Source organism: Pseudomonas ceruminis (assembly GCF_021602025.1).
GTDB classification, from domain to species: Bacteria; Pseudomonadota; Gammaproteobacteria; order Pseudomonadales; family Pseudomonadaceae; genus Aquipseudomonas; species Aquipseudomonas ceruminis.
Genome location: NZ_BQHW01000015.1, coordinates 1 through 114,485 on the forward strand (window position 1 = coordinate 1; position 114,485 = coordinate 114,485).

Annotated in this window: 104 protein-coding genes, 6 tRNA genes and 1 pseudogene (1 of these 111 running past the window's edge); 46 read left to right on the forward strand and 65 right to left on the reverse strand. The window is 60.2% G+C overall.

The features are described from left to right. The coding region (locus tag L6D80_RS17370; protein ID WP_146146908.1) for an integrase core domain-containing protein at positions 1-78 on the forward strand (78 nt) is incomplete at its 5' end. An 85-nt stretch (positions 79-163) separates the two neighbouring features. On the opposite strand, the gene L6D80_RS17375 is transcribed toward L6D80_RS17370, so the two are convergent. From L6D80_RS17375 to L6D80_RS17395, 5 genes are all read right to left on the reverse strand, one after another. After that, positions 164-239, reverse strand: a tRNA-Gly gene (locus L6D80_RS17375). A gap of 86 nt (positions 240-325) precedes the next feature. Beyond that, positions 326-401: transfer RNA gene (locus L6D80_RS17380), tRNA-Gly, on the reverse strand. A 3-nt stretch (positions 402-404) separates the two neighbouring features. Continuing rightward, positions 405-480, reverse strand: a tRNA-Glu gene (locus tag L6D80_RS17385). Positions 481-571: 91 nt separating this feature from the next. Continuing rightward, a tRNA-Gly gene (locus tag L6D80_RS17390) sits at positions 572-647 on the reverse strand. A 2-nt stretch (positions 648-649) separates the two neighbouring features. Beyond that, positions 650-725: transfer RNA gene (locus tag L6D80_RS17395), tRNA-Glu, on the reverse strand. Positions 726-1,044: 319 nt separating this feature from the next. Here L6D80_RS17395 and L6D80_RS17400 point away from each other — a divergent pair. Then, positions 1,045-1,812, forward strand: coding sequence for a hypothetical protein (locus tag L6D80_RS17400; protein WP_054903697.1), 768 nt, complete (start codon positions 1,045-1,047; stop codon positions 1,810-1,812). A gap of 78 nt (positions 1,813-1,890) precedes the next feature. On the opposite strand, the gene L6D80_RS17405 is transcribed toward L6D80_RS17400, so the two are convergent. Further along, positions 1,891-2,373 carry a GAF domain-containing protein gene (locus tag L6D80_RS17405; protein WP_054903698.1) on the reverse strand — a complete coding sequence of 161 codons (483 nt, stop codon included), beginning with the start codon at positions 2,371-2,373 and terminating at the stop codon, positions 1,891-1,893. Continuing rightward, complete coding sequence (locus L6D80_RS17410; protein WP_176512740.1) at positions 2,374-3,261, reverse strand: ATP-binding protein; 888 nt, start codon at positions 3,259-3,261, stop codon at positions 2,374-2,376. Positions 3,262-3,337: 76 nt separating this feature from the next. Between L6D80_RS17410 and L6D80_RS17415 the strand changes: the two genes are divergently transcribed. Next, positions 3,338-5,695, forward strand: a complete 2,358-nt coding sequence (locus L6D80_RS17415) for a hybrid sensor histidine kinase/response regulator (RefSeq protein WP_054903700.1) — start codon at positions 3,338-3,340, stop codon at positions 5,693-5,695. Here L6D80_RS17415 and L6D80_RS17420 read toward each other — a convergent pair. Further along, positions 5,685-6,173: a glutathione peroxidase gene (locus L6D80_RS17420; protein ID WP_054903701.1), complete on the reverse strand. Its 489-nt coding sequence runs from the start codon at positions 6,171-6,173 to the stop codon at positions 5,685-5,687. The genes L6D80_RS17415 and L6D80_RS17420 overlap by 11 nt on opposite strands. A gap of 2 nt (positions 6,174-6,175) precedes the next feature. Beyond that, positions 6,176-6,577, reverse strand: coding sequence for a peptide-methionine (R)-S-oxide reductase MsrB (gene msrB / locus L6D80_RS17425; RefSeq protein ID WP_054903702.1), 402 nt, complete (start codon positions 6,575-6,577; stop codon positions 6,176-6,178). 168 nt (positions 6,578-6,745) lie between these two features. Between msrB and L6D80_RS17430 the strand changes: the two genes are divergently transcribed. Next, a complete protein-coding gene (locus L6D80_RS17430) occupies positions 6,746-7,957 on the forward strand; it encodes a pyridoxal phosphate-dependent aminotransferase (protein WP_054903703.1) in 1,212 nt (403 codons plus the stop codon). Positions 7,958-8,233: 276 nt separating this feature from the next. After that, complete coding sequence (htpX, locus tag L6D80_RS17435; RefSeq protein WP_054903704.1) at positions 8,234-9,121, forward strand: protease HtpX; 888 nt, start codon at positions 8,234-8,236, stop codon at positions 9,119-9,121. 66 nt (positions 9,122-9,187) lie between these two features. Here htpX and L6D80_RS17440 read toward each other — a convergent pair whose 3' ends face one another. Next, complete coding sequence (locus L6D80_RS17440) at positions 9,188-9,838, reverse strand: thiopurine S-methyltransferase (protein ID WP_054903705.1); 651 nt, start codon at positions 9,836-9,838, stop codon at positions 9,188-9,190. Positions 9,839-9,939: 101 nt separating this feature from the next. Here L6D80_RS17440 and L6D80_RS17445 point away from each other — a divergent pair, with 101 nt between their 5' ends. Then, positions 9,940-10,707 (forward strand): DODA-type extradiol aromatic ring-opening family dioxygenase, encoded by a 768-nt coding sequence (locus L6D80_RS17445; protein ID WP_176512741.1) that lies wholly within the window; start codon positions 9,940-9,942, stop codon positions 10,705-10,707. Between the two features lie 90 nt (positions 10,708-10,797). Here L6D80_RS17445 and L6D80_RS17450 read toward each other — a convergent pair whose 3' ends face one another. Together L6D80_RS17450 and L6D80_RS17455 are read right to left on the reverse strand one after the other, a co-directional pair. Beyond that, complete coding sequence (locus tag L6D80_RS17450) at positions 10,798-12,477, reverse strand: DEAD/DEAH box helicase (protein ID WP_054903707.1); 1,680 nt, start codon at positions 12,475-12,477, stop codon at positions 10,798-10,800. A gap of 404 nt (positions 12,478-12,881) precedes the next feature. Further along, positions 12,882-13,637: a spermidine synthase gene (locus tag L6D80_RS17455; protein ID WP_054903711.1), complete on the reverse strand. Its 756-nt coding sequence runs from the start codon at positions 13,635-13,637 to the stop codon at positions 12,882-12,884. Between the two features lie 117 nt (positions 13,638-13,754). On the opposite strand from L6D80_RS17455, the gene L6D80_RS17460 reads away from it, so the two are divergent. After that, complete coding sequence (locus tag L6D80_RS17460; RefSeq protein ID WP_054903708.1) at positions 13,755-15,101, forward strand: class II 3-deoxy-7-phosphoheptulonate synthase; 1,347 nt, start codon at positions 13,755-13,757, stop codon at positions 15,099-15,101. Here the strand turns inward: L6D80_RS17460 and L6D80_RS17465 are convergent. Together L6D80_RS17465 and L6D80_RS17470 are read right to left on the reverse strand one after the other, a co-directional pair. Continuing rightward, positions 15,082-16,302: a winged helix-turn-helix domain-containing protein gene (locus L6D80_RS17465; RefSeq protein ID WP_176512742.1), complete on the reverse strand. Its 1,221-nt coding sequence runs from the start codon at positions 16,300-16,302 to the stop codon at positions 15,082-15,084. The genes L6D80_RS17460 and L6D80_RS17465 overlap by 20 nt on opposite strands. A gap of 81 nt (positions 16,303-16,383) precedes the next feature. Then, positions 16,384-16,602: a DUF1127 domain-containing protein gene (locus tag L6D80_RS17470; RefSeq protein ID WP_054903710.1), complete on the reverse strand. Its 219-nt coding sequence runs from the start codon at positions 16,600-16,602 to the stop codon at positions 16,384-16,386. A 96-nt stretch (positions 16,603-16,698) separates the two neighbouring features. On the opposite strand from L6D80_RS17470, the gene L6D80_RS17475 reads away from it, so the two are divergent. Next, a complete protein-coding gene (locus L6D80_RS17475; RefSeq protein WP_176512743.1) occupies positions 16,699-17,550 on the forward strand; it encodes a LysR substrate-binding domain-containing protein in 852 nt (283 codons plus the stop codon). Between the two features lie 24 nt (positions 17,551-17,574). On the opposite strand, the gene L6D80_RS17480 is transcribed toward L6D80_RS17475, so the two are convergent. Further along, positions 17,575-18,324 carry a sulfite exporter TauE/SafE family protein gene (locus L6D80_RS17480; protein WP_176512744.1) on the reverse strand — a complete coding sequence of 250 codons (750 nt, stop codon included), beginning with the start codon at positions 18,322-18,324 and terminating at the stop codon, positions 17,575-17,577. Between the two features lie 112 nt (positions 18,325-18,436). On the opposite strand from L6D80_RS17480, the gene L6D80_RS17485 reads away from it, so the two are divergent. The 3 genes from L6D80_RS17485 to L6D80_RS17495 all read left to right on the forward strand — a co-directional run bounded on the left by L6D80_RS17485 (position 18,437) and on the right by L6D80_RS17495 (position 20,474). Then, positions 18,437-19,393 carry a LysR family transcriptional regulator gene (locus L6D80_RS17485; RefSeq protein WP_054900391.1) on the forward strand — a complete coding sequence of 319 codons (957 nt, stop codon included), beginning with the start codon at positions 18,437-18,439 and terminating at the stop codon, positions 19,391-19,393. 55 nt (positions 19,394-19,448) lie between these two features. Then, positions 19,449-19,904 (forward strand): MarR family winged helix-turn-helix transcriptional regulator, encoded by a 456-nt coding sequence (locus L6D80_RS17490; RefSeq protein WP_054900392.1) that lies wholly within the window; start codon positions 19,449-19,451, stop codon positions 19,902-19,904. Positions 19,905-20,045: 141 nt separating this feature from the next. Continuing rightward, entirely contained in the window at positions 20,046-20,474 is a 429-nt protein-coding gene (locus L6D80_RS17495) for an organic hydroperoxide resistance protein (RefSeq protein ID WP_054900393.1), read from the forward strand. Positions 20,475-20,546: 72 nt separating this feature from the next. On the opposite strand, the gene efp is transcribed toward L6D80_RS17495, so the two are convergent. Both efp and earP read right to left on the reverse strand, forming a co-directional pair. Beyond that, positions 20,547-21,116 carry an elongation factor P gene (efp, locus tag L6D80_RS17500; protein WP_012271109.1) on the reverse strand — a complete coding sequence of 190 codons (570 nt, stop codon included), beginning with the start codon at positions 21,114-21,116 and terminating at the stop codon, positions 20,547-20,549. Positions 21,117-21,164: 48 nt separating this feature from the next. Then, on the reverse strand, positions 21,165-22,298 hold the full coding sequence (earP, locus tag L6D80_RS17505; protein WP_054900394.1) for an elongation factor P maturation arginine rhamnosyltransferase EarP: 1,134 nt from the start codon (positions 22,296-22,298) through the stop codon (positions 21,165-21,167). A 133-nt stretch (positions 22,299-22,431) separates the two neighbouring features. Between earP and L6D80_RS17510 the strand changes: the two genes are divergently transcribed. Both L6D80_RS17510 and L6D80_RS17515 read left to right on the forward strand, forming a co-directional pair. Then, complete coding sequence (locus L6D80_RS17510) at positions 22,432-22,824, forward strand: hypothetical protein (RefSeq protein WP_054900395.1); 393 nt, start codon at positions 22,432-22,434, stop codon at positions 22,822-22,824. Between the two features lie 2 nt (positions 22,825-22,826). Continuing rightward, entirely contained in the window at positions 22,827-23,297 is a 471-nt protein-coding gene (locus L6D80_RS17515; protein ID WP_176512791.1) for a GreA/GreB family elongation factor, read from the forward strand. A 97-nt stretch (positions 23,298-23,394) separates the two neighbouring features. Here L6D80_RS17515 and L6D80_RS17520 read toward each other — a convergent pair whose 3' ends face one another. Then, positions 23,395-24,333, reverse strand: coding sequence for a LysR family transcriptional regulator (locus L6D80_RS17520; RefSeq protein WP_054900396.1), 939 nt, complete (start codon positions 24,331-24,333; stop codon positions 23,395-23,397). A 118-nt stretch (positions 24,334-24,451) separates the two neighbouring features. On the opposite strand from L6D80_RS17520, the gene L6D80_RS17525 reads away from it, so the two are divergent. From L6D80_RS17525 to L6D80_RS17535, 3 genes are all read left to right on the forward strand, one after another. Further along, positions 24,452-25,201 (forward strand): 3-oxoacyl-ACP reductase family protein, encoded by a 750-nt coding sequence (locus L6D80_RS17525; protein ID WP_054900397.1) that lies wholly within the window; start codon positions 24,452-24,454, stop codon positions 25,199-25,201. Positions 25,202-25,367: 166 nt separating this feature from the next. Continuing rightward, positions 25,368-26,561 (forward strand): MFS transporter, encoded by a 1,194-nt coding sequence (locus L6D80_RS17530; RefSeq protein WP_176512745.1) that lies wholly within the window; start codon positions 25,368-25,370, stop codon positions 26,559-26,561. 94 nt (positions 26,562-26,655) lie between these two features. After that, positions 26,656-27,036: a hypothetical protein gene (locus L6D80_RS17535; RefSeq protein WP_054900399.1), complete on the forward strand. Its 381-nt coding sequence runs from the start codon at positions 26,656-26,658 to the stop codon at positions 27,034-27,036. A gap of 236 nt (positions 27,037-27,272) precedes the next feature. Here L6D80_RS17535 and L6D80_RS17540 read toward each other — a convergent pair. Continuing rightward, positions 27,273-27,362: transfer RNA gene (locus L6D80_RS17540), tRNA-Ser, on the reverse strand. Between the two features lie 290 nt (positions 27,363-27,652). Between L6D80_RS17540 and L6D80_RS17545 the strand changes: the two genes are divergently transcribed. The 3 genes from L6D80_RS17545 to L6D80_RS17555 all read left to right on the forward strand — a co-directional run bounded on the left by L6D80_RS17545 (position 27,653) and on the right by L6D80_RS17555 (position 30,248). Next, on the forward strand, positions 27,653-28,342 hold the full coding sequence (locus L6D80_RS17545; RefSeq protein WP_176512746.1) for a crotonase/enoyl-CoA hydratase family protein: 690 nt from the start codon (positions 27,653-27,655) through the stop codon (positions 28,340-28,342). Between the two features lie 151 nt (positions 28,343-28,493). After that, entirely contained in the window at positions 28,494-29,213 is a 720-nt protein-coding gene (locus tag L6D80_RS17550; protein ID WP_176512747.1) for a lysophospholipid acyltransferase family protein, read from the forward strand. A 63-nt stretch (positions 29,214-29,276) separates the two neighbouring features. Further along, positions 29,277-30,248, forward strand: a complete 972-nt coding sequence (locus L6D80_RS17555) for a magnesium and cobalt transport protein CorA (protein WP_054900402.1) — start codon at positions 29,277-29,279, stop codon at positions 30,246-30,248. Positions 30,249-30,299: 51 nt separating this feature from the next. Here L6D80_RS17555 and L6D80_RS17560 read toward each other — a convergent pair whose 3' ends face one another. Continuing rightward, positions 30,300-31,034, reverse strand: coding sequence for an amidotransferase (locus tag L6D80_RS17560; RefSeq protein WP_054900403.1), 735 nt, complete (start codon positions 31,032-31,034; stop codon positions 30,300-30,302). Between the two features lie 527 nt (positions 31,035-31,561). On the opposite strand from L6D80_RS17560, the gene L6D80_RS17565 reads away from it, so the two are divergent. Beyond that, positions 31,562-32,362: a c-type cytochrome gene (locus tag L6D80_RS17565; RefSeq protein ID WP_054900404.1), complete on the forward strand. Its 801-nt coding sequence runs from the start codon at positions 31,562-31,564 to the stop codon at positions 32,360-32,362. A gap of 63 nt (positions 32,363-32,425) precedes the next feature. Here the strand turns inward: L6D80_RS17565 and L6D80_RS17570 are convergent, their stop codons facing one another. The 4 genes from L6D80_RS17570 to L6D80_RS17585 form a co-directional block, all read right to left on the reverse strand. Beyond that, positions 32,426-32,755 carry a ribonuclease E inhibitor RraB gene (locus L6D80_RS17570; RefSeq protein WP_054900405.1) on the reverse strand — a complete coding sequence of 110 codons (330 nt, stop codon included), beginning with the start codon at positions 32,753-32,755 and terminating at the stop codon, positions 32,426-32,428. Between the two features lie 175 nt (positions 32,756-32,930). Continuing rightward, on the reverse strand, positions 32,931-33,167 hold the full coding sequence (locus L6D80_RS17575) for a hypothetical protein (RefSeq protein ID WP_054900406.1): 237 nt from the start codon (positions 33,165-33,167) through the stop codon (positions 32,931-32,933). Positions 33,168-33,276: 109 nt separating this feature from the next. Continuing rightward, the gene (locus L6D80_RS17580; RefSeq protein WP_054900407.1) at positions 33,277-35,331 is read right to left on the reverse strand and encodes an LTA synthase family protein; all 2,055 of its coding nucleotides are present in this window, start codon (positions 35,329-35,331) and stop codon (positions 33,277-33,279) included. 166 nt (positions 35,332-35,497) lie between these two features. Then, the gene (locus L6D80_RS17585; RefSeq protein ID WP_054900408.1) at positions 35,498-35,689 is read right to left on the reverse strand and encodes a PLDc N-terminal domain-containing protein; all 192 of its coding nucleotides are present in this window, start codon (positions 35,687-35,689) and stop codon (positions 35,498-35,500) included. A 126-nt stretch (positions 35,690-35,815) separates the two neighbouring features. Here L6D80_RS17585 and L6D80_RS17590 point away from each other — a divergent pair, with 126 nt between their 5' ends. Continuing rightward, the gene (locus L6D80_RS17590; RefSeq protein ID WP_054900409.1) at positions 35,816-36,754 is read left to right on the forward strand and encodes a ZIP family metal transporter; all 939 of its coding nucleotides are present in this window, start codon (positions 35,816-35,818) and stop codon (positions 36,752-36,754) included. Positions 36,755-36,815: 61 nt separating this feature from the next. Here the strand turns inward: L6D80_RS17590 and L6D80_RS17595 are convergent, their stop codons facing one another. Continuing rightward, positions 36,816-37,346 (reverse strand): hypothetical protein, encoded by a 531-nt coding sequence (locus L6D80_RS17595; RefSeq protein WP_054900410.1) that lies wholly within the window; start codon positions 37,344-37,346, stop codon positions 36,816-36,818. Positions 37,347-37,405: 59 nt separating this feature from the next. Continuing rightward, positions 37,406-37,930 carry an ankyrin repeat domain-containing protein gene (locus L6D80_RS17600; RefSeq protein WP_054900411.1) on the reverse strand — a complete coding sequence of 175 codons (525 nt, stop codon included), beginning with the start codon at positions 37,928-37,930 and terminating at the stop codon, positions 37,406-37,408. 267 nt (positions 37,931-38,197) lie between these two features. Here L6D80_RS17600 and L6D80_RS17605 point away from each other — a divergent pair, with 267 nt between their 5' ends. Beyond that, positions 38,198-38,470 (forward strand): DUF3509 domain-containing protein, encoded by a 273-nt coding sequence (locus tag L6D80_RS17605; RefSeq protein ID WP_054900412.1) that lies wholly within the window; start codon positions 38,198-38,200, stop codon positions 38,468-38,470. A 117-nt stretch (positions 38,471-38,587) separates the two neighbouring features. Here L6D80_RS17605 and L6D80_RS17610 read toward each other — a convergent pair whose 3' ends face one another. The 3 genes from L6D80_RS17610 to aroC form a co-directional block, all read right to left on the reverse strand. After that, complete coding sequence (locus L6D80_RS17610; protein ID WP_054900413.1) at positions 38,588-39,124, reverse strand: oxidase; 537 nt, start codon at positions 39,122-39,124, stop codon at positions 38,588-38,590. Beyond that, on the reverse strand, positions 39,124-40,278 hold the full coding sequence (locus L6D80_RS17615) for an MFS transporter (protein ID WP_054900414.1): 1,155 nt from the start codon (positions 40,276-40,278) through the stop codon (positions 39,124-39,126). Before L6D80_RS17615 ends, L6D80_RS17610 begins: the two co-directional genes overlap by 1 nt. A gap of 117 nt (positions 40,279-40,395) precedes the next feature. Next, complete coding sequence (aroC, locus tag L6D80_RS17620; RefSeq protein WP_054900415.1) at positions 40,396-41,487, reverse strand: chorismate synthase; 1,092 nt, start codon at positions 41,485-41,487, stop codon at positions 40,396-40,398. Positions 41,488-41,670: 183 nt separating this feature from the next. On the opposite strand from aroC, the gene L6D80_RS17625 reads away from it, so the two are divergent. Together L6D80_RS17625 and L6D80_RS17630 are read left to right on the forward strand one after the other, a co-directional pair. Beyond that, positions 41,671-42,633, forward strand: a complete 963-nt coding sequence (locus L6D80_RS17625; protein WP_054900416.1) for an alpha/beta hydrolase — start codon at positions 41,671-41,673, stop codon at positions 42,631-42,633. Positions 42,634-42,716: 83 nt separating this feature from the next. Continuing rightward, positions 42,717-43,505 carry a hypothetical protein gene (locus L6D80_RS17630; RefSeq protein WP_176512748.1) on the forward strand — a complete coding sequence of 263 codons (789 nt, stop codon included), beginning with the start codon at positions 42,717-42,719 and terminating at the stop codon, positions 43,503-43,505. Between the two features lie 37 nt (positions 43,506-43,542). Here the strand turns inward: L6D80_RS17630 and prmB are convergent, their stop codons facing one another. Further along, entirely contained in the window at positions 43,543-44,451 is a 909-nt protein-coding gene (gene prmB / locus L6D80_RS17635) for a 50S ribosomal protein L3 N(5)-glutamine methyltransferase (protein WP_176512749.1), read from the reverse strand. Positions 44,452-44,630: 179 nt separating this feature from the next. Here prmB and L6D80_RS17640 point away from each other — a divergent pair, with 179 nt between their 5' ends. The 5 genes from L6D80_RS17640 (at position 44,631) to L6D80_RS17660 (ending at position 47,362) form a co-directional block, all read left to right on the forward strand. Continuing rightward, the gene (locus L6D80_RS17640) at positions 44,631-45,221 is read left to right on the forward strand and encodes a cysteine hydrolase family protein (protein ID WP_054900419.1); all 591 of its coding nucleotides are present in this window, start codon (positions 44,631-44,633) and stop codon (positions 45,219-45,221) included. A gap of 72 nt (positions 45,222-45,293) precedes the next feature. After that, the gene (locus L6D80_RS17645; protein WP_176512750.1) at positions 45,294-45,614 is read left to right on the forward strand and encodes a hypothetical protein; all 321 of its coding nucleotides are present in this window, start codon (positions 45,294-45,296) and stop codon (positions 45,612-45,614) included. A gap of 146 nt (positions 45,615-45,760) precedes the next feature. Then, positions 45,761-46,321, forward strand: a complete 561-nt coding sequence (locus L6D80_RS17650) for a Smr/MutS family protein (protein WP_176512751.1) — start codon at positions 45,761-45,763, stop codon at positions 46,319-46,321. 70 nt (positions 46,322-46,391) lie between these two features. Beyond that, on the forward strand, positions 46,392-46,937 hold the full coding sequence (gene folE, locus L6D80_RS17655) for a GTP cyclohydrolase I FolE (RefSeq protein WP_054900422.1): 546 nt from the start codon (positions 46,392-46,394) through the stop codon (positions 46,935-46,937). A 59-nt stretch (positions 46,938-46,996) separates the two neighbouring features. Beyond that, positions 46,997-47,362: a glutathione S-transferase N-terminal domain-containing protein gene (locus L6D80_RS17660; RefSeq protein WP_054900423.1), complete on the forward strand. Its 366-nt coding sequence runs from the start codon at positions 46,997-46,999 to the stop codon at positions 47,360-47,362. Between the two features lie 55 nt (positions 47,363-47,417). On the opposite strand, the gene L6D80_RS17665 is transcribed toward L6D80_RS17660, so the two are convergent. Further along, positions 47,418-48,020, reverse strand: coding sequence for a glutathione S-transferase family protein (locus L6D80_RS17665; protein ID WP_054900424.1), 603 nt, complete (start codon positions 48,018-48,020; stop codon positions 47,418-47,420). A gap of 144 nt (positions 48,021-48,164) precedes the next feature. On the opposite strand from L6D80_RS17665, the gene L6D80_RS17670 reads away from it, so the two are divergent. Next, the gene (locus L6D80_RS17670; RefSeq protein WP_054900425.1) at positions 48,165-49,355 is read left to right on the forward strand and encodes a benzoate/H(+) symporter BenE family transporter; all 1,191 of its coding nucleotides are present in this window, start codon (positions 48,165-48,167) and stop codon (positions 49,353-49,355) included. 41 nt (positions 49,356-49,396) lie between these two features. Here L6D80_RS17670 and L6D80_RS30355 read toward each other — a convergent pair whose 3' ends face one another. The 3 genes and pseudogenes from L6D80_RS30355 to L6D80_RS17680 form a co-directional block, all read right to left on the reverse strand. Then, entirely contained in the window at positions 49,397-50,278 is an 882-nt protein-coding gene (locus tag L6D80_RS30355) for a methyl-accepting chemotaxis protein (RefSeq protein WP_371263298.1), read from the reverse strand. Then, a pseudogene (locus L6D80_RS30360) lies at positions 50,258-51,337 on the reverse strand (HAMP domain-containing protein); the annotation flags it as partial. The gene L6D80_RS30355 and the pseudogene L6D80_RS30360, both read right to left, overlap by 21 nt. A gap of 116 nt (positions 51,338-51,453) precedes the next feature. After that, a complete protein-coding gene (locus L6D80_RS17680; protein ID WP_176512752.1) occupies positions 51,454-52,851 on the reverse strand; it encodes an aminotransferase-like domain-containing protein in 1,398 nt (465 codons plus the stop codon). A gap of 42 nt (positions 52,852-52,893) precedes the next feature. On the opposite strand from L6D80_RS17680, the gene L6D80_RS17685 reads away from it, so the two are divergent. Continuing rightward, positions 52,894-54,150, forward strand: coding sequence for an MFS transporter (locus L6D80_RS17685; protein ID WP_176512753.1), 1,257 nt, complete (start codon positions 52,894-52,896; stop codon positions 54,148-54,150). A 28-nt stretch (positions 54,151-54,178) separates the two neighbouring features. On the opposite strand, the gene L6D80_RS17690 is transcribed toward L6D80_RS17685, so the two are convergent. Next, a complete protein-coding gene (locus L6D80_RS17690) occupies positions 54,179-54,940 on the reverse strand; it encodes an SDR family oxidoreductase (protein WP_054900429.1) in 762 nt (253 codons plus the stop codon). A gap of 204 nt (positions 54,941-55,144) precedes the next feature. On the opposite strand from L6D80_RS17690, the gene L6D80_RS17695 reads away from it, so the two are divergent. Together L6D80_RS17695 and kdsA are read left to right on the forward strand one after the other, a co-directional pair. Further along, positions 55,145-56,146, forward strand: a complete 1,002-nt coding sequence (locus L6D80_RS17695) for an NADP-dependent oxidoreductase (protein ID WP_054900430.1) — start codon at positions 55,145-55,147, stop codon at positions 56,144-56,146. A 97-nt stretch (positions 56,147-56,243) separates the two neighbouring features. After that, positions 56,244-57,086, forward strand: a complete 843-nt coding sequence (gene kdsA, locus L6D80_RS17700) for a 3-deoxy-8-phosphooctulonate synthase (RefSeq protein WP_176512754.1) — start codon at positions 56,244-56,246, stop codon at positions 57,084-57,086. Between the two features lie 39 nt (positions 57,087-57,125). Here the strand turns inward: kdsA and pyrF are convergent, their stop codons facing one another. Then, a complete protein-coding gene (gene pyrF, locus L6D80_RS17705) occupies positions 57,126-57,827 on the reverse strand; it encodes an orotidine-5'-phosphate decarboxylase (RefSeq protein WP_054900432.1) in 702 nt (233 codons plus the stop codon). Between the two features lie 183 nt (positions 57,828-58,010). On the opposite strand from pyrF, the gene L6D80_RS17710 reads away from it, so the two are divergent. Beyond that, on the forward strand, positions 58,011-58,178 hold the full coding sequence (locus L6D80_RS17710) for a DUF2897 family protein (RefSeq protein WP_082422733.1): 168 nt from the start codon (positions 58,011-58,013) through the stop codon (positions 58,176-58,178). A 68-nt stretch (positions 58,179-58,246) separates the two neighbouring features. Here the strand turns inward: L6D80_RS17710 and L6D80_RS17715 are convergent, their stop codons facing one another. The 11 genes from L6D80_RS17715 to L6D80_RS17765 form a co-directional block, all read right to left on the reverse strand. Next, positions 58,247-58,579: a ComEA family DNA-binding protein gene (locus tag L6D80_RS17715; protein ID WP_054900433.1), complete on the reverse strand. Its 333-nt coding sequence runs from the start codon at positions 58,577-58,579 to the stop codon at positions 58,247-58,249. A gap of 185 nt (positions 58,580-58,764) precedes the next feature. Further along, on the reverse strand, positions 58,765-60,774 hold the full coding sequence (locus L6D80_RS17720; protein WP_176512755.1) for a polysaccharide biosynthesis protein: 2,010 nt from the start codon (positions 60,772-60,774) through the stop codon (positions 58,765-58,767). Positions 60,775-60,878: 104 nt separating this feature from the next. Next, the gene (locus L6D80_RS17725) at positions 60,879-61,883 is read right to left on the reverse strand and encodes an MraY family glycosyltransferase (RefSeq protein ID WP_176512756.1); all 1,005 of its coding nucleotides are present in this window, start codon (positions 61,881-61,883) and stop codon (positions 60,879-60,881) included. Then, on the reverse strand, positions 61,880-62,848 hold the full coding sequence (locus tag L6D80_RS17730) for a UDP-glucose 4-epimerase family protein (RefSeq protein WP_176512757.1): 969 nt from the start codon (positions 62,846-62,848) through the stop codon (positions 61,880-61,882). The genes L6D80_RS17725 and L6D80_RS17730 overlap by 4 nt, the downstream gene beginning before the upstream one ends. Before the next feature lie 84 nt (positions 62,849-62,932). Next, the gene (locus L6D80_RS17735) at positions 62,933-64,051 is read right to left on the reverse strand and encodes a glycosyltransferase family 4 protein (RefSeq protein ID WP_176512758.1); all 1,119 of its coding nucleotides are present in this window, start codon (positions 64,049-64,051) and stop codon (positions 62,933-62,935) included. Further along, a complete protein-coding gene (locus L6D80_RS17740) occupies positions 64,048-65,193 on the reverse strand; it encodes a glycosyltransferase family 4 protein (RefSeq protein ID WP_176512759.1) in 1,146 nt (381 codons plus the stop codon). The genes L6D80_RS17735 and L6D80_RS17740 overlap by 4 nt, the downstream gene beginning before the upstream one ends. After that, on the reverse strand, positions 65,190-66,086 hold the full coding sequence (locus tag L6D80_RS17745; RefSeq protein WP_176512760.1) for a GDP-mannose 4,6-dehydratase: 897 nt from the start codon (positions 66,084-66,086) through the stop codon (positions 65,190-65,192). Before L6D80_RS17745 ends, L6D80_RS17740 begins: the two co-directional genes overlap by 4 nt. Further along, positions 66,086-67,117, reverse strand: a complete 1,032-nt coding sequence (gene gmd / locus L6D80_RS17750) for a GDP-mannose 4,6-dehydratase (RefSeq protein WP_176512761.1) — start codon at positions 67,115-67,117, stop codon at positions 66,086-66,088. Before gmd ends, L6D80_RS17745 begins: the two co-directional genes overlap by 1 nt. A gap of 258 nt (positions 67,118-67,375) precedes the next feature. Then, positions 67,376-68,842, reverse strand: coding sequence for a TolC family outer membrane protein (locus L6D80_RS17755; protein WP_176512762.1), 1,467 nt, complete (start codon positions 68,840-68,842; stop codon positions 67,376-67,378). Then, entirely contained in the window at positions 68,839-70,164 is a 1,326-nt protein-coding gene (locus L6D80_RS17760; protein WP_176512763.1) for an HlyD family type I secretion periplasmic adaptor subunit, read from the reverse strand. The genes L6D80_RS17755 and L6D80_RS17760 overlap by 4 nt, the downstream gene beginning before the upstream one ends. Positions 70,165-70,176: 12 nt before the next feature. Beyond that, positions 70,177-71,988 (reverse strand): type I secretion system permease/ATPase, encoded by a 1,812-nt coding sequence (locus L6D80_RS17765; RefSeq protein ID WP_176512764.1) that lies wholly within the window; start codon positions 71,986-71,988, stop codon positions 70,177-70,179. 574 nt (positions 71,989-72,562) lie between these two features. Between L6D80_RS17765 and L6D80_RS17770 the strand changes: the two genes are divergently transcribed. The 7 genes from L6D80_RS17770 to L6D80_RS17800 all read left to right on the forward strand — a co-directional run bounded on the left by L6D80_RS17770 (position 72,563) and on the right by L6D80_RS17800 (position 82,983). Continuing rightward, the gene (locus tag L6D80_RS17770; RefSeq protein WP_176512792.1) at positions 72,563-73,441 is read left to right on the forward strand and encodes a hypothetical protein; all 879 of its coding nucleotides are present in this window, start codon (positions 72,563-72,565) and stop codon (positions 73,439-73,441) included. Positions 73,442-73,458: 17 nt separating this feature from the next. Next, positions 73,459-74,907, forward strand: coding sequence for a DUF4214 domain-containing protein (locus L6D80_RS17775; RefSeq protein WP_176512765.1), 1,449 nt, complete (start codon positions 73,459-73,461; stop codon positions 74,905-74,907). Between the two features lie 145 nt (positions 74,908-75,052). Next, the gene (locus L6D80_RS17780) at positions 75,053-77,524 is read left to right on the forward strand and encodes a glycosyltransferase family 2 protein (RefSeq protein ID WP_176512766.1); all 2,472 of its coding nucleotides are present in this window, start codon (positions 75,053-75,055) and stop codon (positions 77,522-77,524) included. Further along, complete coding sequence (locus tag L6D80_RS17785) at positions 77,524-79,953, forward strand: glycosyltransferase family 2 protein (protein WP_176512767.1); 2,430 nt, start codon at positions 77,524-77,526, stop codon at positions 79,951-79,953. The genes L6D80_RS17780 and L6D80_RS17785 overlap by 1 nt, the downstream gene beginning before the upstream one ends. A gap of 41 nt (positions 79,954-79,994) precedes the next feature. Then, positions 79,995-81,599, forward strand: coding sequence for an aldolase catalytic domain-containing protein (locus tag L6D80_RS17790; protein ID WP_176512768.1), 1,605 nt, complete (start codon positions 79,995-79,997; stop codon positions 81,597-81,599). Beyond that, entirely contained in the window at positions 81,596-82,291 is a 696-nt protein-coding gene (locus tag L6D80_RS17795) for an acylneuraminate cytidylyltransferase family protein (RefSeq protein WP_176512769.1), read from the forward strand. The genes L6D80_RS17790 and L6D80_RS17795 overlap by 4 nt, the downstream gene beginning before the upstream one ends. Next, positions 82,288-82,983, forward strand: a complete 696-nt coding sequence (locus L6D80_RS17800) for an HAD family hydrolase (RefSeq protein WP_176512770.1) — start codon at positions 82,288-82,290, stop codon at positions 82,981-82,983. The genes L6D80_RS17795 and L6D80_RS17800 overlap by 4 nt, the downstream gene beginning before the upstream one ends. 431 nt (positions 82,984-83,414) lie before the next feature. Here L6D80_RS17800 and L6D80_RS17805 read toward each other — a convergent pair whose 3' ends face one another. Then, the gene (locus tag L6D80_RS17805; protein WP_176512771.1) at positions 83,415-84,476 is read right to left on the reverse strand and encodes a hypothetical protein; all 1,062 of its coding nucleotides are present in this window, start codon (positions 84,474-84,476) and stop codon (positions 83,415-83,417) included. A 74-nt stretch (positions 84,477-84,550) separates the two neighbouring features. After that, positions 84,551-88,015 carry a glycosyltransferase gene (locus L6D80_RS17810; protein ID WP_176512772.1) on the reverse strand — a complete coding sequence of 1,155 codons (3,465 nt, stop codon included), beginning with the start codon at positions 88,013-88,015 and terminating at the stop codon, positions 84,551-84,553. Between the two features lie 603 nt (positions 88,016-88,618). Here L6D80_RS17810 and rfbB point away from each other — a divergent pair. The 5 genes from rfbB to L6D80_RS17835 all read left to right on the forward strand — a co-directional run bounded on the left by rfbB (position 88,619) and on the right by L6D80_RS17835 (position 93,542). After that, positions 88,619-89,719 (forward strand): dTDP-glucose 4,6-dehydratase, encoded by a 1,101-nt coding sequence (rfbB, locus tag L6D80_RS17815; RefSeq protein WP_176512773.1) that lies wholly within the window; start codon positions 88,619-88,621, stop codon positions 89,717-89,719. After that, on the forward strand, positions 89,716-90,618 hold the full coding sequence (gene rfbD / locus L6D80_RS17820) for a dTDP-4-dehydrorhamnose reductase (RefSeq protein ID WP_176512774.1): 903 nt from the start codon (positions 89,716-89,718) through the stop codon (positions 90,616-90,618). Before rfbB ends, rfbD begins: the two co-directional genes overlap by 4 nt. 15 nt (positions 90,619-90,633) lie before the next feature. Then, on the forward strand, positions 90,634-91,515 hold the full coding sequence (rfbA, locus tag L6D80_RS17825) for a glucose-1-phosphate thymidylyltransferase RfbA (protein WP_176512775.1): 882 nt from the start codon (positions 90,634-90,636) through the stop codon (positions 91,513-91,515). Continuing rightward, positions 91,515-92,063 (forward strand): dTDP-4-dehydrorhamnose 3,5-epimerase, encoded by a 549-nt coding sequence (gene rfbC / locus L6D80_RS17830; protein ID WP_176512776.1) that lies wholly within the window; start codon positions 91,515-91,517, stop codon positions 92,061-92,063. The genes rfbA and rfbC overlap by 1 nt, the downstream gene beginning before the upstream one ends. Positions 92,064-92,456: 393 nt before the next feature. Then, a complete protein-coding gene (locus tag L6D80_RS17835; RefSeq protein ID WP_176512777.1) occupies positions 92,457-93,542 on the forward strand; it encodes an FkbM family methyltransferase in 1,086 nt (361 codons plus the stop codon). A 361-nt stretch (positions 93,543-93,903) separates the two neighbouring features. Here L6D80_RS17835 and L6D80_RS17840 read toward each other — a convergent pair whose 3' ends face one another. The 16 genes from L6D80_RS17840 to pheA form a co-directional block, all read right to left on the reverse strand. Next, a complete protein-coding gene (locus L6D80_RS17840; RefSeq protein WP_176512778.1) occupies positions 93,904-95,619 on the reverse strand; it encodes a hypothetical protein in 1,716 nt (571 codons plus the stop codon). A 3-nt stretch (positions 95,620-95,622) separates the two neighbouring features. Next, the gene (locus L6D80_RS17845; RefSeq protein WP_176512793.1) at positions 95,623-95,961 is read right to left on the reverse strand and encodes a DMT family transporter; all 339 of its coding nucleotides are present in this window, start codon (positions 95,959-95,961) and stop codon (positions 95,623-95,625) included. Continuing rightward, positions 95,961-96,956 (reverse strand): glycosyltransferase, encoded by a 996-nt coding sequence (locus L6D80_RS17850; RefSeq protein ID WP_176512779.1) that lies wholly within the window; start codon positions 96,954-96,956, stop codon positions 95,961-95,963. Before L6D80_RS17850 ends, L6D80_RS17845 begins: the two co-directional genes overlap by 1 nt. A 150-nt stretch (positions 96,957-97,106) precedes the next feature. Further along, on the reverse strand, positions 97,107-99,692 hold the full coding sequence (locus L6D80_RS17855; RefSeq protein WP_176512780.1) for a glycosyltransferase family 4 protein: 2,586 nt from the start codon (positions 99,690-99,692) through the stop codon (positions 97,107-97,109). Then, entirely contained in the window at positions 99,692-101,047 is a 1,356-nt protein-coding gene (locus L6D80_RS17860) for a class I SAM-dependent methyltransferase (RefSeq protein ID WP_176512781.1), read from the reverse strand. The genes L6D80_RS17855 and L6D80_RS17860 overlap by 1 nt, the downstream gene beginning before the upstream one ends. Further along, on the reverse strand, positions 101,047-102,261 hold the full coding sequence (locus L6D80_RS17865; protein ID WP_176512782.1) for an ABC transporter ATP-binding protein: 1,215 nt from the start codon (positions 102,259-102,261) through the stop codon (positions 101,047-101,049). Before L6D80_RS17865 ends, L6D80_RS17860 begins: the two co-directional genes overlap by 1 nt. Next, positions 102,258-103,052 (reverse strand): ABC transporter permease, encoded by a 795-nt coding sequence (locus L6D80_RS17870; RefSeq protein WP_054900462.1) that lies wholly within the window; start codon positions 103,050-103,052, stop codon positions 102,258-102,260. Before L6D80_RS17870 ends, L6D80_RS17865 begins: the two co-directional genes overlap by 4 nt. A gap of 2 nt (positions 103,053-103,054) precedes the next feature. Further along, complete coding sequence (locus L6D80_RS17875; protein ID WP_176512783.1) at positions 103,055-104,416, reverse strand: phosphohexomutase domain-containing protein; 1,362 nt, start codon at positions 104,414-104,416, stop codon at positions 103,055-103,057. A gap of 126 nt (positions 104,417-104,542) precedes the next feature. After that, positions 104,543-105,985, reverse strand: coding sequence for a mannose-1-phosphate guanylyltransferase/mannose-6-phosphate isomerase (locus L6D80_RS17880; protein ID WP_054900464.1), 1,443 nt, complete (start codon positions 105,983-105,985; stop codon positions 104,543-104,545). A 323-nt stretch (positions 105,986-106,308) separates the two neighbouring features. Next, complete coding sequence (locus L6D80_RS17885; protein ID WP_176512784.1) at positions 106,309-107,757, reverse strand: MBL fold metallo-hydrolase RNA specificity domain-containing protein; 1,449 nt, start codon at positions 107,755-107,757, stop codon at positions 106,309-106,311. 98 nt (positions 107,758-107,855) lie between these two features. Further along, complete coding sequence (locus L6D80_RS17890; RefSeq protein WP_054900466.1) at positions 107,856-108,122, reverse strand: lipopolysaccharide assembly protein LapA domain-containing protein; 267 nt, start codon at positions 108,120-108,122, stop codon at positions 107,856-107,858. A gap of 19 nt (positions 108,123-108,141) precedes the next feature. Beyond that, positions 108,142-108,438: an integration host factor subunit beta gene (gene ihfB, locus L6D80_RS17895; RefSeq protein ID WP_012313292.1), complete on the reverse strand. Its 297-nt coding sequence runs from the start codon at positions 108,436-108,438 to the stop codon at positions 108,142-108,144. A gap of 244 nt (positions 108,439-108,682) precedes the next feature. Further along, positions 108,683-110,359 carry a 30S ribosomal protein S1 gene (gene rpsA / locus L6D80_RS17900; protein ID WP_008095150.1) on the reverse strand — a complete coding sequence of 559 codons (1,677 nt, stop codon included), beginning with the start codon at positions 110,357-110,359 and terminating at the stop codon, positions 108,683-108,685. A 123-nt stretch (positions 110,360-110,482) separates the two neighbouring features. Next, positions 110,483-111,169, reverse strand: coding sequence for a (d)CMP kinase (cmk, locus tag L6D80_RS17905; RefSeq protein WP_054900467.1), 687 nt, complete (start codon positions 111,167-111,169; stop codon positions 110,483-110,485). Continuing rightward, positions 111,166-113,406 carry a bifunctional prephenate dehydrogenase/3-phosphoshikimate 1-carboxyvinyltransferase gene (locus L6D80_RS17910; RefSeq protein ID WP_176512785.1) on the reverse strand — a complete coding sequence of 747 codons (2,241 nt, stop codon included), beginning with the start codon at positions 113,404-113,406 and terminating at the stop codon, positions 111,166-111,168. Before L6D80_RS17910 ends, cmk begins: the two co-directional genes overlap by 4 nt. Positions 113,407-113,485: 79 nt before the next feature. Next, positions 113,486-114,485: the 3' portion of a prephenate dehydratase gene (gene pheA / locus L6D80_RS17915; RefSeq protein WP_013971453.1), read on the reverse strand. The gene runs 95 nt beyond the window's last position; 1,000 of the gene's 1,095 nt are visible here — the last part of the coding sequence; its start codon lies beyond the right edge, outside the window — the gene reads right to left on this strand; it ends in the stop codon at positions 113,486-113,488.

Consider the following 114,485-nt stretch of genomic DNA (forward strand, 5'->3'; position numbering starts at 1 on the left):
GTGCAGATCTACAACACAGAACGGCCCCATATGGCCCTGAAAAACAAAACGCCCGATGCGGTGCATCGGGCGTTTTGAGGCCTATCGGCCTACCTGAACAGGTGTAAACCTATTTCAGGACTAGACATTCACAAGGTTTGATTCAACCCCGTAAACCTGTATTTGGAGCGGGAAACGAGACTCGAACTCGCGACCCCGACCTTGGCAAGGTCGTGCTCTACCAACTGAGCTATTCCCGCATTTTGAAGCCTTTACCGCTATCGGCGTGAAGCGCCACTAAGACCTTCACCACCACTGCACCGCATAGACGCCACAGTATTTAAACTGGAGCGGGAAACGAGACTCGAACTCGCGACCCCGACCTTGGCAAGGTCGTGCTCTACCAACTGAGCTATTCCCGCAAATGGCGTCCCCTAGGGGACTCGAACCCCTGTTACCGCCGTGAAAGGGCGGTGTCCTAGGCCACTAGACGAAGGGGACACACAACACTTTTCAGTGCACCAGGTTTGAACCTCGCGATTCGGCCTGGGTTTTCTTTTCCTGCCCCGCCGTTAAGCAGTGCCGGAGAAACTGGAGCGGGAAACGAGACTCGAACTCGCGACCCCGACCTTGGCAAGGTCGTGCTCTACCAACTGAGCTATTCCCGCATTGGCGTCCCCTAGGGGACTCGAACCCCTGTTACCGCCGTGAAAGGGCGGTGTCCTAGGCCACTAGACGAAGGGGACACGCTACAAGCATTACTGCCTGCTTTCACTCCCTGCCGCGTTTCGCTGTGAGCTTTACGCTGCAAGTGGCGCGCATTCTATGGATGCCGCGAAAGGCCGTCAACCCTTTTCTAGAAATTTATTTAAATCAATGACTTCGCTCTCTATAGAGGTAGCTTGCCAGGGGGTGTCCACGGATTGGCGTTGATTTTCTGACGGTCTGAACGCAAAGTGCCATCACTGGAGAAATCCGGCGACGAGCCGACACAGACTCACGTGGCGAGCTGGCTGGCCTGTTCGCTACACTCTCAATGTAAAACTTCCTGATGAGGCGTTAACGGTGACCCCACTTCTGATCACACTGCTCATCGTTGCGGGTATTGCCCTGCTGATCGTGATCGGCTACCTCAACAACGTGGTCGAGAACAGCAAACTGGAACGCGCGCGGCTGAAAATCGAGCTTGCCGACCGTGTGCGCCGCTGTGGCGAAATCACCGAGACCTTCCCCGGCCAGTTCATGACCCCGGCCCTCAAGCTGCTGCTGGCCCGTCTGGAACTGAGCCTCAACCAGCGGCAACTGGCCCTGGACAAGCACAATGGCGAGCTCAAGGCACGCATCGCCGAACTGGAAGGTTTGATCGCACAGGGCGAGCGAATCCCGGTGAACAACCCTCCAAGCCCGATCCAGACCGAGGTCAAGGCCAAGGATGTGCGCTTCCTGCTCGAGGCTCTGCACACCCAGATCGTCAGGGCTACCCAGGAAAATGTCCTGCAAACCACCGAGGGCAAGCATTGGGTAAAGGAAATTCGCCACCTGCTGGTGCTGCTGCACATCGAGTTCTTCAACAACCTTGGCCAGCAGGCCCTGCAACAGGAACAACCGGGCCAGGCGCGACTCGCGTTCGAGCGGGGTGTGCAGTACCTGCGCAAGCAGCCTGAGCCAAAAATATACGAAGAACAGCTCACCTACCTGGAGAAACTCCTGGCACGGGCCAATGCCCAGGTGCTGGACCAGATGGAGCCGGCCGAAAATGACGAGAACGCGTTGACCCAGGGGCTGAAGACCGATGAGGACGAAACCTGGAAGAAGCGGGTGATCTACGACTGACCTGTGCCGGCCGCTTCGCGGGCCTACCTGTGGGAGCGGGCTTGCCCCGCGAAGCGGCCGGCACTGACAAGGCAGCAATCAGCAGTCGGTCAATTCCAAAAAGAGCGCCGCCAACCGCTCCAGCCCCACCTGGTCCGCCTCGCTGAAACGCGCCAGCTTCGGGCTGTCCAGGTCCAGCACCCCAATCAACCTGCCCGCCTTCACCAGCGGAATCACCAGCTCGCTGTTGGATGCACTGTCACAGGCAATATGCCCTGGAAAGGCATGCACGTCTTCCACCCGCTGAGTCTGCCCAGTGGCTGCCGCTGCGCCACACACCCCTTTGCTGAAGGGAATGCGCACACAGGCCACCTGGCCCTGGAACGGGCCAAGCACCAACTCTTCGTTGCGGTTGAGGTAAAACCCCGCCCAGTTCAGGTCGTCCACCTGGTGATAAAGAAACGCCGAGAACTGCGCGGCATTGGCGATGAAGTCGCGCTCGTCGGCAAACAGCGCCTGCACTTGGGCCGCCAGCAGGTTGTAGCCGTCGAGGCCGACGCCACCGGCATTGAGATCGATCATTTATTTCTGCTCCAACAATTGCAGCCCAACCCAGTAGCGGGCGAACTGATAGGCACAACGGCCATTACGGTTGCCGCGGCCAGTGGCCCAGCGCACGGCGAGGATGTCGAGGTCTTCGTTGCGCTGCCACTCAAGGCCTGCAGCCTGCGCCAGCTGCCCAATCCAGTGTTCGACCACGTCGAGGAAGTGTTCCTGGGTGAAGGGGTAGAACGATAGCCACAGGCCAAATCGGTCGGACAGGGCGATCTTGTCTTCCACCGCCTCGCTGGGGTGCAACTCGCCATCGACGCGCTTCCAGTTCTCGTTGTCGCTTTCCTTCTCCGGCACCAGGTGGCGGCGGTTAGAGGTGGCGTACAACAACACGTTGTCCGGCGCCTGCTCCAGCGAGCCGTCAAGCACGCTCTTGAGTACCCGGTAGTCCCCCTCCCCCGCTTCGAAGGACAGGTCATCACAGAACAGGATGAAGCGCTGCGCCAACTTCTGCAGTTGCTCGACGACACGCGGCAAGTCGGCCAGGTGGTCGCGCTCGATCTCGATCAGCCGCAGCCCGGCCCCCGCATGCTCAGCCAGTAGGGCGCGCACCAGCGATGACTTGCCCGTGCCGCGCGAGCCCCACAGCAAGGCGTGGTTGGCCGGCAGGCCATTGATGAACTGGTGGGTGTTGCGGCCCAACTGGTCACGTTGCTTGTCGACGCCAATCAGGTCGGTCAAGCTGATGTCCAGGCTGACCTCAAGCGGCATCAAGTAGCCGGTTCGGCCATCGCGCTGCCAACGGGCGGCCAGGGTGGTGGACCAATCGATGGTCGGGCGTGGTGCCGGCAACAGCGGTTCGAGACGGGCCAGTACCGATTCGGCGCGTTCCAGGAAAGCATTCAAGCGAGCGTCCATGACGACTCCTAGCAAGACAGGTGAGATTAAAAGCTGAATGTGTGACAGGCCCGCCAGTAGCCGGGGCTGATCGGCTATGCTTGCGCAGCGCAAGGGACGTGAAACCGGCTCGGGAATCATGGATATCAAGTTCACCAATCGCCTGTCATACAAGCAAGCCCGGTTGACAGTCCTGGTCGGCTTCATCCTGGGAACATTGCTCAGTCTCATCCAGATCGGCATCGATTATGCCAGTGAAGACGCATCCATCAACCGCGAAGTGCAGGCACTGCTGCAAATCAGCCACAATCCGGCCTCGCGCATCGCCTATAACATCGATTCGGAACTGGCGCAGGAGCTGACCGGCGGCCTGCTGCAATCACCCGCGGTCATTCGCGCCCGCATGATCGACAACAACGATACGGTGTTGGCCGATGTCCAGCGCCCACGCCTGCAAGACCGCTATCGGCCACTGAGCGACTTCCTGTTTGGCGACCAGCGCCAGTTCAAGGAGAGCCTGTTCCTGACCCATATGCCTGAACAATACCTGGGCACCCTCTACCTGGACGTCGACACCTATGCCTTCGGCAGCCGCTTCCTTGACCGGGCCGGGGTTACCCTGTTCAACGGTTTTGTCCGCAGCCTGGTACTGACGGGCATCCTTCTCGCACTGTTCTACATGATGCTGACCAAACCGCTGGTGACGGTAATCGGCGCGCTCAGCGGCAGAGACCCGCGCCAACCCGGGCAAACCCGCCTGGAATGCCCACCTGGCCACGAACTCGATGAAATCGGCGTCCTGGTCAAGGTCGCCAACCAGCAGTTCGTCAGCATGGCCACCGAAATCCAGCAGCGGCGCACCGCCGAGAATCGGCTTACGCAGTACCTCAATGAACTGGAAGACATCGTCTCTGCCCGTACCGAGGAGCTCAAAGCCAGCAACAGCCGGCTCAGCCACTCGAACCAGGAGCTGATGGAGGCGCGCCAGCGGGCGTTGGACATGGCCCAGGCGCGGGCAGCCTTCCTGGCCAACATGAGCCACGAGATCCGCACGCCGCTCAACGGGATGCTGGGCATGATCGCACTGGCGCTCGACAGCCCGCTGCCCAGCGAGCAGCGCCAGCAGTTGGCGATTGCCCATGATTCGGGCAAGGTGCTGGTAGAACTGCTCAACGATATTCTCGACCTGTCCAAGTTCGATGCCGGGCAGCTTGAACTGGAACGTATCCCCTTCGACCTGGGCGCGATGGTCGAGGACACCGCCAATCTGCTGTCCCAGAACGCGGCGCAAAATGTCGAGCTGACCTGCCTGATCGCCCGCGATTTTCCAAGTTCGGTGCTAGGTGACCCGACCCGTGTGCGCCAAGTGGTCAGCAACCTGCTGTCCAACGCCCTCAAGTTCACCCGCTTTGGCCGCGTCGATGTGCACCTGGCACGCATTGTCGGCGGTGTCCGCCTGGAGGTGCGCGATACCGGTATCGGCATCCCCGAAAATGCCCAGGCGCGGATCTTCCAGCCATTCACCCAGGCCGGCGCCGGCATTACCCGCCAGTATGGTGGCACGGGCCTGGGCCTGGCCCTGACCCGCAACCTGTGCAGGGCCATGCAAGGCCATCTGCACATTCGCTCCGAGCCGGGGTTTGGGAGCTGCTTCAGCGCAGAACTGCCGCTGCCCATCCATACCGAAGCCATCGCGCCGGCACAGCTGCAGGGGCAGGTGGTGGCCCTGAGCAATGCCGGCAGCGGCCTGAACGAGCTGCTGCAGGAGCTGCTGCCCAGCTGGGGGTTGGGATACCAACGGCACGACAGCGCCACGACGCTGGATATCCGTGCGATCGACCTGCTGATCACCGACGACCTGGACCACTTGTTCGAACTGCGCCCCGCGCTCAAGGCGCCGATCCTGCTGGTGACCGCCTACGGTAATTTCCTGCCCGCCGAGCAGTCGGCGCAACTGGCACCGTTGCACCAGCTGGCCCGCCCACTGGCACGCAATGCCCTGTACCAGATGCTGCGCCGCACCTTGCAAGGGCACGCCCCCGAACACCCTCTGGCCACCCCAGCGCTCACGGCCACCGCAGGCCGGGCGCGGATCCTGCTGGTGGAGGACAACCCGGTAAACCAGCTGGTGGCCAAGGGCATGTTGGCCAAGCTCGGCTGCGAGGTGCAGGTGGCCACCCAAGGCTTGGAAGCCCTGGAATGGCTGGAGCAGGAAACATTCGACCTGGTGCTGATGGACTGCAACATGCCGGTCATGGATGGCTACGAAGCCAGCCGACACATTCGCCAGAGCGGCCGCTGGCCTGAATTGCCGATCGTCGCCCTGACCGCCAACGCCATGCCCGAAGAGCGCGAGCGGTGCCGGGCGGCAGGCATGAACGATTACCTGGCCAAGCCCTTCCGCCGCGAAGAGCTACTGGCGCTGATCGATCACTGGGTACCGTTCAGCGGCTGAGCAGGCGCTCGATATCGGCCTCCAGGGCCTGGGGCTTGGTGGTCGGCGCATAGCGCGTGACACTACCGCTGGCCGGGTCAACCAGAAATTTCGTGAAATTCCATTTGATCTTTTGCGACCCCAGCAGGCCCGGGGCGCGTTGCTTGAGCTCGACGAACAGCGGGTGGGCCGCCGGGCCGTTGACCTCGACCTTGCGAAACAGCGGGAAGCTCACGCCAAAATTGAGCTCACAGAACTGCGCGATCTCGCGGGCATCACCCGGTTCCTGCTTGCCGAACTGATTGCAGGGGAAGCCCAGCACCACCAGGCCGCGCTCGCGGTACTGCTGCCAGAGCTGCTCCAGCCCCTTGTACTGCGGGGTGAAGCCGCACTGGCTGGCGGTGTTGACCACCAGCAGCGCCTTGCCGGCGAAGTCGCCCAGCACCTTGTGCTCACCGCCCAGGGTCACACAGGGAATATCCAGCATCGATGCGGCCATGTTCAGGCTCCGTTGCGGGGTTTGAAGTCCAGGCATACCGAGTTGATGCAGTAGCGCAGGCCCGTCGGTGGTGGGCCGTCGGGGAACACATGACCCAGGTGGGCGTCGCACTGCGCGCAGGTGACCTCGGTACGGATCATGCCATGGGAGGTGTCGCGGATCTCGATCATCGCGCGTTCCTCAAGGGGGGCATAAAAGCTCGGCCAGCCGCAACCAGAATCGAACTTGGCCTTCGAATCAAACAGCGGCAGGTCACAGCAGATGCAATGGTAGATACCGTCGCGACGCTCGCTGTTGTACTTGCCAGTGAACGGCCGCTCAGTGCCCTTCAGGCGGCACACCTGGTACTGCTCGGGGTCGAGCATCGCACGCCATTCTTCCAGGGTTTTATCGATCTTTTGCATGTAGGGACCTCGGCAGGCTGAATTTCACCTCGCGCCGTCTTTTCCGTAACGCGGGTGGCACGTATATTAGTTGGCTTCGTGTGCAAGGCCTCAAGTCTGGCACCCGCGCCCCGCCCTTTCAAACCTTTCGACGGCGGCGCACCGCGTATTCTCAATCGGGATCACATCATGCAGTTCAGCAAATCGAACAAGCTCGCCAATGTCTGCTATGACATTCGCGGCCCGGTGCTCAAGCACGCCAAACGCCTGGAAGAGGAAGGCCATCGCATCCTCAAGCTGAACATCGGCAACCCGGCGCCGTTTGGCTTCGAAGCGCCGGACGAAATCCTCCAGGATGTGATCCGCAACCTGCCGACCGCACAGGGGTACAGCGATTCCAAGGGCCTGTTCAGTGCGCGCAAGGCGGTGATGCAGTACTGCCAGCAAAAGGAAATCGAAGGCGTCACCATCGAGGACATCTACCTGGGCAATGGTGTGTCCGAGCTCATCGTCATGTCGATGCAGGCGCTGCTCAACAACGGCGACGAAGTGCTGATCCCAGCCCCTGACTACCCGCTGTGGACCGCCGCGGTGAGCCTGGCTGGCGGCAAGCCGGTGCACTACCTGTGCGACGAGCAGGCCGACTGGTTCCCGGACCTTGAAGACATCAAGGCCAAGATCTCCCCGAACACCAAGGCCCTGGTGATCATCAACCCGAACAACCCGACCGGTGCCGTGTACTCCAGGGAGCTGCTGCTGGGCATGCTGGAGCTGGCGCGCGAGCACAACCTGGTGGTGTTCTCCGACGAGATCTACGACAAGATCCTTTACGACGAGGCCGTGCACATCAGCACCGCTTCGCTGGCCCCGGACCTGCTGTGCCTGACGTTCAACGGCCTGTCCAAGTCGTACCGGGTAGCGGGCTTCCGTTCCGGCTGGCTGATCATCTCTGGGCCCAAGCACCATGCCCAGAGCTACATCGAAGGCATCGACATGCTGGCCAACATGCGCCTGTGCGCCAACGTCCCGGCCCAGCACGCCATCCAGACCGCACTGGGCGGCTACCAGAGCATCAACGACCTGGTGCTGCCACCGGGCCGCCTGCTGGAGCAGCGCAACCGCACTTATGAGCTGCTCAACGACATCCCGGGTGTGAGCTGCGTCAAGCCGATGGGTGCGCTGTACGCGTTCCCGCGGATCGACCCGAAAGTGTGCCCGATCCTCAACGACGAGAAGTTCGCGCTGGACCTGCTGCTGTCGGAAAAGCTGCTGATCGTTCAAGGTACGGCGTTCAACTGGCCGTGGCCGGACCACTTCCGTGTGGTGACATTGCCGCGGGTGGATGACCTGGAGGCGGCGATTGGCCGGATTGGCAACTTCCTGCGCACTTATTCGCAGTAGATGATGGCCTCTTCGCAGCACAAGGCTGCTCCTACAGGTGTACGCGTTCCCCTTTAGGAGCAGCCTTGTGCTGCGAATGGGCTGCAAAGCAGCCCCGTACAATCTCACAGGGTGTTTCTTACATCCTGCAACGCTCTATCCCACAGCCCCCGCGTCATCCTCTGCCATACTGCGCCGTACACAGTTTGAAATAGTCGGCCGATTGAAACCGCGCGACTGGCCCCTTATATACCCCGCATACGCAACAAACCCATCCGTCAGGAGAACGTAACAACCATGATGCGCATTCTGTTGTTTGTAGCCACCAACCTCGCGGTGGTGCTGGTTGCAAGCATTACCCTGAGCCTGTTCGGCTTCAACGGGTTCATGGCCGCCAACGGGGTTGACCTCAACCTCAGCAGCCTGCTGGTGTTCTGCGCCGTGTTCGGTTTTGCCGGCTCCCTTATCTCGCTGTTCATCTCCAAGTGGATGGCGAAGATGACCACCGGCACCCAGATCATTTCCCAGCCACGCACCCGCCACGAACAGTGGCTGCTGCAAACGGTCGAGGAGTTGTCGCGCGAAGCCGGCATCAAGATGCCCGAGGTAGGTATTTTCCCGGCCTACGAGGCTAACGCCTTCGCCACCGGCTGGAACCGTAACGACGCCCTGGTGGCCGTCTCCCAGGGCCTGCTGGAGCGCTTCTCGCCCGATGAAGTGCGTGCCGTACTGGCCCACGAAATCGGCCACGTGGCCAACGGTGACATGGTCACCCTGGCATTGGTACAGGGCGTGGTGAACACCTTCGTGATGTTCTTCGCCCGCATCATCGGCAACTTCGTCGACAAGGTCATCTTCAAGAACGAAGAAGGCCAGGGCATTGCCTACTACGTAGCGACCATCGTCGCCGAACTGGTGCTGGGCATCCTGGCAAGCATGATCGTCATGTGGTTCTCGCGCCGCCGCGAATACCGCGCCGACGAAGCCGGTGCTCAGCTTGCCGGTACCGCCGCAATGATCGGCGCCCTGCAGCGCCTGCGCGTGGAACAGGGCCTGCCGGTGCACATGCCCGACACCTTGAAGGCCTTCGGCATCAACGGTGGCCTCAAGCATGGCCTGGCCGGCCTGCTGATGAGCCACCCGCCGCTGGAAGAGCGTATCGAGGCACTGCGCCGCCGCGGCTGATTGTTCAGGCGATGAGAAAGGGCGACTTCGGTCGCCCTTTCTTGTTTCTGTGCCCTGCCCTCCCAATCAGCACTGAACGCGATACACCCGCTCCAACAGGCTGGTCAAGCCCGCCTGCTGGAACTTCGGGCTTTCCCCGATCAATTCATTCGTTTCCAGCGCTTGCAGGCTCCAGCCCGCAAGCCCCTGACGAACCTCATCGTCTCCCACCGAAAACGGCGGCCCGGCAAGCAGCTTCTGGTCGTAATCCAGGGTCACCAGCAGGCCCTTGGCGCCCACCGGCAGCGCCCGTGAAAGCAGTGCCAGGTAACGCTCGCGCATCACCGGGGGCAGCGCGATCATTGCTGCACGGTCATACAGCCCTGCACAATCGGCGATATCCTCCGCCCGCAAGGCGAAGAAATCCCCGCACCACACCTGCACATCGCCACTGCGCCAGACCTCGAATGCACCTTGTCGTGACACCTGGGCGTCCAGCCCATGCTCCGTGAAGAAGGCTTCCACCGCCCGCGGTGACAGCTCGATACCCAGCACCCGATGCCCCTGTGCCGCCAACCAGGCCAGATCCAGGCTCTTGCCACACAAGGGCACCAGCACACGGCTGCCCGCAGCCAACCCAAGCGCTGGCCAATGCCGTTGCAAATAAGGGCTCGGCTGTGCCTGGTGAAAACCAATCTGGTTGTCGGCCCACTTGCGGTGCCAAAACGCCGGCTCCATGCTTCCTCCTGGTTTTTCGATAAGTTTGGCGAAGATCTTATATTGGATGTCGATCGGTAACTGGCCGAAGATGAGGGCATCTTAACCTTCAGGACCCCGCCATGCTGCCCAGTCTGTTCATTTCCCACGGTTCCCCCATGCTTGCCCTGCAACCCGGCGCCAGCGGGCCGGCCCTGGCCGGACTGGCCAATGCCCTGCCCCGCCCGAAGGCGATCGTGGTGGTGTCTGCCCACTGGGAAAGTCGCGCGCTGCTGGTGACCGGCAGCAAGCAGCCACAGACCTGGCATGATTTCCACGGGTTCCCCGCTGCGCTGTATGCGGTGCAGTACCCCGCTCCGGGCGAGCCAGGGCTGGCGATGAAGGTCAGCAATTTGCTGAACGGTGCGGGCCTGCCAGCGCGCCTGGATGGCCAGCGGCCGTTCGACCACGGCGCCTGGGTACCCCTGTCGCTGATGTACCCAGACGCAAGCATTCCTGTGCTTCAAGTTTCCTTGCCCAGCCACGCAGGGCCTGCACTCCAGCTCAAGGTTGGCCAGGCACTGGCGGCATTGCGCGATGAGGGCGTCCTGCTGGTGGGGTCCGGGAGTATCACCCACAACCTGGGTGAGCTTGACTGGCATGCCGGGCCGGAGGTAATCGAGCCGTGGGCGCTGGCGTTCCGGGATTGGGTGGTGGAGAAGCTGGGCGAGGATGACCAGGCCGCCCTGCTGGACTTCAAGCGACAGGCGCCGTTTGCCGTGCGCAATCACCCCAGTGATGAGCATTTTTTGCCGTTGTTCTTTGCCCTTGGGGCGGGTGGAAAATTCGGCATCGTGCACCAGGGGTTTACCTTAGGCGCACTGGGGATGGACATCTACCGGTTCGACTGAAAGCCCTTATCGCCGGCAAGCCGGCGACCGGGCCCACACGGATAAAAAAAATCCCCGACCTAGGCCGGGGATTTTTTCGTTACGCCAGGATCAATCCTCGCGGTAGCGGCGCAGCTTCAGCTGCTTACCAGCCACGCGGGTGTCCTTGAGCTTGGTCAGCAGGCGCTCCAGGCCATCTTCCGGCAGCTCGATCAGGCTGAAGCTGTCGCGCACCTGGATACGGCCGATGGCGTCACGGGCCAGGCCACCTTCGTTGAGGATCGCGCCCAGGAGGTTCTTGGCAGCGATACCGTCACGGGCACCCAGGGCAGTACGGCAACGCACGCGGCCTTCGGCCAGTGGCATCGGCGCACGACGCTCGCGGTCACCACGGTCGCTACGCTCGGCACGGTCACCACGCTCCGGGCGCTCACCGCGCGGTGCGAAGCTTGGTACCAGCGGCTGCTCGCGCTCTACCGCTGCCAGGTCCAGCGCTTGGCCATTGGTTGCCTTGCGCAGCAGGGCTGCGGACAGGGCACGCGGGCTGCAACCCAGGGCCTCGGTCAGGCGGTCGAACAGTTCACCGTGGGTGGCTTCTGCTTCGGCCACCAGCGGCGCCAGGCTCGAGGTCAGCTTCTTGATACGCGCATCCAGCACGGCCTGAGCGTTCGGCAGGCGCGCTTCGGCAACCTTCTGCCCGGTAACGCGCTCGATGACCTGCAGCATACGGCGCTCACGTGGGGTGACCAGCAGCAGTGCACGGCCTTCACGACCGGCACGGCCGGTACGGCCGATACGGTGCACGTAGGACTCCGGGTCGTACGGCATGTCCACGTTGAACACGTGGGTGATGCGCGGTACGTCCAGACCACGGGCAGCGACGTCAGTGGCGACGACGATGTCCAGGCGGCCATCCTTGAGCGAGTCGATGACGCGCTCACGCTGGTTCTGGGCGATGTCGCCGTTCAGCGCAGCAGCCTTGTAGCCTTTGGCTTCCAGCGCGGCGGCCAGGTCCAGGGTGGCTTGCTTGGTACGCACGAAGGCGATCAGCGCGTCGAACTCTTCCACTTCCAGCAAACGCAGAACAGCCGGGATCTTCTGGTCGGCGTGGACCATCAGGTGAGCCTGGTCGATCGCGGTGACGGTCTGGGTCTTGCTCTGGATCTTGACGTGCTTGGGCTCACGCAGGTGACGTTCGGCGATCGAACGGATCGACGACGGCAGGGTTGCGGAGAACAGTACCGTCTGACGGCTGGCCGGGATGGCATCGAAGATCACTTCGAGGTCATCCATGAAGCCCAGCTTGAGCATTTCATCGGCTTCGTCCAGTACCAGGTACTGCACGGTGGACAGGACTTTCTCGTCACGACGCAGGTGGTCGCACAGACGACCTGGCGTTGCCACGACGATCTGCGCGCCGTTACGAATGGCACGCAGCTGTGGGCCCATCGGGGCACCACCGTATACAGCCACCACATTAACGCCCGGCATCTGCTTGGCGTAGGTTTCGAAAGCGGTAGCGACTTGCAGCGCCAACTCACGGGTTGGCGCCAGGATCAGGGCTTGCGGTTCGCGCTTGCTCACGTCGATCTTGTTGAGGATCGGCAGGGCGAAGGCAGCGGTCTTGCCGGTGCCTGTCTGCGCCTGGCCGATCATGTCGTGACCGGCGAGGATGATCGGGATCGACTGATGCTGAATGGCCGACGGCTCTTCGTAGCCAGTGGCCAGAACAGCAGCGACGATATTCGGATTGAGATCGAGAGCGGCGAATCCGCCGGTTTCCTGGGTCATGGGTCTGCCTCTAGGTGCATCCGCAAAGACCCATGCTCCAAAGCTGCACATGCCTTGAAAGACCGGAAGGTCACCCAGGCAGCTTTGGCGGCGGGGATTTGCGAAAACGATTGAAAAAGAAAAACTTGGGAAGGTCCGCCTAGCGGACGTGCAGCCGAAGCTGGACTCGGAGGATTTGCACCACCTGATTTTGAGGTCCGCTAAAAGACCGGCGCGTACTATACCCGAATTAACAGAAGGACGTGAGGAAAATTTTCTCTGGTGAAGGCCAGTATGGGGCCATCAGTAATGACCCGCTGAAACGTTAATGTGTTGCTGGTTTACCGGCACTGCCGCCGGCTAGCCGGCTCACAGCAAAACCGCGATTTTGGGGGCGATGGGGCCATCAGCGCCACAGCACCGCTTCAGGTAGCCGGTCGAATCACCCGGATCAACGCCTCCAGGCTATACCCCAACCGCGGCGCCAACGCCTCGGCCCGTGCCCGCATGCCATCCAGGTCCAGCACCTGATCCAGGTCTGCCGGCACCAACAGGATCACATTGCCCTCCTTGACCGGTAACTCCCAGTAATGCCGGTGGTACAAGCCGCGCAACAGCGCCGCACCCAGCGGCCTGCCATCATCGCTGGCCCACTGGTTGATCACCAGCCAGCCGCCCGGGTTCAGCTGCTTCTGGCAGTTTTCCAGGAAGGTCCAGGCCAGGTGGCCGACACCCGGCCCATGGTCGGTATACAGGTCGACGAACAGCAGGTCGGCCTTCTCCGCCGTGGGCAGCAACTCAAGGGCATCGCCCACGCGCACATACAGGCGCGGGTCATCGTCTAGGCCCAGGTACTCCATGGCCAGGCGCGGTACATCCGGGCGCAGTTCGATGGCCTCGATGTCGTCCAGCGGCAGGAACTTCATGCAGGCCTGGGTCAGGGTGCCAGCCCCCAGGCCGAGGAACAGCGCGCTTTCCGGCTGCCGGTGGCAGAGCGCCCCGACCAGCATGGCGCGGGTATAGTCGTACTCCAGCCAGCTGGGGTCGGCGGTGAACACGCAGCTCTGCTCGATGGCATCACCGAACTCGAGAAAGCGGTAATCGTCCACCTCGTAAACGCTGATGACGCCAAAGGCATCCTCGACGCGGGCCAACAGCCGCTCTTCCCGTTCCGTCGTCATGTCCTTGCCACTCACCTGCGCAAAAACACGCATTGTCCGCCAACGTCCTCGCTGCAACAAGCTTGGCGCCAACTGTTACCATGGCAGGTAGCCTAAACCGACAATACCGAGCCCGTGATGAACCGACCGTGGAGCCCTGACAGCTGGCGTGCCCTGCCGATCCAGCAGCAACCGACCTACCCTGACGCCGCGCACCTGCTCAAGGTCGAGCAGACCCTGGCCAGCTACCCGCCGCTGGTGTTCGCCGGGGAGGCCCGCGAGCTGCGCCGGCAGTTCGCCGAGGTGACCGAGGGCCGCGCCTTCCTGCTGCAAGGTGGGGACTGCGCTGAAAGCTTCGCCGAATTTTCGGCAGCGAAAATCCGCGACACCTTCAAGGTGCTGCTGCAGATGGCCATTGTCATGACGTTTGCCGCCGGCTGCCCGGTGGTCAAGGTCGGACGCATGGCCGGGCAGTTCGCCAAGCCACGTTCTTCGGGCGATGAAACCTTGGGCAACGTTACCCTGCCGGCCTACCGCGGTGACATCGTCAACGGCATCGGCTTTGACGAGAAGAGCCGCGTGCCAGACCCTGAGCGCTTGCTGCAGGCCTACCACCAGGCCACTGCCAGCCTCAACCTGCTGCGCGCCTTCGCCCAGGGCGGCTTTGCCGACCTGCACCAAGTGCACAAATGGAACCTGGACTTCATCGCCAACTCGGCGCTGGCCGACAAGTACCACCAGTTGGCCAACCGCATCGACGAAACCCTGGCCTTCATGCGCGCCTGTGGTCTGGACAGCGCCCCGCAGTTGCGCGAGACCAGCTTCTTCACCGCCCACGAAGCGCTGCTGCTCAACTACGAAGAGGCCTTCGTCCGCCAGGACAGCCTGACTGGCGACTATTACGATTGCTCGGCCCACATGCTGTGGATCGGCGACCGTACACGCCAACTCGACGGCGCCCATGTGGAATTCCTGCGCGGCGTGCATAACCCGATCGGCGTCAAGGTAGGCCCGAGCATGAACCCCGAAGAGCTGATTCGCCTGATCGACACGCTCAACCCGGACAACGACCCAGGGCGCCTCAACCTGATCGTGCGCATGGGCGCCGGCAAGGTTGGCGAGCATCTGCCAGGGCTGATTCGCAACGTCGAGCGCGAAGGGCGCAAGGTGCTGTGGAGTTCCGACCCGATGCACGGCAACACCATCAAGGCCAGCAGTGGCTACAAGACCCGTGATTTCGCGCAGATCCTTGACGAGGTGAAGCAGTTCTTCCAGGTGCACCAGGCCGAGGGCAGCCACGCCGGCGGCATCCACATCGAGATGACCGGGCAGAATGTCACCGAATGCATCGGTGGCGCACGGCCCATCACCGAAGATGCCCTGTCCGACCGCTACCATACCCATTGCGACCCACGCATGAACGCCGATCAGTCGCTGGAACTGGCGTTCCTGATCGCCGAGACCCTCAAGCAGGTGCGGCGCTAAGCAACGCCTGACGCAGCTGGCTGCCCTCCTCGCGGGGGCAGTTCAATTGCACAGACTCAAGGCCCAGCCACTGAGCCAGGCGCAGCAACTGCCCCGCCAGCGCCTGGTAACCCGCCTCTCCCAACCCGCCAGGCTCGGCGTGCACCGCGTGCACCGCCAACCGTCCATGGGCACGCTCGGCCCGCACGTCCACACGCGCGGCAATGCGTTCTTCGAACAGAAAAGGCAGCACATAATAGCCATAGACCCGCTTGTGCGCGGGGGTGTAGATCTCCAGGCGATAACGGAAGTCGAACAGCCGCTCGGTGCGATTACGCTCCCAGACCAACGAATCGAACGGCGAGAGCAGCGCGCTGGCCGCGATCCGCCGGGGGACACGCGGTGTGCCAGCGCAGTAGGCGAGCTGCTTCCAGCCCTGTACCTGTACCGTCTGCAGCCGACCATCGGCGACCAACTCCGCCAGGGCCGCCCTGCTCTGCCCAGGCTCCAGGCGAAAATAGTCGCGCAGGTCACGCTCGGTGGCCACGCCCAGGGCACTGGCGGCGTGCAGCATCAAGCCCTGCTGGGCCTGGGTTTCGCTCGGCAGTGGCTGATCGAGCGTCGCACGCGGCAACACCTTGTCCGGCACATCGTACAACCGCTCGAAGCCACGTCGGCCCGCCACCGTCACCTCCCCTGCGGCGAACAGCCACTCCAGGGCATGCTTCTCCTCGCTCCAGTCCCACCACGGGCCAGCGCGCTCCTGGCGCGTGGACAGGCTGCCAGCGCCCAGGGCACCCTGCTCGCGGACCGCCGCCAGCACCCGGGCGATCACGTCCTGGCGCTCACGGCCGAACTGCGCGAGCTGGCGATAGATACCCCGGCCTTCGGCGGCATGCGCCATGCGCCAGCGCAGCAGTGGATAAAGGCTCAGCGGCAACAGCGAAGCCTCATGGCCCCAATACTCGAACAACTGACGCTGGCGGCCACCGCCCCAGGCGAGCTGATCGAGCATGGCCGGCGAATAATCGCCCAGCCGGGAGAACAACGGCAGGTAATGGGCGCGCACCAAAGCGTTGACCGAGTCGATCTGCAGCACACCCAGGCGCTGCAGCATGCGCTTGACGGCGGCCAGGCCCGGGGCGGCCTCAGGCTGCTTGCCGAAACCTTGGGCAGACAAGGCCAGGCGGCGGGCCTGACGGATGGACAGGTTGAGGGACAAGGTTGTATCTCCCTGCAGGCAATTGTCCCTCCAGTGTCGGTTCCATCGCCCAGGCGGGCAAGCCGCGAAGCCGCCAATGCGCTATTTACGCAGCGGGTCATCCCAGAAGTGCCGCTCGGCTTCCTGCTGGATATCGGCCCGGCTCAACCCCAGGTCGTGCAAGGTTGCATCGCTCAGGCGCGCCAGTTCGCGGCGCTGGCGATACAGCTCCCACCAGCGTGCCGCACGCCGCACGCCCACATGCCACAGGTGGTTCAGGGTAGAGGCAGGTTGCTCGATGACGCTGATATGACCTTTCATCGTGAAGCCCTCCGTGTTGATGGCTCCAGTGTCAGGCCAGGCTTAAGATCAATCCAACGAATGTTTCTGATGCGATGCATCTCGGAGATTGATGCAATGTCCCAGTATCAAAGCCTCGATGCCGATGTGTTGCGTACCTTCGTCGCCATTGCCGAGCAAGGCGGCTTTACCCGCGCCGGCGAGGTGGTCAACCGGACTCAGTCGGCCGTCAGCATGCAGATGAAGCGCCTGGAGGAAGACATCCTTCAACGCCAGCTTTTCGAGCGCGACGGCCGCCAGGTGCGCCTTACCGCCGAGGGCCAGGTGCTGCTTGGTTATGCACGGCGCATCCTCAAGTTGCAGGGCGAGGTGTTCAACACCTTGCGCATGCCGCACATGGTAGGGGTGGTGCGTATCGGTACCCCGGACGACTACGCCATGCGCTTTCTGCCCACCATCCTGTCGAGTTTTGCCCAGGCTTACCCACTGGTGCAGGTAGAGGTGCATTGCGACTCGTCGAAACAACTGATGCTGCGCCAGGACCTGGACCTGACCATCGTCACACGCGAACCCGGCAACGAGATTGGCCAATTGCTACGCCAGGAACGCCTGGTATGGGCCGCCGCCGAAGGCTTCTGCCCGCAGGAACAACGGCCGATGCCGGTGGCCCTGTTCAACACCGACTGCTTTTGCCGCGCCTGGACCTGCAACGCCCTTGAGGCTCAGGGCATCGACTATCGCATCGCCTATACCAGCCCCAGCCTGGCGGCGATCTTTGCCATCGTCACCGCCGGGCTGGCGGTGACGGCGCAACTGCAGAGCCTGATTGGCGGGAATATCCGCATCCTCGGCGAGCACGAAGGGTTGCCGCAGTTACCCGTGGCCAATGTAATGCTGTTGCGTAATACGCAGAGCCAGTCACCGATCACCGACTGCATGGCCGACTACATCATCGAAGGGTTCAAATAACCCGGACCGGCTGCGCCCCTCGGCTCAGAGCTCAAACCCCAGCATCAGGGCGCACACCACCAGAAACACGCAGAACATCCCCCGCAAGACCTTCTCGGGCAGCGCATGGGCCAGGCGCACCCCCCAACTGATGCTGAGCAGGCCACCCACTGCCAACGGAATGCCCACGCCCCAGTCGACACTGTGGTGCACCCCGTACGTCAGCAAGGTCACCATGGTGCTCGGTGCCGCCAGCGCCAGTGACAACCCCTGCGCCACCACCTGAGTGGTGCCGAACACACTGGTCAGGATCGGCGTAGCCACCACCGCGCCACCCACGCCGAACAGGCCACCCATGGTCCCGGCAAAGCTGCCCAGCACGCCCAGCCAAGGCCAGGCATAGCGCAGTTCAGCGCTTGGTGGGGCGACCTTGAGGAACATCCGCGCGACGTTCCAGACAGCCAACGCCACCAGAAAGCCGACGAAGCCCAGACGCATGGCGTGGGCATCGATGCCCACCGCCCAGATCGACCCCAGCCAGGCGAACACAAAGCTGCACAGTGACAACGGCACGGCATGGCGCAGTTCGATGCGGTTGCGTTGGTGATAGCGCCACAGCGCCAGCAGCACGTTCGGCACCACCATCACCAGCGCCGTGCCCTGGGCCAACTGCTGATCGAGGCTGAACAGCACCCCCAGCGCCGGAATCGCGATCAGCCCGCCGCCTATGCCGAACAGCCCACCCATGGTGCCCAGTGCAGCGCCCAGCACGATATACAACAACCACTCGATCATCAGGGTCTCATCCGCCTGTTTTGACAATGGGGGCATGCTAACGATTGGGCGCTGGCAGGGAAACGCACAGCAACGCACAATGGCTATGCGTTTTCCGCAAAAGCGACCGGTCATGAACCCAGACACCCTTACCGAACAACTGAGCCTTTTTCTGGATGTGCTGGAAACCGGCAGCTTTTCTGCCGCCGCCCGCCGGCATCCACTGACCCCTTCGGCGGTGGCCCGGCGCATCGACACCCTCGAAAACGCCGTCGGCAGCCGCCTCTTCACCCGTAGCACCCATGCCGTGCGGGCCACACCGGCGGGCAATGCCTTCGCCGAACGCGCCCGGCGCATCATCGAAGAACTGCGCCTGGCCCGTGCCGAAGCCGTTTCACTGAGCAATGCCCCAGAAGGGCTGATCCGAATCGACGCCCCAGCTGCCTTTGGCCGCCGTCACCTGGCCCCGGCCATCGCCGACTTCCTGGTGGCCTACCCCGGCCTGGACGTGCACCTGCGGCTGATCGACAGCTTTGTCGACCTGCACGGCAGTCACCTGGGTGAAGTGGACCTGGTGCTGCGCGCCGGTCCCCTGGCCGATACCCGCTTGGTCGCCACACCGCTGGCTTACATGGTGCGCATCGCCTGCGCCAGCCCCGCCTACCTGGCCAGCCGCGGCGTACCCACCTGCCCTAGCGAGCTGCCCGAACACGATGGCCTGGACTGGGACGGCCTGGCACCGCCCTTCGCCTGGCGCTTCGATGTTGCCGGGCGGCCCCGGGTGTATCGCCCGTCACGCATGCGCATGGCCGCTAACAACGCCGAAACCTTGCTGTTCGGAGCGCTTGCAGGCCTAGGTATCGCCCACCTGCCCACCTGGCTGATCAGCGAATACCTGCTGCGCGGTGAGTTGCTACCGCTGTTCTGTCACAACGGCCTGCCGGCGGCGGAGACCAGCGGAATTTATGCGCTCCGCCTGGAACATGAAACGAACTCTCGCAGCCGCTTGCTGCTCGAATTCCTCAAGAGCCGCTTCAGCCCGATACCACCGTGGGACCTGGCACTGCGCAGCGAACTGCATTGGCAATGAGCGCACTAACAATCAGCGTGCTAGATTCCCCAACTGATTACATTCAAGGACCTGCATGAACGCCGAGACCCAAGCCTCCTCTGACGCGCAGCTGCTGGACAACCAGGTCTGTTTTGCCTTGCATTCGACCTCGCTGCTAATGACCAAGGTCTACAAACCCTTGCTCCAGGCCCTGGGGCTGACCTACCCGCAATATCTAGCCATGCTTGTGTTGTGGGAGCAGGACGGTTTGACCGTGGGAGAAATCAGCCAGCACCTGCTCACCGACCCCGGCTCGCTCACCCCCCTGCTCAAGCGCCTGGAAAGCGAAGGCTTGCTCAAGCGCAACCGCAGCCGCGAAGACGAACGGGTGGTATTGGTGCAACTGACCGACAAGGGTCGCGCCTTGCAGCAGCAGGCCAAAACGGTGCCGCAGTGCATCCTCAAGGCCACCGGTCGCAGCCTGGAGCGCCTGCAACAGCTGCAGGCCGACCTGCTCGAGTTGCGCGAGAGTCTGCAAAAGAACCTCTGAGGGCTATGCTGTGTGATGCCCGTTCGGATGAGCGGTTGCGATTTATCTTGCGCGCAAACTAATTGCGCGCTAATTTAAATCCCGTACCCACCCGGCGCCTCTGGTCACACCAGAGCGCCCTGCACACTAGCGAGGCTCAAGATGCAAAAGGTCACTCCGCTGTACATCGCAGAAGCCACCTCCACTGGCGGTCGCGACGGTAAATCTCGCTCCAGCGACGGCAAGCTGGAGGTCAAGCTGAGCACCCCCAAGGAACTGGGCGGCGCTGGCGGTGATGGCACCAACCCTGAGCAGATGTTCGCCGCGGGTTATTCGGCCTGTTTTATCGGCGCATTGAAGTTTGTGGCCGGCCAGGAGAAAAAACAGCTGCCGGCTGACGCCTCGATCACCGCCAAGGTCGGCATCGGCCAGATCCCAGGTGGGTTCGGCCTGGACATCGACCTGCACATCAACCTGCCCGGCCTGGCCCAAGCCGATGCCGAAGGGCTGGTGGAAAAAGCACACAAGGTTTGCCCGTACTCCAACGCCACACGCGGCAACGTGGATGTGCGCTTGCATGTGACGGTCTGACCCCAGAGGCGCACGCCTGGGAAACAAAAAAAAACCCGGCCAAGGCCGGGTTTTTGCGCATCGCAAGAAGCATTACTTCTTGGAACGGCCCTTGAAGCTGTTGTCGCGAGTGTCGATGTCGATCCACTCGTCGATCTGGATGAAGTCGGCAACCTGGATCTCAGTACCGTTCTTCAGTTTGGCAGGCTTCATGACCTTGCCCGAGGTGTCGCCGCGAGCAGCGTTCTCGGTGTAGACAACCTGACGGCTGATGGTGGTCGGCAGTTCAACCGATACCAGGCGGCCTTCGAAGAAGACGGCTTCACAGATGTCTTCCATGCCTTCTTCGATGTACGGCAGAACGGCGTCGATGTCTTCGGCGTTCAGTTCGTACATGGTGTAGTCGGTGGTGTCCATGAAGGTGTACGAGTCACCGCTGATGAACGACAGGGTCGCTTCTTTGCGATCCAGGATCACGTCATCCAGCTTGTCGTCCGCACCGTAGACGGTTTCGGTCTTGTAGCCGGTCAGCAGGTTTTTCAGCTTGGTCTTCATGATCGCGCTGTTGCGACCCGACTTGGTGAACTCGGCTTTTTGAACCAGCCACGGGTCGTTGTCGATCCGCAGTACGGTACCGGGTTTCAGTTCTTTACCAGTTTTCATTACGAAGTATCCGAATCTGGATGGATTTATAAAAATCGAGGCCGCATATCATAGCCAATTTCGGTAAAACTGTACCAGCGCCTTGGCAAGGTCCGGCCGAGCGGCCTGGCGGGCGGCCCAATCACGGGCATGCTGTTGCAGCTGCGGCCAATGTTTGCGGGCGCCTTGCCAGGCCTGGTGCATGTCGCGATCCATGTTCCAGGCGCGCCACAATGCCACCATTGCCTCGCCGGCGGCGTCCGACAAACCCTGTCGATAAAGCTTCAGAAACGCTTCGAGCTTTTCCCAGTGGGCGTTTTCTTCCTGCACATAGATGTGCCACAGCATCGGGCGACCGGCCCACTGCGCCCGCACGAACGAGTCCTCGCCGCGCACGGCATTGAAGTCGCAGCACCACAACAGGCGGTCATAATCGTCCTGGCTGACGAACGGCAGGACCTGCACGGTCAGTGCGCCTCGCTGGAACAGTTCGCCGACCTGAGGCTGCGCTACGCCCAGCCAAGGGCCAAGGTCAGCCAGGATACGGCCCTGCGGGACCAGCAGGTGCGTTGCGCAGGTGTCGGCCGCCAATGCATCGAGCCAGGCACCGAGTTGCGGGTTTTCGTAGGCGAACAGCGAGATCAGCAGGGCATCGGCCTGCACGTGCACACCCAGCCCCTGCAGGAACGCAGCACGCGCCTGGGCAGAATGCTGGAAGGCCTGGCGACGCGGCAGCAAGGTTGCCTCACGCAGCAGCCCACCGGTCTTGTCGGTAAACCCCGGGAAGAAAAATACTTTGCGCAGCCCATTGGGCTGGGGCGACGGCAAACCGTGGCAGCCTTCCACCCAGTCCTCTGCGCTGAGGTAGTCGAGGTTCAGCCACAGTACCGGCGTTTCACGGGCGCGCATGGCGTCGACGTATTGCGCCGGCAACTGGCAGGCAAAAGCACCGATAACCACATCGGCCGGTGCCACAGGCTGCCATTCGCTCAGCCAGGCGCGCACCTCCACCCCCTGCTGCCATTGCTGCGCGGCGCTGGCGTCGGCGCCCGGGCACAGGGGCACGAAGGCGTTCAAGTCGTCGACCCACAGGCGCACCGCCACGCCGTGTTCGGCCACCAGTTGCCGGGCCAGGCGCCAAGTCACGCCAATGTCGCCGTAATTGTCGACGACCGTGCAGAAGATGTCCCAGGTGACGTTCATGTGCCCTTCCCCCGCCCGGCGCAAAAACCGCGAATTCTGCGGCTAAATTGTCGCAGACAAAAGCACCGGCGCTGAAAAACCGCCCGACGCCATGCGACAATGGCGCCTGGACCCACCTTGCCAGGAGGCCGCCGTGCGCCGCCACCGTGAACTGACGATCACCCTCAAACCCTTGCAACTGATCCTGTGTGTGGCGCTCGGCCTGTGGCTAGGTGCCGTGGCCATCGCCTTGAGCCTGTGGCTGGCCTTGCAGCTTTGGCCCGACCAGGTGCAACCGCTGGCCCAGGCCGTTGCGCCGGCCATCGCCCAGCCGCCAGCCCCGCCTGCGCATCCTGTGGATGCACAAAGCGAGATGTTCGAGCGTTACAAGGACATCCTGCACAAGCAGGAACTGCAACAGGCCGCCGATGCTGCCCAAGGTAACCCACGCAAGCTCAACAGCCCCAAGTGCCAGTTCTGGCTCTCGCAAAACCGCACCGCGCCGACCGACAAGAGCCAGGCCAACGTGCTGGAGTTCTGTTACTGATGATGGACAAGGCTACCCTGCTCGCACGCATTGTCGCGGCGCTGGAAACGGACATGGACGTACTGCGCCGCGCCGCCCAGACCGCCTACGAAGCCGCCACCGCCGAAGAGAACATCGCCGAGAACAAGTACGACACCCTGGGCCTGGAAGCCTCGTACCTGGCCACCGGTCAGGCGCGGCGCACGGCCGAGATCCGCCAGGCGCTGGTGATCTATCAGCAGTTGCTATTGCGCGATTATGACCCAGTGCGTGGGATACAGATCAGTAACCTGGTGACCTTGGAAGATGAGACAGGTGCCCGGCGCCACCTGTTCCTGGGCCCGGAGGCGGCGGGCTTGAAAGTGGATGGCGGGGACGGATGGGTGACGGTCATCACGCCGCGTTCGCCGTTGGGGCAGCAACTGATGGGCAAGAAGGTCGATGATGAAGTGAGCCTGGGAACACAGGCGCTCTTCGTCATCGAGGTTGTCTGAGCTGGCCGGCTACAGGCAAAACCGGCCTCACGAGGCCTTACGCTGTTCACTGGCTCAAGTGAAGGGGTTGGAAGCGGCCAGCATTGGCACTGCTCGCCTATGCCCCTGCCAGCGCATCGAACCGCCCTGCCCACCCCCGTTCGGCAAACTGCTCCTGCACGAACTCAATGAACGCCCGCGTCTTGCCCGGCAACAGCTTGTGCTCAGCGTAATACAGGCTGATGTGCCCATCCTCCACATACCAGTCCGGCAACACCCGCTGCAATTGCCCGCCTTCCAGGTAAGGCACGGCGAACGGCAGGCTGACCAGGGCAATACCCAACCCTTGCTGAGCCACTGCGCACGCCGCATCTGAATCACTCATGGTCATCGCCTGGCGCAATTGCAGTGGCTGCTGCTGCTGCCAGCGACTGGTCAATGGCCACGAGCGCACGCGGCCAGTTTGCGGCGAGCGAATCAGAATACCGGCATGAAGCTCAAGCTCCTGGGGCTGCTCAATCGCCTCGTACCGCGCCAGGTAGGCCGGTGCCGCCACCAATACCCGGTGCGCCGGAGCCAGCTTGCGCGCCACCACCCCGGGCGGCAACTCGAAACCGCCGCCAATGGCGGCATCGAAGCCTTGGCCAATCAAGTCGACCTGACGGTTATCGAAATGCCAGTCCGGGATGATCGCCGGGTAACGCCGTAAAAACTCACCCAGCAGCGGTAACACGTAGAGCCGGCCAAATACGGTGCCCATGCTCACCCGCAACAGCCCAGCTGGCTGGCCCTCGGCGCTGGCCAGGTTGGCCACGGCGTACTGGATGGTACGGAAGCTGTCACCCACTTCACCCAGAAAACGCTGGCCGGCCTCGGTCAGTGTCAGCTTGCGCGTACTACGCTGGAACAGCCGTACACCCAGGCGTCCTTCCAACTGAGCCACATGCTTGCCCACGGCGGCAGGTGTGAGGCTCAAGCGGCGGGCCGCTTCGGCAAAGCTGCCAACCTCAGCGCTGCGGATGAAACACTCGAGGGCGTTGAACGATTCCATGGCCATGATTGGCAACCCAAAGTTTACTCTGCCGATAGCGATTACCATCTTATCAGCGATTAATCATCAGCCGATACTGCACCCCATCCAAGGCATTCAGCCTTAGTTTGAACAGGAGATCGACATGTCCAAGCACCTTACGCTCGAAGGTAAAGCCGCCCTGGTCCAGGGCGGCTCGCGCGGCATTGGCGCCGCCATCGTCCGCCGCCTGGCCCAGGAAGGCGCACAGGTTGCGTTCACCTACGTCAGTTCGCAAGGCCCGGCCAACGACCTGGTCGAGCAAGTCAAGGCAGCCGGTGGCCAGGCACTGGCCCTGCGCGCCGACAGCGCCGATGCTGCCGCTGTACAACTGGCGGTGGACGACACCGTGAAAGCGTTCGGCCGCCTCGATATCCTGGTCAACAACGCTGGCGTCCTGGTGGTAGCGCCGCTGGCAGACTTCGACCTCGCAGACTTCGACCGCACCCTGGCCGTCAACGTGCGCAGCGTGTTCGTCGCAAGCCAGGCCGCCGCCCGCTACATGGGTCAGGGGGGACGCATCATCAATATCGGCAGCACCAATGCCGAGCGCATGCCGTTTGCCGGCGGCGCGCCGTATGCCATGAGCAAGTCGGCCTTGGTTGGCCTGACCCGCGGCATGGCGCGTGATCTGGGGCCACAGGGGATTACCGTGAACAATGTCCAGCCAGGGCCAGTGGACACTGACATGAACCCGGCAAGCGGCGAATTTGCCGAGAGCCTGATCCCGCTCATGGCGATCGGCCGTTACGGCCAGGCGGATGAAATTGCCAGCTTCGTGGCGTACCTGGCCGGGCCAGAGGCGGGGTACATTACCGGGGCCAGCCTGACCGCCGACGGGGGTTTCGCCGCCTGATCGAAGGGTTACCGTTACCGGCCCTGCGCGGGTCAACCCGCGCAGGGCTCCCCCAACCGCGCCTCATCTGCGTTCAAGATGAACAACGTGACAACGAGCCAATGGCGCCACGCCTGACACTTATTGATACTGGCGACCCATTACTGCCGCCCGCAACGAGATTTCCATGAACACCCCGACCTTGAGCCGCGCCTTGATTCTGCTGATGGCCACCGCCACCGGCCTGGCCGTGGCCAGCAATTATTACGCACAGCCCCTGCTGCACAGCATCGCCGAACAGTTCGGTTTGAGCACCGCCAGCGCCGGCAGCATCGTCATTGCCGCCCAGCTCAGCTACGGTGCAGGCCTACTACTGCTAGCACCGCTGGGCGATCTTTTCGAGCAGCGACGGCTGATCGTGGTGATGACAGCCATTTCCACCTTGGGCCTGGTGATCAGCGCCTGCGCCCCAAGCCTGCCTTGGCTGATCCTCGGCACCACGCTGACCGGCCTGTTCTCGGTGGTGGCCCAGATACTGGTGCCCATGGCCGCAACCTTGAGCGCGCCTGAGCAACGGGGCCGCGCCATTGGCACGTTGATGAGCGGCTTGCTGCTGGGCATCCTGCTGGCGCGCACCGCCGCTGGCCTCATGGCCGAGCTGGGAGGCTGGCGCAGCATCTATGTTCTGGCCGCCATGCTGATGGCCATCACCGCGCTCGCTCTGTACCGCAGCTTGCCGCAACACCACAGCCATGCCGGGCTGAAGTACCCGGCGCTGATCGGCTCGGTGTTCCGCCTGTTCAAGGACGAGCCCGTGCTGCGCCTGCGCTCGCTGCTCGGCTTGCTGGCGTTCAGCTTGTTCGCCCTGTTCTGGACCCCCCTGGCGTTCCTCCTGGCCAAAGAGCCCTACCACTATTCCGATGCAGTGATCGGCCTGTTCGGTCTGGCAGGGGCAGCAGGTGCCTTGTCGGCCAACTGGGCCGGGCGCCTGGCAGACCGCGGCAAAGGCTCGCTGGGCACCACCGTGGGGCTGGTGGCACTGTTGCTGTCATGGGTACCGCTGGGCTTTGCCGAGCACTCACTGGCAGCCTTGCTCGTTGGCGTACTGGTGCTGGACCTGGCCGTGCAACTGGTGCATGTGAGCAATCAGAATGCAGTGATTGCCCTTCGGCCTGAAGCACGCACGCGGCTGAACGCCGGCTACATCACCTGCTATTTCATCGGTGGCGCATTGGGCTCATTGCTGGGCACGCAGCTGTTCGAGCGCCAGGGCTGGATGGGCATCGTGGTCGCCGGGTTGCTGATCGGGGCCTTGGCCCTGGCGCTATGGGCGCTGGCCGAACGCAAGCGCAAACGTGGCTTGCCGGCCTGCGCGGCATAGCGCCACAACCCTCCGTCGCCTTGTCGTTGACTTGCCCTTTGCACCAGCGCATCAGTAAGCGTTGGTCAAAGCTCTTTCACTACAGGACGACCCCATGACAAGGCTCACGGTGCAATCCGGTGATTTCTTGCAAGGTGAAGGCGAGTACCGCAATGGATCGCTCACACTCAAGACCCCGCGCAGCCCCTCGCCTGGCGAGCGGATTTCCCTGACCCGCATCACTGACTTGCGGCTTGCCAGCCTGGAGTCCAGCCGCAGCCTGGGCACTGCCCTGGGCTGGGGCATGGCCGGTGCGCTGGTAGCAGGCCCGGTAGGGTTGCTGGCCGGCCTGTGGCTGGGTGGCAAAGAGGAGGAAGCCACCTTCCTGGCCACCTTCAAGGACGGTCGCAAACTGATGGCCAGCACGGATGGCAAGACCTGGTCGAAGATCGATGACAGTTGGCGCCAGCATCGACGCCCGCCTGTCAGCGACTGAGCAATGACTCGATGACACCGTGCTGCGGCTGACCGTGGATTACGTCTTTGACATACGCTATTGGCGAGATATAGGGGATTACCTGGGTGACCACTACCTGTTCCAGGGGACGCCGAGGACCGCACGGTTGTCGGCTTCCGTGAGTTTCTGACGGGTCGAGGGACCGCTTTGCGGCCCCAATACCCTGAAAACAAAAAGCCCCCGGACTTTTCAGTTCGGGGGCTCTTCGTAGAATGTGGCGGTGAAGAAGGGATTTGAACCCTTGATACGATTTCTCGTATACACACTTTCCAGGCGTGCTCCTTCGACCACTCGGACACTTCACCGTTTTCTCTTCAAGCTGTTCAGCCTGTCGAGGCGCGCTAATTTAGTAGAAGAGCTTTTCTTTGGCAAGCATTTTTTTCAATTTTTTCATGCATTTAAGCCAACCCACTGAAAACCCCAGCCTGCCACGGCATTGCTGCCAATCTCGCCAGCGCTTTTACCACCCGCCCACGCCGCGCCCCGGCAGCACACGGCATGGCGCGCCAACGCTGACTGATCGGTCAGCCTTGCTGCTTTACCTGGCCCGCCGCGCTGGGTAACGTCATCGCCACGCCCCCTAAAGGACTCTGTCATGAGCGAGCTGATTACCTACCATGCCGAAGACGGCATCGCCACCCTGACCCTGAACAACGGCAAGGTCAATGCCATTTCGCCGGATGTCATCACCCAGTTCAACGCTGCGCTCGACCGCGCCGTCCAGGACCGCGCGGTGCTTATCATCACCGGCCAACCGGGCATTCTGTCTGGCGGCTATGACCTCAAGGTGATGACCGCCGGCCCGAAGGAAGCAGTCGGCCTGGTCACCGCCGGTTCTACCCTGGCGCGGCGGCTGTTGTCGCACCCCTTCCCGGTGATTGTCGCCTGCCCCGGCAACGCGGTGGCAAAAGGGGCCTTCCTGCTGCTGTCGGCCGACTACCGCATCGGCGTCGAAGGGCCGTACAAGATCTGCCTGAACGAAGTGCAGATCGGCATGACCATGCACCACGCCGGTATCGAACTGGCCCGCGACCGCCTGAGCCGGGCAGCCTTCCAGCGCTCGGTCAACAATGCCGAGATTTTCGACCCGCACGGCGCCGTTGAGGCTGGCTTTCTCGACAAGGTGGTATCGGCCGAGCAACTGCAGGACGCTGCCCTGAGCGCGGCGCGCGAGCTTAAGAAGCTGAACATGCTGGCGCACAAGAACACCAAGCTGAAGGTGCGCAAGGCGTTGCTGGATGCGCTGGACGAGGCGATCCTGATGGACCAGAACCATATGGGCTGACGCTCCCGCTTGAGAGGGATCAGAATCGGCAGTGGGTGCCATGGACGTAGAGCCGGCGACAGGGCCATCAGCCCTGACGCCTGACCGAGGGTTTGCCCAACACAGTGCACAGCCGTACACTGCACCGCGACTGTCTGGTGTGAGTCGTACCATGCTCTACTCCCTTCGCATGCTCCTGCTGGCGCTGCATTTTCTGCTGGTAGGGGTCATCGGCCTGCTGATTGGCCTGCTGCGCCCCTTCAACCGTGACAACAGCCGCGTGTTCGCCCGCCTTTACAGCTTGCCCGCCACTTGGCTGATGCGCATCAAGGTCAAGGCCGAAGTTGGCCCGCTGTGGGACCAGCCACCCGGCTGCGTGATCGTTGCCAATCACCAATCCAACTTCGACCTGTTCATCCTCGGCCATGTGGTGCCGCAGCGAACCGTCGCCATCGGCAAGAAAAGCCTGGGCTGGATTCCGCTGTTCGGGCAGCTGTTCTGGCTGGGCGGCAACGTGCTGGTGGACCGCAAGAACGCCTACCAGGCGCGCAAGGCCATGCAGGTGACCACCCGCATCCTGCGTGACGACACCTCGATCTGGATCTTCCCGGAAGGCACGCGTAACCCCGACGAGCAGTTGCTGGCTTTCAAGAAAGGGGCATTCCACATGGCCGTCGAAGCGGGTGTGCCGATCGTGCCGGTGTGTGTCAGCCGTTATGCGCGACGCCTGAGCCTGAACAGTTGGCGGCGGCGTACGGTGATTGTGCGCTCGCTGCCCCCCATTGCCACCGCGGGCTTGAGCCAGCAGGACCTGCCGGCGCTGATCGAACAGTGCCGCGGGCAGATGCAGCAGTGCATCGACCACATGGAAGGCGAGCTGGCCAACCAGTAGGTTGCCCTTGCGCGCCTTACAGCCCAAGCTGTAACCCGTGTACAACCGAAGAAGTGGATCACCATGGGGCGAGTCGTGGCATCGGCGGTTTACAGCGCCGGCAGAAAGGTCACCAACATCAGCATCGACGAAGGCGCCGAATGGGCACGCAAGCCGGGACACTTCGTGTGGATCGGCCTGGAGGAGCCCAACGCCGAAGAACTGGCCAACTTGCAGTCGCAGTTCAACCTGCACGAACTGGCCATCGAGGATGCCCTGGAGAAACACAGCCGGCCCAAGCTGGAAACCTTCGGCGACGCCCTGTTCATCGTCACCTATTCGCCGGTGCGCCACGAGGGCAAGCTGGAGTTCATCGAGACACACATTTTTGCCGGTAACGGCTACATCATCACCTGCCGCAACGGGCACTCCAAATCCTATGCCCTGGTCCGCCAACGCTGTGAAGCACGCCCCTTGCTGCTGGAACACGGTGAGGACTTCGTGCTCTACGCGCTGCTGGACTTCGTCACCGAAAACTACCAGCCCGTCAGCGAGGCCATCCACGGCGAGATCGAGGAGCTGGAGCAGAGCGTCCTCAGTGGCTCGCTGCTGGAGGAAGACATCCGTCGCCTGCACGGCCTGCGCCGCGACATCCTGCGACTGCGCCGCTACGTGGCACCGATGGTGGAAATCAGCGAAGAACTGCAGCGCCTGAGCTTTCCGTTCATCGACAAGAACATGCGCCCGTACTTTCGCGACGTCCAGATCCACGTGACACGGCAGATGGAAGACCTGGTGGGGATCCGCGACATCGCCAGCCAGACCATCGAGATCGGCATGCTGCTGGAATCGTCACGGCAAAGTATCGTGCAACGCAAGTTTGCGGCGTGGGCGGCGATTCTGGCCTTCCCCACGGCCATTGCCGGGATTTACGGGATGAACTTCCAGAACATGCCGGAGCTGGGGTGGCATTACGGCTATTTCGCGGTACTGGGGGTGATTGGGCTGGGCTGCGCAGGTCTGTATGCCAGCTTCAAGAAGTCGGGCTGGCTTTGAGGGCCCAATCGCCGGCACGCCGGCGATTGGGCTGCTACGCCGCCCTGAGCATCAGGCAGCGCTATCGCGGGCCTTGGTCGGCTGCTGGACGAAACGCAACATCCACTCCCCTACCAAGTCGCCCTGGTGCTCGGTCGCCAGGCTAGCGATCGCCTTGTGGTACACCTCATCACCCAGGTAATCCTGGCGCGCATCGAGCAGCGCCCGGGAATAGTCATGGACGAACTCAGGGTGGCCCTGGAAGCAAAGCACCTGGTCCCGAATGTGGTAGGCCGCGTTAGGGCAGAAATCACTCGACGCAATTACCGTGGCGCCTTCGGGCAGCTCGGTGACCTGGTCTTGGTGGCTGATCAGTAGGGTCAGCTCGGAGACCTCAGGGTCCATCCATGGCGCGTGTGCCGCCAGCGAATACCGGTGCACGCCTACACCCCAGCCCTTTTCAGCGCGCTCGGCCTTGCCGCCGAGGGTCAGCGCCAGCAATTGATGGCCAAAACACACCCCGAGCAACTTCTCACCGCGCTCGTACAACGTGAGCAGGTACGCCTTCAGGGTCTGGATCCACGGGTCGGTGCCGAATGAATCAGCCTTGCTACCGGTCACCAGGTAGGCATCGAAGCGTTCGTCATCGGCGGGGTAGTCGCCGTTCATCACGTTGTACACACGAAACTCGGCTGCGATCGGCTGCCGCGAGAAGAGCTGCTCGAACATCCTTCCGTAGCCCTGGTACTGCGCGGTCAACTCCGGTCGCAGGACATCGGTTTCAAGGATGCAGATGCGTAACGACATAGGGATAGTCCTGAACGACATGAGTGGGAATCTGCTGTAGAGACTGACGCGAAAGGCACGTACAAGCAAGTAGGCCGCACTGACGAACGGTCACATTTTGTCGGCCCTCTGCAGAGGCGTATGCGGGTGTCTAGCCAGAGGCTGTCAACGAAATGGCCCTTGGCCGCAGTGCAATCTGAAATAAAAAAGCCAAACTTATAGAACAAAGAGTTCTTAAACAGAGATGACGTTCGCCCTACTGTAGGTTGTATATCGACTCTAAGAGGCAAGCAGTACCGGCGTGCCCGCACGCCACTGTGATCGACCCGAAGCGCGACAAGGAAGCCAACGGGTATTCAGGAATAACAACAAGAAGGCGGTCCGCCATGTTCAGACACTCGAAACTGCGTCAAGCTGGACTCATTCTTTTCGCCACCACACTGCTATTGATCCTGCCGAACCTTTCACGCTTGTTCGGTTGACGGCGGCTGTGGCTTTGACGGGCAATGCCCAGGTAACCTGCCGGCCTTGACGGTCGGAGATTGCCCATGCGCCATTGTTTTGCCCTGCTTGCGCTTCTTCTTAGCCTGCCGCTAGCGGCGGCGCAACTGCACCTGGAGTTGGGCAATATGTCGCGCCAATGGGACAGCAACGAACTGCTGGTCCATCCGCAGGCCCGCGACATCCGTATCGATCAGGACGTTTCCTACAAGCGGCCCATGCGCTATCGCGCCGTGCCGTTGGCCACCTTGCTCACGGGCATAAAGCCCGATGACCATCTGCAAGCCGTGGCGCTGGATGGATTCGCCGCCGAGATGCCCGCCGCAGCGTTGCTGCAGGAAGGCCCGGCACGCGCTTGGCTGGCCGTTGAAGACCCTGCCAAGCCATGGCCGGCCTTGGGCAAGGGGAAACCCAGTGCCGGGCCGTTTTATCTGGTATGGACCGCCCCCCAGGCCAATGGCATCCGCCCAGAGCAATGGCCGTTTCAAATCGCCACGATCCGCCGATTGGCATCGGTCGAGCAGCGCTTCCCGGCGCTGCTGCCCGACCCCAACCTGCCAACCGATGACCCGGTGCGCAAAGGCTTCGCTCTGTTCCAGCAGAACTGCCTCGCCTGCCACCGGCTAAATGGCGCGGGTGATGCGCAGTTCGGGCCGGACCTGAACCTGCCCCATAACCCTACTGAGTATTTTCAGCCGGCGTTCTTGCGCCAGTACATCCGCAACCCGCAAAGCTTGCGGCAATGGCCACAGGCGCGTATGCCCGGGTTTAGCGACAGTGTATTGAGTGAACAGGAGTTGGATGCGTTGCTGGCTTACCTGCGCCATATGGCCGGGCGCAAGCCTTGAACCCGGCCGCCACGAAAGAGAAGTGGCCTGCTGAGGATGGGCTGCATGGCAGCCCCCCAGGTTTCAGGCAATCGGCCGCTCTTGCTTGACGCCCCACCCTTCTACCTCACCGCCATAGGGTGAAACGGCCTGCTCGAACGTTTCTTCGAAGTCACCAATACCACCATAGGTGGCGTACATGATCTTGCTCAGCTCCAAGTGCCACACACCATCGTCCCGTTCACGCACCTGAGCATTGAGCGACTCACCGCGAAACTGACCGGCGGCCCTTCGCGCGCCGGCTTCATCTGGAAATACCGCGTAGAACTCGATGGGGTGGATACGGCTGAAGTCGAAACCGCCAGCTTTCATCTGGCGTAGAACATTGCTGCTGATATCGTCGTGGCTGCTCATGAATCGTCCTCCTGAATAACGCAATGGATAGACTTTCCGTGCACTACGCACCTGCCGGCAGGGCCGGGCAGATCGAGCGGATGCAAGACGCGAATTGAACAGGTGCAGCCCCGCAGAACAGGCCAACACCTCACACCAGCGTAGTGCCTACCACGGCACCACGCCAACCTGTGGGTCAGGGAGCTTCCTGGATGCTGCGGATGATCACGCCGTTCTGCTCCTTGAGCCAGCGTGCAGTGGGGGATGGGGCACGATCCTGGAAGTCGTTGAGGTCCAGCTCGTCCATGACCGGGAAAAGGTGCGAACGGATGGCGCGGGCCGCCTCCTCTTCGCTGGGGCACTGCTCACCGTGCATCAGCAATGTGGTCGGCTCGCCTTTCTGGTCGGCAAAAATGACTTCCCACTCTTTCATCGAATAGCCCTCTCAAGCAGAGAACATCGGGGGTGATGCCTGTAATTGCTTGACCGTGGGCCGGAGGATTTGTTCAGTCCGATCCGGCCCATCGAGGGCTAGCCCAGCGCTACTTCGGTGTACCGTGCACTACACCGGCAGTGTTATCCAGCAAGCTCTTTGTCGCTGTCTGGATGTAGGCTTCAAGCTTCTTGAGCAACTCCGGCTGGTCCGGGCTTTCGATCAGCTCGGCCTTGAACTCGCTGCCCAGTTGGTAGCGATACATGCGCGGGGTCATGTCCTTGGACTCGATGAGGATGCGGTCACCCTGCACCAGGCCGACAATCTGCTCGCTGCCCGACGGTTTGATCATGCCCACACCCTGGTCGCCCTCAGGCAGGTTGAGCAGGTCGCGGCCCCAGCACTGGTGACGGGCCTGGCCACCCAGGCGGCCCATGATGGTCGGCACGATGTCGACCTGGGTACCGACGGTGTGATTGACCGCACCGAACTTCTCCTGGATGCCCGGCGCAATCAGCAGCAGGGGTACATTGAAGCGGCCCAGGTCGAGCTCGGTGACCTGCTGTTGGTTGCCGAAACCGTGGTCACCGACAATCACGAACAGGGTGTCCTTGAAGTACGGCTCCTTGCGGGCCTTCTCGAAGAACTGGCCCAACGCCCAGTCGGAGTAGCGCATGGCAGTCAGGTGCTCGTCCAGGCGGCCCTGGCCTGTGACCTTCTCTACCGGCAGGTTGGCAGGTAATGCGTATGGCGTGTGGTTGGACAGCGTCTGCAGCAGCGCGTAGATCGGCTTCTTGCCATCGTGCTTGGCCAGCTCCTCATTGCCACGGTCGAACATGTCCTGGTCGGACACGCCCCAGGTCGGGTCGGAGAACACCGGGTTGACGAAGTCGTTACGGCCAATGAACGTGGTCATGCCCTGGTTACCGAAGAACCCGGACTGATTGTCCCAGGCAAAGTCACCGTTGTAGACGTAGACGTCGTCGTAGTCTCGGGCGCTGAGCAGTGCCGGTAGGCCAGACAGCTTGTGGCCGCCCTCCGGGGTCTGCATCAGGTACTCGAAGCCCGGCAGGTTGGGGAAGCAGGCCATGGTGGCGAACATACCCTGGTGGGTGTGGGTGCCGTTGGAGAAGAAGCGGTCGAACAGCAGCCCCTCCTTGGCCAGCTTGTCGAAGTACGGGGTAATGTTGTTCGGGCTGCCCAGGGCTCCCACCGAATGACCGGCGAAGCTCTCCATCAGGATGACCACGACGTTCTTGATCGGCAGGGTACGCTCGGCCGGCGGCACGAAATCACGGCGTACGGCCGCTTCATCGGCGTCCACCAGGGTGTCGTAGGGGGTCAGCAGTTGGTCACGCACGGTCTGCGTGGCCAGCGTCTGCTCCAGTACCGGCTTCCAGATATTGGCGCGGTCCTCACCGAAGCGGCTCTTGGCGGCGTCGATGAGGGTCAGGGTACCGTTCAGGCCCAACTGGTTGACGAAGTTGGAATCGGTGGTGAAGGCATCACCCCAGCGCATGGGCGGGCCCTGGCGCAGGGTGCCACGGGCGGCGACCACGGCCACCAGCAGAATCACCATGAACACCGCAAGGCGGTTGTACCAGGGCGCAACGCGTTGCTGGCCAGTACCGCGGGTCAGGCGGTCGATACCCTTGAACAGCAGGCTCAGCAACCAGGTGCCGAACAGCCAGGCCAGCAGGTAGCGAACCACCGGGAAGCCGTACCAGAGCATGCTCAGCACGGTCTTCGGGTCTTCCTTGATGTACTGGAAGACCAGGCCGTTGAGGCGCTGGTGGAACTCGCGATAGAAGTCCATTTCCATCAGGCCGAGGAACATTACCACACTCGAGGTGATGGTCAGCCAGAAGCGAAACAGGCCGCGCTGGGCCATGGCCCAAGGGCTGAGGGTAGCCAGCAGCAGCGGCACGCTCAGGTACACCACCACCCGCAAGTCGAAGCGCAAACCGTTGAGCAAGCCCTCGGCGACGGTCGAATAGGGGGTGTCGCCGATCATGTCGCTGTTGTAGATCAGCAGCGCCAGGCGCACCAGGCTGAGCATCAACATGATCACCAGGCCGCTGAGCAGCGTGTAGGCCAGGTGGGATTTCAAGGTCGGCGTGAAAGCTCGCGCGCCCTGTTGCTTCAAGGCATCCGTGTTAGCCATGAATGGGGAGATCCTAGGATTGCGGGTTTGCGGAGATGGCGCAGGCCAACGGCCCACGCAGCATTGTGCGGGTGCGGATTCTGTTTAAACCAATGTGAAAATTTTGTCACGAGCCTGTTGCTGTTTTTGTCTGTTACGGGCGCCTCGCGGGTAAATCCGCGCCCGGTCATGCCCGTACATTGCCCCTGGGCCCGGCAATCGCCCAGATCACCAACCCGATCACCGGCAGCAGCGCGATCAGCAAAATCCACAACACCTTGACCCCCACCTCACTGCCGCTCCTGAACACATTGAGGATCGCCCAGATGTCCAGGGCCAGAATGATAAGACCAACCAGGCCATTGAAAGTGGAACCCATGCCAATACCCTCGTTAGAAATGCGTGAGGCTGAGCATAGTCAGCTATCACGTCGATAGAAGGGAATCCTTGGCCAGCCCTGTGGGTCACTGGATAAACTGCAGTCATCCACCGTTTAGAGGTTCGCATGCCCCCAGCCCATACCCAAAGCGCCACCCCGCCCTCTTTGCTGAGCGCCTGGCGGCAACAGGTCATGAACACCCCATGGCTCAGCGCGGGCCTTGGGGTGAGTTTGCTGGTGGTCATCGCGCTGCTGGCGGCAAGCTTCTGGAACGCGGTGAACGGCGACCATGCCGACAACCTGCACCTGGCGCTACTGGGTGGCTTGTCGGGCTTCGGCGCCACGGCTCTGGGTGCGGTGCTGGCAGTGGTGCTGCGCGACGTCAGCGCACGCAGCCAGGATGTGATGCTCGGCTTCGCGGCAGGCATGATGCTGGCGGCCAGCTCGTTTTCGCTGATTCTGCCAGGGCTGGATGCGGCACGGGAAATCACCGGCAATGGCCCGGCCGCAGCCTTTACCGTGGTATTGGGCATGGGCCTGGGCGTGCTGCTGATGCTCGGCCTTGACCGTTTCACCCCGCACGAACATGAAAGCACCGGCCCCTGTGGCCCCGAGGCCGAGCGCATCAGCCGGGTGTGGCTGTTCGTGCTGGCGATCACCCTGCACAACCTGCCAGAGGGCATGGCGATTGGCGTGAGCTTTGCCAATGGCGACATGAACATCGGCCTGCCGCTGACCAGCGCCATCGCCATCCAGGACATTCCCGAGGGCCTGGCCGTGGCCTTGGCTTTGCGCGCAACCGGCCTGTCGAACATGAAGGCTGCGCTCGTGGCGATCGGGTCAGGCTTGATGGAGCCTCTGGGCGCAGTGATCGGGCTCGGCATTTCTACCGGATTTGCGCTGGCCTACCCCATCAGCATGGGGCTGGCGGCGGGGGCGATGATCTTCGTGGTGTCACACGAGGTGATCCCCGAGACCCATCGGAACGGGCACCAGACGTCGGCAACCCTGGGGTTGATGGGCGGGTTTGCGGTGATGATGTTTCTGGATACCGCGCTGGGCTGAAACCCATCCGGTTGACCGCACTGGCCCTGCACGCGTATTCCCGTAAAGGGCCATGGGCGCATCAGACATGCACCGCGACCTTAAGCGCCTCCAACGCCGGCTCGACCTTGATGCCCAGTTCCGTTCCCAGCTCCAGCACCCGCAGCAGGTCGTTCTGGCCCACCATCACCATCTGTAGCTCGTCATCGAGCAACTGGCTGAAATTGACCAGCACATAACCGCCAGCGTCCTTGTTCAAGGCACCCATTTGCACCTGAATTCGGTTTAGCGCCGTCAGCGGTTCGGTACGCGCCAGCTGCTTGGGCTTGAGGGTCAACGGCACGCTTTTGTCGAACGAGTCACTGATGTGCTGGAACAGCTCCTGGTAACTGTCGGCCTGGAATACCACTGTGTCCGGCAGGCTGCCCAGCACCACCCACTCCCCAAGCGGGATGGGGAAGCTGTCGTCGTAGTTGATGTCCGGGTTGGCAGCGAGGAAGGCGGCGGGGTCGGCGTAGGCCTGGGCGGCCTCGTCGGCAATGCGCTCGATATCGTCATCGCGCATGCAGCCGGCGGCAATGAGACTGATGAATTCGAGCAACTGGTTTTTCATGAAGGGGGCCTGCGACGGGTGAAAAGTCGCCAAGGATAGCCGCAAATGCCCCCTTGCAGTTAGCCGGCCAGCGCCTGCAGGCGTGCGGCAGTGTCCGCCGCGCCCATGGTCTGGGCAGCCATCAGCGCGGTAGCGCCCCGCGCATCCTGGCGCGCAGGGTCGGCGCCTTGGGCCAGCAGGTAATCAAGGATTTCACTGCGGTTGAACATGGCCGCCAGCATCAGTGCGGTACGCCCGTCCTGGGCCGCGGCATCCACCGGCACGCCGTTGTCCAGCAACAGGCGGATCATCGCCAGATCCCCCTTGAATGCAGCACCGGCAATCGGCAGTTGGCCGTTGTCATTGGCAATCAGGGCGTCGGCGCCATGCGCCAACAGCACACGTACCGCATCGTGATGGCCGTGGTAACTGGCCAGCATCAGCAGCGTGTCACCCTTGTGGTTGCGCAGGTTCGCCGGCAGACCGCTGGCCAGCAGGCGTTCGAGCATCGGAGCATCGCCCTGGCGTGCGCGCTCGAAGACCTGTTCGGCGAATGCCGCGGTTTCTTCATCGGTCATGGCAGCGGGCGTGTGTTGGTCGGACATCTGGAACCTCCTGGCAGAAAAGATTGCCCAAGTGTTTGTCAGGCACGGCCGGTAGGTCAAAGGTTCAGAATCTATGAGAACGATAGAGATTGCCCCGCCCGTGCAAAATGCACTATGCAAAATGCACGACCATGCAGCCTGCACGACGCCACTGGATAAAACAGTACGCAAATCATTGATTTTAAAACACTTTATGACAAGCACAGTTCTGGCACGGTCACTGCAACATACAACTCACGTCTGCCCACTTAACAGTCAGGAGTTGATATGGACCTCATCCAGGAAAAATTTGTCTCGGTGTTCTCGGCCTACCAGGTCACCACCCAGCCACGCCCCGATGGTGGCATCCTGCTGACCCTTCGCGCCGCTGACGGCAAAGTGACTCGCCGCGTGCTGACCTACGGGCAACTGCACAGCGCCGAGCAACTTTCCTGGGCGATCAGCGCCATTCGCCGTGATCTGGCCGAACAGGCCAGTGAATTGCCAGTCATCTCGATGCTGCAGAGCCAGCAGCGCTTCGCGCTGCCCACCTACCGCTGAGTTTGTCTGCACCGGCCCTGGCGCGGGTAAACCTGCTTTCACCACGTACTGCATTGCCCATAGGGATGGCGGGGTACGTGGTAAAACAGGCTTACCCGCAAGGGGCCGGAGCGGACACTAAAGCTCGTCGATCCCTGCGAAGGATCGCGCCGTTTCATCCCCGGTAAAGCGCGCCTGGGCCCCATGTTCACTGGCAAACAAGCGCAGCGCCAGGCAGAACGGATTGTCCCCCAGCTCTATCCAGCGCCGGCTACCTGCCGGTATCTCCAGTTGGTCGCCCTTCTCACACAACACCGCATAGACATAGTCGCCAAGGCGCAACCCTATTTGCGCACGGCCTGTCACCACGGCAAACACTTCGTCAACATCATGCACATGCTCATCACGCAGGTCGGCCTGCGCCGGGTCGGCACCGTTGCGGTTGAGCACGGTGAACGCCTTGCTGCCCTGGGCGGTCATCAGCGTATCGAGGTGTTCGCGGCACGCGTTGAGCACCTCGTCCTGGCTGGTGCCTGGACGCACCCGTAATTCGAGCGAGGTGTGGACAAAACGCACGCCCTGCTCGGCCAACGTCGCGGCGATGTCGGCATGGTGGGTCAGTACCTTGTTCGGCAAGGCCGGGCTGGACAGGTGGTAAACACAGAGGATGCTCATCAGCGGCGGGTCCTGGTCGATTTCAAACGAGTGGCAATGATAACGGCTGCCGCTAGCGCTGCGGCACTGGCCATACCAAAGGTGAAGGTCGGCCCCAGCCATTTCCAGCTGTAGCCTGAATACAGCGCCCCCAACGCACCGCCTGTGCCCGACAGCGCCGCATACAGCGCCTGCCCCTGGCCTTGCTGACGGGCACCGAAACTGGCCTGCACGAATGCGATGGACGCAGCATGAAAGCAGCCGAACGTCGCAGCATGCAACAGTTGGGCGAAGATCAGCACGCTCGGTTCGCCCGCCAGGTTGCCCAACAGCAGCCAGCGCACGGCCGCCAGCACAAAGCTGACCAGCAACACCTGCTGCACGCTGAAGCGGGCAAAGATGCGACTCATGGCCATGAACATGAGCACTTCGGCCACCACGCCCAGCGCCCATAGCAACCCGATGGCCCCGCGGCTGTAGCCCAGGTGCTCAAGGTGCAAGGTGAGGAAGGTGTAGTACGGGCCGTGGCTCAGTTGCATGAGCGCGACACAGGCGTAGAAAGCCACAACCCCCGGGGCCATCAACTGACGCAGGAAGCCTCCTGCTGCGCGGCGCTCGCCCTGCTCCACCGGCTGGGCGTTGGGCACCCACAGGCTGGCAGCGACGATACCGGCCATGATAGTCACCAGGGCGACGGGGTAGATGTCCAGGCTTAGCCATTCGAACAGACGCCCCAACCCCACTACGGTCAGGATGAAACCGATCGAGCCCCATAGCCGCACCTGGCTGTAGCGCGCCGTCTGGCCGTGCAGGTGGGCCAGGGTGATGACCTCGAACTGCGGCAGCACCGCGTGCCAGAAGAACGCGTGCAAGGCCATGACCAACGCCAGCCAGGCATAGCTCTTGCCAAAGAAGATCAGCGAGAAGGTGGCCAGGGTCGACAACGCGCCCAACCGCACGATCAGTAGCCGCTGGCCGCTGCGGTCACCCAGCCACCCCCACAGGTTGGGGGCGATGCAGCGCATCAGCATGGGGATGGCCACCAGCTCGCCGATGCGCGCCGGAGGGAAGCCGAGGTGGTCGAAGTACAGGGCCAGGAATGGGGCTGTGGAACCCAGCAGCGCGAAGTAGAACAGGTAAAAGCTGGACAGGCGCCAGTAGGGGATCGGGTTCATCAGGGCTCAGCCAGTAGGGTATTGCCTGTTCCGGCCCTCACAGGCTCACCCCCCTTGCGAAACGCGTGGGGTGTCTGTGGAGAGCCGGCTCGCCGGCGATAAGCCGGAACAGACCAATCAGCGCTGGCCCAGCACCGGGGTAGCGACCTTCACCTCGGCATTCTGCGCACGATGACGCAGCAGGTGGTCCATCAGCGCGATGGCCATCATCGCCTCGGCGATGGGCGTGGCGCGGATACCCACGCACGGGTCATGACGGCCCTTGGTGATCACCTCCACCGGGTTGCCATCGACATCGATCGAGCGGCCCGGCGTGGTGATGCTGGAGGTCGGCTTGAGCGCCAGGTGAGCGACGATCGGCTGGCCCGAACTGATACCGCCAAGGATGCCGCCGGCATTGTTGCTGAGGAACCCTTCCGGGGTCAGCTCGTCACGGTGTTCGGTGCCGCGCTGAGCGACGCTGGCGAAGCCCGCGCCGATTTCCACCCCCTTGACCGCGTTGATGCTCATCAGCGCATGGGCGAGCTCGGCGTCGAGCCGGTCGAAGATCGGCTCGCCAAGGCCCGGCATCACGCCTTCGGCGACCACGGTGATCTTGGCGCCGACTGAATCCTGGTCGCGGCGCAGTTGATCCATGTAGGCCTCGAGCTCTGGCACCTTGTCCGGGTCCGGGCAGAAGAAGGCGTTGTCCTCTACCGAGTCCCAGGTCTTGAAGGGGATCTCGATCGGGCCAAGCTGGCTCATGTAGCCGCGCACCTGAATACCCTGCGTCGCCAGGTACTTCTTGGCGATGGCTCCGGCGGCCACGCGCATGGCGGTTTCGCGGGCCGAACTGCGGCCACCGCCGCGGTAGTCGCGGGTGCCGTATTTGTGGTGGTAGGTGTAATCGGCATGGGCCGGCCGGAACAGGTCCTTGATGGCCGAATAGTCCTTGGACTTCTGGTCGGTGTTGCGGATCAGCAAGCCGATCGAGCAGCCGGTGGTGCGGCCTTCGAACACGCCTGAGAGGATTTCGACTTCGTCCGGCTCCTGGCGTTGGGTGGTGTGCCGGCTGGTGCCAGGCTTGCGCCGATCAAGGTCGTGCTGCAGATCGGCGAGGGAGATTTCCAGGCCCGGAGGGCAGCCATCGACAATGGCGACCAACGCCGGGCCATGGCTTTCGCCAGCGGTGGTGACAGTGAACAGCTTGCCGTAGGTATTGCCGGACATGAATGCTCCGCGAATCTGCCTGAGGTGAACGAGGCCGCCAGTATACGGAAATTTTCATGTGGGTTGGTTGTCTGTGCAGGCCTGTTCACGGCCAACCCCACGAACAGACCTGCACCGCCCCGCTATCTGCCGAACCTTCCCGCAAACGTTGGGTCAAAACGTCATCTCCCCATGTAGTACCGCATGATGCCGCGCCTCGTCGCCTTCCTCCTTCTGCTGTGCACCGGCCTAGCTCAGGCCGCCGCGCCTACCGTTCTGCAACGCCCCATCGACCTGGACACCGGCCAGGGCGTGCTGCACGGCAGCCTGCTGTTGCCCCAACAAGCCACGCCACCCCCGGTGGTGCTGATCATCGCGGGCTCCGGCCCCACTGACCGCGACGGCAACAACCCAGCCTCGGGGCGCATCGATAACCTCAAGCGCCTGGCGCTGCTGCTGGCCAACGAGCATATCGCCAGCGTGCGTTACGACAAGCGCGGCGTGGCCGCCAGCCAGCCGGCCACGCCTGACGAACGCAATCTCAGCGTCGAGCGCTACGTCGCCGACGTAGTGGCCTGGAGCCGCAAGCTCAAGGCCGACCCGCGCTTCGGCCCACTGATCCTGGTCGGCCACAGCGAAGGCGCGCTGATCGCCAGCCTCGCTGCCGAGCAGGCCGGCGCCAGTGCGGTGATCACCCTGGCCGGCAGTGGCCGGCCGCTGGCGGACGTGCTGCGCGAGCAACTGGCGCAACGCCTGCCCCCGACCCAACTGGCCCGCGGTAGCGCCCTGCTCGACCGCCTGCAGGCCGGGCAGACCAGCCTGGATGTGCCGGCCCCCTTGCGCCAGGTGTTTCGCCCCAGCGTGCAGCCATACCTGATCTCGCTGTTCCGCCAGGACCCGGCACAGGCCTTCGCCCGCCTGCCCATGCCGGCGCTGATCGTCCAGGGCCGCAACGACGTGCAGGTAGACGTCGCCGATGCCGAGCGTCTCAAGGCGGCCAAGCCGGACGCCCAGCTGGTGCTGATCGACGGCATGAACCACATGTTGCGTATCAGCCCCAAGGACATGCGCTTGCAACGCGACAGCTACCTCAACCCGGAGTTGCCCCTGGCCCGCGAACTGGGCGAACGGGTAGTGACGTTCATTCACCAACTGCCCTCCGCCTGAGGAGATCGGCGCAAAATGGCCTCAGGTCCTGGACGATACGGCCGATACGCTCTGTATTGGCCTGTATTTTGAGAACCGTCCAGATGACCGATGCCCCCGCCGCCGTAGAGCCGGCCGAAGAGCCACAAGCCCCGGAAAGCACCCCGCTACCTTGGGCCGACCTTGCTGTCGAACACTTCCAGTTGCTGCGCCTGGCGCCTCTGCCCACCGACCGCAGCAGTGGCGCACGACCACTGCGCTTCGTGGAATTCGGCCATGCCGAGCGTCACGACAAGGCCCACAGCCTGCTGCGCATGGAAGTCCGCCTGCCTGGGCAGAAAGTGCGCAAGGAGCAGAACCAGCTGGACGTGCGCGTGGACCACGCCGAGCGCCAGGTGAGCATCGGCAATGACGGCGGCCTGCAACTGGAGCCCGTGAACCGCGGCCTTGGCCGTTTCATGCTGGCCCAGGCAGTGCAGTGGCTGCAGCGCAAATGGCCGCATTACCAGGTTCAAGGCATGGCCCTGCCAAACAAGGATGCGCTGAATGAAGATACGCGCCTGCGCCGCGACCGCTTCCTCGGCGCGACCGGCATCGAGGTCGAATACGCCGACCCACAGCATCTCAAAGGCCGTAGCGTCGAAACCACGGCGGGCCAGCTCAAGGGTGGCTGGAACAGCGAAAAGGTACAGCGCGTAGGCATGCTCGATGCGGCGGGCATGTTGCAGCAGGCCGAGCAGCAGCTGCAGGAGAAAGTCGCCCAGTTGCGCGAGCGTGATGAGCGGGTGGCCAAGTACCAGCGCGAAGACAGCGGGCTGCGCTTTACCATCACCTGCCTGGTGGCCTTTGCAGTGTTCCAGGCGGGGTTGTTGATCTGGATTGCCACGCACTAGGGACCCGGGGCTGACGTGCAGCCCCAGGCCTTCAGCGTCAGACCCGAGCCTTGAACAGCTCCTGATGCTGCCGGCACTGCTCCGCCGTCAGCATGAACACCCCGTGCCCGCCCCGTTCGAACTCCAGCCAGGCAAAATCAACCTCGGGGTACAGCGCCTCGACATGCACTTGGCTGTTGCCCACCTCGACAATCAACAGCCCTTTGTCGGTCAGGTGTTCGGCCGCCTCGGCAAGCATGCGTCGCACCAGGTCCAGGCCATCGTTGCCACACGCCAGGCCTATCTCCGGCTCGTGGTGATACTCGGCCGGCATGTCACCGAAGTCTTCGGCATCGACATACGGCGGGTTGGACAGGATCAGGTCGAAACGCTGCCCTGGCAGGCCGCCGAAACCGTCGCCTTGCACGGTGTACACGCGCTCCTCGAGGCCATGGCGCTCGATGTTCTGGTTGGCCACCTCCAGTGCCTCGAAGGACAGGTCGGCAAGCACCACCTCGGCGTCGGGGAACACTTCGGCCGCCACGATGCCGATGCAGCCGGAGCCGGTGCACAGGTCGAGGATGCGTGCAGGCTCGGTCGCCAGCCACGGCTCGAAGCGTTTTTCGATCAGCTCGCCGATCGGTGAACGGGGCACCAGCACGCGCTCATCGACGATGAACGACATGCCGCAGAACCAGGCCTCGCCCAGCAGGTAGGCGGTGGGCACGCGTTCTTCGATACGGCGCTTGAGCAGGTGCTGCAGGCGTACGCGCTCGTCGTCCTCGAGCTGGCAGTCCAGGTAGCTGTCGGCTACCTCCCAGGGCAGGTGCACCGCACCGAGCACCAGCAGGCGGGCTTCGTCCCAGGCATTGTCGGCACCGTGGCCGAAGAACAGCTCGTGCTCATGGAAGCGGCTGACCGCCCAGCGGATGTGGTCGCGCAACGTGCGCAGACGAGATGTGATCACGGGGTACTCCTATTCAGACCTGACAAAAGTCTAACAGCCCAAACCGCACAATTGTTGCCACGGATCACCCCGTGAGTAGCCACAGGCCAGTAATCACGCCGGTTACGATGTCAACCATTCCCATTGGCGCCAAGGCAGGGGAGAATAGGTATACAAAAGCCCTACCCAAGGAGCCCTTGATGTCCGTTCCAACCACGATGTTCCGCCTCACTGGCCGCGACTACCCGCCGGCCAAGCTGAGCCAAGCCAGCCTGATCATCATCGATGCGCAAAAAGAGTACCTCAGTGGTCCGCTCGCGCTGTCGGGCATGGACGAGGCCGTGGCCAACATCGCCAGGTTGCTCGACGCCGCCCGCAAGGCCGGCCGTCCGATCATCCACGTCCGCCACCTCGGCACTGTCGGCGGTCGCTTCGACCCACAGGGCCCAGCGGGTGAATTCATCCCGGGCCTGGAGCCACGCGACGGTGAAATCATCATCGAAAAGCGCATGCCCAACGCCTTCAAGAACACTAAACTGCACGAAACCCTCCAGGAGTTGGGCCACCTGGACTTGATCGTGTGCGGTTTCATGAGCCATTCCAGCGTCAGCACCACGGTACGCCGGGCCAAGGACTATGGTTACCGTTGCACCCTGGTGGAAGATGCCTCGGCTACCCGCGACCTGGCCCTGAAAGACCAGGTCATTCCGGCTGCACAGATTCACGCGTGCGAAATGGCCGTGATGGCCGACAACTTCGCCTGCGTCGCGCCTACCGCCAGCCTGATCTGACCGCCCGGCGGCCAGGCGGAACCCGAAGGTCGACCGCAGGTCGTATTCCGGATGTCCACAGAGGAAATCGGAATGAAACTCAAAGGCAGTTTCGACGCCAAGCGCCTGCGCCCGCGCGAACCGCGTAACTGGGGTGCCCGCCTGGCCGCCGGCTTGTCGGCACTGCTGGCAACGCTCGGCGTGCTGCTGGCCATGGCCGGCGTCGCCGGGCTGCTCGGCAATTACCCGGCGCTGGCCGAACTCAACGCCAATCGGGCGTTGTCCGGCACCCTGGCAGTGGCCGGGTTGTTGCTGTTGTACCTGGGGGTGCGCTTCTGGCGGCGTAGCCGCATTCGCTTGCGCCGCGGGCGAGAGCTGAACCTGTCGCCGCACCTGATGAAGAAGCACGACTAAAGCCCTCGCTGCCTCCATGCCCTATCGCCGGCAAGCCGGCGCCCACAGTTCGATGGTGCCCTAGCGGAGCCGGCTTACTGGCGATAGGGCCGGTGCTGACGCAAAAGGGCTGATCGCGTAAACTACGCCGCCCACGCGGAGGCAGCATGCAAGACGACGATTTCTCCCTGTTCAGCGCCGAGGTGCGCGGCGTCAAGCCGATCAAGCACGACCGTGCCGAAGTCGGTAAACCCAAGGCTGACCGCAAGCAGCTCGCCGGCCTGCGGCAGGCCGCGACCGTGCGTAGCGACCAGCCGCTGGTGATCGACGGGCTGTCGGACCAGTTCGTCATCGACGTGGGCGCCGAAGACGAACTGATGTGGCGCCGCGACGGCGTACAGGAAAGCCAGATCCGTAAGCTCAAGCTGGGTCAGATTGCGTTCGAGGGCAGCCTCGATCTGCACGGCATGAGCGTGGAAAAGGCGCGCGAGACCCTCTGGGACTTCATCGCCGAGGCCACCAAGCTGGAAGTGCGCTGTGTGCGCGTTACCCACGGCAAGGCGGCACGCCTGGATGGCAAGCGCCCAATGATCAAGAGCCACGTCAACACCTGGTTGCGCCAGCACCCGCAGGTGCTCGGTTTTACCTCGTGCCAGGCCCGCCACGGCGGCACCGGTGCGGTGTACGTGATGCTCAAACGAACCATGATGGAAGGCCGCGACGAGTAACGCCACGCTTGCAGCAAGGGCGTTGCCGCCGTACCCTTCGTTTTTGCGATTTTTTCCCACAGGTAGATACATGTCCCTGGAACAGAACTACACCGAGATCCTCAGCCAACTTGGCGAGGACGTCTCCCGTGAGGGCCTGCTCGACACGCCCAAGCGGGCTGCAAAGGCCATGAAGTACCTTTGCCGCGGTTACGAGCAGACGCTGGAAGAAGTGACCAACGGCGCCCTGTTCACCTCCGACAACAGCGAAATGGTGCTGGTCCGGGACATCGAGCTGTATTCGATGTGCGAACACCATATGCTGCCTTTCATCGGCAAGGCCCATGTGGCCTACCTGCCCAAGGGCAAGGTGCTGGGCCTGTCCAAGGTCGCGCGGATCGTCGACATGTACGCCCGCCGCCTGCAGATCCAGGAAAACCTCAGCCGCCAGATCGCCGAGGCCGTACAGCAGGTCACTGGCGCTGCGGGTGTGGCCGTGGTCATCGAGGCCAAGCACATGTGCATGATGATGCGCGGTGTCGAGAAACAGAACTCGACCATGCTCACCTCGGTGATGCTCGGTGAGTTCCGCGAGAACGCGGCAACCCGCAGCGAGTTCCTCAGCCTGATCAAGTGATCGGCGCGTGACCCGAGCCGACCCTGTGGGGTCGGCTTTTTCATTTCAGGAGTTGCAACATGATCGTCAAAGCCTTGCGGGTCGGCCTCGGCCAGCTCATCGTGTTCGGCGACTGGATCAGCCGCCCAGCCAAGCGCAAGCGCGATGCCGCGGCACAGGCGCGTGTCGAGCAAGAGGCCAAGGGCCTTGCGCTGTACCAGTTCCATGCTTGCCCGTTCTGCGTGAAGACGCGGCGTACCCTGCACCGCTTGAACGTGCCGGTGGCGCTGCGCGATGCCAAGAACGATGCGGTGCACCGCCAGGCGCTGCTGGAAGGTGGCGGGCGGGTGAAAGTGCCGTGCCTGCGCATCGAAGAGGCAGGACAGGTGACCTGGATGTATGAATCCAAGGCCATCATTGCCTACCTGGACAAACGCTTTGCGTGATCGATAAAACGTGCTGCCCTATCGCCGCCGAGCTGGCGATAGGGCCAGTAACGCCTCAATCGACCATCGACACATGCCGAGGATGCGCGGCCACACGCTCCAGCCAGGCCCGCACCGCCGGGTAATCCGCCAGCTCGAAGCCACCCTGATGGGCCACATGGGTGTACGCATACAGCGCCACGTCGGCAATCGAGTACTGGTCACCGACCAGGTACGGCGTCATCTGCAACTGCCGCTCCATCACCTTCAGCGCCTTGTACCCACCCTTGTGCAGCTTGCGGTATTCCTCCACACGCTCGTCCGGCAAGCCCAGGTAGAACTGGATGAAACGCGCCACAGCAATGTATGGCTCATGGCTGTACTGCTCGAAGAACTGCCATTGCAGCACCTGGGTGCGCAAGCGTGGCTCGCTGGGCAGGAACTCGCTGCCATCGGCCAGGAAGTTGAGAATCGCGTTGGACTCCCACAGGTAGGTGCCGTCCTCGAGCTGCAGCACCGGCACCTTGCCGTTGGGGTTCATGGCCAGGAATTCGGGCGTTTCGGTCTCACCCTTGAGGATATCCACCGGATGCCATTCGTACGGACGGTCCAACAGGCTCAGCATCAGCTTGACCTTGTAGCAGTTGCCCGACTGGTAGTCGCCATAAACCTTGTACATCGCCCCTCCCCTCCCATGCAGTGAGCATTCGTGCCCAATAGTTGGCGACTGTACGGTTAAAAGCAATGCCTGCTGTATGGCAAAGATCAACCTTGGGCGCGTTAGTCTGCAAAAACTGCTTACACATGGACAAGGACCTACCCCATGACCGATGCCACCTCCGCACGCCTGCGGCCCCTGGCAGACAGCTCCCCTTCAGCAGTGGTCGCCGGTTTCATCGCCATGCTCACCGGCTATACCAGCTCGCTGGTGCTGATGTTCCAGGCCGGCCAAGCTGCCGGCCTGACCACGGCGCAGATTTCCTCGTGGATCTGGGCCCTGTCGATTGGCATGGCGGTTTGCAGCATCGGCTTGTCACTGCGCTACCGCACGCCCATCACCGTGGCCTGGTCGACGCCCGGCGCCGCCTTGCTGATTACCAGCCTGGGCGGGGTCAGTTATGGCGAAGCCATCGGCGCCTACATCACGTGCGCCGTGCTGGTGCTCATCTGTGGCCTGACCGGCAGTTTCGATCGCCTGGTCAAACGCATTCCGGCATCGCTGGCCTCGGCGCTGCTCGCCGGGATCCTGTTCAAGATCGGCAGCGAGATTTTCGTGGCGGCCCAGCACCGCACGCTGCTGGTGCTGGGCATGCTCTTCAGTTACCTGCTGGTCAAGCGCCTGTCGCCGCGGTACTGCGTACTGGCCGCCTTGCTAGTGGGCACGGCGCTCTCCGGCGCCCTCGGCCTGCTGGATTTCAGCGGCTTCGCGCTGGAAGTGGCGACACCGGTATGGACCACCCCGAGCTTCTCGCTGGCCGCGACCATCAGCATCGGGATCCCGCTGTTCGTGGTGGCCATGACATCGCAGAACATGCCCGGCGTGGCCGTGCTGCGCGCCGATGGCTACCAGGTGCCGGCCTCGCCGCTGATTTCGACCACCGGCTTTGCCTCGCTGCTGCTGGCGCCGTTCGGCTCGCACGGGGTCAACCTGGCGGCGATCAGTGCGGCCATCTGCACCGGGCCACATGCCCATGAAGACCCGAGCAAGCGCTATACCGCGGCGGTGTGGTGCGGGATCTTCTACGGCATTGCCGGGGTGTTCGGCGCAACGCTAGCGGCATTGTTCGCCGCGCTGCCCAAGGAGCTGGTGCTGTCGATCGCGGCGCTGGCATTGTTCGGCTCGATCATGAACGGCTTGACCGTGGCCATGGGCGAGGCGCGCGAGCGTGAGGCCGCGCTGATTACCTTCATGGTCACTGCGTCGGGGTTCACTCTGTTCTCGATCGGGTCAGCGTTCTGGGGGATCGTGGCAGGAGTAATCACCTTGCTGATCCTGAACCCGCGCAAAGCGTGATCACCCCACTGCTTGCACCGGCCACAGGGCCGGTGCAGCACTTACAACCGGAAGTGCCCCACCATGCCCTTCAAGTCGCTGCCCAACTGCGCCAGTTCGATGCTGGACCGGGCATTGCCCTGCATCGCCTGCGCCGCCTGATCGGCGCTGCCACGGATCTGCGTGACACTGCGGCTGATCTCTTCGGCCACCGAGCTCTGCTGCTCGGCCGCCGCAGCAATCTGCTGGTTCATTTGCTGGATCATGGACACTGCCGCAGCGATGCTGCCCAGGGCGCTCTCGGTATGCAGCGCATCGGCCACCGCCAGGCGCACCAGTTCGGTACTGCCACGAATCTGCGCCACCGACTGCTGGGCATTGCCGCGCAGGCTGGCCACCAGCCGTTCGATCTCTTCGGTCGAGTGCCGGGTGCGCCGGGCCAGTGCCCGCACCTCGTCGGCAACCACGGCAAAGCCGCGCCCCTGCTCACCGGCCCGGGCCGCTTCGATGGCGGCGTTGAGCGCCAGCAGGTTGGTCTGCTCGGCAACGCTCTTGATTACCTCCAGCACATCACCGATGGTATGAATTTCGGCACTGAGACTATCGATACCGGCACTGGCGGCTTCTGCCGCCACCGCTAGCTGCTCGATGCGTTGCATGCTCTGGCGCACCACCACCTGGCCGGAGTCGACCTTGTCGTCGGCGGCCTGGGCTGCCAGCGCTGCCTCTTCGGCATTGCGCGCCACATCGTGCACCGTGGCGGTCATCTGCTGCATCGCGGTGGCCACCTGTTCGGTTTCTTCCTTCTGGCTACCCACTTCGCGGTTGGTCTGCTCCGTCACCGCCGACAGCGCCTGGGCACTCCCGGCCAACTGCTCGATGCCCTGCTGCAGGCCGCTGACGATTCCCGACAGCCCCGCCGCCATCTGTTCGATGGCCTGCATCAACTGGCCGATCTCATCGTTACGCGGCGGCTCTGCCTCAAGGTTCAGTTCTCCCGCAGCGATACGCTGCGCCCGACCGATCACGCGCCTGAGCGGTGCGACCACCGCGCGGGTGATCAGCCAGGCCGCCAGCACGCCTACCACTAACGCCAGCCCGGTCGCCAGGGCGATGGCCACCGCATTGCGTGTCAGCTCGCCCTGCATGGCCAGTTCCTCACCGGCATACGCCTGGTCGACCTGGCGGGTGACCTGTTCAGCACGCGCCTGTAACTGGGCCTTGATGCCTTGCTCCTTGCCGAGCAGGTCGGTGTATTCGTTGAGTTTCTCGGAAAAGCTGCCAATGTGCCCGGCCACCTCACCGAGCACACTCTGGTAACCGGCATCGCCCACCGAGGCCTTGAGCTGCTCGACCAGTAGCGCAGCCTCCTCTGTCTGGGCGATGCGCGACTGGCCTTCACCCGCCTCGCCTTTGCGGCTTTTGTCCAGGCGCACCCGCGCCTCATCCATGGCCTGCAGCATCAACCGGGCGACCTGCGCCACTTGCGCGGCCTGCTCGAGAAACTCGCCGCCCTGCTGGCCTTGGGACTGCTTGAGGGTATACGTGCCATCGTCCGCCAAACCGGCCTGCAACACGTCGAGGTTATTGGCCACACTGGACACCGACCAGCTGGCCATGTCCAGCGCCAGCTCCTTGGCCTGCACCACCTCGACGAACGCTTCGAAGGCCTGGCCATACGCCGCCAGGTCGGCCTGCGCGGTTGCCAGCGCCGGCAGAATACGCGCGCGATCGCTCAGGTTTTGCAGGCCACTGCGCAAGGCATCGGCCTCCTGGGCGTCGGAGCGCAGGGCAAAGGCCTGTTCGTGCTGACGCAACCTGAGCAGATCGGTATTGAACTGGCCCAGCTGACGCAGGCCATCGAAGCGCTGGCCGACCCCGTGCAAGGCAACAATGCCGATGCCCGCCACCGCCAGGGTCAGCAGCAATACCAGGGCAAAGCCCAGGCCCAGTTTGCGGGCCATGCCCAGGTTGGCCAGAACACCGTGCCTGCTCGCCACCATCGCCGATCCCCTTCGCTTTGTGCGGTTTCCCCGAAGGCCAAGCGTGGCAACTCGGACGCCCCGGCAACAAGACCTTGGCGGAAGAATGGTGTCAAATGGCTATACAGGCGTCGCTATCAGCTTGCTGAAGGTCGTCCTGCGTGCAAAAGGAAGGCTTGAGCGCGGGAATCCTGTCCATAGGCGACATTGATGCGTAGCCAGTTACTGCCGCACCCTTGGTAGTCGAACGCACTGCCGGGGGTGAGCAGTACGGCATGTTGCGTTGCCAGCCGTTCGAGGCTGGCGAAGTCACGCCCTGGCACCCGCGCCCAGACGAACATACCGCCATAGGGCTCGCAGAACACTTGCCAACCGTACTGCTCCAGTTGCCCAAGCAATTTGGCCATGTGCTGCCCCAGGCGCACCCGCAGGCGCGGGGTACTCTTGCGATAACTGCCGTTGGCGAGCATCTGCCCGACCACCTGCTCGGCAAAGCGTGAAGTGCCAATGCCGCTGACCATTTTCAGCTCGGCCAGGCGCGCCAGCAATGGCGCATCGGCCACCAGGTAGCCCACCCGCAGCGAACTGCTCAGGGTCTTGGAAAAGCTGGCCATGTAGATGACCCGTTGTTCACTGTCGAGGGTGGCCAGGCGGGTGGCCGGGCCTTCCTGGAAGTCTGCGTAGATATCGTCTTCGATGATGCGCACATCATGCTCACGGGCCAGTTCCAACAGGCGGTAAGCCACTTTGGGCGTCAGGCTGGTGCCGGTCGGGTTCTGGTACAGGCTGTTGATGAACAGGCAGCGGGGACGGTGCTCGGCCAGCAGTTGCTCGAGCACGGCCACGTCCGGGCCGGCGACCGTGCGCGGTACGGGCAGCATGCGCACCTGGTGCTGGCGCAGCAAGTTGTACAGGTTGTAATAGCCTGGGTTTTCCACCAGCACCGTGTCGCCGGGGCACAGCAGCGTGCGCACCAGCAGGTCGAGGCCATGGCTGGCGCCCTGGGTGGTGAGGATACGCTCCGGGCCGGCAGCAATGTCCAGCCGCGCCAGACGCTTGTGCAGTTGCAGGCGCAGCTGGGCCAAGCCCATGGGCGGGCAATAGTCGAACAGATCCTGCGGGTTGCCGCGGCTGACCTGGCGTATGGCCTGGGCCAACTCGGCCTCCGCCCGCCACGCGGTGGGCAGCCAGCCACAGCCCAGTTTGAGCACCTCATCATGGCCTTCGCGAAACTGCCGCCAACTGCCATCGCCGGCCTCGCCCCACACGGGTTGGTCATCCACCGCCAGCCCTGGTTTGCGTTCAGCGACGAAAAAACCGGTGCCGTGGCGCGCCTCGAGCCAGCCGCTGGCGACCAGACGGTCGTAGGCTTCGATCACGCAGGACGCACTGATCGCCTGAGTACTTGCCAGGGTGCGGATCGAGGGGAGACGCGCGCCGGGGCGCAGACGTTGTTGCTCGATCCAGGCTTGCAGGTGGTCGGTGAGTTGCTGCACCAGAGGGATTGGGCTTTGGCGGTCGAGGGGAACGTGCATGGCTTGAGTGTTCGGCGGTTTTGAGCGAACAGTTAAGCATAAATGGGGCGGTGCTGTGTCTTGTTGGCGGGCAGAGCAAGCAGCACTGTTGCCCGTACCGACATCCCAGTACTCCAGGAATACTCCATGCCCCCGCGCTCCAACCCTGCCCTGCTGGCCTTTGCCCTGTGCTTGATCACCCTGGCCGTGAACCTGCAGGCCCCGCTCTATATCACCTACGCCGACCTCTGCGGCCAGGGCGCCGCCGCCACCGCCGTGGCCTTCTCCGGTTATGTCCTGGGCGTATTGCCTGTGCTGCTTGCTCTGGGCGGGCTGGCCGATCGGGTGGGGCGCCGACCGCTGATTATCGCTGCACTGTTGCTGTCGATGGTCGCCACGGTGCTCATGCTGCTGGCCCCTGGCCTGAAAACCCTTGGCCTGGCCCGCCTGTTCCTGGGCCTGGGCACCGGCCTAGCCTCGGCCACGGCAACCGCCTACATGGGCGAGCTGATGGGGGCCGACAGCAGCGGCCGGGCCGCCAACTGGGTAACCGCCAGCACCTCGCTGGGTTTTGGCCTGGGCGCGGCGCTGACCAGCCTGTTCCTGCTTAGCGGCCCGAGCCTGACCCCTGGCAGCTTCCACGTGCAGCTGTTGCTCGCCGCCGTGGCCGTGATGCTGGTATGGCGCCTGCCCGACCCGCGCCCGGCGCAACGCAGCGCCATGCTGCGCCTGCCCTTCTATCCCAAGGGCAGCGTGGTATACGGGCTGGCCATCCTGCTTGCCTGGGCTTGCGTCGGCCTGGTCATCGCGTTGCTGCCAGGGATACTGCGCCAACACGGCCTGAGCGCCTGGTCTGGCTTTTCGACCTTTTGCGTGATCAGCTGCGGCCTGCTGTTCCAGCCACTGGCACGGCGCCTGGCCAGTGTGAGGGCCACCCTGCTGGGCCTGGCGATCCTGCCCTGCAGCTACGCCCTGCTGGCCTGGGGCGCCGAGCGGGGCCACCTGGCTGCAGTGCTGTTCGGCGCGGTGGCGGCCAGCAGTGCGTGCTATGGGTTCATTTACCTGGGCGGGCTGGCGGCGGTGAACCAGTTGGCCGGTAGCGAGAAAACCCGAGCCAGCGCTGGGTTCTTCTTGTTGGCATACCTGGGGTTCAGTGTGCCGGTGATCTTTACCGGGTTGCTGAGTGACCGGCTGGGATCGGGCCTGGCCTTGCTGATGTTTGGCGGGATGCTGGTGTGTGGCTGTGTGGCTGTGGCGTTGGCCTTGATATTACCGGCAACCCTGTCGCCGGCAAGCCGTCTCCCGCAGGCACCCCGCTGACCTCACGCCTGGTGGCGACTGGCCGGGGTCAGATCGCCGTCGCGCCACCGTCCACCGTCAAGCTATGCCCCGTGGTGAATGCAGCCCCATCACTGCACAGGTACAGCACCGCGCTGGCAATTTCTTCCACTTTGCCGATGCGCCCGACCGGGTGCATGGCGGCCGCGAACTCGGCCTTGCGCGGGTCGGCCTCGTACGCACGGCGGAACATGTCGGTGTCGATCACGGCCGGGCACACTGCATTCACCCGGATGCCCTTCTTGGCGTATTCGATGGCCGCCGATTTGGTCAGGCCGATCACCGCATGTTTGGAGGCGCTGTAGATACTCATCTTCGGCGCCGCCCCCAAACCTGCCACCGAGGCGGTGTTGACGATCGCACCGCCTCCCTGGGCCAGCAGCAGCGGCAGTTGATACTTCATGCACAACCACACACCTTTGACGTTGACGCCCATGATGGCGTCGAACTCCGCCTCACTGCCCTCGGCCAGGCGGTGCTGCTCGATCTCGATGCCGGCATTGTTGAAGGCATAGTCCAGCCGGCCATAGGCCTGGATGGCTTGCTGGTGCAACTGACGCACATCGGCCTCCCTGGTGACGTCGCAGGCCACGAACAGCGCCTCGCCATCCGCTTCACGAATCAGCGCCACCGTCGCCTCGCCCCCCACGGGGTCCAGGTCGGCCACCACCACCTTCAGGCCCTCGCGGGCAAACGCCACCGCCGTCGCCCGGCCGATGCCTGCCGCACCGCCGGTGACCAGGGCTACCTGGCCGGAAAAGGTCATGCTCATGTTCTGCTCCTGAAGGGGGTGGAATCGGCTCAGCGCTGCCTGGGCGGCCTTGGTGTCTAGGCTGAGTCTAGCCAGGGCACCGCCCGGCTGGGCAGCATCATCACACCAGCGGTTGAGCTACCATGCTTATCAGTGATTTTGCAGACCTACTGGCATCACCACGTTAAATTGCCCTTACTCTTTCCTGCCCACAAGGACCCTGCCATGACCCAGACCAATCGCCGCTTCCTGCTCGCCAAACGCCCGGTCGGCGCCGTGCGCCGCGATGATTTCACCTTCGAGACGGTACCCGCCCAAGCCCCGGGTGACGGCCAGGTGCAAGTACGCAACCTGTACCTGTCGCTGGACCCGGCCATGCGTGGCTGGATGAATGAAGGCAAGTCGTACATCCCGCCGGTCGCCCTCGGCGAGGTGATGCGCGCCCTGGGCGTGGGTGAAGTGGTGGCGTCCAACCACCCAGGCTACAAACCCGGCGACCATGTCAGCGGCGTGCTGGGCGTGCAAGACTATTTCACCGGCGAACCCCAGGGCCTGTACAAGATCGACCCTGACCTGGCCCCCCTGCCCCGCTACCTTTCAGCCCTCGGCATGACCGGCATGACCGCCTACTTCGCCTTGCTCGACGTCGGCCAGCCCAAGGCCGGTGACACCGTGGTCATCTCCGGCGCTGCCGGAGCGGTGGGCAGCATCGTCGGCCAGATCGCCAAAATCAAAGGCTGCCATGTGGTCGGCATCGCCGGCGGAGCGCAGAAGTGCCAATACCTCAAGGACGAACTGGGCTTCGATGGCGTGATTGACTACAAGGCCGAAGCGGTGCTCGACGGCCTCAAACGCGAATGCCCCAAGGGTGTCGATGTCTACTTCGACAACGTGGGCGGCGAGATCCTCGACGCCGTGCTGACCCGCATCAACTTCAAGGCCCGCATCGTGATCTGCGGGGCGATCAGCCAGTACAACAACAAGGAAGCGGTCAAAGGGCCGGCCAACTACCTGGCACTGTTGGTGAACCGCGCGCGGATGGAAGGCTTCGTGGTGACGGACCACACCAAGGAGTATGGCAAGGCGGTGCAGGAAATCGCCGGATGGCTGGCCAGTGGCAAGGTCAAGAGCAAGGAGGATGTGGTGGAGGGGCTGGAAACCTTCCCGGAGACGTTGCTCAAGCTGTTCAGCGGGGAGAACTTCGGCAAGTTGGTGTTGAAGGTTTGAAAATGGGTTGAATCAGTCCCTGTCAGGAAATACAAACCGCAGAGGCTGAATCTAGTAAGATTCAGCCTCGCACCTTATGGGATTTGCAGAGTAGACCATGATCAAGATCACCCCAACCATCGAGTGCTCCAACACCGCGCCCTTCGTGCTGTTCGGCGGCATCAACGTCCTCGAGTCCGAAGACCTTGCCCTGAGGGCCTGTGAAGCGTACGTGCGCGTCACTCAGAAACTGGGCATCCCCTACGTCTTCAAAGCCAGCTTCGACAAAGCCAACCGCTCCTCGATCCACTCCTACCGTGGCCCAGGCCTGGAAGAAGGCCTGCGCATCTTCGAAAACGTGAAAGCAGCGTTCGGCGTGCCGATCATCACTGACGTTCACGAAATCCACCAGGCCGCGCCAGTGGCCGAAGTGGTCGACGTGCTGCAACTGCCTGCGTTCCTGGCCCGCCAGACGGACCTGGTCATCGCTTTGGCCAAGACCGGCAAGCCTGTCAACATTAAGAAGCCTCAGTTCCTGAGCCCTTCGCAAATGCAGAACATCGTGCAGAAGTTCAAGGAAGCCGGTAACGACCAGCTCATCCTGTGCGACCGCGGCACCTGCATGGGCTATGACAACCTGGTGGTCGACATGCTTGGCTTCGGCGTAATGAAACGCACGTGCGACAACCTGCCGATCATCTTCGACGTGACCCACGCCCTGCAGAACCGCGATCCATCCGGCGCCGCTTCCGGTGGCCGTCGCGAACAGGTCGTGGACCTGGCCCGCGCCGGCATGGGCGTTGGCCTGGCGGGCCTGTTCCTGGAAGCCCACCCGAACCCGGACCAAGCCAAGTGCGATGGCCCAAGCGCCCTGCCGCTGGACAAGCTGGAGCCCTTCCTGGCGCAGATCAAGGCGCTGGATGACCTGGTGAAGTCGTTCCCGCCGCTGGTGATTGCCTGAAATGAAAAGGGGCTGCACTGCAGCCCCTTTGGGTATGGATCAGCCGCGAATTTCGGCCACCACCGCCGCCAGTGCTTGCGCCGGGTCTGGCGCCTGGCTGATCGGGCGGCCGATCACCAAGTAATCGGAGCCGGCATCCAATGCCTGACGTGGCGTCAGGATGCGGCGCTGGTCGTCCTGGGCACTGCCCGCCGGGCGAATACCTGGGGTAACCAGTTGCAGCGACGGGTGCGCTGCCTTCAGTGCCGGGGCTTCGAGTGCCGAGCAAACCAAGCCGTCCATGCCCGCCTTTTCGGCCAACGCGGCCAGGCGCAGCACCTGCTCCTGCGGCTCGATATCCAGGCCAATGCCTGCCAGGTCCTCGCGCTCCATGCTGGTCAGCACGGTCACACCGATCAGCAGAGGTTGCGGGCCGCTGCGCTTGGCCAGTTCTTCGCGGCAGGCCGACATCATGCGCAGGCCCCCGGAGCAATGCACGTTGACCATCCACACGCCCATCTCGGCCGCTGCCTTGACCGCCATGGCGGTGGTGTTGGGAATGTCGTGGAACTTGAGGTCGAGGAACACCTCGAAGCCCTTCGCGCACAGGGTTTCGACAATGCCGGCAGCGCTGCTGGTGAACAGCTCCTTGCCAACTTTTACCCGGCACAGCGCGGGGTCGAGCTGGTCGGCCAGTTTCAGGGCGGCGTCACGGGTAGGGAAATCCAGGGCGACGATCAGGGGCGTCTGGCAGGCGGACATGTCGAGGTCTCTTTGGCAAGTCGAAAACGGCGCGCATTGTAAACGAAGTAGGGGTGCCTTTGGGGGCCGCAGGTCACGAGATTTGGCCAGGTAGCGTATGGCTCCTATAATTGAACCAACGAATACGGCAATCGCTCATAGTTGATATAGGCGATGCGGTAGACGATGACAGGAGATAAACACATGCCTTGGTATGCCTGGCTGATACTCATCATAGCCCTCGGCTCGATTGTCGGCGGGCTGATGATGTTGCGGGATACGGCGAAGAAGCTGCCCTTGACCGAAGAGCAGCTTAAGAAGGTGCATGAGCGCAATGCGCAAGCGGATGCCCAGGACGGGCAGGACCGCTAGTTTCCTTTCGCTGACAAGGGCGGCCCCTGGGGCGAAGGGGCCGCGTTGGTACAGTGCCGTTAGACGTTCTACTCCACCCTCAACTTGTCGCGATTGCGCTCCAGCAGCGCATTGCCGATGCCCTTGATCTCCAGCAATTCATCTACCGAAGCGAACGGGCCGTTGGCATCCCGGTAAGCGATGATGGCCTCGGCTTTTGCCTTGCCGATGCCGTTGAGCGCCTTCTGTAACGTCGGTGCGTCAGCATCGTTGAGGTTCAGCTGGGCAGCAGGGGCCGCGATTTGCGACACCTGGGGTACCGGTTGTGCCATGGCGGCGCTGTCGGCCGGTGCCGCGCTGAGGGAAAAAGACAGGCCGGCGAACAACGGCAGAAACAGGTAGGACAGAACGGTATTACGCATTTCGGACACTCCTTCGAGTCTGATTACGAGGCAGCGTTTCCTTAGCTGCCCCGTAAAACTAGCGACTTGAGGGAGGTTGAGAAAGTGCGATGAACAACCGATTAGTTACCAAATCGAACAGCCGACAGTGCCAAATGAAACGCCCTGTAGGAGAGCGCCGCAAAGCATGAAGGTGCCTTCTGCGCTTACCGATCCTGGCGCTGCTGCTGGTAAACCCAATCGACGATCTCCCCTTCCGGCGCATAGCCGCTGACCAGCTCGCGCAGCAGTTGCCGCACCCGGGTGAAGTCATCCTCCGCCACCGCCTTGAACAACGTGCCCAGGCGCTCCCTCAACAGGTCCCAGGCGACGTAGTCTTCGTTGGCGGCCATGATCATCGGGTGCGCGGTAGGGGAAACATCATCGCCAATCAGCAGTTCTTCATAGAGCTTCTCACCGGGGCGCAGCCCGCTGAATTCGATAGCGATGTCGCCATGGGGGTTACTCGCGTTACGCACACTGAAACCGGACAGGTGAATCATTTTTTCCGCCAGTTCCACGATCTTTACCGGTTCGCCCATATCCAGCACGAACACATCACCGCCCTGCCCCATGGCACCGGCCTGAACGACCAACTGCGCCGCCTCGGGGATGGTCATGAAGTAACGCGTGATCTTGGGGTGGGTAACCGTCAGTGGGCCACCGGCTTTGATCTGCTGGTGGAACAACGGAATCACCGAGCCCGAGGAGCCCAGCACATTGCCGAACCGCACCATGGTGAAGCGGGTTTTGTTCACGCGTGAAATCTTGCCACTGTCACCGTACATCACCGGCGCCGCTTCGCGGCTCAGCGCTTGCAGAATCAGCTCGGAAAGCCGTTTGGAGCTGCCCATCACATTGGTCGGGCGCACGGCCTTGTCGGTGGAGATGAGCACGAAGTTGGCCACGCCCGATTGCAGGGCCGCCTGCGCGGTGCAGAGGGTGCCAAACACGTTGTTCAGAATGCCCTCCGCCACGTTGTGTTCGACCATCGGCACATGTTTGTAGGCGGCGGCATGGTAGACCGTGTCCACCTGCCAGGTGCTCATCACATCGGCCAGATGATGCTGATTACGCACCGAGCCCAGTATCGGCAGCAGGCGCACCGACAGCGATTCCCGCGCCGCGCGCTGTTCCAGTTCACTGAGGATGCTGTACAGGTTGAACTCGCTGTGATCGAACAGCAGCAAGGTCGTTGGCCCCGACCCGATGATCTGACGGCACAACTCGGCGCCAATCGAGCCCCCCGCACCGGTCACCAGCACGGTTTGTTTCTTGATGCAGCGTTCCAGCAAGTCTTCCTGCGCGGGCACCGGGTCGCGCCCCAGTAAATCGGCAATGTCGACGTCCTGAATGTCGTCGACTTTCACCCGCCCGCTGGCCAGGTCGGCAAATGCCGGCACACTGCGCACATGCAAGGGGTACGGCTCGAGGAACGCGAGGATCTCCTTGCGGCGGGCCCGTGAGGCCGATGGCAGTGCCAGCAGGATTTCCTGCGCCCCGGTTTCCTTGATCATCTGTTCAAGGTGCTTGGGCTTGTACACCTGCAGGCCGGAGATAACCCGGTTGGCAAGGTCGCCATCATCGTCGATGAATGCAACGGGCCGCATCGCCCGCCCCATGCGCAACGCTGCCAACAGCTGATTGCCGGCTGTGCCGGCGCCATAGATAGCGACCCTGACCTGGCCATCATCGCGGTTGGCGAAAGGAATCTGGTGGGCACCGGTAAACCAGTCCCCCAAAAAATACTGGCGCATGATCAGGCGCAGGCCCCCGATGATCACCAGGCTCAGCCACCAATAGTTGAAGATGATCGAGCGCGGCACGATGACCTTGTGGTTACTGTACCAATACACCACCACCGCAAGAATCAGCGAGGACAAGGTGACAGCCTTGATAATGGCGATCAGCGCATCATTGCCGAAGTAGCGCATCACCGCCCGGTACATGCCAAAACGGATGAACAACGGGATTGCAACTGCTGGGGCTGCCAGGAACAGCCACGTGTGTTCGACGATAGGGTTGTACATCTCATCGATACCCAAGCGCACGATGAACGACAACCACAAGGCGAACCAGATCAGCAGGACGTCAGTGCACACCTGTATCAGGCGCTTCTGCCGTCGAGACAGGTTCACCAGGTACTGGCGGACCCTGTCTTTGCTCGCTTCACTCATCCGGTTCTCCTGTTTTGCAAATCGCCCTGATCATAGGGCCGTTGGCCTGCCAGCCAAACCGCACATTCAACACCTTTGTGCGAAGCCCAATCCGTCCGGCCATGTTACTCACGTTTACCTGCACGATATTTGATCGCCAGCAGTGTAAGAGGCCCATAGGCCACCAAGGTTCCCACTGCACCATCGAGTTGCAGTACCACCACCGCAACGGCAATGGGCAGCAACCAGCCAAGGTTGATGGCTGCCACGGCCAGGCTTACAGGCAAATGGCTGCCGTACTGGCGCGACGCATGCTGGTAGGCGTGACTGCGATGGGCCTCATAGACCTTTTCGCCACGCAACAGACGCCGAACCAGGGTGAACGTGGCATCGACCACGAACACACCCAAAAGTATTAACCACCCCCAGAAGAGTAGCGGGTTTATCCAGCCTGCCTGCAACGCCAGCAAACCCAGCACGATCCCCAGGAAACCACTGCCCGCATCGCCCATGAAGATCCGGGCCGGGGGGAAGTTCCAGAACAGGAACCCCGCCACCGTCGCCGCCAGCAGCAGCGGTAGCCAGAGTGCCTGGGTATTGCCTGTAAGCCAGTACAGCAGGCAGCCACCCAAACAGGCACAAATGGCCTCAATGCTGGCCAGCCCATCGATGCCGTCCATGAAATTGTAGAGATTGAGCAACCACACCAGGTACAACGCCCCGAGCATCGCGCCTAGCCAGGCCAGGTCCAGCTGCAGCCCGAACAGCGTGAGCGGGGGCATACCCCCAAGCCAGTACAACCCCCACCCTGCTGCCAGGAAATGCCCGAGCAAGCGCCAGCGGGCGGCGATGTGGCCGTGGTCGTCCATGAAGCCGATCAGCGCAACCAGGCCTGCGGCCCCCAAAACACCGACCAGCAGCGCCGTTGGCACTACCCCGCTCCAGCCCAGCACCAGCATGGCGATCAGGAATGACATGACAAACGCCACGCCGCCACCGCGCGGTGTTGGCAAGGTGTGCGAACTGCGGGCATTGGGAATGTCCAGCAGGCTGCGGGACAAGGCGTAACGGCGCAGCGCTGCGGTCATTGCCAGGGAGGCGAGGCCTGCGGCCAGAATCAGCCAGCTCATGAATGATGGGTATCCAGGAAAGATCGAGCGGTCATGTTCAGTCCTTGCTCAACTGAGCAGGGCGGGGTCCAGCCCAGCACCTCGCGGTTCTTGGCGATGTCCACCTGCAATGAACCCAGCAGGCGCTGGGCAAGGTCGCCACGGCCCAGCAGCCCTGCCGTCACGCGCAGCAAGCCAGGCGGGACGGGCAGCAAACGTGCCGGGCGACCTAGTGCACGGCCCAAGGTACGCAGCAGCCGGCTCAACGAGACATCGTCGCCGTCGCTTGCCAGGAACGTCTGGTTGGCAGCCTGGGGATGGTCGATGCAAGTCACGATCAGGTCGACCAGGTTGTCTATGCCCACCAGGCTGCGGCGGTTATCCACGGCCCCGAACGGCAGCGGCACGCCGCGGTGTACCCAGCGCATCATGCTCTGGAAGTTGGCTTTGACGCCTGGCCCATAAACCAGTACCGGGCGGATCACCACCACTTGCATGCCAGTGGCCGCGGCCAATTGGTGCAAACCCTGCTCTGCTTCGTGCTTGGAGATGCCATAGGCATCCTGGGGTGCCGGCAGGTCGTCTGCACACAAGGGCTGGCCAGGCTGGCTGAGTTCACCGTTGACCTTGATCGAACTGATGAAGATAAAGCGCCGCACGCCGGCTGCTGCCGCCTGACGGGCCAGGCTCAGGGTACCTTCGACATTGACACGGCGAAACTCGGCCAGGCTGTCGGCGGCGGTTTCCTGCATCACATGCACGCGCGCTGCGGCATGCACCACTGCATCGACACTGGCGAGGGCCGGCGCCCAATCGGTTGACGCAGTCATTTCGCCCACGGCTACGCCCGCGATCTCGGCCGGGCCGGTGCCGCCCGTGCGCAACGCCGCACGGGCGGCATAGTCGCCCAGTGTGGCAAGCTTGCGGCATACAGCACTGCCAACGAAACCGCTGGCACCGGTGACAAGAATGGTGCGTCTATCCATGAGTGATCATCCAGCCCGTGGGCATTACAAGCATCGACTGGCGGGCAAACCCGCTCCCACCGGCCCCCGCACAATCAAACAAGGTTACCTGCCCTTCAACAGGCTGCGGTAAAGCTCGGCATAGGCGCTGACCATGGCAGGCGCCGTGAACACCTCTTCATAACGCTGCTGCGCCTTGGCGCCCATGGCCTGTGCCATGGCCGGGTCAGCCCACAGACGCTGCATGGCCTGCGCCAGCGCGCCGGCATCGCGGGGCGGCACCACCAGGCCAGTCTGGTCGGCCAGGTTGATGAAGGTGGTACCCGAGCCCATCTCGCAGGAGATCAGCGGCTTGCCGTACATCGCCGCCTCAAGCAACGAGATGCCGAACGACTCGGAGCGCAGGTGCGACGGGAACACGAACCCGTAGCACAGTTCCAGCAGCGCGGCCTTGTCGTCGTCAGGCAACCCGCCAAGAAAATACACATGGCTCAGGCCCAGCGCGGCAGCTTGCTGCTTGAGTTCGGCCTCCAGGAAGCCGCCGCCCATTATCACTACCGGCAAGCCGTTTATTTTCGCGGCTTGCAGCAGGTAGTCCAGGCCCTTGTAGTAGCGCAACGCGCCAACGAACAGGAAAAAACGCTCGCCCAGCCGTGCCCGCCAATACGCCAGCTTTTCGACGGACGCCTTGGGGTACGTTGCCCGGTCCAGGCCATAGGGGATGATCGCAACCTTGTCCTTGAAGCGCGTCAGTACCGGGCTGTGGGCCGCGTAGTTGGGCGACGAGGCAACCACCCTGTCGACGCTGGAGAAGAAGCGGTTCATCAGCGGCTGGTAGAGCTTGAGCAGCCACTTCTGCTTGACGATATCCGAGTGGTAGCTCACCACGGTGGGCTTGTTCAGCCGCGTGATGAAATGCACCAGGTCCATGTAGGGCCAGGGGAAATGGTAATGCACGATGTCTGCCTGCCTGGCCAGCTCGGCAAAGTCCTTGAGCGCCGACAGCGAGAAACCGGTAGACGCCAGGTGCAGGTCGAGCTTGGCGCGGTGGGTCAGGTGGTTGCCCACCGGTTCCCCGCGTGCAGCCCCGCGGTTGCTGAGGTACAACACCTGCGAATCGATACCTTGGGCCCGGCCACCTTCAGCGATCTGGAAAATGACCTGCTCGATACCGCCCATGGAGTCCGGGTAGTAGGTCTTGAAAAAGTGCAGCACCTTGATCATCGGCCCTCCTTGACCTTCTGGTACACCTCGAGGGTGGCCTGGGTGCAGCGCTCCCACGAGAACCCGCTGGCATGGCGCAAGCCCTGCGCCACGGCTGCCGCACGCCAGCTTTCATCTTCCAGCCCCTGTTGCAGCAACGCAGTGAGGGCATCCACGTCATCGGGCGCACACATCAATGCGGCCTCGCCGGCCACTTCAGGCAGCGACGAACTGTTGGAGCACACCACCGGCACGCCCGAACTCATGGCTTCAAGCACTGGCAGACCAAAACCTTCGTAGTGCGATGGGAAGGTGAACAGGCGTGCGCCGGCAAACAGCAGCGGCAGGTCTTGGCTGGGCGCAAAGCCCAGGTAGCGCGCCCAGCCTTGCTGCTGCGCCTGGGCGATACGTGCATGAATCGCGTCGCTGCGCCAACCATGGTAGCCGGTGAGGATCAACGGCCAACGCTGACGCAACGCCAGCGGCAGCCTGCCGTAGGCGTCCAGCAAGGTTTCCAGGTTCTTGCGCGGCTCAATGGTGCCGACGAACAGGCTGTAGCCACCCGGTTGCAGGCGATGGCGCGCGAGGGTTTCGCGCAGCGCCTCAGGGCTGCGAGGGTAGAACTCCGGGGAGCTGGCCAGCGGGATGGCATGAATACGCTCGATGGGCCAGGCGAAATAATCGGCCAGCTCCTGCCGGGTATAGCGCGAGTCGGTGATCAGCGCATCGGCACGCTCAAGCGTGAGCTTGAGCTCTTTCTGCAGGTAACGGGCAACCTGCGGCGCGTGGCAATGCGCCCACGTAAACGGCGACAGGTCATGGAAGGTGGCCACGCTGCGGCCAGCGAACGGCGGCAGGTAGTAGTTGGGGCTGTGGTAGATGTACTCGTCATACCCTTGCAGCGCCCGCTTGCGCAAATACGGCATCAGCCGCCGATAGGCTTCCACAGCCAATGCGTTTTTCTGCACAAGGCGCTTGAGCCCATGCACGGCATCGGACTGCTCCGAGGGTGTGGGCAGGCCTGGTAGAAAGCGTCGGCCGGCAAACAGCCGCAGGTCGGTGACTTCGCTACTGCGCTGCAGCCGCGAGGCCAGCTCGTAGGTGTAGCGGCCAATGCCGGTCAGTGGGAAACGGACCGGCTCGACGGATAGAATGAGCTTCATTTACCCGCAAGCATCCATCCCAGGGTTTCATCCAGCGAAGGGGTTTGCCACCCCGGTACCAGCCCTCGCAGCCGGGCATTGTCGCCGCAGAGGGTCTTGACCTCGTTGGCCCGCACGAACGCGGGGTTCACCTGCACTTCAATCGAGTGCCCGGTAATGGCCGTGCATTTGGCGATGACTTCGCGCAGCGAATGGGTGTGCCCGGAGCTGACGTTCACCGTCTGCCCCAGCGGGCGCGCTTCGATCAGCCCGCGGTAGGCCTGGACCACTGCACGCACGTCGCTGAAATCGCGCCATACGTCGAGGTTGCCCAGTTCGATAGTGTCGGCCTTGCGGTGAAAGTGCGAGACGATCTTGGGCAGCAGGAAGTTTTCTGCCTGCCCAACACCGGTGTAATTGAAGGGACGCGCGATGACGATCGGCAGGCGATCGCACCACAAACGCGCCATGTATTCCATGGCCAGCTTGCTGACCGCGTAATCATTGGCTGGCGCGGGCGGCGTCTGCTCGTCGAGCATCCCCTCGGAAACGTTGCCATATACATTGGCACTGCTGGCAAGCAACACACATTCAGGTGCCTTGCCACAAGCAGCGATGGCTTCGAGCAGGTTGCGCGTGCCCAGCAGGTTGACCTGGTAAAACGCATCGGCAGCGCCATGCCCGACAAATGCAATGGCAGCCAGATGCACGATGACATCTGGCTGCACTTCGGCCAACAATGCGCGCAAGCCCAGGCCGTCAGTAAGATCGACCTGGTGGTAATCCGGGGCATCCAGCGCTTGGCTGCCCGTGCCGACTACCTCGTAGCCACTGGCTCGCAACTCGTCCGCCATGTAGCGGCCGGTGAAGCCCTGAACCCCTGTGATAAGCGCGCGTTTGTTGGCCTTTTGCATCAGAACGAGAACCCTTTTTCGTTACGACGCAGGTCGGCTTCGACCATCATGCGGCACAGCTCTTCAAGACTGGTCTTGGGCTCCCAGCCCAGCACTTCCTTGGCCTTGGCCGGGTTGCCGATCAGCAGTTCGACTTCGGCTGGGCGGTAGAATTTCGGGTTGATGACGACCAGCACCTTGCCAGTGGCGGCGCAGGTGCCCTGCTCTGCCTCGTCCTTGCCGCTCCACTTGATTTCGATGCCCGCGGCCTTGAAGGCCATGGTGACGAAGTCGCGTACGGTTTCGGTACGGTTGGTGGCCAGCACGAAGGTGTCCGGCTCGTCAGCCTGCAGCATGCGCCACATGCCTTCGACGTATTCCTTGGCAAAGCCCCAGTCGCGCTTGGCGTCGAGGTTGCCCAGTTCGAGTTTGTCGAGCAGGCCGAGTTTGATCTTGGCAACCGAGTCGGTGATCTTGCGGGTCACGAACTCACGGCCGCGCAGCGGCGACTCGTGGTTGAACAGGATGCCGCTGGTGGCAAAGATGTTGTACGACTCACGGTAGTTGATGGTCATCCAGTGCGCGTACAGCTTGGCCACGCCGTAGGGGCTGCGCGGGTAGAACGGGGTAGTTTCGACCTGCGGGATTTCCTGGACCTTACCGAACATTTCCGAGGTGGACGCCTGGTAGAAGCGTACCTTCGGGTTGACGATGCGGATCGCTTCGAGCAGGTTCACCGCGCCCAGGCCGGTGATTTCAGCGGTAGTCAGCGGCTGCTCGAACGAAATACCCACGAAGCTTTGCGCAGCGAGGTTGTAGACCTCGGTGGCTTCGGTGGTTTGCAGCAGGCGGATGCTGGCCGACAGGTCGGTGAGGTCGTATTCGACCAGGTGCAGGTTGGGGTTGGTGTGGATCCCCAATTCCTCAATGCGCCAGAAATTGACCGAGCTGGTACGACGGTAGGTGCCATAGACTGTATAGCCCTTTTCCAGCAGCAGTTCTGCCAGGTAGGCGCCGTCTTGACCAGTGATCCCAGTGACGATTGCTTTCATGCGACTTAACCAACTCCGATAGTGCCGTACGGGCATGTGTGATTATTAGACCCGGCGCGAGCGATTCCTGCCGCGCACGTGAAGGTTCGATGTCGGAGTATACATCTGTTAGGCAGTGTGCTCGACTCAGAAAAGACTGACGTAGGCCAGCGGGGAGCGTTTCCTCCGTGCGTGGCCTTCCTGGTGGGGCCGGGTTACCTCCGAGAAGCCAGCACAACCTCAACAGCCATGCTGACCCTACGGTGCACGACACAGGTTCTAGTTCAGCGCGGTGTTGCCAGTGGGCGACTTGCCGCCGATGGGTTGCGCAGCAGCCCCGGTATCCAGACGCGCTACATCACCACCCGGCAGGCTGGTCTCTGGCACTGGGCTCAGCCACACGTTGACGTTGTCGACGCTTTCCTGGTTCAACTCCCCGGCCCAGCGGTTGAGCAGGAACAAGTTGGTGATGAAGTCATACTGCGACTTGAGCAGGTCGCGACGGGCCTTGAATTCGTTCTGCACGCTGGTCAGCACATCGACCGCATTCACCACGCCGAAGGCGAACGCCTTCTGCGCCGCCACGCTGGACTTCTGCGCAGACGACAAGGCATTGCGGTTGGCGCGGATCTTCTCGACGCTGGACTGGGCAGTGAGGTAAGCCGTGGTGGTTTCTTTCACCACCTGCCGACGAATGCCCTCCATCTGCTCCTCGGCAGCCAATTGCTCGTTATACAGGCCACGCACCCGGGCAGAGGTAGAACCACCGCTGTAGATCGGGATTCTCACCCCTAGGGTGGCCACATAACTGTCGCTGCGCGGCGCCTGGGTGTTGTCATAACCCTGGTCACTCTGTTGCGCGCTCAAGCTCAAGGACAGCTGCGGGTAGTGCTCACCCTTGCCTTCACGCACCGCGGCGTTGGCAGCCTCGGCTCCGCTCCGGTACGACTTGAGCAACGGGTTGGTTTCGATCGCCTGTGTAACCCAGCTTTGCAGTGGGCGCGTTGGCGCCTGCAGCGCTACGTCGTTGCGCACACGGCTCAGCGGTTCGTTAATCGGCCGCCCAACAATCTCTGCCAGCGCTTCGCGGCTAACCTGCACCTGGTTGCGTGCATCCACCTCTTGCGCCGCCAGGGCATCGACACGCGCCTGCATGTCGAGCTTGTCGGTGATCTTGGCCATTTGCCGGTCAAACATCATGCTGACCCGATCAAGGTTCAGCTGCGTGGCGCGGCGTTCGGCCTGCACCAGCGCCAGTTCATCGTCCGCAGCCAGCGCCACAAAGTAGCGCTTGGCCAGGTCGACGGTCGCCTCGGCCAGGGTGTCCTCGGCCTGCTGGCCCTTCTGGTCCTTGACGCTCTTGGACTTCTGGTAACGCTCCCACGCCGGCTTGTTGTACAGGTACTGGGTCAAGCTGAGCGAGTAGGTTTCGTTGTTGTAGATGTCGCGCGACAATTCATTCTTACGCAACACGCGGCTGGAGTTGGCGTTAGCCGACACCTGCGGCAGCAAACCGCCGAGGGCTTCACGCTGCTGCTCGGCCGCTGTACGCGCCCTGGCGTAGGCCACCAGCACGCGCGGGTCTTCCAGCCGGGCTTCGCGATAAAGCCCGGCGAGGTCCAAGGCGTAGGTCGACGCTGAAACAGCCCTTGGGGCTTCGCCCGCTGTGCCTTGGGGTTCTACAGCCAACGCCTGCCAGGCAGCCATGCACATCAAAACACCGGGTAGCAAACGCAGCACAATCATTCCTCGATCAGCGATTCAGCGAACATGTTGCGCGCCGGTTTCAGCAGGTACTGCAGCATGGTGCGGTCGCCTGCATTGATCAGGACCTCGGCAGGCATGCCCGGTTGCAGCTTGCGGGTGCCGAGTTTTTTCATGCCGTCTTCGGACACGTTCACCCGCACCAGGTAGTACTGGTCGCCGGTGCGCTCTTCGGTGAGGCTGTCTGCCGAGATACGGGTCAGGGTACCTTCAATGACCGGGGTGGTGGCCTGGTTGAAGGCAGTAAAGCGAATGTCCGCTTTTTTGCCCAACTCCAGGCGGTCAATGTCCTTGGTGGCAACCTTGGCCTCGATCACCAGCTCCGACGATGCGGGAACGATGTCCAGCAGTGGCGTTGCTGCGCTGACCACGCCTCCGATGGTGTGTACTTTCATGTCTAGTACCATGCCGCTTTCAGGCGCACGGATCACCACACGGGACAATCGATCGCGCAGCGCTGCTTCCTTTTCCTGCAGGTCGAACACCTGGGCCTGGACATCGGAAAGCTCTTTAGCCACATCAGAGTCGAACTTCTTGTTCAACTGCACGATCTGCAACTCCGTCTCGCCAATCTGCAACCTTGTCTTGGTGATGGTCGACTCGTGGTCTGCCACCTCGGTCTTGAGCATATCCAGCTTGCGCTCCTGCTCGAGCAGACGCTGGTTGTCAACAAAGCCTTCGGCCAACAACTCCTTCAGTTGCTTGATCTCGCCGGTATAGGACTTTTCCAGGTTGCGCTTGGTACGGATCATGTCATTGAGGCCGACAATCTGCTGCTTCATCTGCTCGATGCGCTCGCGATTGACCGAAATCTCGCCCTGCAACGAATCATGCCGGGCCCTGAACACCTGCTGCTCACCAGCCAGGGCTTCCATGGCGCGGTCCGAATCGGTGCCGTCCATGGTCACAGGCGGGATCGCCTGCAGGCCATCGCGCTCTGCACGCAAGCGTGCTTCCTTATAACGAGCAACGATCAGCTGGTTGCGGGTGGACTCGTACTCCGCGCTCAGCTGAGATTCATCCAGCACGATCAGCGGGTCGCCCTGCTTGACCATGTCGCCATCGCGGGCAAGCAGTTCCTTGACGATACCGCCTTCCAGGTGCTGCACGGTTTTGCGGTAGTTCTGCACGGTAACTACACCGGAGCCATGCACCGCATTGCTCAACGGGGCGACGGCGGCCCAAGTGCCGAAGATACCAAAGGTAACGAATACGATGGCCAGGCCCACGCGGCGGATACCGCGGTCGGACGTGGGCATGTCGTCGAAATTGTGATCGAACGTGGTGATCGCTTTACTGCTCATCTTGAAATCCTTTCACGCGCCGGTGTTTGTCGTAGAGACAGGCGCAGCGGCAGCCGCCGCAGGGGGAGCTGATTGAGGGGCAGCGGGTGCGGCCGCCGGCGGCTGCGGCGCAGCCGGCTGGGGCACACGCTGCTGGGCTTTGGCCTGTTGTGCAGCCAGCTCGGCGATCACGCGGTCACGCTCACCATACAGCGAAATGGTTCCGCCCGACATCACCAGGATGCGGTCCAGGCGGGTGAGGATGTTCGGGCGGTGCGACACGATGAACACCGTGGCGCCAGTTTCCTTGAGCTTTTGCAGGGCCACGCCCAATGCACGCTCGCCCACATCGTCCAGGTTGGAGTTGGGCTCGTCGAGCACGATCAGACGCGGGTTGCCGTAGATAGCACGGGCCAGACCGATACGCTGGCGCTGGCCACCGGACAGGTTTACGCCGTCGCTGCCGATCACGGTATCGTAACCATCTGGCAGCATCAGAATCATCTCGTGCACACCGGCCATTTGCGCGGCTTGCACGACCTTTTCCGGGTCGACCTTATCGAAACGTGCGATGTTTTCGCTGATGCTGCCTTCGAACAATTCGATGTCCTGCGGCAGATAACCCACATACGGGCCGAGGGCTTGCTTGTCCCAGCTGGCGATGTCGGCGCCGTCGAGGCGGACCACGCCATGTTGTGGGGGCCAGATGCCCATCAGAGCACGTACCAACGTGGACTTGCCGGCAGCACTCGGGCCAACGATACCAACAATGGAGCCTGCAGGGACCACGAAACTGATACTACGCAGCACCGGTGCCTTGGCGCCAGGCGGTGCGACAATCAGGTTTTCTACCTGGATGTGGCCTTCAGGTGCCGGCAGCGGCATGCGTTCAGGTTCTTTGTTAAGGTCGTCCATGACCTTGCTCAGCCGATCGTATTGTACTTTGGCGCCAACAAAGCCTTTCCAGCTGCCGATCATCTGGTCAATGGGTGCCAGCGCCCGGCCCAGCAACAGGGAACCTGCCATCAGCAGACCCGGATTGATCTCGTGGGTCGCCACCAGGTAGGCACCAATGGCCAGCATGATCGATTGCGACCAGGTGCGGAAGGTTTTGGACGTGGAGCTGACGACCCCACCCTTATCGCTCGCCTCGGACTGCAGCATCATGATGTTGCGCTGGCGCTTGGCCCAGCGGTTCATCAAGGTGTCCAGCATACCCATCGATTCGATGACTTCAGCGTTGCGCAAAGTCTTGGTGGTGACAATGTTGGAAGCGACATTTTCTTTGTTTGCGGTGGCGAGCGCCTTCCCTGTTACCCGGTGGTTCACCACAGCCAAGGCGGTGAGCACTACGCCACACACAAGCGTCATCCAGCCGAACCATGGGTGGAACAGGAACATCACGATGGTATAAATCGGGAACCATGGCGCGTCGAAAAATGCGAAAAGCCCGGACCCGGTGAAGAATTGGCGCAGCGACGTCAGGTCATTCAAGGACTGCGCCGTGGCATCGCCGCCGCCGCTGTTGAGCGCACGCTTGAAGCTCGCCCGATACACATCCCGGCTCAGCATCACATCCAGTCGGTTGCTGATGCGCACCATGATTCGTGAACGCACCCACTCAAGCGCCCCCATGGTTACGACCAGTACCGTCATGATCAGCGTAAGCATTAGCAAGGTGGATGTACTGCCGGAAGGCACGACCCGCCCCGACACCTGGATCATGAAGAAGGTGGGCACCAGCATCAGGGCGTTGACGAAGAAGCTGAAGAAACCGACCGAAAGGAAGCTGCTCTTACAGGCTTTGAGGGCGGCTTGCAGGTTATTTTCGGGTAGTGAACTCATGGTATCCATACTGAGAAAGGCGAAAACGGCGGGCAGTGTAACACCCACTGGCGGTTACGGAGTGTGGGAATGCCGGTAGGGCACTACCCATGGCCGACGAACTGCGTATGAAAGCACAGGAATTATGAAACTCGTAGCCGATGGCGCCATGCCCTGTTACTCGGGGCACGGGCGAAAACTTACGAGGCACATCGCCATGCCAGATTGCGGCAGCCCGACCAGCGGCACCATTAAACATAATCGGCTCGTTCAGGTTAATGGGAAAACGCTGAAATGTTGACAGCACTCTTACACATCAGCTTAATCAATTGATTTTTAAAGAATTTTCCCACACAAATAAATGTTGACGTTCCTGCACGGTTATACCTAAATCGCCCCCTACGAGCGCTGCTCAGATGATTTAGTTCACTGCAAAAATGAAAATTTTTTTACTTTTTGCAGTTGACAACTTTTTCACATCGCTTCATCTTCCCCTATCGCAGGGAGCCACCACTGGCCGTTTTTGTGTACGCACGGGTCTGAGCAAGTTAGCTACCAGTGTTCTGTTTAAAAGGAGCTTAACAACGCCATGTCTATGCCTTCGCAGACCCTTGATGGCCTGAAGATCAGCTCCCGAGTGACTTTGCTCGAGCCTGGCATGTACATCTTCCGCTATGCCTCGCAGCCCCCCGCCGACAAGCCGGTTTGCATCGCACTGCAGCAGGCGCCGCTGGGCAAAGGCTCCATCGATTTCTTCCCAGCCGAAGGCGTCAGCAAAAACATGCTGACCAAGCTCGGCGACACCATCGTCGCGCGGGTCAAAGGTGGTGTGACCACCATCCTGATCACCGAATACCACATGTTCGACGACGTGATCGACCCCGTCGACCTGCGCATTGACCGCATCGACACCTCGCCGGCCATCATGCGCACCTTCGCGGTGGTCGCCACCACTGAGCCTGCCGCCGTCCTTGCTGCCGCCACCCCTATCGCACTGCAGCTGTCCGCTCAGTTGCAGAAAACGGGTGAAGTCGCGTCAGCTGAAGGCTGGATAGGCGTGCCGGACAGCGATGAGTTCATTGAAGGCTTCGCCATCGAGTGGCCAGACAAACCGGTGGGCGTCGACTTGCTCTACACCTGCATGGTAGCCGGCTCCGGCCCGAGCCGTAATGTCTCCACCGGCACCTTCATCGGCGCCCGCGGTCAAGGCCTGCCGTTGATCTGCGCAGGTTTCAGCCTGGTGGGGCCTCACCGCAAGCACTACGAATTGTCAGGCCATATCGTGTTCGGTGGCGCCGAGCCACAACGCCTGATCGCCAATCAGATGATGCATGGCCCCACCGGCAACGAGCCGTTGGTGGCGCTGCATATCGCCATAACTCCCGTTACGAAGATGAACGCTGCCCGCTCTAAGTCTCCGTGGGAAAACTCTGCGCATAAGCAGAAAATCAGTGCCACAAGCCAAATGGCTTGAAGTGACAGGAATACACCATGCAATACGATAACCCCGTATCGACCAGCGCTCTGCAAGCGAGCCTGACCGCCGACAGCGCCAACCTCTCCGACTCCACTATCACGGCCATCAACAGCCTGTTGAACCTGGATAACGTAGACACCGTTGCTATCGCTGGCATCACCGGGAACACCGCTGTACTGCCAACCTCCGGTGCCGCCGACATCGTTCACGGTGTGGTTGAAGGCGCCAAAGGCGACCAAGTTGTGGTTGACCTGGCCGCCGCGGAAGCTGCTGGCGTCAGCGCCTATGTGCTGCAGAGCGACGCCAACCTGGTCGTTAATCTGCAAGATCAAGCACCTGCTGGCGACGTTCAGGCCTTCGCTGCCCCGGCTGCCGACGCAGCAGTTGCTGCTGATGACTCCGCCATCCAGCTGGTAGTCACCACCGGTAACGGCGATGACGTAATCACCGTCAACGGCGACCAGAACACCTTCATCGATGCTGGCGACGGCAACGACACCATTATCACCGGTAACGGCAATAACACTGTTATCGCTGGCGCTGGCAACAACAACGTGAAGACTGGCTCGGGCAACGACACTGTCATCCTGAGCGGCAGCAACCACTCGGATATCGTCGACACTGGCGCCGGCTACGACTACGTCCAGCTGGATGGTTCGCGTGCCGACTACAACTTCGCTGTTGGCAACAACTTCAGCGTGAACCTGACCGGTAACCAGACCGCCCTGATCTCGAACGCAGAGTTCCTGACCTTCGTTAACGAAAACGGTTATGACACCGTTGCTCTGGCGCACAGCCAAGACGAAGCTGTTGCCCTGCGTCTGTACCAAGGCGTTCTGGGCCGCGACGCGGACGGCGTTGGCGCGAAGAACGTGGTGACTTCGCTGAACGACGGCACCTCGCTGAGCGATATCGCCAACTCGTTCCTCAACTCCGCTGAGTTCGCTGGCGCAAACAACACCGCTGCCATCAACGAGCTGTACCAGTCGCTGCTGGGCCGTGAGGCTGACTCTGCTGGTTCCGAGGGTTGGGCAGCTCTGCTGGCTAACGGTGGTTCGCTGGCCGACATCGCTGCAGGCATCGCCGTTTCCGCCGAAGCCCAAGAGCACGATCAGTCCAACGGCAACTTCGTACGTGAGCTGTACACCAGCGTACTGGGTCGCGAAGCTGACGAAGCCGGCCTGGACGCTTGGGTCGACCAACTGTTCAACGGCACCAGCCGTGCAGACGTTGCCAAAGGCATCGTTGGTTCCGCCGAAGCCCTGGAGAAATCCAACAGCGACTTCGTCGACGCTCTGTACCAGAGCGCGCTGGGCCGCGAAGCCGATGCAACTGGCAAAGCTGGCTGGCTGGCAGTGCTGGATAACGGCGGCTCGCATGCCGACGTCGCTCTGGGCATCGTTGGTTCTGCCGAAGCTGCTGATCACATCGACAACGTCGTTGTGCTGCACGGCCAGGTGTAACTAGCCCTGTCGTAGCGAAGCATACGCCCGGCCGCAAGGCCGGGGGTATGTGAAAGGGGGCGACTTTCGGGTCGCCCCTCTTTTTATTATCTGTAGTCAAGCCAAGCTTATGTCCAGACAACTCGACCATGGGCGAGAAACGCTCATGGACATTTTTCATCGCCATCGCCAAGCCGGTGAGCATGAACTCGCCGTCAGCGTACTCGACCGGGCCGTGCAAATCGCTGAGCACCGGCCTGAGGCTTTGATATGGAAAGGTATTGCGGCACTGCCGCATAACCCTAAGCTGGCCTTTTTATTTCTAGTAACCGCGGCACAGCTGCTACCAGAGCGCGCCGATGTGCGGGCACTGGCAGGTCGCGCCTTGCTGACACAAGGGCATGCAGAACTCGCCACTCGCTACCTGACTCTGGCATGGCAAAAAGTGCCCGGGGATGCCGCCCTGCGCACGCTGCTATGGCAGGCTCGTAGCCAGTCCGAAACACCTGCCATGCTGCGCAGCATGATTCTAGCGCACTTGCCTGAGATCACCGCGCCCAAGGAATTGGCGCAAGTACTCAAGTTACTTGCGGCACAAGCTGGAGCTCCCGCTGCGGTAGGTGTGGTGCACTATCTGGAGGAGCGACGCGAAATCCAGGGATGGGCAATCGACCTTGGTAACATGCAGGCTCCGGCCTCATTCAAGATCGAGGCTGGCGGGACTACGGTTGACGCGGTCGCCAACATACACCATCCGTTGCTTGACGCTGCCGGCCTGTCGACCACCCACGGCGGCTTGCGTATACGCGTGCCAAACCCGACAGCTGCCGTGCATATCCGCTTTGCCGACGATACCCCGCTACTGGGCAGCCCGGTGTTTGCCATGCAGTCATTTGTTCCGCCTCTGGAATGTCGCACCCGGGGTACGCAACAGCATGTGGATGTACTGATACCGGTCTATAACGGGTTGCAAGAAACGCTTGAGTGCATCAACAGTGCGCTCGAAGCCCGCAAACGCAACCGCACACCTCATCGGCTGGTTGTAATCGAAGACGCTACCCCAGTGCCGGCGCTGGCAAAAGCACTGAAGGTATTGGCAGGCAAAAGCAAGATCACGCTGGTGAACAACGCCGTGAACTTGGGTTTTATCCGCACCATGAACCGCGCGATGGCAATGAGCCCCGATAGGGATGTGGTATGGCTTAATGCAGACACGCGGGTACATGGCAATTGGCTGGATCGGTTACGCAACATAGCTCACAGCAGTGAAAATATCGCCTCCGTCACACCTTTCACCAACAATGGCGAATTGATGAGCTTCCCTCAGAGCCAAATTAGCCATGTCATGCCAACTGCACGCGAGCAGGCGGAGCTGGATGATCTGACGCAATACGCCAACATCGACCCTATCGAAATCGAGACAGGTTGCGGCTTCTGCTTGTACATAAAGCGTACAGCGCTCAATCAGGTAGGCTATTTAGATGAGATTCACCTGGCTCGAGGGTATGGCGAGGAAACAGACTGGTGCCTGCGTGCCCGCAGCTTTGGCTGGAGGCATATGGGCGCGCCCAATGTGTTCGTAGCACATAAAGGAGGGGTTTCTTTCGGGGCAGAAAAAACACTCCGCGTTGCCCAGAACAACGCCATTTTGCGCCAACGCTATCCAGACGCTTCAGCTCGCTATAATGCGTTCTGCCTGCGCGACCCGATCAAGCCTGCCCGAGATGCGCTGCAGCACGCACGCCTGGCTCGCTTTGCACGACAAAATGATCAAGACAAACGCTCGCAGTGGCCGAAGGAAGGCAGCAGCACGCTACATATCCATGATGGCACAGGCGCAGAATCTACCCCCGCCCTAATCTGGCGTCGCGACAGCCATCGCACCTGGGTCACGCTGAAAGCGCCGCTTGCCCCCTTGGCACTGGAACTTGACTACGAGCTGCCTGAAGACTTTTCCGAGCTGGTCAACAACTTGGCGGCGCTGCCACTAGAAGACATCGTGCTCGAACACCAGGTCACGTGCCCAACCAAGCTCTGCGATCTGCCTTCACTCCTGAACATTCCTTACGCAATCGTGCACCGTGACGGCCATCTACAAGGCCAGGATGCTACTTACGATTGGCAGCGTTTTGCCAACGAGGCAACAAGCGTGCTCTTACCGTGGCAGTCCTGGCATCGCGCATTTGCCGAGGTATTCCCGCAAGCGAACCTCGTTACCCAACCAAGCGCTGAACAGTCTGCTCCTGCAACCAGCGAACCAAGTGTACTGTTGATTGGCGACGCCCTGGATGATCCGCACATCATCCAAATTTGGGTTCGCCTTGGCAGACGCATCACCCGAGAGCAGTTACCGCTTACGCTGCTGGTCAAACAAGACACACCGTGGCTAAAAACCTTATCTGCAACCGGTGCAGTTCATGTGCTACCTCAGGTAAACGGTTTCAGCTTGCCGGAGATTGCCAAGGCGACCGGATGTGATGCTGTGGTCAGTCTTGCCCCTTCTCCTGGCGCAAGATGGCTTGCCCCGGCACTTGCCAGCCAATTCGATTTACCGTTGTATACCTGTCGCCATTCCCTGGGCACTGAAGCAGGGGCGAACTGTGTAACCCAATTACCATTTTCACTGAGCCAAAACTGATGACACAGAATGTCCTCGACGAGCGGCCTACGGGTCAGAAATCTGTAGCGCTCTCATCTTTTCGTGGTTGCATCAACGGACTGTACGGGGATGTTCTGCAGGGGTGGGCCATGAATGTTGCACAACCAGATCAGCGGCCTGTCGTTGAAGTGTTTGTAGATGGGGCCAGTGTCGCGTTGGTTAAGGCAGATCAATTTGAGCCCAATGCTCCGCACGGCGATCAATTTCATGGATTCACCGTACAGCTGCGTCAGAGCCTGCTCTCGGATGCCAACCTGGTAACCGCTCAAGTTGCAAATACTGGCTACGTGCTCGAAGGGGAAATTCTGCTACCCTCCCGCCCTCTGCCAGAAGCCGCTGCCGTAGCTTCGCAGGTATGGCATACCGGCGGGCTGCGCGTAGGCGGATGGTCTTGGGATCCACAGGCCCCGCAACGCCATGTTCAAGTCACGCTACGCGAAGGCAACCGAATTGTCGCGCGGGTCACTTGCAATACGCATCACCAAGCACTCGCTTATCGCGCCACAAGTGATCACGGTTTTGCAATCGATCTGCCGTGGGAACTGGCAGATGGCAAGTTGCATGTCATCGAAGTAGTCAATGACCTTGGACAGACGCTGTCTGGCAGCCCAATTCGCTTGTGCTGTCAGCCGGAGGGCCTTGAAGGCTTACTGCAAAAGCTTGAAACCCAACCCGATACAGCGATGCTGACGCTTGTGGCGGAAGTTGCGAAGGAGCAATCAGCACGATTGCCGAAAAGTGCAGGATGGCCGCACTACGCGCGATGGTTCGACGCCTTCCAGAAGCACGACCCACTCGCTGTTACGCCATTCAAGTTCAAAGCTGGGCTGTTACTGCTCACTGAAGGTGGCGCCGCTCTCGAACAAATCAGCCTCGATAGCCTGGGCAATGACGCTGAGAACCTCCATCAGCTGGCGAAGGCTGCCCCAACTGACCTCCTCCCTGCACTGGAGCAGTTGCTGGCAGCTGGCTGCGACTGCGTTATTCAGATCACTGCAGGCGACAGGCTGGCACCACAGGCCATCGTACAGCTTTGCGCTTTGCTGGAGGATGGTTGCGCTTGGGCCTTCGCCGACTGTGACCACGACGGGCCACAAGGCCAACGCAGCCTGCCATGGTTCAAACCGGTTTGGGACATTGACCTGTTCATTGGCGCAGACATTTTCACTGATGGCGCAATTTTCTCTGCAGCCATTGTTCAAGACGCTTTGACGCTGCTCAAAGCAGGCAAAAGGTACTCTGGCCTGAACCGGGACGATCTGGTTGCCGGTATAGCGCTAGCTACAGAGCTAAACGGCAGATCCGTAACGCATTTGCCTCGGGTTCTCTACCACCGCTCCAGAGATGCGTGTACAAGCCCGGAACAAGCTACACCCTCGCAGCAACGCAAGAACGCCGTTGCCTGGTTGTGCCAAGGCCTAGCCCCAGGTGCGCACGTCAGCTCCGTTGCAGATTATCCAGCTCTGCTCAGGGCACACTGGCCGCTCCCCGATCAACTGCCACGCGTCAGCCTCATTGTGCCCACACGTGACCAATACAAATTGCTGCACGCATGCATCGAAGGTTTGCTGAACAACACAGATTACCCGGACTTGGAAATCATTGTTGTCGACAACCAGTCCACAGACCCGCAAACATTGGCCTACTTCGCCGAACTCACACAACGCGGCGTTAAAATTCTTGCGCACCCCTACCCCTTCAACTATGCGACGATCAATAATCGCGCGGCACACCTTGCCACTGGAGAGTTGATAGGTCTGGTCAACAACGATATCGAAATCATCGAAAGCGGATGGCTCAAAGAGATGGTTTCACAGGTGCTGCGTCCCGGTGTCGGCGCAGTCGGTGCCAAGTTGCTGTGGCCCAATAGGATGGTCCAGCATGGTGGCGTAGTTGTTGGCGTCAATGGCCTCGCTGCGCATACAGGGAACACCTTGGAACAACGCGATGCCGGATATCTTGGGATGAACCAGATTACAAGGCGGCAAAGCGCTGTTACGGCGGCATGCCTGTTGCTCCGCAAGTCACTATTCGACTCCGTTCAAGGCCTGGATGAGCGAGCGTTTCCTGTGGCCTTCAACGATGTCGATTTATGCTTGCGCATCCATCAGTTAGGCCTACGCAATATCTGGACCGCCTTTGCCCAATTGATCCATGCCGAATCCGCTAGCCGAGGTAAAGATGTTTCGCCAGAGAAGATGGCACGCGCCCAGCGGGAACAGCAATTGTTTAAAGAACGATGGTCCATCAACTACAGGGACCCCTTCTACCACCCCGCGTTGAGCCTAGACTATCTGACCGGCCCCTATGGAGGGTTGTCATTGCCCCCACAACAAGAATATTGCGTCCCCAGAAAATCGGCATCCGGTGAGAGTCATGGCCGTGTTTGTTTGCATAATCCCTCCTGAGGCGCCAGTACACTCACTGATCATAACAGGGACACATTGACATGAAGCATCTGGATTGCACACTACGAGATGGCGGTTACTACAATAACTGGAACTTCTCCGAAGCGCTGATCGCGCAGTACATAACCGCCATGCAGGCCGCAGGAGTTCAAACGATCGAACTGGGCCTTCGTTCGTTGAAAAACAGCACTTTTAGCGGCGCCTGCGCGTACACCACTGATGCCTTCCTAAATACACTGGACCTGCCCCCTTCCATGACGATTGGCGTAATGGTCAACGGGAGTGAGCTGGTCGGAAAAAACGCGGCGCAGCAAGCACTGCAGCTGTTGTTCCCTAACCCCGCCAGTGAATCGCCGGTTGACCTGGTACGGATTGCTTGCCACGTTCATGAGTTTGCGGAAGCGCTGCCTGCAGCGAGCTGGCTCAAAGAGAAAGGCTATGATGTCGGCTTCAACCTTATGCAGATTGCGAACTGCTCCGAAAGCGAAATCAAAGCGCTGGCCAAACTTGCAAACAACTATCCGCTGGATGTGCTGTATTTTGCTGACAGCATGGGCAGCATGTCCCCTGAAGAGGTAGTGCAAATCATCCACTGGCTGCGCAGTGAATGGCAGGGTGCGCTGGGTATCCACACCCATGACAATCTGGGCTTGGCGCTTTCTAATACACTACGCGCGATGGATGAGGGGGTTACTTGGGTTGACTCTACAGTAACAGGTATGGGGCGTGGCCCCGGCAATGCCCGCACCGAGGAGCTGGCTATCGAGATAGCTGCACGCACCGGCATACTCGCCAATCTAATACCTTTGATGACGCTTCTTCGTGAGCACTTCAAACCCATGCAAGTTAAGTATGGCTGGGGTACCAATCCCTATTACTACCTTGCTGGCAAATATGGTATCCACCCTACCTACGTTCAAGAAATGCTGGGTGACTCCCGCTTCGGCGAAGAAGATATTCTTGCGGTCATTGAATACCTCCGCAATGAAGGTGGTAAGAAGTTCAGCGTGCACACACTGGATGCCGCCCGGCACTTCTACCGTGGCGCCCCCTCCGGCCAGTGGGCGCCCGAAGCCCTCTTTGCCGGCCAAAACGTGTTGCTTCTAGGTACAGGCCCTGGCGTTGCGGCGCACCGGCAAGCATTGGAACATTTCATTCGCCAGCATAAACCCGTTGTGATGGCCCTGAACACGCAGAGCTCCATTGCTGCTGAACTGATTGATGTCAGGGTAGCCTGCCATCCCGTCCGCCTTTTGGCCGACTGCGAAGCACATATCAAACTACCCCAGCCCTTAATCACGCCCTATTCCATGCTGCCGCTGGACGTGCAGGGTGCGCTCGCCAACAAAAACGTTCTTGATTTTGGGCTGAACGTCCAGCCCGATATCTTCACATTCGAAAACACCCATTGCACAATTCCGACCTCGTTGGTCGTAGCATACGCCATGGCTGTCGCCAGTTCAGGTAAAGCCAAACGCATCCTGATGGCTGGTTTCGACGGATACCCTGGCGAAGACCCACGGAATGCCGATACCAATAAGCTTTTGAGGCAGTATCAAGACACCCCGTCCAGCACCCCTTTGCTGTGTCTGACGCCAACTCGGTATGACATTAACTGCCAAAGTATTTATGGGCCGCTGAAATGAAATATGAAAAAACAACGTGTTTCTTGCCCTGCCGAAAAGGCAGCGAACGGGTCCCGAACAAGAATGTAAAACCCTTTTGCGGTCACGAGTATGGCCTTATTGAAGTCAAGTTGAATCAACTACTTGAAGCCGACGCCATTGACACAATCGTGCTGAGCACTAACGACGAAAGCATTCTTGACTACGCTGCGTCGCTTCAGAACAGCAAAATAAAGCCTCACAAGCGACGAGAAGACCTGTCTTCCAGCCAGACTAGCACTGACCAGCTGGTTGCGCATGCTCTTGAGTTAATCAACGAGGGTAACATCTTATGGACGCATGTTACCTCGCCATTCCTCACCGCCAGCCACTACAACGAAATTGTGAAACTCTACAATGAGAAGTTGCTCGACGGCTTTGACTCCTTGATGACCACAAATCTACTGCACGGATTCCTCTGGCAGAACGGCGAAGCCATGAACTATGATAGAAACGTCGAAAAATGGCCAAGAACACAAACCCTTTCCCCAGTACATGAAGTAAATAGTGGTATATTTCTTGCCCATACAAATATTTACAGGGAGTTAGATGATCGAATTGGTCATAAGCCCTATCTTCACCCCCTGTGCAAACTGATCAGTCATGACATTGACTGGCCGGAAGATTTCGCAATTGCCGAATGCTTGTTGGAGAAAGGTTTGGTTACACTATGAAGAACATCCAACTGAACCTAGCCTCTTATGCGACACTAGTCTTTGACTGCGACGGAGTGGTGCTAGATTCTAACAAACTAAAAACCCAAGCGTTTTATCAGGCAGCTCTACCTTATGGGGAACTGGCCGCTCAGGCTCTCGTTGATTACCACCTCGCGAATGGCGGGGTCTCTCGTTATAAAAAGTTTTCTTATTTTTTAGAGCATATAGTTCCCGAGCATATTGAAGGGGTCACATTAGACAATCTGCTTGATTGTTATGCCGAGCATGTCAGGTGCGGCCTCCTCAATTGCAATATAGCGGCCGGACTTCGAGAGCTTCGAGATAAAATTCCGAATACCCGCTGGTTGGTCGTGTCAGGCGGCGATCAAAACGAGCTTCGCGAGATTTTTGCTCTACGCGAGCTTGATGAGCTATTCGATGGGGGTATATTTGGAAGCCCTGATATCAAAGAAGATATTCTTGCACGCGAGCAAGGCAGTGACAATATCACGCACCCTGCTTTGCTTTTAGGCGACAGCAAGTATGATTACAAAGCTGCAAGCGAAGCAAAAATTGACTTCATGTTTATGAGTGATTGGTCGGAAGTATCAAATTGGGAAAATTGGTGCTTTGAAAACGAAATATGCTCCGTAGCCAACATCTCATGCCTCAATAATTTTTGTGCCCCCGCTTACTCACAAAAGTTGTAGAAAAACCGTACAACCAAAGCAACACCTTTATTGACAACAGCACTCTCTAGTTATCACACTTTGACAAACCTCACCCTTTCAAAGGTGAGGTAACTCCTCAATGACACGCATGTTAAGACCGCAATTCAGCACTAGACGACGGCTTACGGCAAGCGATAGCCTTGGTCATCTCAGTAAATCCGCAAAGAAAACACCCCACCCTTTCGCGCGCAACCACTGAAATCACTATGTGGGATGCCCCCAAAGAGGCTCATTAAAATACACCGCTCCCGTGAGCTTTGCGAAACAACGCTTTTCATTATCAAGCAGATATTACCCGTTACTTGCCCCCTTTATTATGCCTGCACACACTAAGGCATCCAAAATAGAAAATATATGGCAACGGTGCCGGCATCTAACATGCGAGCACCGTGCCCCTGCGAAGAGACAGGTTACTGATCTGCCCCCTTCGCACCAAAACTGTCGAACAAGTTTGCTTTCTCCTTATTGAGCCGATCCTTTAAGTCAATAAAGTAACCGAGTTTAGGAGGGAATGATTCATCATGACGACGCACTGCTCCGACGAAATCAATATAGTAACCTTCTAGATCAACAGGATATTCAGCAGTACTACCTGGTGCAAAATTACCGCCACTAAGAACGGCGTGTGCTGCAAATGCGTTACGACCAATTTCCACTAACGCTGTACAATCTGGATATTGACTCAATATATTTTTATTACTCGAAGAAAAAATCTCCGACAGGCCACGCTGACAAATTGTAAAGGTACTAAGAAAAACCTCGGAAGCCTCTCCAATCCGCCCTTCCCCGTACAAAAGGAAAGCGTACAGAAGCATTGCCGATGTAGTATTCCAATATACAATGCGAGCTCTTACGCTCTCATCGCGCATTTCATAAATATCTTTGGCAATTTCTTGAGCACTGCTGCGTAGCTGATAGAACTCAGCCAGAGGAACTATATTCGCACCCGAAGAAATCCACCAGCGCAATGCCACCGGATCCAAGGGAGCACGTGGTTTTCGCGAAATTAAATCGGCACGAATACGAACAATTTCAAGGCCGACTTGCGCACGACTTGCAGGATCTTCAGCGACACGAAAGGCCAGGACGGATAGGACCCCCAAATAAAACTTACTACTTTTATCCATCGACAACAGAAGAGAGCGCAAATAATGATAAAAAACTGTTTTATCTGAAATCCTGGTACGAAAACTGAACACCATCTCATTAAGATAATCGATATCATGTGAGCGCTGAATATCAAAATCCAAGGGAGGCGCGACGGCTATTATCTGTCCACTAGCACCCTTCACCAAAGCACTGTCAGTAACAAGCGAGAATCCCCCTGGTACTAAAAAAACACTATCTTCAGAGGTAATAAGCTTCGCCTCCTCCCAGTTGCCTCCTCCATCAAAACTAACTGTCGTCGCCTGCCCCATCGCAACTCTTAAAGTGACTTCATAAGCGGTATATTCAAATTTTATGGTTGACATTAATTCACCTACGGACGTCGAAACTCAGAAACTTATAAATGGGGACTGCGCGACTTTGATAGCAGCGAACATAACTAGCGACGATGAGCAGTATTAATTTCCTTCCTGTCCGCCTCAATTACAACGCCCCGACCGAGAGCTCGATAGATCTGCAGCAGTTCCGCGGCTTGACTTGCAGAGGTTCTTCGCACTTCGGAATTGGACACTGACTTATGCTTCACAACAGAACCACTAATATGTTGCAGAGCAGCCATCAACATCTTCTGGTTCGGCTCAATAACGTACCCGTTCTCATTTTGAACGATATCTTCACCTATACCGCCCATGTTACTAGCGACTACCCAGCACCCGCTGGCGACCGCTTCACGCGTGACAAGACCGAAGCTTTCTGGCCACATCGAGGGCGCAAACAGAACATCAATTTTTCGGTAAAGATCTATGATGCCCTTTTGGCTCACACGACCTATAAAGGTGACTGGCACCGCGCCCCAAAGGGCTTGATGTTGGTATCCCTCTTCCTTGGAATGGTCAACAACCAAGAGTTCAACGTTCTCAGGTTGGCTCTGAAGCACTGCTTCCTTGAGCAAGTAATAGCCCTTATGCTCAGACATTCCTCCAATATGGCCACAGACAACCCGATTAGTGTAAGAGGTGTCTTTTGGCGTCCATGGAATGTCACTGGACACGCCATTGGCAACAACTTCTATCTGAGGAATACCGTTTTGGCGATAGATTTCTGCAAACGCGTTCGACACGGTCAATACCCTCGAAGCGCCATGCAGTAACTCTTTTAGATCACGACGACGCTCAATGGAATCAGCCAGCGTCATATTGGTTGGCATCTCTATAAGCTGGTAAGGATCAGGATGCCCCTCAGGATAAACATTCGAGTTGTGATCGACCAAAAACTGGAAGTCAGAGATCCACCAGGCATCGTGGATCGTGACCATGTAAGGAATTTTTGCATCTCGTGCAGCCTCCACTATCGAGGCTGTCAGCCGCTGGACGCAGTGGAAGTGAATCAAATCCGGTTTTTCTAGCTCCAGGAACTCTTGGAACAGCCTGTACATCTCAGGGTCTTTAGGATGCCAGTCCATATGTTCGCGCCACAGGGTCGTTGATCTGTAAACCCGGCAGCCTTCATGGCTATAAACCGACATCTGGTGAGAAGGCCTGCATTCTACGTCGGCAGTAAACACACAGACATCGAGCTCATCGGCGTAAGTTTTTCTGAATTCGGAGAAGTTATCGGCCACGACGCGAGTTGCACCACCGATTGCCTGCGGAGGGAAAAATACGTTGACCAACGCAATTTTTTTCTTTGGTTTGGCTTTCCGAACGCTGTTTACGCAATTATCGAGCGTAGCTGCCAAGGCATTGCCCAGCGCCTCAAGGCTGTAATCGTATTTGACCCGCTTTTGAGCGGCCTGACCTACCTGATGTCGAAGGACTTGGCTTCCGACAAGGCTTTTCAATGCCGAGTACCATTCTCCCTCAGTAGTGGCCAAGAAACCATCTTCGCCATCCTTGACGACATCCCGATAATTCGCTGTGCTGCTTAGAACCGATGGAATACCAAAGCAGCCTGCTTCAAACCATTTCAGTTCGCTTTTACAGGCATTGACTTTGTCGTCGTGCAGTACAGCGATGTTAATATCCGCTTGCTCAAGCAGCGACCAATAACCTTGGACGCTTTCCATTGCCGGCAACTGGGTAAACTGCTTGGCATATTGTGTAGCAAACGAAATCGGCAAACGCAGATAGCCAACCACGATCAGACGCGCCTGGGGGACCTCACTGAGCACTCGCTCAATCGCAGGCAACGCCTGCTCGATAAAGTCAGTGTTGTGTGCTTGAGTACCACTGCCATAGAAGATATCAATAGTCTTCTTGTGCGATTTGTCGTTGGTGCGAATGCGGTTCAAGCTGTCCAGGCCGTTGCGATGCAGCCAGCATTTATTATCTCTGACCAGCTTGGCCAGCTCCAAACGGAGCGGCTCCGTAGACGCTATACCTTGGCGGCAAAGTCGCGCAGCAGCATTGAATAAAGCCATGCCACGTGTGAGTTCACGGTGTGTCGCCAGCGAAACATAGCCACCATAGCTGTCGATTGACGGTGGATACTCGGGCACAAATAGCAGATCATCGATTTCGTACAGGCTTAGCTTGCCCGTCGCGTTTACTTGTGCGATCGCCTTGATAACCTGCACTACTGCCGGCACTCGGTAGAAAATAACCACGTCGTTAAGTGCCAATGCATTTTGGTGCTTGTCCAGCTCAGTCCAGTTGATAGCAGTCACCTGCTTACCAACTGCCTCTAGCTGCTCTATTTTCTGCTCAATTCGATAGCGCACGCACTGCGCTACATGAAAATCACCTACGATTAAAATACGGTCAGTATTCACATCGCCCAAAGGCGGCAGTGCTGGCAAATCACCCGCAGCGCTTTTCGACAGGTCGCCGTAAACGGGAAGAAAGGCTCGATACAACTGAGTCCCGTAAGCGTATGCGTCACTAATCAAGCGCTCGCGTTCCAGCATATCCACTCGGGTCATGAGATTCGCGTGCAATTCACGCCACTTCTGGTCGGCGAGACGCTCGAGCTCGTCTTGCTGGGGTCGGTGGTTCGGGTTAATGGCGATGCCTTCAGCAAGTACCTCAATCGCTTCATCTATCCGATTCAGCTTGGCCAGACAGTGCGCACGATTGAAGGCTGTCCAAACTGGCGGATTCGGTAATTGAGCGGCTGCATTGAAGTACTGCAACGCAATACTGAAGTGGCCATCCTCCATGTAGCTACCACCCAGCCGGCTAAATACCTCTGCGCTAGGAGCGATGCTCAAGGCTGCTTCGAGCAGAATTCGGCCTTGTTGAGCCTTGTGAGCGGACAGGTAATGCATGCCGAGTTTTGATAATACAGCCTGAGTTTTCTGGGGAGTCTCAGCGAGATCAACTGGAATAACATCCTCTCCCAGGAATATTCCCATGACACGTTGTGGGGCAAGTTCCAGGCCACGCTTGGCACTTCGGTCAATGACAGCAGAAAGACTGAACCCACTTGGTATTAGCTCTTCGGGAAGCCCGTGCTTTTTTGCCCACTCATTGACTGTCGGAACTCGCCCCTCAGCATGCCCGTAGCGCTGGAAGTGCATCTCAGCAATCGCTTGAGTATCAACCCCGCCAGCTTTAAGGTCAGGATAAAAGGTCAGATAGAAATCCAACTCTACCTTCGGAATATCTGACTTTTCCACGTCTGCGCTTTCGGCAGCGTTGAGAACTGCTTCAGCAATAAGCTCCGCATCACCACTTTCGTGCGAAGCTGATGCATAACGGCCTTCTTGATAACCGAACGTATGCCAATGTTGTTCCAGCGCCTCATTCGTCAGCGAAGATAGGTCTGGGTATCGGTTCCGATAGTATGCCAGGTCCAGAGCAAATCGCCCAGAGCCACCCTTTTTCTGAGCGGCGGTCACTGCAGTGCCCTGAATATTTGCGCCCGGCTGCTTATCTACGCTCGGCAAGCTTTCCTTAACAGACATTTCTCACTTTCCTATGGATATTCAAGAGCGCCAGATAGCTGAAACATAAAGCGTGACGTCTAACCTGCCTGGCCCCGAGTTTATTATATTGTTTCGGGGGATTGATCAACATTAATGCAGGAATTGTCATCACTCTACTTCCTATTTCAGGAATGCTGACAAATAAAAATGACAAATTTTCAACACACAGGCCCACCCCACTACCCCCTATGCGCGCGCATCTTTGCCATGTCCGTTGGGCCGTACCGTCCCGAAGCAGTGATGGCATAGGGCTATCAAGAGTTGTGAGCACCTTGGTACATCTCCGTGAATTTCACTTCTCATACACACGTTTGTTACAGGCGCCGAACGACTTCCTGTAGTGTTTTGACGACATGAGGGCTGCCTCCGTCGTTCCAAGGCCACATCCCTCGTCGCTCCAAGGCCACATCCCTGGTCAACGAGGCTAACCCGCACGACCAGAAGCGGAACCCAGCTGTGTATTTTTCGACATCAGGGTGGTCTAATTCAGCCTAACGCTAGCTGCTCGCCTCGCGTTGCGGGGCAAAGTTTCTCAGCGTCATCTGTCTACGACAACACCTTTTCTTCAATTAGAGCCAAATTATGATTTTAGTAACAGGCGGAGCCGGGTTCATCGGCTCAAATTTCGTTCTGCAATGGTGTGCACATAACAAGGAGCCCGTCCTCAACCTCGACACCCTGACCTATGCAGGTAACCTGGCCAATCTGCAATCGCTGGAAGGCAATCCTCAGCATCGCTTCGTACACGGCAATATTTGTGATGCAGCATTGCTGGCCAAGCTGTTTGCCGAACATCGCCCGCGCGCCGTGGTTCACTTCGCTGCCGAATCCCATGTCGACCGCTCAATCACCGGCCCAGAAGCCTTTGTCGAGACTAACGTGATGGGCACCTTTCGTTTGCTGGAAGCTGCCCGGACGCATTGGAATAGCCTGGAGGGTGCAGAGAGGGAGGCATTCCGCTTCCTCCACGTCTCCACCGACGAAGTCTACGGCACACTGGCGCCAAACGACCCAGCCTTCATCGAGACCACCCCGTACGCGCCGAACAGCCCGTACTCTGCCAGTAAGGCAGCCAGCGACCACCTGGTACGTTCGTATTTCCATACCTATGGCATGCCGGTACTCACCACCAACTGCTCCAATAACTACGGGCCGTTCCACTTTCCGGAAAAACTTATCCCGCTGATGATCGTCAATGCCCTTGCAGGCAAGGCGCTGCCTATCTATGGTGACGGCCAGCAGATCCGCGATTGGCTATATGTCGAAGATCACTGCTCCGGGATTCGCCGCGTGCTGGAAGCCGGCACCTTCGGCGAGACGTACAATATCGGCGGGTGGAATGAGAAAGCCAACATTGATATTGTCCGTACTCTCTGCGGCCTCCTCGACGAACTGGCCCCTGCGGCGTCGCGCCAGGTGATCAACCAGAAGACCGGTAAGCCTGTCGAACAGTATGCGGAGCTCATCACCTACGTCACGGACCGTCCGGGCCATGACCGCCGTTATGCTATCGATGCACGCAAGATCGAGCGTGAGCTCGACTGGAAACCTGCCGAAACCTTCGATACCGGCATTCGCAAGACAGTCGCTTGGTACCTAGCCAATCAGGAATGGGTAAAAGGTGTTATGGACGGCAGCTACCGTGATTGGGTGGCACAGCAATACGGGGCGAATAGAGCGTGAAAATCCTGCTGCTGGGCAAGAACGGACAAGTAGGCTGGGAACTACAACGAGCCTTGGCGCCGCTCGGTGAAGTCATCGCGCTGGATCGTCAAGGTGCCGAAGGTTTGTGTGGCGATTTGTCCAATCTGGATTGCCTGGCCACCACGGTTCGTCAGCTATCCCCGGACGTGATCGTCAATGCTGCTGCCTATACCGCAGTGGATAAAGCCGAAAGCGATTACGCGCTCGCTGCACTAATCAACGCCGAGGCCCCGGCCGTTCTGGCACGTGAAGCAGCAGCACTGGGTGCGTGGCTGATTCATTACTCCACCGATTACGTATACGACGGCAGCGGCAATCATCGCCGACAAGAAACCGCAGACACCGGCCCACTCTCAGTCTATGGCCGTACAAAACTGGATGGCGAGTTAGCTATTCAAGCCAGCGGCGCCATGGCCGTGGTGCTACGCACCAGCTGGGTGTATGCTGCTCGCGGGCATAACTTCGCCAAGACCATGTTGCGCCTGGCCACGGAACGGGAAGCATTAAGCGTGGTGGCAGACCAATTTGGTGCGCCAACGGGCGCTGACCTGATCGCCGACGTTACCGCACACATCCTAAGACAAATTCTCAACGGGCAAGACAACCGTCACCTGGCAGGAATTTATCACTTGACGGCGTCGGGAGAAACCAGCTGGCATGGTTTTGCTCAGTTCGTGCTGACGCATGCTCAACGCAATGGCGTGGCGCTGAAAGTGACCGCAGATCAGGTTGCGGCGATCAACACCGAAGCTTATCCAGCACCTGCACCACGTCCGCGCAACTCGCGTCTCGCACTGGGCAAACTGGAAAACACATTCAATTTCAAAATGCCGCTTTGGGAGCAAGGCGTGCAACGTATGCTGGACGAAATCCAGTAATTAATAGGGACTCTCATGGCTCGTAAAGGAATTATTCTGGCCGGCGGTTCGGGTACACGACTGCATCCGGCCACACTTTCGGTTTCGAAGCAGCTGCTGCCGGTATATGACAAACCGATGATCTACTACCCGCTGAGCACCCTGCTGCTCGCAGGAATCCGGGACATCCTGATCATTTCCACCCCGCAAGACACCCCGCGCTTCGAACAGCTGTTAGGCGATGGCAGCCAGTGGGGTCTGAACCTGTCCTACGCAGTGCAACCGAGCCCTGATGGCTTGGCGCAGGCTTTCACCATAGGCGCGACCTTTATCGGTAATGACCCATCTGCGCTGGTTCTCGGTGACAATATTTTTTACGGCCATGATTTCCAAGCACTTTTATTGAACGCAGACAAGCGCGAGTCCGGTGCTTCGGTGTTCGCCTATCACGTTCATGACCCTGAACGTTATGGCGTAGCAGAGTTTGACGAAAATGGGCGCGTATTGTCGCTGGAAGAAAAACCGACAGTTCCAAAGTCGAGCTATGCGGTCACGGGTCTGTACTTCTATGACAATCAGGTAGTCAAGCTGGCGCGTGAGCTGACGCCTTCTGCACGTGGCGAGCTGGAAATCACTGACCTCAACAATCTTTATCTCCGCCAGCACCAGTTGCAGGTCGAGATCATGGGGCGTGGCTATGCGTGGCTCGACACCGGCACTCACGACAGCTTGCTCGAAGCCAGCCAATACATCGCCACCATGGAGCGCCGACAGGGACTGAAAGTCGCCTGTCCGGAAGAGATCTGCTACCGAGCTGGCTGGATCAACGCCGAACAACTCGAGCGCCTCGCTCAGCCGTTGCTTAAAAACGGTTATGGCCAGTACCTGAAAAACCTGCTCAAAGAGAAGGTCTTCTAATGCACGCGATTTCTTTGGCTATCCCTGAAGTTTTCCTGTTCACCCCAAAGGTGTTCGGCGATGACCGTGGCTTCTTCTACGAAAGCTTCAACGCCAATATCTTCAACGAAGTGACCGGTCTGCAGCCCAATTTTGTACAGGACAACCACTCCCGCTCTGTAAAAGGCGTGCTACGCGGCCTGCACTATCAACTGCCGCCCCATGCCCAGGGCAAACTGGTACGCGTGGTGCAGGGCGAGGTCTTCGATGTGGCAGTGGATATTCGTCGCTCGTCCCCTACCTTCGGGAAATGGGTAGGGGCACATCTGTCCGCTGAAAATCAGAATCAGCTGTGGGTCCCGCCAGGCTTTGCACACGGTTTCGTGACGCTGAGCGAGACTGCAGAATTTCTGTACAAGACAACCGACTTCTACTCAGCCAAGAGTGAACGGTGCATCGCCTGGAATGATCCGCAGATCGCCATCGAATGGCCGTTTGAAGGCGAACCGGTGTTGTCCGCAAAAGATCAACTGGGCGTGGCGCTGAACCACGCGGATCTGTTCGACTGACAGCGATTGCGTAGGCTCCAGCCCTGCGTACTGTGCATTTTCACTTCTCGCAACGCAGCGACAGCATCTCACTTGTTCGTAGGCGATCCACGACCCCACTTCGCAGTAAGTGGGGATCACGGATCGCCTACAGTCATTTTTCATGATTTTCGTCGGGCTGGATTTCACAAACACGGTTTTTTACCTAGGCTGGTAATGATCGTGTTTTGGCAGCTTGAACTCCTCCCCCATTGGCTGGAGCTTCGACCTTTTCTGCGCCAGAGCGCTTGAAGCGGCGCCCTAATCAGCCTACAACTCGTGTTTGTTTAATTACCTGTACCACTGCGAAAATCCCTGCAGTCTCGCCTTTGTCGCGAGTGGATGAAAACAACATTCATCACAGGCAGAATCAACATGGACATGGCACTACGCGAGGCACTGACCGAGAACCAGATCTATCTCGGCATACCGTTGAACGACCTGCAGCTTTTTGACAAATATGCAGCCTACGATGCGGTACCTACACCGGGTTTTTATACGGACTTCTCGGGCGTAAAAACCAGGCTATCGTTCTTCGGTATCGACAGCCATCCGGCCGAACAGCAGGTGGGCAGAATCCCCTTCCCTGATGATGCGTTGCACGCTGAAACCATCGAATACCTGGCCGCCATCATCGCACTGGAACACGCCAAGGAAAGCTTTACCGCCGTGGAGCTTGGCGCAGGCTACGGCCCTTGGCTGGTGTTCGGCGCCAAGGCAGCTCAGCGTATAGGCATCAAGCGCATCAACCTGTTAGCCGTGGAAGCGGACCTGCAGCGTCATGAGTTGTTCTATACCAACCTTGCCGATAATGGCCTGCCGCGGCCCGCCAGCCAAGTGCAAGCGGCGGCCGGCACCAACGGTAACATACGGGTGCGCTGCATACACGGGGCCATATCGGACGCCCGTGGCAAAGTATCGTTTGGCTCACAAAGCTTGCTGGACTGGGGTGCGGCGCCGATTACCAACGGTGGTACCGAAGACTACCGCGGCATCACTGTGCAAGCTAAAGAGATTGAGGCATACCCGATCGAAGCGGTGATCGCTGAACTGCCCGAGGTTGACTTCATGCATATGGATATACAAGGGTTCGAGCTCAGGTCTATCCGTTCTTCACTCGACGCGTTACAACGTAAGGTACGGGTACTGTTGGTGGCGACACACAGTCGGGCGCTGGAAGGCGGCATCATCGACTTGCTGCATGACAATGGCTGGAGACTTCTTTATGAGAAACCCTGCAAGTTCAACCCCGGAACTGATACAAACCTTACCGCACTCACCTACCTGGATGGCACGCAGGTATGGCTAAACACGCGCTTTGGTAGCCCTGCCCTTACAGTGGCAGAGGCGCACAAGGTCGATTGCCACCACAAGCAGGCACTCGAGGCGGTTTACAACTCTACCAGCTGGCGAATTACCGGACCTATACGGTGGCTGAAGAAACACCTTGGAGGATCATGATCGTTTAGCGCTAGGAGCGTAATGGTACGGCGGCTGACAAGGTCCTAGGGTACTGCCTTAAACCCTGGCTGGCACTATTGCGCTGCGACCGGGCTGTACCGCCGGGTCGCTGCCCAGTGGCTAGCGCGCAGCCATGACTGAGGAGTGCAGCGAGCGACTTTCAGGCTACAGCTGCGTTAAGGCTGCGCTGTCGTGGTTCAACGCAGCTGCAGCGCCATACCGTTTTCCAACCTTACGCAGGCCATACAAGGGTCGGTCATTCAGTGATGCTACATCTACCCTGCTACGACTTTGCCGGTGCCCTGCTGTGTAAGCCCATTGAGAAGTGGCCGCTGAAGGGTTCAGGGCCACCTCCTCTACCTCAGTGAGCCACTTCCTGCCACTGCTTGCTAACAAGATCAAGTTTACAAACATCCTTGATCTCATGCTTTTTCAAATACTCAGCCACGCGCTGATCATAGGTGCCATCATTTGGATCCGCCAGATTCCAGTCAGGCGGGTTAAACGATGCGAAGCCGTTGATAGTTGGCATTTTCAACAACTCAGCGATCAACATTGCGCTGACATTGTGCGCATAAATTTTGTCGATCTGCGATTCCTGCTTAGGCCAGCCGCCCACATAAAATACCTGGCAGCCCTCCGGGGCCTGAGTAAGCCCGGAAACCTTGGCCAGTTCGGCTTGGCGGTCCAGCGCGATATAAGACCGGTTCATTTCCTCGCCAACCAACAGCACCCCCAGTATCAACACGATACTCATGGGCAACCGCGGCAGCAGCTTCGAAAGGTATACGGTGACGACTAATACGATAGGGAATGCCAAAAAAATCTGGTAGGCCCCTATCACGTTCAGAGCCTTCGCACCCGGGAACAGGTGATAGACAAAGAACCAGAGGCTGACCTTGCCAATTTTGATAACACAGAGCCAGGTAATCACCGACGCCAAGTAAATTGCCCACATCAGTTGACCGGATGGGGAGCGCGACCTGTTCTGATAAATTGCCCAGCCTGCGAAGCAGAACAAGACGAAGATGATCGGCGCGATGCCTGTGTTGTAGTACTCGCCAGACCATGTGTAGCTCGGCGCTACGATCTTAAGTAGCTTGGCGTACAACTCGCCGAACAGGATGTTCGTTTCGCCGACCTGGAGGATCCCCGGCACGGTGACGGCATAAACCTGGGAAGAGCCATACGATCGCACCCCCGATTCAGCAGCTTTGGGCAAGTACACACTCAACAACGGGAGCATGGAGACGACCGCTACAATACCCACTGCAACCACGACCCATTTGTGGCGTTTAACTGCGTGCCAGAACCGAAGCCGTTGCTCCTTGGTCGCCACGTACAAGAGCGCCAGGCCCAGTGCCACGGTGAAGAAAATGTAGAACCAGGTGATGTAGAAGCAGGTCAGTGCCCAGCTACCAAGTGCGATCCCGGCAGCACTACCCCAGGTAAAGAAACGCTTAGGTTCATTACCGACGAGCGACAAGTAAGCCTGGTGCAGCAAGGTAGCTACGAATGGCGCGAACGCTAAGGTTGCCAATTGTACCCGCGTGCCGTGAACCGTAAGGTTATTAGCGATGATGAACAGCCCGGCGGCAAAAACAGCCCACCCGAAACGGATGTTGAACACCCGGCGGAGCATCCAGAAGAAACTCAGGAACCCGATGGCACGCACCACCACGTTCGAAAGTTCAGACGATACGAAGGGATCAGTGTTGAAAAGGCGAATGACCGAATAGATGATCCCAATCAGAAAGTAGCCATCTGTCTGGGCAAGCGTGTTCTGGTACGGGTAGAAGTAATAGAGCTGCGACCAATGCGAGTCGCCCGAGAATACATTGATCCAATGTTCCAGGATCGCCACCACGATTGCTGCATCGTAGCTGTCGCCGTAGAGGGTGGTGAAACCATTATTTATCTGCACCCTAAACTGAATGTACAGGAAAAAGCACATCGCCACGAACAGGACCGCCCCTTTCGCCACGAGGTGCGCGGGGTGCCTGGATTGCTGACCTATCGCTTCCATCACATGCCTATTTGCCATAAAAACTGAAGAGAGGCTTTCCGGCCACTTCAAGTGTTAGCCTTTGAGCGCCACCACGATACCGCCCATGATCAGCGCCACACCGATGAAATACTGCACACTGAAACGTTCACCAAATACGAAATGGCTGCCAATTGGTACCAGCACAAACGCCATGGCCATCAGCGGGTATGCCTTACCCAGATCAATTTTCTGCAAAACCCAGACCCAGGCGATTGTGGTGATACCGTACAAGGCAAAAGCCGTGAACAGGGTCATCATCGTATTGAGGTCGAAGAAGCTGCCCGTGCGCTGCAGGGACGCAGCACTCAATTTGAACAGAATCTGCCCACCCGCAATGCCCAGCACGCACAGGATCGCGATGAAATACACCATCATTTGCTCTCCTGCGCACCGAGCTTTATTTTTTTCCGCGTTCGATGGAATGGGTGGCGAGGTGCTGACGCAATGTCGTGGCCGATGAACGCCAACAGTAATTGCACGCCAATGATTACTGGCAATGCCGACAACATTACCGTGCCGGCCGGTGTTGCTGTGTCACTGGTTGCAGACTCAACCCAATGGGACAGGCCAAATACCGAACCCCAGATCAACAACACCAGTGCAATCGGAAGTTCGAGGGAAGCCAACGACATACCGCGCAGGTAGTAGTTATAGAAGATACGTTTGCCGAAATTGCGGGCATGCTTCAGCATGAACTCGCCGACGATTTTAGAGATCTTGAGGTTGCTGACCTCATCTTCGTACTTGGCGTCCATTGGAATGTCCACCACCACCGCACGCAGGGTGTTGAGGCGGAACAGCATATCGGTTTCGAAGAAATAACGGCGGCTGATTTTGTTGAACGGCAGGTGCCGTACGACGTCAATATGAATCGCGGTATAGCCATTGGTTGGGTCAAACAGATCCCAATAGCCAGAAGACAACTTAGTCATGAACGATAATACCGCGTTGCCGAACAAGCGAACCTTCGGCATCGCCGAAATCTTCTCCAGGTCGAAGAAGCGGTTACCCTTGGTGTAGTCGGCATCCCCCAACAGTATGGGGGAAATGAAATTTTCAATCAGGCTAGGGTCCATTTGCCCGTCACCGTCAATTTTGACAACCACATCTACATCATCGGCAATGGCCGCCTGGTAACCGGTCATCACCGCGCCGCCGACGCCCTGGTTTTCAGGGTTGCGCAGCACTTTGACGCGCACATCGCTGCAGTTGGCTTCTACAAAAGCACCGGAGCCCTCCGGGCAGCAGTCGTCGACTACATAGATCACCTGCACCTCAGGGCCGATGCTTTCAATCACGCCGAGAATATGGGCTTTAACTTTGTATGAGGGAATAACGACCGCGACTTTGAAATCACTGAGTACCATGTCAACTCCATTGAAACCATTTCGGCGACATTGCCGGATCGCATCTGCAATCAGGCAACCCGGCGATAACCAAAGACGAAACCTACCAGCGCCTTGGGTTGAGAATCGGGGCGGCGCGCAGCAGGCTGCAGCGCCACAAAGAGGGGAAGGTTACAGATTTACGCGCCTGTTTGGGAGGCCTGAATTGGCCACGTCCGAAGCGGATTCAGCGGGCACCCACTGAAAGCCGGCTACGCCATCAAGCAACTGCGCTGCGCTCTGCCTCCAGGTCAACCAAGGCATGGATACCGACTTCGGATGGCTATCTTGAGCCTTGAGTTCAAGCCAGCCTCCGACGCCTTTGGCCAACGCTTGAGGTTCCAGGCCATGGAAGAAGTAGGCATGTTCACCCGCAACCTCCCTGAACACCGGAAGGTCCCGGGCGATGATGGGCAAACCTTTTTGCGCAGCCTCGATCAGCGGAAGGCCAAAACCCTCCCCTTCGGACGCGGCAATCAGACAGTCGCTGTGCTTGTAAACGTGTTCCAGGTATTCATCACTGATGCCATCAAGCCACATGAGGCGCCGCCCCAACTGCGGATGCGCTTCAATGCGCGCGGCAAGGTCATCGACAAGCCAGCCATGTTTGCCGACGATCACCAGGTTTGCCTCGACGCCCTCCGCCCACAGCAGCTCAAAAGCTGCCAGCGTCTGAGCATGCCCCTTGCGTGGTTCCAGTGTGCCAACCATCAAGAAGATCGGGCCCTCTTCAAGGGTTTCCAAGCGCTGCGAAGGACTGTCGGGCACACCTTTGGATGGTACTGACTGATCGATGTCGGCCCCCAGGTGGAATGCCCCAATCTTGAATTTGGATTGGCGTGCTGGACCATTTTGCGTCATCCAATGTTCCAGGTCATCTGCGACAGCCTGGGAGATGCACAGAGCGCCGTCGTATTCGGCCACTGCGTTGATCCATTTGATGTAATGCGCTTTCAGGCTTTCGACGAAGCAGTGCGGCATTTGTAGAATCAGCAGGTCATACACCACGAAATAGATCGACACCCCATGGTTGCGCATGACATCCAAGAACGATTTCTTATGGGGCAACACGTCCATCAACAGGTCAAGCCCCAGATAAGCATCACCGGCACGGAAGCTGATAGCCTCATCTTCTAACGAGTCGCCGCCCACGTTTCCGACAAACTTCTGCGTAAAGCGGGTTGCATGCCGGTAGAAAGGCTCACCGGCAGCAGTGTAGACAGGGCATACATCGTAGCTTTGCGGTGGGTTGTTGATCCATTCGAGCAAGATACTTCGCACTACCCGCTGGATACCACTCTTGCCATCGTGTTTGCAGAGCTCCGAAATATCCACGAACAATGAAGGCTTCGTTGATGGCCCCTGAAGGGAGTAGTCAATGGCCTTGGCTAACCGCTCAATATCAACGCTTTGCAAATGTCCCGAAACACGCAGCGCTTCGATCAGCGCTTGGGAACCATCCTGCTGATCAGATAGACGATCGGCAGGCGGTGTGGGCACATGCGCCAATGCTTGCTCGAATGCCGTTACGGCAGCCTGCCCGGTGTGATCCCAGGAGAACTGTTCAGCCCGCTGCAGCCCATGGTCCGCCAGTGCAACGCGGAACGTATCGTCCAGCAGGACCTTGCGCATCTTTTCAGCAATGGCTTGGGTATCCTGGGGATCGAACGTCGCTTCGTCCCAGCCAATCACTTCCGGCACACTGGAAGTGTTGGCACCGATAACAGGAGCACCGCACTTCATTGCTTCGAGCGGCGGCAGGCCGAAGCCCTCATGCCAGGAGGGGAACACGTAGAGCTCGCAGAGGTTATACAGCCCTCGCAGTTCGGCATCCGTAACGAAGCCGGTGAACACCAGATCTTCCTGCTTCAGGCCCTGCGCCAGGGCATGTTCACGGTACTTGTCGACGTGGTACTGCGGCATCTTGCCAGCAAATACCAGTTGGGTTTCGCCTACCTGCGGCTTGATGCTGGCAAAGGCACTGATCAACCGTAGGAGATTCTTACGCTCGTCGGCTCCGCCCGAATACAGTACAAAGCTGCCCCGCAGGCCAAACTTGCCCTGTAGCGCTTCACGCTCTTGCAGGGTTAGCGTCACTGGGTGGAAGACGTCGTCTGCTGCAGTAGAGACGTTTACAACAGTATTGCCGTCGAGTGGCAGCAAGGACAGCGCTTCTTCCCTGGCGAATGCCGAAATGGACAGCAGCAGCCCGTAGTTTTTGAACGCTTCTACCTTACCGAGGTAATGCGCTTTGTACAGCGGATTGCCGTCGAGGTATTGCTGGGGGCTGACCAGAGGAATCAAGTCGTAAAGAGTCGCACTGACCAAGGCCCCCCGGTGGAGTTCAGGGCCGCCAATAACGGCATCATCGATATAGCCTTCCACGGCACTGGTGACATGCACCACGTCCGGTTCCAGCGCATCAATACAAGCCTGGCGCACATGCTCGGCAACCTGACGCCTGGGGGCGTTGGCCGGGTCGCTATCGGCCACCGGGCCTTCGGCATACCACACACGGATATGGCTTTGTGGCAGAAGGTCGGCAAAAGCGTTACGGATACTCCCGATGCTTTCGCTCAGCATGCCGTTGAGGACGAGATAGACGTCGTGCTCGCCGCGATTACGAACAATACCCTGAGCTAGGGCGAGGCTATAGCGGCCAATCCCGCGAAAACGGCTTTCGGTTTGCGCGCCCTGCATGTCAATTACGATACGCATTACTTCTTGCCCTTCATCATGGCTTGGCGGAGGGCACTTTCGATTGCGCGGCCTCGCGGGGTCAATGGAGCGTGGTCGATAAGGCCATGCTGCGGGTCATTGGCATCGGCGCTGACATCGGTAACTTCTGCCTTGAGCAAGTTGCGTAACCTGGCCATTAGGCAGGGGCTGCGTTGCAGGGACGCCAGCACTTTGCGCTCAATAGCTGGCCGGCGGGCAAGCCACAGACGAGCATGGGGCGCTATGCGACGCAGCCCTTGCTTGAGTGATGAGATTGCCTGAGCTGGATGTGACAACATATGGCCCGCATAACGTAACGGTGCGGTAATGCGCCAAGCAGTGCTAAGCCGAAGTGCCTGGAGTTGTTGTTCGAATGAGGAGGCGCGCAAGTACCAATGATGCGCATTGCTGAGCGATTGATTCATTTCGCCCTGCAGTTGCTCAGCACGTTGAAGCGCCTGCTCCAAGCTGTGCTGCAGACTGGCACGCTCGCGCTCGAAATTCGATTCGATCAGCTCAAGCCTCTGGGCCTGCTCGGTTTGCAAGCGGTTGAGCATATCCCGTAAGTCAGAAGCCATTTGGTTCTCGATTTTGCAAAATCTGCCTTCCAGGGCCTGGTCGTAACGTGAGGCCAGTTGGTCCAGCGAAACCCCATAGTCCTTTTCGAATACGGGATCGAACGCACTCAGCACTTCGGCCGGCGCCTGTTTCTGGGCAATCACTGCGTAATCGGGGCTGGTACCTGCTAACACATCCATCACGCCCAGTCTGCGATCCATGTCGTGCAAGTCCGGCGCTTCTTGCAAGCGGATGATTTTGGACCTGACGAACCCTTTGAAGTCCGTCAGGAACGACAGCAACAGGCTGGGGATAGGGCGCTCGTGAGTCGGATCCACAAAGAAATTGTTAGTCCCCACCACTACGTTCTCGGCGTTTGGCGTTTCCAGAATCAACAAACCGCCAGGCCGCAGTACGCGTGAGGCTTCGGCGACCATTTCTTCTAGAACGCTGAATGGCACATGTTCGGCGATATGAAAGCCGCTGACAGCAACTAAGCTTTCATCCGGTAGCTGACGCAGTGCGTTGAGGGCGTCGTCATTACGGACCGGCAGGTTCAAGGCGCGGCACGCATCGAGCATGCCATCATCCAGGTCGACCCCTGTGGGCAAATACCCTTCACCCAGCAGCAATTCAATCCATTCGCCGCGTCCGCAACCAATATCCAGCACAGCGGCTTGTGGGTACTGCGCTTTGAGCGGGGCCATAAACGGAAGATAGACCTCCAGCCGTTTGGCGATGAGCGCTCGGGAGCCACGGTGGCGATCTTCAAATGCACGGTAGAAACGGCTGTCCATTACTTACACTCCACAGTCGGAGGTATCCAGGCCAGGCCTACAAACGTACTCTCCGAAACATTCACCACGTTGAACACCAAAGCCAGGTCACGCCATTCGTAGTTGTCGACGACATGTACATCCGTGGCATGCAAGGCAACTGCTACAGAATACGACCCCACGCCAAGGTTGGCCGGGAAGCGGAACTGGTACGACAGCAGCGTGCCTTCATCGAGATTCTTACGCGCACACTGCAGGTGATGGGTATTGGTGCCAAACACATCCTGGCCGAGGCGGTCCTTGATTACGTATCCGACTACCAGCTCCGGCAGCGGTGCATTGACCTTCACGTTGATGTTCAGGCAAACACCCTCGCCCACCGATACGTATTCCACCTGCGCGCCCTCGGCATTGTAAAGCGCCACGCTATCGATACTGGCCTTGCCGCTGCCCGAACGCGTCTGCACCGTACCATCGGCCAGTGTCTGCACTTCAACGGTGGCGTTTTCCTTCTGCGCGATGATGGCGTTGTAGTAATCCATCACCTCCTCGGGCGGGCCGTCCTTGATCACGGTGCCGCCATCGAGCAGGATCGCGCGGTTGCACAAGGCCTGGATGGCGGCACGGTCATGGGAGACGATCAGCAACGTGGTGCCCGCCTTCTGGAATTCCTTGATGCGGCCAAAGCTCTTGTGCTGGAAGTAACTGTCACCTACCGACAAGGCTTCGTCGATGATGAGGATTTCCGGGCGAAACGCGGTCGCCACCGAAAACGCCACGCGCATCTGCATGCCGCTGGAGTAGGTACGCACAGCCTGGTCGAAGTACTCGCCGATTTCGGCGAAGGCTTCGATGTCGTCGATGACACTGTCGATCTGCTCGGTATTGAACCCCATCAGCCCGGCGGCGTGGTAGACGTTCTGGCGGCCGGTCAGCTCGGAATTGAAGCCCATGCCCAACTCGAGGATGGCCGCGATGCGGCCATTGACGTGGACCTTGCCTTCGGTGGGCTGCAGGGTACCGGTGATCATCTTCAACAGGGTGGATTTACCGGCTCCGTTCTGGCCGACCAAACCGATGGCCTCGCCTGCTTCGATAGTGAAGCTGACATGCTTGAGCACCCAGTGCTCGTTGCTAGCCTTGACCGGCAGGTAGAACCAGCGGGCAATACGTTGCCATTCCGAGCGGTAACCGCGGTAGGCCTTGCCGACATTGTTGACTGACAGAAGGGTCATAGTGAGTCCACCATTTCCGCGGAGGCCCGACGGAACAGGAACAGGCCAAGCACCATGAGGCAGAGCGCGATGGCGACCGTCATGCCGACGGCAGCCAGGTTCGGCGCGAGCTTGTAGACGAGCACGTTATGGTAGGCGGTGACGAGCGCGTACATAGGGTTGATGTCCAGCGTACCCTTGAGGTAATCAGGCACGATGTTCACCGAATAGACGATGGGGGTGAACCAAAACCACACCTGCATGATGATCGGCACGACTTGGCCAATATCGCGCAGAAACACATTCAACACCCCCAGCACCAGGCCCAGCCCTACCGCGAAGGCCACCACAACCAGGGTCAGCGGCAGCAACCAGAACATCTGCACATTCGGGGCATGCCCAAGGATGGCGAAGATGATCATCACCGCGGCAAACAACAGCAGGTTGTTGAGCAGGCACGACCCCACCACGATCACCGGCAGCGCAATGCGCGGGAAGCGCATCTTCTTCATCAGGTTGCCCTGCTCGATGAAGACCGTCAGGCAGCGCCCGACGATTTCGGCAAACAGGTTCCAGGCCAGGATGCCGGCGATCAGGTACAGCGCATAGGCGTACTTGTTGTCGATGCCCGGCAAGCGAGCGCCGAGCACGTTGGACAGGATCAGCGCATAAATGGCCACCTGTGCCAATGGATGGATGATCATCCATAAGCCACCCAGTTTGCTGCGCGCAAAACGCGAGATGAACTCGTTCTTGATGGACGTGAGAATGAAGCCTCTGTAGTCCCAGACGCCCCGGAGCATGCCGAACATAGTTATCCTTGAATCAGACGGGCGATTTCTGCAACACGTTGAGCCACCAGGGCCTCATCGGCGCGGCTCTCGACGTTCAAGCGCAGCAGCGGCTCAGTGTTCGAGCCACGCAGGCTGAAACGCCAGTCGGCGAACTCGACACTGATGCCATCCGTACGGTCGACGCTTGGGCTCTGTGGCGTGTAGAAATCGAGGATCTTCTCGATGGTGCCTTTCACGTCGGCGACTTCGTAGTTGATTTCACCGCTGCACGGGAACGCGGCAATCCGCTCGTCGACCAGTTGGGCGAGGCTCTTGCCGCTGACGCTCATCAGCTCGGCCACCAACAGCCAAGGGATATTACCGCTGTCGCAGTAGGCGAAATCGCGGAAGTAATGGTGGGCGCTCATTTCGCCGCCATACACGGCATCTTCAGCGCGCATGCGCTCCTTGATGAAGGCATGGCCGGTCTTGCTCTGGATGGCCACACCGCCTGCAGCTTCGACTTGCTCGATGGTATTCCAAGTCAGGCGCGGGTCGTGGATGATCTTGCTGCCCGGGTGCTTGGCCAACAGCATTTCTGCCAACAGGCCGACCACGTAGTAGCCTTCGATGAAGCGGCCCTGGTTGTCGAAGAAGAAGCAGCGGTCAAAGTCGCCGTCGAAGGCGATGCCCATGTCCGCCCCGGTATCGAGCACTGCCTGGCGGGTCAGGTCTCGGTTTTCTGGCAGCAACGGGTTAGGGATGCCATTGGGGAAGTTGCCGTCCGGTTCGCCATTGATGATGGTGATATCCAGCGGCAGGCGCGCCTTGAGCAGTTCCAGCACCGGGCCGACGGCGCCGTTGCCAGGGTCGGCCAGCACCTTCAGCGGCTTGAGTGCGGACAGGTCGACGTAGGTCAGCAGGTGGTCGATGTAGGCGGTTTTGTCAAATGCCTCACGAACACTACCTGCCGTAGCCGCTTGCACACCCAGGTTACCGGCTTCCACGCGCTGACGGATGTCGTTCAGGCCGGTATCACCACTGATCGGGCGGGACTGTTCACGCACCAGCTTCATGCCGTTGTAACCCTTGGGGTTATGGCTGGCGGTGACCATGATGCCGCCGTCGGCCTGATGATGGCTGGTGGCGAAATAGACTTCTTCAGTGCCGCACAGGCCGATGTCGATCACATCGGCACCGCCTTCGGTCAGGCCTTGCATCAGCGCGCGGGACAGGCCCGGGCTTTCCAGACGCATGTCGCGCCCGACCACGTAGGTGCGCCCGCCCAGTTCAGCCACCAGGGCGCGGCCGATGCGGTAGGCCACATCGTCATTGAGGTCGACGGGCACTTGGCCACGGATGTCATAGGCTTTGAAGCAACGGGTCTGGATAGGTGCGTACATACATCTCACTTGATGCGGCGCCGGGTGAGCAGCGACCGATTTGAAGACGAGGTTGGCATTGGATTGCCACCAGAAACTGGCCCGGCCCCTCAAGGAGGCATATGCGGGCCAGCAGGAAGGCCAGGATCAGGCGTCGCAGCGACCGTACTTGTCCTCGAACCGCACGATGTCGTCTTCGCCGAGGTAGTCGCCGCTCTGCACTTCGATCAGGACCAGGTCTATGACACCTGGATTTTGCAAACGATGCTTGTGGCCGGCACGAATGAAGGTGGATTCGTTGGTGTTGAGCATCAGCTCCTGGTCATCATTGACCACCACGGCCATGCCGCTGACCACGATCCAGTGTTCGCTGCGGTGATGGTGCATCTGCAGCGACAACGACGCCTTGGGCTTGACCACGATGCGCTTGATCTTGAAGCGCTCGCCGTCTTCCAGCGTGGTGTAGGTACCCCATGGGCGGTGCACCGTCTGGTGGAGCAAGTGTGCGGCGTGGCCGTCACTCTTCAGGCGCTTGACGATGTGTTTCACGTCCTGCGCGTGGTCCTTGTGGGCAATCAGCAGTGCATCCGGGGTGTCGACCACCAGCAGGTCTTGCACACCGACCAGCGCCGCAAGACGGTCTTCGGTGCTGACATAGTTGTTGCTCGCCCCATAGGCCATCACTTCGCCCTCGAAGCGGTTGCCCTGCTCGTCCGGCGGGGTCAGTTCGCTGACCGCATTCCACGAGCCGATGTCGCTCCAACCGATGTCACACGGGATGGTTGCGACCTTGCGCGAACGCTCCATGAGGGCGTAGTCGATCGAGATGTCCGGCACCTTGGCGAAGCTGTCGGCATCCAGGGCCAGGCAGCTGTAGCCGGCGGAGGTGGAGCGACGGGAAGCTTCCAGGGTATGTGCAACGGCCTCGAGCACATCCGGCGCGTGCGCCTTGAACTCTTCGATAACGGCGCCGACCTGGAAGCAGAACATCCCCGCGTTCCAGAAGTAGTTGCCGGCTGCCACGTAGGACTCTGCGGTTTTCAGGTCGGGCTTTTCGACGAAACGCTCGACTTTAAGGCCGCCCTCGAGCACACCGCCGGTGGCGGCCTCGATGTAGCCGAAGCCCGTTTCAGGGTACTGTGGCTTGATCCCGAAGGTTACCAGCCAACCTTGCGAAGCCAGGTGCATGGCCTTGGTGACCGCCTCGGAGAAGGCTGCTTCGTTCTGGATCAGGTGGTCGGCAGCCAACACCAGCATGTGGGCCTGCGGGCCATGGGTCTGGTGCAGTTGCAGGGCTGCAGCGGCTACCGCAGCCGCTGTGTTACGGCCGAAGGGTTCAAGAATATAGCCCTGGGCGTGGCCATTGGTATTGATCGTGCGGTACTCGTCTTCCGTCTTGAACAAGAGTTCACGGTTGGTAACGGTCAGTACTTCGACCACACCTTCCAGCCGGGCAGCGCGCAGGAATGTCTTCTGGATAAGATTCTGCCCGTCCGGCAAGGTCATGAAGGGCTTGGGATGAGCCTCACGGGATACTGGCCACAGACGGCTGCCAACGCCACCGGATAGGATTACCGGGATCAATTCCATATTCGAGTCCTTAACGGCCACTTGAAGTTGTCAACCTCAGGGAACCTGCATGTGTCTTATTTCTGACCGCCATCGCGATGGGCCGCGACGGCGCTAAAATGTACGCGCCCAGCGTGTTTAATCCCTGGCCATCCATAGGCTCAAGACGCAAGCATCGGCCTGTAGAATACCAGAGTTTTTTCTTGGAGGCTTGCCCGCCAGGCACAGGCTACGCCGCATACAGCGCTGAGTTGCAGCAAAATGCCAGCACCTGTAAACGCCATGAAACACCTCATGGCGCGCATGAGACAACAAAGCGCGTCAATGTTCTGTGAACGACCGTTTTATTTTGCAACAAGAATATCCGGACACTCCCCAAGTGCTGAAAACCGACGTTTCAAGGCATTTGCCAATGCAGTTTTCGCGCGACTTTCCCCGTGCACCAAAACAATCTTTGTCGGGGCTTGCGGTATGCCTGCGGCATATTCAACCAGCCCGGCCTGATCGGCATGTCCCGAATATCCGCTCAAGGTCATGACCTTCGCCCGGATGCCATACATCTCCCCATCCAGGTCGATCTGCACGAAGCCTGCTGCACCTTCGCTGGCCTGAAGAATGGCACCGGGCGTGCCCTTGGCCTGGTAGCCGACAAACAGCACTTCGTGCCGGGGATCACCCAGCATTGCCTTGAGGTAATTGACGATTCGGCCGCCCGAGCACATGCCGTTACCGGCTATGACGATCGCTGGCCGGCCAGTGCTTTTGAGGTAGTTGACCACTTGCTGATGTTTGGCGTGGGTGTCCACGCTGACTAGCTGACCAAAGCCGAGCGGCTCCCTGCCCTGGCCCAGTCGCTGCCTGGCGTCGCGGTTCCAGTATTCATGGAGTTGCGTATATGCCTGGGTAATGCGCTGAGCCAGGGGCGAGTCGAGGATGACCGGCAAACGGGACCAATCCAGGGTGAGCAACGGATCACCCTGCCCTGCCACTTTGCCCTCACTCAACAGGCACTTGCGATGCAGGATATCTTCGATTTCGTACAGTAACTCCTGGGTGCGCCCCAGGCTGAAAGCGGGTATGAGCAGGGTGCCGCTATCGGCCAGCGCCCGATCGATAGCGGCCTCCAGGCGCTGCAGGCGACTGCTGCGCTCGGCATGCAGCCGGTCGCCGTAGGTACTCTCGAGCACCAGAATGTCAGCCCGTTCCGGGGGCTGGAGCGCACGCAGCAGCGGGTTGCAAGGTGCGCCCAGATCACCGGAGAACACCACACGAGCAGTGGGCTCCGTGCCGGGATAGCGCACATCACACTCTACATAGGCCGAGCCCAACAAATGCCCTGCACGCTGCAGGCGAACTGAACAGCTCACCCCTTTACTTTCAACCACGTCATGCCACTGCTCGAAGGGCAGCGCTACAACGAGCCGTTGCAACAACGCCAGATAGCGCTCGACCTGGACCTGATCAGCGCTAACCCGTAGCTTGTAGGCATCTTCCAATACAAGCGGCAAGAGCTTGGCCGATGGCTCGCTGCAAAGAATTGGGCCGCGATAGCCGGCAGCCAGCAATGCAGGGATGCGACCGACGTGATCAAGATGAACGTGAGTGACAACCAGCGCTTGAATGCCACTGATATCGAAGCCGATAGGAGCAAATTCGGCACCAGGCGCAGCGTCAGCACCCTGTTCCAGACCACAGTCGACCAGCAAGCTGGTGGTGCCATCGAGGTGCAGCTGGTGGCAGGAACCGGTTACGCCCCGGGTACCACCATGATGAGAAAGGGCGGGAAATTCCATACTGCTGCACGCTCGCCAAGGCCGAAAATGAAGTGCGTATTACTTCATTTCAACGGGAGCGTGGAAAGGTAATTTTTCCCATAGCCGCGTAAGAACTTTCAGCTATTGCCGCTCAATGCAGCCTGCCGCGCCGAAGCACGAATCTTGCGCTTGCTACGCTGCACGCCATAAGCGCCCAACAGCGGCCCTATCGCCAAACCGATTACCAAGGCTGCCAGCACAGGCACCGCCACCGGCAAGGCCGGCGCCGACCAACCGAACAACACCAGCGCTACCGCCTGTTGGTTCTCCAGCACGAAAAACAACACCACTGCCGCCAGCAGCAGCACAAACAGCGCCGCCAAGGCGCGCTTGAGGTTACGCATGAGACTGCTCCTTCATCACTCAGGGGTGCTCGTGCTCTTCTTCATTGACACGATCACGCAGCTCTTTGCCTGGCTTGAAATGCGGCACGAACTTGCCTTCAAGCTCTACCGACTGGCCGGTCTTGGGGTTGCGACCTACCCGCGGGGCGCGATAATGCAAGGAAAAGCTGCCAAAACCGCGAATCTCGATACGATCGCCGGTGGCCAGGCATTGGGACATCTGTTCAAGCATGGTCTTGATGGCCAACTCTACATCCTTGGATGAGAGCAGCCCTTGATGGGTGACAATACGTTCGATCAGCTCCGACTTCGTCATATTTTTCCCTTCGTTATCAAGCAGCTAGATCATTGCTTAATCAGTTTGTAGCACGCTGGGAGAGATTTGAACAGGGCGGTTCTTGACTTAATAAAAAAATTCAAGAAGGGAACGTAAGGAAATAAGCGCATGGCTGCGCTGCAGCCCCTCGCCAACGAGCCGAGGGCCCAAGGCGCGGAAGGGAAAATAAGGGCATAAAAAAAGGGTGACCCGAAGGCCACCCCTTTTACCGATCAAACAGAACTTAGTTCTGCTTGGCCATAGCTTCGCGCAGCAGCGCAGCCATGGTGGTGTCGGCAGCCGCTTCCGGAGCGTTTTTCAGGCTCTGGATGGCTTCGCGCTCTTCAGCGTCGTCTTTCGACTTGATCGACAGGCTGATAACGCGGGACTTGCGGTCAACGCTGATGATCTTGGCTTCGATCTCTTCGCCTTCCTTCAGAACGTTACGCGCGTCTTCAACGCGGTCACGGCTGATTTCGGAAGCCTTCAGAGTAGCTTCGATGTCGTCGGCCAGGGTGACGATGGCGCCTTTGGCGTCAACTTCTTTCACGATGCCCTTGACGATAGCGCCCTTGTCGTTGACAGCAACGAAGTTGGAGAACGGATCGTCTTCCAGCTGCTTGATGCCCAGGGAGATGCGCTCGCGCTCTGGGTCAACCGACAGGATGACGGTTTCCAGCTCGTCGCCCTTCTTGAAACGACGCACGGCTTCTTCGCCAGTTTCGTTCCAGGAGATGTCGGACAGGTGAACCAGGCCGTCGATGCCGCCGTCCAGACCAATGAAGATACCGAAGTCGGTGATCGACTTGATGGTACCGGTGATCTTGTCACCCTTGTTGAACTGGCCGGAGAAGTCTTCCCATGGGTTGGACTTGCACTGCTTGATGCCCAGGGAGATACGACGACGCTCTTCGTCGATGTCCAGAACCATGACTTCCACTTCGTCGCCAACCTGAACGACTTTCGACGGGTGGATGTTCTTGTTGGTCCAGTCCATTTCGGAAACGTGTACCAGACCTTCAACGCCTTCTTCCAGCTCAGCGAAGCAGCCGTAGTCGGTCAGGTTGGTAACGCGAGCCTGTACGCGAGTACCTTCTGGGTAGCGCGAAGTGATAGCAACCCACGGATCTTCGCCCATCTGCTTCAGACCCAGCGAAACGCGGTTGCGCTCACGGTCGAACTTCAGAACGCGTACGTCGACTTCGTCGCCAACGTTAACGATTTCGGAAGGGTGCTTGATACGCTTCCAGGCCATGTCGGTGATGTGCAGCAGGCCGTCGATGCCGCCCAGGTCCACGAAGGCGCCGTAGTCGGTGAGGTTCTTGACGATACCTTTGACCTGTTGGCCTTCCTGCAGGGTTTCCAGCAGGGCTTCGCGCTCGGCGCTGTTCTCGGCTTCCAGCACGCTGCGACGGGAAACGACAACGTTGTTGCGCTTCTGGTCCAGCTTGATGACCTTGAATTCCAGCTCTTTGCCTTCCAGGTGGGTGGTGTCGCGCACTGGGCGGACATCAACCAGGGAGCCCGGCAGGAACGCACGGATGCCGTTAACGTCGACAGTGAAGCCGCCCTTAACCTTACCGTTGATAACGCCCTTGACCACTTCTTCGGCGGCGAAAGCTGCTTCCAGAACAATCCAGCACTCGGCGCGCTTGGCTTTTTCACGGGACAGTTTGGTTTCGCCAAAGCCGTCTTCGACCGCGTCCAGCGCAACGTGAACTTCGTCACCGACCTTGATGGTCAGCTCGCCAGCTTCGTTGTAGAACTGCTCGAGCGGGATGACGCCCTCGGATTTCAGACCAGCGTGTACGGTAACCCAGTCGCCGTCGATGTCGACAACGATACCGGAGATGATCGCGCCCGGCTGAAGATTGAGGGTTTTCAGGCTTTCTTCAAAGAGTTCTGCAAAGCTTTCGCTCATTTTAATTCCTGTAGATTCGGGCGAAACATACGCCCATCGCCACATTCCAGACAATGTGGGTTTCGTTAAGTAAAGGAAAGCCTGCAGGACGTTGACTGGTGCCCCTGCATGCTTTCCTGGCGATCAGAGCAAGTCGCGCTGGGCGAGCTCGCTCCTGATACGTTGCAGCACCTGCTCGATGGACAACTCGGTAGAGTCCAGCTGAATGGCATCGGCCGCCGGCTTGAGCGGGGCCACTGCGCGCTGGGTGTCGCGCTCATCGCGCGCACGTATCTCATCTAGCAGACTCGACAGACTAACATCTTCGCCCTTGCCCTTCAACTGCAGGTAGCGGCGGCGGGCACGCTCCTCGGCACTGGCGGTGAGGAATACCTTGAGCGGCGCGTCCGGGAAGACAACGGTGCCCATGTCGCGGCCGTCGGCAATCAGGCCCGGCGCCTCGCGAAAGGCACGCTGGCGCTGCAGCAGCGCTTCGCGCACCGCAGGCAGCGATGCAACCATCGACGCACCAGCACCGACGGTCTCGGTGCGGATGACATTACTGACATCCTCACCCTCGAGAATGATCTGCTGCAGCTTACCCGGCTCGGCGGCGATGAACTGCACATCCAGATGGGCGGCCAGGGCCTTGAGCAGTTCTTCGTTGGTCAGGTCGACGCCATGGTTGGTGGCGTTGAACGCCAGCAGCCGGTACAGCGCACCAGAGTCCAGCAGCCGCCAGCCCAGCTCACGCGCGAGCAGGCCAGCAACGGTGCCCTTGCCCGAGCCGCTTGGGCCATCGATGGTGATGACAGGCGCCTGCGCGTTCACGACTTGCCCTCTTCAGCAACGCGGATGCCGACTTCGGCGCACAGCTTGAGGAAGTTGGGGAAGGACGTGGCGACGTTGGCGCAATCATGGATGCGGATCGGCGCGCTGGCACGCAGCGAGGCGACACTGAAAGCCATGGCAATACGGTGGTCACCGTGACCATGCACTTCGCCGCCGCCGATCTGGCCGCCGTCGATGATGATGCCGTCCGGGGTCGGTTCGCACTTCACGCCCAAGGTAATCAGCCCGTCGGCCATGACCTGGATACGGTCCGATTCCTTCACCCGCAACTCTTCGGCGCCACGCAGCACGGTGCGCCCTTCGGCACAGGCGGCGGCGACGAACAGTACCGGGAATTCGTCAATGGCCAGCGGCACCAGGTGCTCGGGAATGTCGATACCCTTGAGCTTGGCGCCGCGCACGCGCAGGTCCGCCACCGGCTCACCGCCAACTTCACGCTGGTTCTCCAGGGTGATATCGCCGCCCATCAGGCGCAGGATGTCGATGACGCCGGTGCGGGTCGGGTTGATGCCGACATGTTCGAGTACCAACTCGGAGCCTTCGGCGATGGACGCGGCAACCAGGAAGAACGCCGCGGAAGAAATGTCTGCCGGCACTTCGATACGGGTAGCCGTGAGCTTGCCGCCGGACTGCAGCGAAGCCACCGGGCCGTTCGACTCGACCGAGTAGCCGAAACCACGCAGCATGCGCTCGGTGTGGTCGCGGGTCGGTGCAGGCTCGGTTACGGTGGTCTTGCCTTCGGCATACAGGCCTGCCAGCAGCAGACAGGATTTGACCTGGGCGCTGGCCATCGGCAGCGTGTAGGTCAGCGCCTTGAGCTTATGGCCGCCACGGATGGTCAGTGGCGGACGGCCCTCAGGGCCGGTCTCGACCACCGCGCCCATTTCGCGCAGCGGGTTGGCCACACGGTTCATCGGGCGCTTGGACAGCGAGGCATCACCGGTCATGGTGACGTCGAACGACTGGCCGGCCAGCAGGCCCGACAGCAGGCGCATGGAAGTCCCCGAGTTACCGACGTAGATCGGACCGGGTGGCGGCTTGAGGCCGTGCAGGCCTACGCCGTGGATGGTCACGCGGCCGTGGTTCGGGCCCTCGATGACCACACCCATGTCACGGAATGCCTGCAGGGTCGCCAGGGCGTCCTCACCCTCGAGGAAGCCTTCGACTTCGGTCGTGCCTTCGGCCAGCGAGCCAAGCATGATCGAACGATGGGAAATGGACTTGTCGCCCGGTACGCGGATTCGCCCGGTCAGGCGGCCACCCGGTTGGGCCAGGAAAATCAGATCGTTGGCGTTCATAGCGTCCACATAGGCCCGGCGGGCCAGGATTTTACTGAAATGCTCGCGGGCAACGCGTGCGCGGGTGAATACGCCCAGCAGCTGGTGCCCGTCCCCAGCATCGACCGCGTCGCGCAAGGCGTCGAGATCGCTGCGAAATGTGTCCAGCGTGCGCAGGACAGCCTCGCGGTTGGCGAGGAAGATGTCGTGCCACATGGTCGGATCGCTGCCGGCGATTCTGGTGAAATCGCGGAAACCACCTGCAGCGTACCGGAAGATCTCGAGGTTTTCATTGCGCTTGGCCAGCGAATCGACCAGGCCAAAGGCCAACAGGTGCGGCAGATGACTGGTGGCGGCCAGCACTTCGTCGTGACGCTCCACCGACATGTGCTCGACATCGGCATCCAGCGCACGCCACAAGCGATCGACCAGCGCCAGGGCGGCCGGATCGGTTTCTGCCAATGGCGTGAGGATGACTTTGTGGCGGCGGAACAAAGCGGCGTTGGAGGCTTCCACCCCACTCTGCTCGGAACCGGCGATCGGGTGCCCGGGCACGAAGCGCGCCAGGCGCTCGCCCAAGACCGCACGCGCGGCGCGCACCACATTGCCCTTGGCACTGCCAACGTCGGTGATGACAGCGTCGCCCAGCTCCAGCTGAGCGAGCCGCGCCAGGAGTTTTTCCATGGCCAGGATCGGCACAGCCAGTTGAATGACATCGGCGCCCACACAGGCTGCGGCAAGGTCTTCTTCGCAGCGATCGACCACACCCAGGGCCACGGCCTGCTTGCGCGACGGAGCGTCAAGGTCGACGCCGACCACTTCGCGGCACAGGCCGCTTTCACGCAGCCCCTTGGCAAAGGAGCCGCCGATCAGACCCAGACCTACGACGACCAGGCGATTGATAAGCGGTGCGGGGTTGGTTGTTACTGCATTTACCACGAGTGCGAACCCTGTTCAGAAATCAGGACAGTGTGTACGGCCGCCGGGGCTGCGTTGCAGCGGCCACCGGCGAACGCATTCAAAGCACCGCCTTTGGATAAGAGCCCAGCACCTTCAGCGCCACAGCCTCCTGGCTGATCTGCTCCAGCACCGCCTTGATCAGCGGGTCGCGGTGGTGGCCAACGAAGTCGATGAAGAACACGTAGGTCCACTTGCCGCTGCGCGACGGACGAGTCTCGATGCGGGTCAGGTCGATGCCGTTCTGGTGGAAGGGCACCAGCAGCTCATGCAAGGCACCGGGCTTGTTGCTCATCGACACGATGATCGAGGTCTTGTCGTCGCCGGTCGGCGGTACTTCCTGGTTGCCGATCATCAGGAAGCGCGTGGAGTTGTCGGGGCGGTCCTCGATCTTCTCGGCCAGACGGGTCAAGCCATAGAGGTTGGCCGCCATGTCGCCGGCGATCGCGGCCGAGTTCCACTCACCCTTGACCCGCTTGGCCGCCTCGGCATTGCTCGACACCGCCACGCGCTCGACGTTCGGGTAGTGCGCATCCAGCCATTTGCGGCACTGGGCCAGCGATTGAGCATGGGAGTATATGCGGGTGATGCTGTCGGTCTTGGTGTTTTCCCCCACCAGCAGGTGGTGGTGAATACGCAGCTCGACTTCGCCACAAATGACCATGTCGTGCTCGAGGAAGCTGTCCAGGGTGTGGCTGACGGCACCCTCGGTGGAGTTTTCCACCGGCACCACGCCGAAGTTGACAGCGCCGGCCGCCACCTCGCGGAACACTTCGTCGATGGCTGCCATCGGCCGGCTGATCACCGCATGGCCAAAATGCTTCATCGCCGCCGCCTGGGTGAAGGTACCTTCCGGGCCCAGGTAGGCGATTTTCAGCGGCTCTTCCAACGCCAGGCAGGACGACATGATTTCACGGAACAACCGCGCCATCTCTTCATTGTCCAGCGGCCCCTTGTTGCGCTCCATGACACGCTTGAGCACTGCCGCTTCGCGTTCAGGGCGGTAGAAGACCGGCTTTTCGCCCTCGGCCAGCGAGGCGGTCTTGACCTTGGCCACTTCC

Coding starts and splice junctions, on each gene's coding strand:
- L6D80_RS17405 (WP_054903698.1), bottom strand. CDS start 2,373: ATGATCGATCTCAATGCCGGTGGCGTCGGCCTCGACGGCTACAACCTG.
- L6D80_RS17410 (WP_176512740.1), bottom strand. CDS start 3,261: ATGGACGCTCGCTTGAATGCTTTCCTGGAACGCGCCGAATCGGTACTG.
- L6D80_RS17415 (WP_054903700.1), top strand. CDS start 3,338: ATGCTTGCGCAGCGCAAGGGACGTGAAACCGGCTCGGGAATCATGGAT.
- L6D80_RS17420 (WP_054903701.1), bottom strand. CDS start 6,173: ATGGCCGCATCGATGCTGGATATTCCCTGTGTGACCCTGGGCGGTGAG.
- msrB (WP_054903702.1), bottom strand. CDS start 6,577: ATGCAAAAGATCGATAAAACCCTGGAAGAATGGCGTGCGATGCTCGAC.
- L6D80_RS17430 (WP_054903703.1), top strand. CDS start 6,746: ATGCAGTTCAGCAAATCGAACAAGCTCGCCAATGTCTGCTATGACATT.
- htpX (WP_054903704.1), top strand. CDS start 8,234: ATGATGCGCATTCTGTTGTTTGTAGCCACCAACCTCGCGGTGGTGCTG.
- L6D80_RS17440 (WP_054903705.1), bottom strand. CDS start 9,838: ATGGAGCCGGCGTTTTGGCACCGCAAGTGGGCCGACAACCAGATTGGT.
- L6D80_RS17445 (WP_176512741.1), top strand. CDS start 9,940: ATGCTGCCCAGTCTGTTCATTTCCCACGGTTCCCCCATGCTTGCCCTG.
- L6D80_RS17450 (WP_054903707.1), bottom strand. CDS start 12,477: ATGACCCAGGAAACCGGCGGATTCGCCGCTCTCGATCTCAATCCGAAT.
- L6D80_RS17455 (WP_054903711.1), bottom strand. CDS start 13,637: ATGACGACGGAACGGGAAGAGCGGCTGTTGGCCCGCGTCGAGGATGCC.
- L6D80_RS17460 (WP_054903708.1), top strand. CDS start 13,755: ATGAACCGACCGTGGAGCCCTGACAGCTGGCGTGCCCTGCCGATCCAG.
- L6D80_RS17470 (WP_054903710.1), bottom strand. CDS start 16,602: ATGAAAGGTCATATCAGCGTCATCGAGCAACCTGCCTCTACCCTGAAC.
- L6D80_RS17475 (WP_176512743.1), top strand. CDS start 16,699: ATGTCCCAGTATCAAAGCCTCGATGCCGATGTGTTGCGTACCTTCGTC.
- L6D80_RS17480 (WP_176512744.1), bottom strand. CDS start 18,324: ATGATCGAGTGGTTGTTGTATATCGTGCTGGGCGCTGCACTGGGCACC.
- L6D80_RS17485 (WP_054900391.1), top strand. CDS start 18,437: ATGAACCCAGACACCCTTACCGAACAACTGAGCCTTTTTCTGGATGTG.
- L6D80_RS17490 (WP_054900392.1), top strand. CDS start 19,449: ATGAACGCCGAGACCCAAGCCTCCTCTGACGCGCAGCTGCTGGACAAC.
- L6D80_RS17495 (WP_054900393.1), top strand. CDS start 20,046: ATGCAAAAGGTCACTCCGCTGTACATCGCAGAAGCCACCTCCACTGGC.
- efp (WP_012271109.1), bottom strand. CDS start 21,116: ATGAAAACTGGTAAAGAACTGAAACCCGGTACCGTACTGCGGATCGAC.
- earP (WP_054900394.1), bottom strand. CDS start 22,298: ATGAACGTCACCTGGGACATCTTCTGCACGGTCGTCGACAATTACGGC.
- L6D80_RS17515 (WP_176512791.1), top strand. CDS start 22,827: ATGGACAAGGCTACCCTGCTCGCACGCATTGTCGCGGCGCTGGAAACG.
- L6D80_RS17520 (WP_054900396.1), bottom strand. CDS start 24,333: ATGGCCATGGAATCGTTCAACGCCCTCGAGTGTTTCATCCGCAGCGCT.
- L6D80_RS17525 (WP_054900397.1), top strand. CDS start 24,452: ATGTCCAAGCACCTTACGCTCGAAGGTAAAGCCGCCCTGGTCCAGGGC.
- L6D80_RS17530 (WP_176512745.1), top strand. CDS start 25,368: ATGAACACCCCGACCTTGAGCCGCGCCTTGATTCTGCTGATGGCCACC.
- L6D80_RS17535 (WP_054900399.1), top strand. CDS start 26,656: ATGACAAGGCTCACGGTGCAATCCGGTGATTTCTTGCAAGGTGAAGGC.
- L6D80_RS17545 (WP_176512746.1), top strand. CDS start 27,653: ATGAGCGAGCTGATTACCTACCATGCCGAAGACGGCATCGCCACCCTG.
- L6D80_RS17550 (WP_176512747.1), top strand. CDS start 28,494: ATGCTCTACTCCCTTCGCATGCTCCTGCTGGCGCTGCATTTTCTGCTG.
- L6D80_RS17555 (WP_054900402.1), top strand. CDS start 29,277: ATGGGGCGAGTCGTGGCATCGGCGGTTTACAGCGCCGGCAGAAAGGTC.
- L6D80_RS17560 (WP_054900403.1), bottom strand. CDS start 31,034: ATGTCGTTACGCATCTGCATCCTTGAAACCGATGTCCTGCGACCGGAG.
- L6D80_RS17565 (WP_054900404.1), top strand. CDS start 31,562: ATGCGCCATTGTTTTGCCCTGCTTGCGCTTCTTCTTAGCCTGCCGCTA.
- L6D80_RS17570 (WP_054900405.1), bottom strand. CDS start 32,755: ATGAGCAGCCACGACGATATCAGCAGCAATGTTCTACGCCAGATGAAA.
- L6D80_RS17575 (WP_054900406.1), bottom strand. CDS start 33,167: ATGAAAGAGTGGGAAGTCATTTTTGCCGACCAGAAAGGCGAGCCGACC.
- L6D80_RS17580 (WP_054900407.1), bottom strand. CDS start 35,331: ATGGCTAACACGGATGCCTTGAAGCAACAGGGCGCGCGAGCTTTCACG.
- L6D80_RS17585 (WP_054900408.1), bottom strand. CDS start 35,689: ATGGGTTCCACTTTCAATGGCCTGGTTGGTCTTATCATTCTGGCCCTG.
- L6D80_RS17590 (WP_054900409.1), top strand. CDS start 35,816: ATGCCCCCAGCCCATACCCAAAGCGCCACCCCGCCCTCTTTGCTGAGC.
- L6D80_RS17595 (WP_054900410.1), bottom strand. CDS start 37,346: ATGAAAAACCAGTTGCTCGAATTCATCAGTCTCATTGCCGCCGGCTGC.
- L6D80_RS17600 (WP_054900411.1), bottom strand. CDS start 37,930: ATGTCCGACCAACACACGCCCGCTGCCATGACCGATGAAGAAACCGCG.
- L6D80_RS17605 (WP_054900412.1), top strand. CDS start 38,198: ATGGACCTCATCCAGGAAAAATTTGTCTCGGTGTTCTCGGCCTACCAG.
- L6D80_RS17610 (WP_054900413.1), bottom strand. CDS start 39,124: ATGAGCATCCTCTGTGTTTACCACCTGTCCAGCCCGGCCTTGCCGAAC.
- L6D80_RS17615 (WP_054900414.1), bottom strand. CDS start 40,278: ATGAACCCGATCCCCTACTGGCGCCTGTCCAGCTTTTACCTGTTCTAC.
- aroC (WP_054900415.1), bottom strand. CDS start 41,487: ATGTCCGGCAATACCTACGGCAAGCTGTTCACTGTCACCACCGCTGGC.
- L6D80_RS17625 (WP_054900416.1), top strand. CDS start 41,671: ATGATGCCGCGCCTCGTCGCCTTCCTCCTTCTGCTGTGCACCGGCCTA.
- L6D80_RS17630 (WP_176512748.1), top strand. CDS start 42,717: ATGACCGATGCCCCCGCCGCCGTAGAGCCGGCCGAAGAGCCACAAGCC.
- L6D80_RS17640 (WP_054900419.1), top strand. CDS start 44,631: ATGTCCGTTCCAACCACGATGTTCCGCCTCACTGGCCGCGACTACCCG.
- L6D80_RS17645 (WP_176512750.1), top strand. CDS start 45,294: ATGAAACTCAAAGGCAGTTTCGACGCCAAGCGCCTGCGCCCGCGCGAA.
- L6D80_RS17650 (WP_176512751.1), top strand. CDS start 45,761: ATGCAAGACGACGATTTCTCCCTGTTCAGCGCCGAGGTGCGCGGCGTC.
- folE (WP_054900422.1), top strand. CDS start 46,392: ATGTCCCTGGAACAGAACTACACCGAGATCCTCAGCCAACTTGGCGAG.
- L6D80_RS17660 (WP_054900423.1), top strand. CDS start 46,997: ATGATCGTCAAAGCCTTGCGGGTCGGCCTCGGCCAGCTCATCGTGTTC.
- L6D80_RS17665 (WP_054900424.1), bottom strand. CDS start 48,020: ATGTACAAGGTTTATGGCGACTACCAGTCGGGCAACTGCTACAAGGTC.
- L6D80_RS17670 (WP_054900425.1), top strand. CDS start 48,165: ATGACCGATGCCACCTCCGCACGCCTGCGGCCCCTGGCAGACAGCTCC.
- L6D80_RS30355 (WP_371263298.1), bottom strand. CDS start 50,278: ATGCAGGCCATCGAACAGATGGCGGCGGGGCTGTCGGGAATCGTCAGC.
- L6D80_RS17680 (WP_176512752.1), bottom strand. CDS start 52,851: ATGCACGTTCCCCTCGACCGCCAAAGCCCAATCCCTCTGGTGCAGCAA.
- L6D80_RS17685 (WP_176512753.1), top strand. CDS start 52,894: ATGGGGCGGTGCTGTGTCTTGTTGGCGGGCAGAGCAAGCAGCACTGTT.
- L6D80_RS17690 (WP_054900429.1), bottom strand. CDS start 54,940: ATGAGCATGACCTTTTCCGGCCAGGTAGCCCTGGTCACCGGCGGTGCG.
- L6D80_RS17695 (WP_054900430.1), top strand. CDS start 55,145: ATGACCCAGACCAATCGCCGCTTCCTGCTCGCCAAACGCCCGGTCGGC.
- kdsA (WP_176512754.1), top strand. CDS start 56,244: ATGATCAAGATCACCCCAACCATCGAGTGCTCCAACACCGCGCCCTTC.
- pyrF (WP_054900432.1), bottom strand. CDS start 57,827: ATGTCCGCCTGCCAGACGCCCCTGATCGTCGCCCTGGATTTCCCTACC.
- L6D80_RS17710 (WP_082422733.1), top strand. CDS start 58,011: ATGCCTTGGTATGCCTGGCTGATACTCATCATAGCCCTCGGCTCGATT.
- L6D80_RS17715 (WP_054900433.1), bottom strand. CDS start 58,579: ATGCGTAATACCGTTCTGTCCTACCTGTTTCTGCCGTTGTTCGCCGGC.
- L6D80_RS17720 (WP_176512755.1), bottom strand. CDS start 60,774: ATGAGTGAAGCGAGCAAAGACAGGGTCCGCCAGTACCTGGTGAACCTG.
- L6D80_RS17725 (WP_176512756.1), bottom strand. CDS start 61,883: ATGAGCTGGCTGATTCTGGCCGCAGGCCTCGCCTCCCTGGCAATGACC.
- L6D80_RS17730 (WP_176512757.1), bottom strand. CDS start 62,848: ATGGATAGACGCACCATTCTTGTCACCGGTGCCAGCGGTTTCGTTGGC.
- L6D80_RS17735 (WP_176512758.1), bottom strand. CDS start 64,051: ATGATCAAGGTGCTGCACTTTTTCAAGACCTACTACCCGGACTCCATG.
- L6D80_RS17740 (WP_176512759.1), bottom strand. CDS start 65,193: ATGAAGCTCATTCTATCCGTCGAGCCGGTCCGTTTCCCACTGACCGGC.
- L6D80_RS17745 (WP_176512760.1), bottom strand. CDS start 66,086: ATGCAAAAGGCCAACAAACGCGCGCTTATCACAGGGGTTCAGGGCTTC.
- gmd (WP_176512761.1), bottom strand. CDS start 67,117: ATGAAAGCAATCGTCACTGGGATCACTGGTCAAGACGGCGCCTACCTG.
- L6D80_RS17755 (WP_176512762.1), bottom strand. CDS start 68,842: ATGATTGTGCTGCGTTTGCTACCCGGTGTTTTGATGTGCATGGCTGCC.
- L6D80_RS17760 (WP_176512763.1), bottom strand. CDS start 70,164: ATGAGCAGTAAAGCGATCACCACGTTCGATCACAATTTCGACGACATG.
- L6D80_RS17765 (WP_176512764.1), bottom strand. CDS start 71,988: ATGAGTTCACTACCCGAAAATAACCTGCAAGCCGCCCTCAAAGCCTGT.
- L6D80_RS17770 (WP_176512792.1), top strand. CDS start 72,563: ATGCCTTCGCAGACCCTTGATGGCCTGAAGATCAGCTCCCGAGTGACT.
- L6D80_RS17775 (WP_176512765.1), top strand. CDS start 73,459: ATGCAATACGATAACCCCGTATCGACCAGCGCTCTGCAAGCGAGCCTG.
- L6D80_RS17780 (WP_176512766.1), top strand. CDS start 75,053: ATGGACATTTTTCATCGCCATCGCCAAGCCGGTGAGCATGAACTCGCC.
- L6D80_RS17785 (WP_176512767.1), top strand. CDS start 77,524: ATGACACAGAATGTCCTCGACGAGCGGCCTACGGGTCAGAAATCTGTA.
- L6D80_RS17790 (WP_176512768.1), top strand. CDS start 79,995: ATGAAGCATCTGGATTGCACACTACGAGATGGCGGTTACTACAATAAC.
- L6D80_RS17795 (WP_176512769.1), top strand. CDS start 81,596: ATGAAATATGAAAAAACAACGTGTTTCTTGCCCTGCCGAAAAGGCAGC.
- L6D80_RS17800 (WP_176512770.1), top strand. CDS start 82,288: ATGAAGAACATCCAACTGAACCTAGCCTCTTATGCGACACTAGTCTTT.
- L6D80_RS17805 (WP_176512771.1), bottom strand. CDS start 84,476: ATGTCAACCATAAAATTTGAATATACCGCTTATGAAGTCACTTTAAGA.
- L6D80_RS17810 (WP_176512772.1), bottom strand. CDS start 88,015: ATGTCTGTTAAGGAAAGCTTGCCGAGCGTAGATAAGCAGCCGGGCGCA.
- rfbB (WP_176512773.1), top strand. CDS start 88,619: ATGATTTTAGTAACAGGCGGAGCCGGGTTCATCGGCTCAAATTTCGTT.
- rfbA (WP_176512775.1), top strand. CDS start 90,634: ATGGCTCGTAAAGGAATTATTCTGGCCGGCGGTTCGGGTACACGACTG.
- rfbC (WP_176512776.1), top strand. CDS start 91,515: ATGCACGCGATTTCTTTGGCTATCCCTGAAGTTTTCCTGTTCACCCCA.
- L6D80_RS17835 (WP_176512777.1), top strand. CDS start 92,457: ATGGACATGGCACTACGCGAGGCACTGACCGAGAACCAGATCTATCTC.
- L6D80_RS17845 (WP_176512793.1), bottom strand. CDS start 95,961: ATGGTGTATTTCATCGCGATCCTGTGCGTGCTGGGCATTGCGGGTGGG.
- L6D80_RS17850 (WP_176512779.1), bottom strand. CDS start 96,956: ATGGTACTCAGTGATTTCAAAGTCGCGGTCGTTATTCCCTCATACAAA.
- L6D80_RS17855 (WP_176512780.1), bottom strand. CDS start 99,692: ATGCGTATCGTAATTGACATGCAGGGCGCGCAAACCGAAAGCCGTTTT.
- L6D80_RS17860 (WP_176512781.1), bottom strand. CDS start 101,047: ATGGACAGCCGTTTCTACCGTGCATTTGAAGATCGCCACCGTGGCTCC.
- L6D80_RS17865 (WP_176512782.1), bottom strand. CDS start 102,261: ATGACCCTTCTGTCAGTCAACAATGTCGGCAAGGCCTACCGCGGTTAC.
- L6D80_RS17870 (WP_054900462.1), bottom strand. CDS start 103,052: ATGTTCGGCATGCTCCGGGGCGTCTGGGACTACAGAGGCTTCATTCTC.
- L6D80_RS17875 (WP_176512783.1), bottom strand. CDS start 104,416: ATGTACGCACCTATCCAGACCCGTTGCTTCAAAGCCTATGACATCCGT.
- L6D80_RS17880 (WP_054900464.1), bottom strand. CDS start 105,985: ATGGAATTGATCCCGGTAATCCTATCCGGTGGCGTTGGCAGCCGTCTG.
- L6D80_RS17885 (WP_176512784.1), bottom strand. CDS start 107,757: ATGGAATTTCCCGCCCTTTCTCATCATGGTGGTACCCGGGGCGTAACC.
- L6D80_RS17890 (WP_054900466.1), bottom strand. CDS start 108,122: ATGCGTAACCTCAAGCGCGCCTTGGCGGCGCTGTTTGTGCTGCTGCTG.
- ihfB (WP_012313292.1), bottom strand. CDS start 108,438: ATGACGAAGTCGGAGCTGATCGAACGTATTGTCACCCATCAAGGGCTG.
- rpsA (WP_008095150.1), bottom strand. CDS start 110,359: ATGAGCGAAAGCTTTGCAGAACTCTTTGAAGAAAGCCTGAAAACCCTC.